The organism is Acidovorax sp. GW821-FHT10E03 (genome assembly GCF_059415205.1).
This window is the reverse complement of the sequence record NZ_JBWKMU010000008.1, coordinates 201126-314051: the sequence shown is the minus strand read 5'-3', so window position 1 is coordinate 314051 and position 112926 is coordinate 201126. Positions and strand designations below refer to the sequence as shown.

Genomic DNA, 112926 nt, shown 5'->3' with positions numbered 1-112926 from the left:
GATGGGTTGAACTGTACGCCGATGGTGTTCAGGGAAAAACCACTCGGTCGCGAATTGACTGTTCCAGTATTTGGAATGATCGTTAAGCGGAAGCACGTTCCACGGGTTGGTGTGAGAATCACTGCAGATGACAGCTCAACCATCGATTCCAAACCGCTGTGGACACTGTGGGGCTACCAGCTACCACCGAGTCGTCGCGCGGGACGCCAATGGCACCATGCGATACACGGAGCAACTTCAATGTGTGGGGTGCTCGCTTGCGTTTGCCGGTATCAATGCTTGGAGAGAGGGGATCTCGGAGCGGCCGACTGCACGAACTTCAGGCCCTATAGCCACGGGCGAGCATGCGCCCTGTGGCAAAGCTTCAAGCTTATAAAAAAACCTCGTCTATCGAGGCGCCTTCATTCGCATTTATTGGCCAAAGTTTTGCTCCATTCTCAAAGGGATTCCTGGACGAAGTCGTGGCTCCGGTCTCGGTTTCACAACGGAAATACAGCCTACATCAGGCTCGCCCGATGGACATACTACCGACGTTTCCCCGTCACAAGCAGCCTTGCGATCACCTCGCCCGCAAGCCCGCGGCGGAAAACCAGCACGCACACCACGAAGATCAGCCCCGTGACGATGGTCACCGACTCGCCCAGCGCATTGAGCCACTGCATGCCCGTCAGTTGGACCAGCAGAGCGCCCAGCTCGCCGATCTTGTTCTCCAGCGCGACCAGGAGGCCTGCGCCCACCAGTGGGCCGCTGAGCGTTCCTAGGCCGCCAACCAGCGTCATCAGAATCACCGAGCCCGAGGCAGACCAGTGCACGTCCGTCAGCGTGGCAAAGCCCAGCACCAGCGTCTTGAGGGAGCCCGCTAAGCCTGACAGCGCCGCCGACAGCACGAACGCCACCAGCTTGAACCGGCCCACGTCGTAGCCCAGCGACACTGCACGCGCCTCGTTCTCCTTGATGCCCTTGAGCACCTGGCCGAACGGTGAATGCACGATGCGCACGATCAGCAGAAAAGCGCACACTACGACCGCCAACACCACGTAGTACAGGACCGTGTCGCTGGCCAGGTTCAGCAGCCCGAGCAGGCGGCCGCGCGGCACGCCCTGCAGGCCGTCTTCGCCGCCCGTGAAAGGCGCCTGCAGACAAAAGAAGTACACCATCTGTGCCAACGCCAGAGTGATCATCGCGAAATAGATGCCCTGGCGACGGATGGCCAGCACACCAAAAACCCAGCCTAGCAACGCGCCCACCAGCGTGCCCGCCAGCAAGGCCAGCTCGGGCGTGAGCCCCAGGTTGCGCAGGCCGTAACCAGACACGTAGGCCGCGAAGCCGAAGAACGCCGCGTGGCCGAAGGACAGGAGCCCAGTGAATCCCAGCAGCAGGTTGAAGGCCGAAGCGAACAGTGCAAAACACATCAGCTTCATCACGAACACGGGGTACGCCCCCAGCGCAGGAGCCACCAGCAGCACGGCCAGCAATGCTCCATATCCGATCCAGTATTTGTTGCGATGCATGGGCGGTCTCATTTCTCTTTGCCAAAAAGGCCTACCGGACGCACGAGCAGGATGATGATCATGATGAAGAACACGACGGTGGAGGACGCCTCGGGGTAGACCACCTTGGTGAGCCCTTCGACGATACCCAGCCCCAGGCCGGTGAGGATGGAGCCCATGATGGAGCCCATGCCACCGATCACCACCACGGCGAAGACCACGATGATGAGGTTCTGCCCCATGAGCGGCGATACCTGCATTACCGGTGCGGCGAGCACGCCCGCGAAGGCCGCCAGCGCTACGCCAAAGCCGTAGGTGAGCGTGATCATCAGCGGCACGTTCACGCCAAAAGCTTCCACAAGGCGCGGGTTCTCGGTGCCCGCGCGCAGAAAGGCTCCGACGCGGGTGCGCTCGATCAGGAACCAGGTGCCCACGCACACGGCCAGCGAGGCCACCACCACCCAGGCGCGGTAGTTGGGCAGCACCATGAAGCCGAGGTCCGACGCGCCGGTGAGGGCATCGGGCGTGTCATACGGCAGCCCGGACACGCCGTAGGCCGATCGGAAGATGCCTTCCACGACCATCGTGAAGCCGAGCGTGAGCAGCAGGCCATAAAGATGGTCGAGCTTGTAGATGCGGCGCAGCAACATGCGCTCCACCACCACGCCGATCAGCGCCACCACCAGCGGCGCGATGAGCAGCATGGGCCAGTAGCCCAGGCCCAGGTAGGCGCCGCCCATCCACGCCAGGATTGCGCCCACCATGAACAGCGCGCCGTGCGCGAAGTTGATGACGTTGAGCAGGCCGAAGATCACAGCCAGCCCCAGGCTCAGGATGGCATAGAACGACCCGTTGACGAGACCCAGCAGCAGCTGGCTGAGCAAGGCGGGCAAGGGGATTTCAAACAGGTTCATGGTTTTTTGGCTCCGCGCGGCAGACACTAAACGCCCAGCAGTTCGGTGAGCACGGGCATCTTTGCCTCAAGCTCGGACGCACCGAACTTCTCGACGATGCGGCCGTGCTCCATGACGTAGAAGCGGTCGGCCAGCGGCGCGGCGAAGCGGAAGTTCTGCTCCACCATGACCACCGTGTAGCCCTTTTCGCGCAGCATGGTGATCATGCGGGCCAGCGCCTGCACGATGACAGGCGCCAGGCCTTCGGAAATCTCGTCCAGCAGCAGCAGGTTGGCCCCCGTGCGCAGGATGCGGGCCACGGCCAGCATCTGCTGCTCGCCGCCCGACAGGCGCGTGCCCTGGCTGTTCCTGCGTTCGGCCAGGTTGGGAAACATGGCGTAGATCTCCTGCACCGACATGCCGGGGGTGCCGGTCTTCAGCGCCGGCGGCAGCAGCAGGTTTTCCTCGCACGACAGGCTGGAGAAGATGCCGCGCTCTTCCGGGCAGTAGCCCACGCCCAGGTGGGCGATGCGGTGCGTGGGCATGTGGATCGTCTCGACGCCGTTGATCTTGACCGAGCCCTTGCGCGCGCCGGTCAGCCCCATGATCGCGCGCATGGTGGTGGTGCGGCCCGCGCCGTTGCGCCCCAGCAGCGTGACCACCTCGCCGGGTTGCACGACGATGTCCACGCCATGCAGCACGTGCGACTCGCCGTACCAGGCCTCGAGGTTGCTGATTTCAAGGGCAGGGGTCTTGGATGCGGTGGTCGCCATCTCAATGTGCTCCCTGCAGTTGGCCATCGGTGGTGCCCATGTAGGCTTCCATCACTTGCGGGTTGTTGGACACCTCGGCATACGGGCCTTCGGCCAGCACGGCGCCGCGCTGCAGCACCGTGATGCGGTCGGCGATGGTGGAGACCACCTTCATGTTGTGTTCCACCATCAGGATGGTGCGGCCGGCCGAGACTTTCTTGATGAGCTGGGTGACGCGGTCCACGTCCTCGTGGCCCATGCCCTGCGTGGGTTCGTCCAGCAGCATGAGTTCGGGCTCCATGGCCAGCGTGGTGGCGATCTCCAGCGCGCGCTTGCGGCCGTACGGCAGGTTCACGGTGACCTCGTCGGCCAGGTCCTCCAGGCCCACCTCGGTCAGCAGCTGCATGGCCCGGTCGTCCAGCTGGTGCAGGGTGCGCTCGCTGCGCCAGAAGTGAAATGAGGTACCCAGCTTGCGCTGCAGGCCCAGGCGCACGTTCTCCATCAGCGTGAGGTGCGGGAACACGGCCGAGATCTGGAACGAGCGGATGACGCCGCGCCGGGCGATCTGCGCGGGTTGCTCACGGGTGATGTCGTGCCCGTTGAAACGGATGGTGCCCGACGTGGGCGTGAGGAATTTTGTCAGCAGGTTGAAGCATGTGGTCTTGCCTGCGCCATTGGGACCGATCAGCGCATGGATGGAACCCCGGCGCACGGCCAGGTTCACATCGCTGACGGCGGTGAAGCCCTTGAACTCTTTGGTCAGGTGCGCTGTTTCGAGGATGGTTTCGCTCATTGCCATTCGGCGTTCCTTTTTCTTGTTCCTGTCAGGCCCGTGGGCCGGGGTTCGTTGCACGGCGCTGGCGCCAGTCCAGACTGCGTTCCACGCCATCAGGCAACGGCATGGCAGCGTGCCGCCGGAGCAACTGGTCGATGCTTCTGGCGGTATCGGGCGCAAACGGAGCGGGCTTGCGTTTGTCGAGGTCCACATGCACAAAGAGCTGCTGCATCACCGCCGCCACGCGCTGCTGGTCCTCATCCGCCATCTCCAGCAGCACGTGCATGCGCAGTGCATCGGCGGCCAGGATGCGCAACCGCACGGAGATACGGCGGCGTTCCCGAAGCTCGTGCCAGTACTGGATGCGCGCATCCACCAGGAAGATGCCGCGCTGCTGCGTGCGGGTGTACGCCTCGCCAAACCCGGCATGGCCCAGCAGCTCGTAGCCGACATCGACGAACACCTCGAAGTAGCGCGCGGCATTCATATGGCCATACAGGTCCAGCCACTCGGGGCGTACCGCGAAGGGATCGGAGCACAAGGCGGTGGTGTTCCCCGGGGTCGCCAACGCAACGCTCGACGGCTGCATCAGCGCGCACCCGCGGCAGGCGTTTCCTGCCGCAGCCAGCCCGGTGCGCGGCCCATTCCCTGCGCAGTCCAGCCGCCATCGACTACCAGCGTCTGGCCGGTGATGTAGGTGGCGTCGTCGCTGCAAAGAAAGCGCACGGCCGCTGCAATGTCCTGCGGGTGGGCCAGGCGGCCTGCGGGCACGCGTTCGAGCATCCATTCCTCACTGAGCGAGCCATTGGCCACGGCCTGCTCGATCAGCGGAGTCTGTGTGAAGCCGGGTGCCACGGTGTTCACGCGGATGCCATGTTCGGCGGTTTCCACCGCCAGGCAGCGCGCCAACCCCACGAGGCCGGCCTTGGCTGCTGTGTACGGTCCCCGGCCCGGCAGGCCCACATACGCAGCAGCCGACGAGATGGCGACGATGCTGCCGCCCCGGCGTTGCCGCATCATGCGCGGGATGGCGGCGCTGGCGCACAGGAACATGCCATCGAGGTGCGTGCGCAGCACGGCGGACCAGTCGGCGTACGGTATCTGGCCACACAAGCCCGAACGCTGGATGCCTGCGTTGTGCACCACGATGTCGATGCCGTGGCCGGCTGCGTCCATGGCGGCGAAGGCGAGCTCCACATCATCGGGCTGGCCCACATCGCCCAGCAGGCGGTGGACCCGGATTTCTTCCGCCAGCTCCTGGGCCGGTGCGGCCAGATCGAGCGAGTACACGGTGGCACCGGCCTGGGCCAGCGCCCCGGCGATGGACGCACCGATCCCGTTGGCCCCTCCGGTGACGAGGGCCGTCTTTCCTGTCAGTTGCATGGGATGCTTTCTGTTTCAGCCGCAGGTGTAGCCCCCGTCCACCGGCAAGGCGATGCCGGTGACGTAGGAGGACTCTTCCGAGGCCAGCCACAAGGCGGCCTGGGCGATTTCGCGGGCCGAGGCGGCGCGGCCCAGCGGGATCGAGGCGATGTGATCGGCCTTGTTTTTCTCCATGGCCTGCACATCCAGCCCGCGCCCCATGGCATGGGGCAGCATAGGTGTTTCGGTGATGCCGGGGCAGATGGCGTTGACGCGGATGCCATCCTTGCCATGCGCGATCGCCAGGGACCGCGCGAGCCCCACCAGCGCGTGTTTGGTCACGGCGTACACCGGGCTCTTGCGCGAACCCACCAGGCCAGAGATGGAGGAAGTGAACATCATGGAGCCGCCACCCGCCACGCGCATGTGCGAAATGGCATCGCCCGCCATGAGTACGTTGGCGCGCAGGTTGATGGCCTCGGCGCTCAGGTAGTCCGCCAGCGCCAGCCCTTCGATGCCGGCAGGCCCGACCACGCCCGCATTGCCCCAGAAGACATCCAGGCGGCCCAGGTGCGCCACTGCCGCGGCCAGCGCCGCGCGCGCCCCCTCAGGGGCCTCGAGCTGCGCCACCACGGTGTGCACGCTGCCGGCGGGGGCCTTGCCGGCCAGCGCCCGCAGCGCATCGTGATCCCGGTCGATGGCAACGACGCGCGCACCTTCGCTGGCAAAAAGCAGAACGCCTTCGCCGCCGATGCCCGACGCACCGCCCGTGATCACGGCACACTTGTCCTTCAATCTCATGTCTGGCTCCTGGCACAGGGGCGGACAGGCGCCCCGCGCTCGCCCGCCGGTGGGTTGTCTACTACTTCTTGACCAGCGGGCACGTCGAATCGGACAGGGGCGCGAACGCCGTGTCGCCGGGCACCACGGCCACCTGCTTCATGAAGTCCCAGGGCCGCTTGGATTCCGAGGGCTTCTTCACTTCGTACAGATAGAAGTCGTGGATCATCTGGCCGTCGGCACGGATGGAGCCCTTGGCGTACATGTCGTCGATCTTCATCTTGCGCATCTCTGCCATCGCCTTGTCGGCGTTGTCGGTGCCCGCGGCCTGCACGGCTTTCAGGTAGCTGAGCGTAGCCGAGTAGTTGGCCGCCTGCAGGCTGTTGGGCATGCGCTTCATCTTTTCGAAGTAGCGCTGCGCGAACGCGCGCGAGACGTCGCTCTGGTCCCAGTACCACGCTTCGGTCAGCAGCAGGCCCTGGGCGTTGTTCAGGCCCAGGCTGTCGATGTTGCCCACGAACATGAGCAGGCCCGCCATCTTCATGGACTTGGTGAGGCCAAACTCCCGCGCGCCCTTGATGGCGTTGAGCGTGTCGCTGCCCGATGATGCCAGGCCCAGCACCTGCGCCTTGGAGGCCTGAGCCTGCACCAGGAAGGAGGAGAAGTCCGATGCGCTGATGGGATGGCGCACCTTGCCCAGCACCTGACCGCCATTGCCCTGCACGACCTTGGTGGCTTCAGCTTCGAGCGAATGCCCGAAGGTGTAGTCGGTGGTGAGGAAGTACCAGGACTTGCCGCCCTGCGCCACAACAGCGGAGCCCAGCGTGCGCGCCACGGCGGTGGTGTTGTACGCGTACTGCACTGTGTAGGGGGTGCATTCGTCGTTGGTGAACTGGGTGGCGCCAGCCGACACCACCAGGAACACGAATTTCTTCTCGGGAACCATCTTGTTGATGGACAACATGGCCGCCGAGTTGGCGCCACCTACCAACATGTCCAGCCCCTGCGTGTCGGCCCACTCGCGCGCCTTGGCCGACGCGATGTCGGCCTTGTTCTGGTGGTCTGCCGAGAGCACCTCGATCGGCTTGCCCAGCACCGTGCCGCCGAAGTCGGCAATGGCCATCCGCATGGCCTCGAGGCCACCCGGGCCGTCGTTGTCCGCAAACGGGCCCGACAGATCGGAAATGAAACCTATACGGACCTTGTCCCCGGAAACCTGCGCCTGGGCCAGGGCGGCCACAGCGAAGGCGACAGCCCCCACGGCGATACGAAGCGAATGATGGATCATGATGTCTCCTTGTTTTTAGCAAAACGAATAATGAATCATCAGTCATTTAAAGTCAATTACGTGATTGGAAAAATATGCAAAAACAAGGGTAAATACCTAAATTTTGCCTATTGGGTGCCTTCTTATGGATCGAAGTTCAAAATCAATCACCAACATAAAAAATGACTAGTAATTCATTTATGTATTGACACAAACCACGCAGCGGCGACACACTACCCATGGTTTTCACCTCTCGGTAGGCGAAAAACCCAACCCAACGCACAGGAGAACGGATGGCAAAAAATCGCAGTGGCCCGCTTGCCGCAGTGGTCGGCATCGGGGAAGTCCCCACAGGAAAATTCGCAGAGCGCAGTGCCCTTGAGGCCGCCGCCGCAGTGGCCCGGATGGCTGTGAAAGACAGTGGCGTCGACCGCAGGCAGATCGACGTGATCATGCCGACCGGCTCCATCTTCAGCCGCGACTTCAACAGCGACCTGATCTTCGGCCGCCTAGTGGAAGAACTGGGCCTGAGCGGCAGCGTGCACTCCAACCTGCAGGTCATGGCCGGAGGGGCGAGCGGCAGCACCTTGCTAAAAACGGCCAGCGCGCTGGTCAAATCGGGCATCGCACGCAACGTGCTGTGCGTGCACGCCGACCGCCTGGGCACGGGCCTTCCCATCGACCAGGCCATCGACGTGTTCTCGACCCTGGGCATTCCGCAGGAATGGGAGCGCCCCTTCGGCCAGCATTTCAGCTCGATCGCGGCGCTCATCACGCGCCGCTACATGCACGAGACGGGCACGACCGAGGAGCAGATCTCCTCCGTCTGCGTGGCGCTGCGCAAATGGGCCGAACTCAACCCCAACGCCATGTTCCGCAAGCCCATGACCGTGGAGGAAGTGATGGCGTCCAAGGTACTGTCCGAGCCCCTGCATGCTAAGCAGTCCAACATGCTGGCTGACGGTGCATCGGCCTTCGTGGTCACCAGCGCCGAAGCTGCCGCGGACCTGACCGATACCCCCTGTTATGTGCTAGGCGTGGGCGGGCGCGTCACGCACTACGCCCTGTCGCAAGAGCAGGACATGACCCGCTTCGGCTACGCGGATGCGGGAGCCGATGCCTACGCGATGGCCGGCGTGGACGCCAAGGACATCGACGTTGCGGAGATCTACGACTCCTACCCGGTGTTCAACCTGATCGCGCTGGAGGAACTGGGCCTGGTCGAGCGTGGCGCTGCGGGCGCGTTCGTGGCGGCAGGCCATACCTGGCCCGGCGGCAAGCTGCCCATGACCACGAATGGAGGCATGCTTTCGCAAGGCCACACCGGCGCTGGCGGCGGTGTGGCGGTGATGGTGGAGGCGGTGCGCCAGGTGATGGGCAAGGGGGGCGAGCGCCAGGTGCCCAAAGCGGATCTGGTGCTGGAAACCAGCACGGGGGGCTCCTACATGGACGCCCAGGTCGTCATTCTTGGTCGTGAGGCACGGTGAACGCAATGAGCATTCTGCAACCCTACTTCGATGGTCTCTCGCAGCAGCAACTTCTGCTGCCATACTGCCAGGACTGCGGCGAACCCCACTTCTATCCCCGCCACGCATGTCCGCATTGCTGGGGCGAGAGCTACACCTGGAAGCCCGCGCAAGGCACGGCCAAGGTGGTCACACACACACGGGTGCTGGCCAACCCCCCCAGTACTTTCGAACACCTGCTGCCCTTCGATATTGCCGTGGTGGAGCTGGCCGAGGGCGTGTCCATGCTGACCAATGTGGTGGACAGCGGCTCGCTCGCGGTGGGCGACAGCCTGCAGCTCACGTTCGTGGAGCGAGAGGGCAAGACGCTGCCGATTTTCAAGGCAGCCCCCTAGCCACGCCCACGCGAGAGCAAGAAGAACCGCGCTGAGACAACGCCTAGTGGCATGGAAGAAGACAGAGATGAAACACGTTGCTATTTACAACGACTGGATCCGGCACCACGCCAAATACCGCGCCCACCGCAAGGCGCTGGTCGACGACGCCAAAGGCGTCACCCGCACTTACGCAGAGTTGCACCGGCGCGTGAACGCACTGGCCGCCGGCCTGCAGGCGCACTACGGCGTGCAGCGCGGCGACCGGGTGCTGCTGCTGTCCAAGAGCTGCACAGAGGCTTTCGAGATCCAGTTCGCCTGCGCGCGCATCGGGGCCCTCTTCGTTCCTGCCAACTGGCGCCTCAGCGCGGAAGAACTGCAATGGATCGCGGCAGACTGCGCGCCGCGCGTGGTCTTCCACGACACTGAATTCCGGCAGCTGCACGGCGGCTCGCTCCCCACCATCGAGATCGGCTTGAATGCGCATGCAGACTCGCCCTACGAACAGATGGCGCGCCAGGCGGCTGAGGTGGAATGCGCCACGGTGGAAGACGAGGAGACCTGGATGATCCTCTATACCTCTGGCACCACGGGTCGGCCGAAGGGTGCGATGCTGTCGTACCGCATGATGCACCTCAATGCCGTGTCGTGGCTCAGCCCGTCGCGCATTAACGACCGCTCGGTGTTCCTGTGCTCCATGCCCACCTTTCATACCGGCGGGCTCAACTGCTATTCCAATTCCATCCTCTACGCGGGGGGCACGGTCATCGTGCAGCGTGACTACGACGCGACACGCGCACTGCAGCTCATGGCCAATGCCGACGCGGGCATCACGCACTTCTTCGGCACGCCCACGCACTATTCGATGCTGACCCAGGTGCCCGGCTTCGAGACTATGCGCCTGCCCGCGCTGGAGATTGCCGGCATGGGCGGCTCGCCCAGCTCCAACGCGCTGGTGCGCGATCTCATCGCCACCGGCCTGCCGCTGCAGCCCGCATATGGCATGACCGAGATCGGCCCGGCCATCTTCGTGACCGAGATGCACGATGTACAGCGCAAGGTCGGTAGTTGCGGCCACCCCACGTTGCATGTACAGATGAAGATCATGGGCACCGACGGCCAGGAATGCCGGGCCGGCGAAGCAGGCGAGCTCTGGGTCAAGGGCCCCGTATGCATGACCGGCTACTGGAACAACCCCGAAGCCACGCGCAAGTCCTTCGAGGACGGTTGGTTCAAGACCGGAGACGGCGCGCGCATCGACGCCGAAGGGTATGTGCATATTGTCGACCGCCTGAAGGACATGTATATATCGGGCGGCGAAAACGTCTATCCTGCAGAGATTGAGCGCGTACTCGGCGATCACCCCTCTGTGCTGCTGTCTGCGGTGATCGGCGTGGCCGACGAGCGATGGGGAGAAGTGGGTGCGGCCTATATCGTGCTCAAGAAGGACGGCCGGGTCACCCCCGACGAACTGCTGAGCCACTGCCGCGAACGCCTCGCACGCTACAAGGTGCCCAAAACGCTCGCTATCGTGGATGATCTGCCTCGCAACGCTTCGGGGAAAATACTCAAGCGCGCCATAACGGTATCCCACAATCAATGAGCCTTGCCGTGCAGACATGAAAAGCACAGCAGGCCCGCTGTCATTCCTATTTGCATGCCAAATTCACTCATCAACGTCAAGCTCAAGCGCGGAGACAAGCAGGAGTACACCCGCCGTGCCCTGATGGAAGCTGCCATCGCAGTTGTGGGTGCAGAAGGATATTCCGAGGCCACTGTGGCCAAAATGACGAAGCACGCCAACATCGCCAACGGCACGTTCTACAACTACTTCAAGAGCCAGCAGGACATCTTCGACCAGTTGCTGCCCTTCCTGGGTGATCGGCTGGTTGCCCACGTACAGGCCAAGCTCGATCATTCGCTTATCGGTCCCGCTCGCGAGCGTGCGCGGTTCGTGGCGTACTTCGACTTCTGCCGCCGCAACCCGGGGTTCCTGCGCATACTGAACGAAGCCGAGATATTTGCCCCTGCTGCCTACCACCGGCATGTGATCACCATGTATGAGGGTTACCTCAAGTCCCTCGGACGAGCGGCGCAGCGTGCGGAAATCACCGCCTATACGGAAGACGAACTGGCTCCAGTCGTCTTCATGCTGATGGGTATCCGTAGCTATATGACTATGCTTTACCAATACAAGTACGTTGATCGCAATTCGCTTTCAGTCGAAGCGTTAGCTGACGTATATGAAAAATTCGTGAGTACGGGGCTGTTTGGCGCCGCACTTCCGCCAACGACGTTGTCCATGGAGTCTGCAACATCGGGGCATTAGAAAGTACCTTTAGTGAGTGTCAACGAGGCAGAATGATCGTGAGTGGGGCCGGAGCATCTTCGCTTCGTCCCATGCAAGCTACGTGCGGAATGCTCGGCTTTGCAGCGAGGACGTGTGATAACGCGCGGAGAACTTGCCCGGCAGCAGCGCTACTCCGGCCCACAGTGGCTTACTCGGATTGGTTGGGCCTGCGATTTCGTCTGAGGGGTCTTTGAGGTGCCTTCGGACGGCCGATTCCCGCTTACAGTGACCATTTCGGGCTCCTAGGCACCCGAAAGGCGCATTGCCTTCATTGTGTTTTCGAAGCCCAGGATGCTGAGGACGCGTTTGAAGTTGTACGCCAACACGCTCAGGCTCATTTCGGTGGACACGTTCTCGATGCCTCGGGTCAGGAAGTGCGTCCAGCCCATCCAGTGCTTGAGGGTGCCGAAGACATGCTCGACGGTGCTTTTGCGCACCGTCATGGCGTGAGGCATCCGGTCCAACCGTTGCTGAACCCTGTCCATGACCTCCTCGTGTTCCCATCGCCTGATGCGCCGGTACTGGCTCGTTGTGCATTGCGCTTTCATGGCGCAGGTGGGGCAGGCGCTGGACCAGTAGATGCTGATCTGCAATTCAGCTTCTTCCCGGCTGAAGCGGCGGATCGCTCGCAGGCCTGCTGGACATTGGTACTCATCGTCGCGAGCGACATAAATGAAGTCGGTTTTATCGAACCGGCCTTCGAATCTGGCATTGGATGTCATGGGCTTGGGAACATCTACTGGCCCAGCGTGTTGATCGCAAGAAGCACATGGCAGGCGGTTTTCCAGGGGGAATCATCGTCTGAGCGATGTGGGGAGTCCCGCGACTATTGGATGCGAGCTCGAAGTCCAAACGGAACAGCGGACATCAGGCCAGCGTGTACGCCGTCTTCACCGTCGTGAAGAATTCCTGCGCGTACTTGCCCTGCTCGCGCGGCCCATAGCTGCTGCCCTTGCGCCCGCCAAAGGGCACGTGGTAGTCCACGCCCGCCGTCGGCAGGTTGACCATCACCATGCCGGCCTGGGCATGGCGCTTGAAGTGGGTGGCGTACTTCAGGCTGGTGGTGGCGATGCCGGCCGACAGGCCGAACTCCGTGTCGTTGGCGACGTGCAACGCCTCGTCGTAGTCCTTCACGCGGATCACGCTGGCCACAGGGCCGAAGATTTCTTCGCGGTTGATGCGCATCGCGGGCGTGGAGTCGGCGAACAGCGCGGGGGCCATGAAGAAGCCTTCGTGGCAGCTGCCGCTGTGGCATGCGATGCGGCTGCCGCCGGTGAGCAATTGCGCGCCTTCGGCCTTGCCGATTTCCACATAGGACAAGTCCTGCTCCAACTGCGCCTGACTCACGACCGGCCCCATGTCCGTGCCAGCGGCCAGCGCGGCACCCACCTTGATCGCCTCCACGCGGGCCTTGAGCGCCTCGACGAAGGCGGGGTAGATCTTGTCGGTGACGATGATGCGGCTGCTGGCCGTGCAACGCTGGCCGGTGGAGTAGAAGCAGCTTTGCGCGCTCAACTCCACCGCCTGCTTCAGGTCGGCATCGTCCAGCACCACCTGTGGGTTCTTGCCGCCCATCTCCAACTGGACTTTCTTGCCGTTCTTCACGCAGGCTTCGGCAATGCCCCGGCCCACGCCCACCGAGCCGGTGAAGCTGATCGCCGCCACGCCGGGGTGGTTGACCAGGGCTTCACCGATCACGCGGCCCCGGCCCATCACCAGATTGAACACGCCCGCCGGAATGCCGGAGCGGTGAATGATGTCGGCCAGCGCCCAGGCGCAGCCGGGCACCAGATCGGCGGGCTTGATGACCACGCAATTGCCGAAGGCCAGGGCGGGCGCGATCTTCCAGGCGGGAATGGCGATGGGGAAGTTCCACGGCGTGATCAGGCCGACGACGCCAATCGGCTCGCGCGTGACCTCCACGCCAATGCCGGGGCGTACCGAGGCAATCGTCTCGCCCGCCAGCCGCAGGCATTCGCCCGCGAAGAACTTGAAGATCTGGCCCGCGCGCATCACTTCGCCGATCGCTTCGCCGCGCACCTTGCCTTCTTCCCTTGCGAGCAACTCGCCCAGCTCTTCTTTGCGCGCGAGGATTTCGCTGCCGATCTTGTCCAGCGCATCGCTGCGCGCCTGGATGCCCGATGTGCTCCATGCGGGGAATGCAGCGGCGGCAGCGGCCACGGCGGCATCCACGTCGGAGGCATCGCCCTGGGCGTATTCGCCGACCACGTCGGCGAGGTGGCTGGGGTTGGTGTTGGGGGCGTAGGCCTTGCCGGCCGTCCATTGGCCGTTGATGAGGTTGTCGTGCTTGGTAGTCATGGCAATCAATAAATAGCGAGGTTCTGGGTTGAAGAATCAGGGCTTGCGCGCCTGCTCGATGGCGGCGAAGAATTCGCGCGCGGCGTCTTCGCCCGCGCCCGCCGTGTACTTGGCGATCACCGGCTGGAGCTTGTCGCGCATGCGCGCGCGCTCTTGCGGCGAGACGTCGTTGATCTGCATGCCCAGCCGCGTCAGCTCGCCGCGCAGCCTGGCGTTGAGTTCGCGGCTGGTCTGGCGCTCGTAGGCAGTGGCCTCCAGGGCGGCCTCCTGCACAGCCTTCTGGTCGCCGGCCGGGAGCTTGTCCCAGAATTTCTTCGAGACGATCAGCGTGAGCGCGTCGTAGGCGTGGCCGGTGGTCGAGAGGTATTTCTGCACGTCATAGAACTTCTGCGCATGCACCACGGTGTAGGGGTTCTCCTGGGCATCGACGGCGCGCGACTCCAGCGCCGTGAACAGCTCGGTCACCGCCATCGGCACGGGGTTGGCGCCCAGGCCGCCGAACGTGTCGATGTAGAGGTTGTTCTGCATGGTGCGCACCTTCAGGCCCGCCACGTCTTCGGCGCGCACGATGGGGCGCTTGCTGTTGGTCAGGTTGCGAAAGCCGTTTTCCCAGAAGGCCAGGCCCACCAGGCCGCGCTCGGGCAACTTGGCCAGCAGCTTTTGGCCGAAGGGGCCGTCGAGCACGGCATCGGCCTCCTTCTCGCTGGCGAACGAGAACGGCAGACCGATCACGCCGAACTCCTTCACCAGTCCGGCCAGCGTGGCGGTGGAGGGCGCGGTGAACTCCTGCGTGCCGCCCTGCAGCGCGGCCTGCATCTGCAAGTCGCTACCCAACTGGCCGGCGGAATACACCGCCACCTTGATGCGTCCCGCCGTCTTGGCTTCGACCAGCGCGGCGAACTTGCGCGCGCCCAGCGTCTGCGGGTGGCTGTCGGGCAGGCTGGTGCCGAAGCGGGCCTTGATTTCCTGCGCGCCAGCCAGGGCGCTGGCGGCCAGGGTTGCGGCCATGAGGGCGAGTTTCCAGGTCTTTTTCATCGATGTCTCCTTCAGTTCAAGCGGTACAGGGAAGCGGCGTTGTCGCAGAACAGGGCCAGGCGCTGCTCTGCGGGGAGGGGTGCAATGATCTGCTTGAAGCCCGCGAAGATGTCCTCCAAGCTGGCCACCAGCGCATCGACCGGGTGGTTGCTGGCGAACAGGCAGCGCTGCCAGCCGAAGATGCGAATGGCGTCTTGCACCACCGGCGCTTGCAGCTTGGGCGTCCAGCGCCGGCCGGCCACGCCCAGGCCCGATATCTTCAGGAACACATTCGGCTCGCGCGCCAGCACTTGCAGCGCGGCGCGCCAGGCGGCCAGCGATTCGGCATCGCGCTCGGCGGGCAGGCCGGTGTGGTTGACGATGAGGGGGGTGCGCGGAAAGTCGCGCGCCAGCTCGGCCGCCTCGTTGAAATGCCACCAGGGAGCCTGCAGCTCGAACATCAGGCCCGCGCCTTCCAACCGCGCATAGCCGCCGCGCCAGCGCGGGCAGCGCATGGAGCCGGGCGCCGCAAAGGCGGCATGGTGCTCGGCGCGGGGCAGGCTGCGCGGCTTGTGGCGCACGCTGCGCACCAGCGGCAGGCGGGCGTAGGCGGCCAGTTGCTCGTCCCACACGTCGCGGTCCAGCCAGGCTTGCGCGGCCAGCGCATGGGGCTTGCCGGTCTGCTCGGCCAGCTCCTGCACCCAGCGCGCCTCGCCGGTGGGGTCGCGCGGGTCCCATTCGCCCTCCATCAGTACATGGCGCAGCACGCGGTGCGGGCCCTGGTTGCTGGCGTAGTCCTCGGGCAGGAAGTTGCGGCAGATGGCGCTGTAGTCGCCGTAGCGGAAGGGAATCAAAGGCTGCTGCTGCAGCCACGGGTGCGGGTTGCGCTCCACGTCCCAGAAGTGGTGGTGCGCATCGACGATGGGCAGCAGGCGATCGTCCCCGGTAGCGAGGAATTCCTGGCGCGCAGCTTGCAGGTCGTGGCTCATAACGCGATGCGGTAAAAGCCCAGCGCGTTGCCGCCCATCACCGCGCGCTGCTGTTCGGGCGAAAGGTGGGCGGTCATGCGCAGCATCGCGGCCACCAGTTCGCGGTAGCCGATGCGCAGCCCGGCCACGGGGAAGTTGCTGGCGAACATGCAGCGCTGCCAGCCGAAGATTTCCAGCGTCTCGCGCACGATGGCGGCGTTGTCCGCCTCGTTCCAGGGCTGGCCTTTCAGGCCGAATTCGGACAGCTTCACGTGCACGTTGGGCTCGCGCGCCAGCCGCTCCATGCCTGCCCGCCATTGCCGCAAGCCTTGCTCGCTGCGGTCCCAGGCGAAGCCGTGGTGGTTGAGCGCTATGGCCAGCTTTGGGAACATCGCCGCCACTTCGGCGGCCTCGGCCAGGTGCCAACTGGGCACGCGCAAATCCCAGCTCAGGCCCAGCTCGGGCAGCAGGGCCAGGCCCTTGAGCCAGCGTTCGTCCTGCATGGTGCCGCTCTGGCCGCGCACCGACTCGCCGGGCGTGGCCGAGGTGACGGGTTTGCTGCGGATGCCGCGCACCAGCGGGTAGGCGAGGTGCTCGCGCAGGCGCTCCTCGGTCTCGGGTTTGTCCAGCCAAGCGTGGGCCACCACGGCGTTGGGAAAACCGTGGGCTGCATGCTGCTCGTGCAGCCATGCGGTCTCGGCCACCTGCTCGTTGCGGTCGCGTTCGGCCTCCACATGCACGGTGGCGACCACGTTGCAGCCCTCGCTGGCCGCGCGGTAGTGCGCGGGCAAGAAGTCCTGGCACAGCGCGCGGTAGTCGCCCAGGAAGAACTTGCCTGCGTCGTACTCCTGCTGCAGCCAGGGGTAGCGGCCTTGCGACAGATCCCACAGGTGATGGTGGGCATCGACGATGGGGACCATTGCGTCACTTCGCTTGTTGAATCGCGTCGATGAGCTGCGGGCCGTACTTCTCGACAAACATCTGCTTGATCGGCTCGGCCACCAGCTTGCGGAAGGGTTCGAGGTTGACGTTCTCTTCCACCTGCATGCCGTTGGCGCGCAGGAAGGCGATGTCGGTGGCCTCGTTCTTCTTGATCAGGTCGCGCTGGTAGGCGCCGGCGGCCTGGGCGGCCTCGACCAGGGCCTTCTGCTGTTCGGGCTTGAGGCCGTCGAACTTCTTCTTGTTCATCACCACGGGCATGGCGGTGTAGGCATGGCGCGTGAGCGACATGTATTTCTGCACCTCGTAGAACTTGTTGTTGCGCACGATGTTGACGGGGTTCTCCTGCCCGTCCACGGCCTTGCTCTCCAGCGCGCCGAACACCTCGGCCAGCGGCATGGGCGTGGGCGCGGCGCCCATGAGCTGGAACGCCTTGAGGTGTGCCGGGTTGGGCGTGGTGCGGATCTTCAGGCCCTTCACGTCGTCGGGCGTTTTCACGGGGCGCCTGGAATTGGTCAGGCTGCGAAAGCCCACCTCCCAGTACGCCAAGCCCTTCATGCCGTGGGTTTCCAGCTCGTCCAGCAGGCCGCGGCCGATGGCGCCGTCGAGCACCTTGTAGGCGTGCTCGGTGCTGGCGAACATGTAGGGCAGGTCGAGCACGTTCATGCGGCCCACCATGCCGGTGTAGTAGGGCGTGCCAGAAGTGGTCAGGTCGATGGTGCCGCCGCGCACGCTGGCAATCGCCGTGTTGTCGTTGCCCAGCGTGCTGGAGCCGTAGACCTGCACCTCGACCGTGCCGTTGGTGCGGGCCTTGACCTGCTTGGCGAACTCCAGCGCCGCCAGGTGCTGGGTCTCGGCCTCGGCGCCGGAGTGCGCCAGGCGCAGCTTCGTGGTCTGGGCCAGCGCGGGCTGGGCGAGCAGCATGGAGGCGCCGGCGGCCAGCAGGGTTTGGATGAACAGTCGCTTCATGTCAGTCTCCTAGGAAATCCACAGGTAGGAAGAATCAGGCTCGCGCAGCGTGGAAAACTCTTGTTCGAACGCGAAGGTGTCGAGGTTCAGGCGGCGCACCTTCTCGTCCTGGAACGAGATGTAGGCGGCGCGCTCCCTGGGGTGGAACGACAGCGCCAGCGGATTGGCGGGCAGCTCCACGCAGCGCTGCTCGACCAGGTCCAGGCCGAAGATGGACAGGCTCTGCTCGCCCGAATTGGTGGTGAGCAGGCGGTCGGCGCCATCGGCGCCCCGGTAGCGGTACACGCGGTTGGGGTCGCGCCGGGTCTTGCCCGAGGCCACCACGCACATGCGCGCCGTGTCGATGGCCACCAGCGTGTCGTCGCCCCGGTTGGCCACGTAGAGCAGCGACTCGTCGGCCGACAGCACGTTGCCTTCGGGCACCGGGCCGGGCACCACGGCCACGGGGGTGAAGGTCGGGTCGTTGGGCTTGATCTTGGTGACGGTGTTGGACAGCAGGTTCAGCGCGTAGGCCGTCTCGGCGTCCTTCGTCAGCGCGAACAGGTGCGTCTTGTAGCCGCCCGAGGGCACGGCCAGGTCGGGCACCTGGCGCACCAGCGGGTCGGAAAAGCGCAGCAGCACGTTGTGCCCTTCGGACATGGCGAACAGGCGCCCCTGGCCATCCACCGCCAGGCCGTGCGGGCGGTAGAAGGGCCACAGGTTGAGCGTCTTCACGTGCTCGCGCTTTTGCAGGTCGATCACGAACACCGAGTGGCCACCCATATCGCCCAGGTGGCTGGCCGTCTCGATGCCGTAGTGGCCCACGTAGGCCAGCTGGCGCACCGGATCGACCACGAATTCATGCGGGAAGTTGGGCACCACGATGTGCTTTTCGGCGCGGCCGCTGGCCGCGTCGTAGAAGCTGAAGGTATGGGCGCATTTCTGCACCAGGAGGAGGATTTCACGGGACATGGGAACCTTTCAACGGAACCAGCTTGCGGGCACCGTAATGAGCTGCGGGAACAGCACGAACAGGAACAGCAGAATGGTCTGCGCCAGCAGGAAGGGCCAGACGCCCTTGATCACGTCGTCCAGCCTGAGCTTGGCGACGCCGGCCACCACGTTCAGCACCGTGCCAACGGGCGGCGTGAGCAGGCCGATGGCGTTGCACATGATGAACATCACGCCGAAGTAGATCGGGTCGATCCCCGCCTGCCGCACCACGGGCATCAGGATGGGCGTGAGGATCAGCACCGTGGGCATCAGGTCCAGCGCCGTGCCGACCACGAACACCAGCACCATGATCATGGCCATCAGCAGGATCTTGTTGTCCAGGAAGGGCGCCAGCAGCACCGTGGTCTGCGCTGGGATGTCGGCAATGGTGATGAGCCAGGCCGATACCAGCGCGGCGGCGACGAGAAACATCACCGTGCTCGACGTCTTGGCCGCCACCAGCATCAGGTGCGGAATGTCGCGCAGCTTGAGTTCGCGATAGACGAACAGGCCCACCACCAGCGCATAGACCACGGCCACCACGGCGGCCTCGGTCGGCGTGAACACGCCGAACTTCATGCCGCCGATGATGACGCCCGGCAGCACCAGCGCCCACACGCCGTCGAACAGCGCGCGGCCCAGCACGCGGGCGTCGAACTTGCGCCCGGCGGTGATGTTCTGCTCTTTCTTCGCGCACAGCCACCAGGTGATGGCCAGGGTCACGCCCATCATCAGGCCGGGGAAGATGCCGGCCATGAACAGCTTGGTGATCGACAGCTGCGCCGCCACGCCGAACACCACGATGGGAATCGACGGCGGGATGATGGGCGCGATGATGCCGCCCGCGGCGATCAGGCCCGAGGCGCGCGGCACGTTGTAGCCGCTGTTGCGCATCATCGGGATCAGGAGCGCCGCCACCGCCGCCGTATCGGCCACGGCCGAGCCGGAGATGCTGGCCACGATCAGGCAGGCCAGGATGGCCACGTAGCCCAGGCCGCCGCGCACGTGGCCCACCAGCGCCTCGGCCACGGTGACGATGCGCCGCGACAGGCCGCCGGCGTTCATCAGCTCGCCGGCCAGCATGAAGAAGGGCACGGCCATCAGCGGGTAGTTGTTCACGCCTTCGAGCAGGTTCTGCGCGAGGATCTGCGTGTCGAAAGTGCCCAGGTGCACCATCAGCGCCACGCCGCAGGCCAGCAGCGCGAACGCGATGGGCACGCCCAGCGCCATGGCGCCGAGCAGCGCGATAAGGAATACTGCAATGGTCATGGCTTACTCCCCCGCGCTCACGTTGTGCGGCACCAGCTCGTCGGCCGGCATGCGGCCAGTGACCTGCCGCCACAGCGAATACAGCAGCATCAGCGCCATACCCACGCTGCTGATGAGCAGGCTGAGGAACACGATGCCCAGCGGCACGCCCGTGACGGGCGCGGCGTTGTCCATGCCGATCACCACCTGCTCCCAGGTGCCGTGCGCCAGCAGCACGCAGCAGGCCAGCGTGATGGAATCGGCCAGGAAGCGGCAGATGCGCTGGCCGGTTTCGCCCAGCCGGTCGATGAGGCTGGTCATGCCCAGGTGGGCGTTGTCCTTCATCACCACCAGCGCGCCGATCAGCGTGAGCCACATGAAGATGAAGCGCGAGACTTCTTCCGAGAACACGATGCCCGAGTTGAAGAAATAGCGCAGCACCACGTTGCCGAACACCAGCACCACCATCACGCCGAGCATGACGATGAGCAGGCACTCGGCGGCCTTGTTCACCAGGTTTTTCATGAGGGGCTCCTTACTTGACCGCGTCCACGGCGTTCAGCAGTTCAGGGCCGTTCTTGGCGACGAACGACTGGCGCAGCGGCTCGGAAACGATGGCGCGGAAGGGCGCGGGGTCGAACGTCTCGACCACCGTCATGCCGTGCTTGCGCAGGTCGGCGATGATCCCGGCCTCGTTCTTCTGGTTGGCCTGGCGCTGGAACAATTTGGCGTCCTGCGCGGCGCTCAGCAGCGCCTGCTGCTGCTCGGGCTTGAGGGCGTCGAACTTCTTCTTATTCATCACCACGGGCATGGCGGTGAAGGCGTGGCGGCTCATCGTGAGGTGCTTTTGCACTTCATAGAACTTGGCCGCGTAGGTGATGTCCACCGGGTGCTCCTGCGCATCCACCGCGCCCGACTCCAGCGCCTGGTACAGCTCGCCCAGCGGCATGGGGATGGGGTTGGAGCCCAGCAGCTTCCACGCCTGCACGTGCGTGGGGTTGGGCGTGGTGCGGATCTTCAGGCCCTTGACGTCGTCGGGCTTGTTCACCGCGCGGTTCTTGGTGGTGATGGAGCGAAAGCCCACCTCCCAGAACGCGAGCTGCTTGAGGTTGTGCGGTTCCAGCGACGCGGCCAGGCCGCGGCCCACGTCGCCATCCACCGTGGCGTAGGCGTGGGCTGGGTCGCGGAACAGGAAGGGAATGTCCAGCACGTCGAGCCTGGACGACATGCCCGCGAAGTTGCCGCTGCCCGCCATCATGATGTCGATGGTGCCGCCGCGCACCGCGCCGATCACCGTGGAGTCGTTGCCCAACTGGCTGCCGGGGTAGACCGCGACTTCCAGCGTGCCCTTGCTGCGCTCCTTGACCAGCTTGGCGAATTCCAGCGCGGCGGCGTGTTGCGAAGCCGTCTCGGGGCCCGCGTGGGCAAAGCGCAGCCTGGTGGCCTGCGCCTGGGCGAAGGTGGTGGCGCCCAGCGCCAGGGCGCACAGGGCCAGCTTGACGAATGTGTGGCGTTGCATGCGTGTCTCCGGTTGTTGTATTTGCTATTGAAATGGGAGCTGCTAGCGCTTGGTATACAATGGATTCAATGTGAATTCCATCTGAAGATGGCTATCCACAAGCGCAGGCAGCTCACTTTTTTGATGGTGCTCAGCGTGCCCAGCGCAGCACCAGCGCATCCAGCCGGCGCGCGATGTCGATCAGCTCGGCGCGTGTTTCTGCACGCATCGCGGGCCAGGGCGCGCGCGGCGCCTCGCAGGCGATCACGCCGCCTTCCTTCATCAGCGCCTTGGCCGCGAGAAAGCCCGCCTGGCGGTTTTCGTGGTTGATGAGCGGCAGCCAGCGCTGGTACTGGGCAAACGCCTGGTCCTTGTCGCCCGCGCGGTGCGCTTCGATGATGGGGCGGATGCCGTCGGCAAAGCCCGCGCCGGTCATCGCGCCCGTGGCGCCGGCCTCCAGGTCGGCCAGCAGGGTGATGGCTTCCTCGCCGTCCCACGGGCCTTCGATGGCCTCGCCGCCCAGCGCGATCAGGTCGCGCAGCTTGTTGGCGGCGCCGGCGGTTTCCATCTTGAAGTAGCTGACCTGCTCGATTTCCTTGGCCATCTTGGCGAGGAAGGCCGGCGCCAGCGGCGTGCCGGCGGCGGGCGCGTCCTGGATCATGATGGGGATGCCGACGGCGTCGGACACGCCCTGGTAGAAGCTCTGGATCTGCGGCTCGCCAAAGCGGAAGGTGGCGCCGTGATAGGGCGGCATCACCATCACCATGCTGGCGCCCATGTCCTGCGCGCGGCGGCTGCGCTCGGCGCAAATCCTGGTACTGGTGTGCGTGGTGGTCACGATCACCGGCACGCGGCCGGCCACGTGCTCCAGGCAGGTACGCGTCAGGATTTCGCGCTCTTCGTCGGAGACGAGGAACTGCTCGGAGAAGTTGGCCAGCAGGCACAGGCCATCGACGCCGGAGTCGATCATGAAGTCCAGGCAGCGCTTCTGGCTGGCCAGGTCGAGCGTGCCGTCTTCATGGAAGGTGGTTGGCACGACCGGGAAGATGCCCCGGTAGCGCGGATTGGAAAGTCCAGGCATGGCGGCGCTCCTCACTCGACGATGTTGAACTGGTCCAGGTACTCGCTCTTGAGCGACAGGCCCAGGCCCGGCACATCGTCCTTGAGCTGCAGGAAGCCGTTCTCGGCGATCGGCTCGCCGTCGAAGATGTACCAGAACAGCTCGTTGCCCACTTCCACGTCGAAGATGGGGAAGTACTCGGCCATGGGCGACGCCAGCGTGCTCATGGTCAGGTGGTAGTTGTGCATCTGGCCCGCGTGCGGAATGACGGGCACCGAATGCGCCTCGCACAGCGCGTTGATCTTGTGCGCGGCCGTGATGCCGCCGACGCGGTTGGTGTCGTACTGCACGACGCTGACGGCCTTCTTCTCCAGCAGTTGCTGGAAGCCGTAGAGGCTGAATTCATGCTCGCCGCCCGAGATCGGGATGATGCCCATGTTGTTCAGCTCGGCGTAGCCGCCGATGTCGTCGGCGATCACCGGCTCTTCGAGCCAGCGCGGCTCGAACTTGGCCAGCTTGGGCAGCATGCGCTTGGCGTACTCCAGGTTCCAGCCCATGTAGCACTCCAGCATCAGGTCGTTGTCGTAGCCGATGACTTCGCGCACCGCCTCGACGGACTTGAGGTTCTCCTTCACGCCATCCTGCAGGTGCGCCGGGCCGTAGCCGAAGCGCATCTTGAACGCCTTGAAGCCCTGGTCCTTGAACTTCTGCGCTTCTTCCTGCATGGCCTTCAGGTCGGTGCGGTAGAGCTTGCTGTAGTAGCAGGGGATCTTCTCCTTGGTGCGGCCGCCCAGCAGCTTGAACACGGGCTTGTTCACGCTCTTGCCCAGGATGTCCCAGATGGCCAGATCGACCGCCGAGATGGCGGCCATCGCCACGCCCTTGCGGCCCCAGGCGTGGGTGGCGCGGTACATGCGCTGCCACAGGTATTCGTAGTCCCACGGGTCCTGGCCGATGACCAGCGGCGCCAGGTACTCGTCGATGATGGCCTTGGCGATCTTCGGCGCCAGCGCCACGTTGCCCAGGCCGACGATGCCGTCGTCGGTCTCGATCTCCACCACCGTCCACGAGTGGAAGCGGAAGGTGCTCATGGATTCGGTCTTGGAGTAGACGAGATCCATCGCGTTGGAGCAGAAATTGCCTTGCGGCGGAACGGTCTTGCCCTTCCATTCATAGACGCGGGCGCGGACGGACTTGATCTTCATAGTGCGGTCTCCGGGGGATGTTGAGGGTGGATTACTTGGCGGCGCGCAGCTTGGCCAGCTCCTGCTGGGTCTGGGCCACGAGTTCGGGGCCGATCTCGGCGGTGTAGCGGTCGGTGACGGGCTTGAGCTTCTCGCGCATCTTCTGCACCTCGGCGGGCGCCAGCGACGTGACGGTCATGCCTTCCTTCTTGAGCTTGTCGGTCAGCTCGGCCGTCATGCGGCGGCTCAGGGCGCGCTGGTAGTCGCGCGCCTCGGTGCAACTGCTGCGCAGCGCCTCGCGCTCGGGCGCGGCCAGCTTGTCCCAGGTGCTCTTGGCCAGCAGCACCACGTAGGGCGCGTAGGCGTGGTTGGTGAGCGTGACGTACTTCTGGACTTCGTAGAACTTGTTGGAATGGATGATGGCGATCGGGTTTTCCTCGGCGTCGATCGCGCGGCTCTCCATCGCCGTGTACAGCTCGGTGAAGGGCATGGGGATGGCATTGGCGCCCAGGGTCTTGAAGGCGTCGATGTAGACCGGGTTCTGCATCACGCGCAGCTTCAGGCCCGACAGGCCGGCCATGTCCTTCACCTCGCGCTTGCTGTTGGTCACCTGGCGAAAGCCGTTCTCCCAGTAGCACAGGCCGACCATGTTCTTGGGGGTTGCCAGCTCCAGCAGTTTGGTGCCCACGGGGCCGTCGAGCAGCGCGTCGGCCTCCTTGTCGCTTTGCAGCAAAAAGGGCAGGTCGAACAGCAGGTATTCCTTGATGAAGGTCGCCACCGGCGCGGTGGCGGTGATGACGATGTCCTGCACGCCGCCGCGCACGGCCGCGATCATCTGCGCCTCGGAGCCGAGCTGCGTGGCCGCGTAGACCTTCATGTTCAGCTTGCCGCCGGACTTCTTTTCCAGAATCTTGGCGAACTGGATCGCGCCCTGGCCCAGCGGGTGTTCCTCGGCAATGCCGTGGCCCAGGCGCAGCGTCTTGGTCTGCGCGAAGGTGCCAACGGCCAGGCATGCGGCGGCGGCCGCCACGGCGATATTGCGGGCGAATTTCATGGGGATGTCTCCTGGTGGTGGGAGGGGTTAAGCAGCGGCGCGGTGCGATCCGCCCATGCGGCAGGCAATCAGAAACGCCTGCCAGGTGGCTTCGACATTGGCCTTGCCCTGGCCCGCGATGTCGTAGGCCGTGCCGTGGGCCGGCGTGGTGATCGGTATCGGCAGGCCGCCCTGCACCGTGACGCCGCGCGAGAAGCCCAGCAGCTTGATCGCGATCTGGCCCTGGTCGTGGTACATGGTCACGATGGCCTGGTACTCGCCGGCCTGGGCCTTCAGAAAGATGGTGTCGGCCGGGAAGGGCCCATGGAACGGATCGGGCGTGGGCCACTGGCGCGCGCGCAGGGCCTGCACGGCGGGCTCGATGGTGTCGATCTCCTCGCGGCCGCAGGTGCCGCCGTCGCCGTTGTGCGGGTTGAAGCCCGCGATCGCCACCTTCGGGGTGGCGACGCCGCTGGCGCGCAGGGCGTTGTAGATCAGCTCGGCGGCCTGGGCGATGCGCTCCTGGCTCAGGTAGCTGGCCACGTCCTTGAGCGGCACGTGCGACGAAATGCGCGAAGTCCACAGATCGCCCAGCGTGTTGAACTCGCAGAAATAGCCGGTCACGCCCAGGTACTCGGCGAAGTGGTGCAACTCGTCCTCATGGCGCAGGCCGCCCATCTTCATGGCCTGCTTGTTCAGCGGCGCGAAGCAGATCGCGTCGATCTGGCCGGCGCGCGTGGCGTCCATGCACTGGTCGAGCACCTGCAGCACCGAGCGGCCGCCAGCCGCCTGAGCCTGGCTGCGGGTCACGGCATCGGGCGCCACGGTGTCCACGGCCAGGAAGGCGGGGAGCGAGGTATCGGCGCGGCCGCGCACGGCGGCCAGGCTGTCGATGGGGTCAAGCGCCACCTGCACGCCGGCGATGCGCTGGCCCTCCTGCCACAGCCAGGGGTCGCCCACCAGCACGATGTTGGCGTGCCGCATGGCCTCGGGCTTGGCCAGCAGGCGGGCGATGAGTTCGGCGCCGATGCCGGCGGGGTCGCCCAGGGTCAGGGCGACGACGGGTTTTGCGGGTGCGGTCATGGTTCAGTCGATCTTGATCTGGTTCTTGCGGATGATGTCGCCGAAGCGCTGGTACTCGGCGTTGTGGAAGGCGACGAAGTCGGCCTGGCTCATGGGCCGCAGCTCGGCGCCAACGGCTTCCAGGCGGGCCTTGGTCTCGGGCATGGCGATCACCTTGTTCACCTCGTCGTGCACCTTCTGCTGCACGGCCTTGGGCGTGGACGCGGGCATGTAGATGCCGTACCAGGCGCCGATCTCGACGGCGGGCAGGCCGGCTTCGGCCATGGTTGGCACCTGCGGCAGCTGGGCGTTGCGATGGGCCGACGTGACGGCCAGCGGGCGCAGCTTGCCGTTCTTGATCTGGCCGATCACCGAGGGCATGGTGTCGAAGCTCATCTGCACCTGGCCGCTGACCAGGTCCACCAGCGCGGCGGTGCTGCCCTTGTAGGGCACGTGGGTCATCTGGGCGCCGGCCGCGTCCTTGAACATCTCGGCCGCGATGTGCTGCGTGCTGCCCGTGCCGCTGCTGGCGTAGTTGATGCCGCCGGGCTCCTTCCTGGCCAGGGCCACCAGCTCGGCTACCGACTTGGCGGGCAGGCTGTTGCTGACGATCAGCACGTTGGGCACCGAGCCGACGAAGGCCACGGGCACCAGGTCCTTGTTGCTGTCGTAGCCGAGCTTGAGCAGATGCGGCGCGATGGCGTGCGCCGTGACCACGCCCATCACCATGGTGTGGCCGTCGGTGGATTTCACGGCCACGTCGGCGGCCAGCGTATTGGACACGCCGGGGCGGTTTTCCACGATCACCGGCTGCTTGAGCAGCGGGCCGAGGCGGTCGGCCACGGCGCGGGCCATGGCATCGGTGCCGCCGCCGGGGGCCGAGCCCACCAGCAGGCGCACCGGTTTGCTTGGCCAGTCGCCGCCCTGCGCCAGTGCGTCCCAGGGCAGCAGCGGAGCCAGCACGGCGACCGTGACCATTGCGCGTCGTTTCATGGGTTGTCTCCTGTCTTTTGTGGTTCGCTGTGATGGTAGGTAGGGTATTGCTTGCCGTATACTGAAAGATATTGATGAATTGATAACTACAGGTAATCAAAGTTTGGAGGCGCCATGGGATCGATAGACCGACAGGACAGCACGCCGCAGTTGCTCAACCGGCTGCGCATGCGCCAGATCGCGCTGATGCTCGCCATCCACGAGCAGCGCACGCTGCGCGGCGCGGCGGCGCAATTGGGCATGTCCCAGCCCGCGGCCACCAAGATGCTGCACGAGCTGGAGGGCGCGCTGGGCCTGCGCCTGTTCGAGCGCGTGGGGCGCGGGCTGCAGCTCAACGGCGCCGGCGAGCGGGTGCTGGACTATTGCCAGAGCCTGCGCGGCAGCATGGAGGCGCTGAACCGCGAGCTGGTCGAACTGCGCCAGGGCAGCGCCGGCAGGCTCGCGGTGGGCAGCATCATGGCGGCGTCGCCGGGGCGGCTCACCAATGCGCTGCTGGGCATCAAGCTCCAGAGCCCGCTGCTGTCCATCGAGGTGGCGGTGGATACCAGCGATCGGCTGCTGGCGCAGCTGCGCGAAGGCGTGCTCGAAGTGGTTATCGGCCGTATGGCCGACGAGCATCAGGGCGAGTACCTGCTGCGCCCCATCGACGATGAGGCGCTGGCGGTGGTGGTCAGCACGGAGCACCCGCTGGCGCGCAAGCGCCAAGTCACGCTCGAAGCCCTGCAGGGCTATGGCTGGGTGCTGCAGCCGCCGGGCAGCCCGATGCGCGCCCTGATCGACCAGGAGTTCCGTGACTGCGGCCTTGCGCAGCCCCGCGGCCTAATAGAGACCGGCTCCATGCTCACCACGATCAACCTGGTGCGCAGTTCGCAGATGGTGGCCGTGCTGCCCGCCACCGTCGCCAGCTACCACACCAAGCACGGCCTGCTGCGCGCCCTGCCGTATCTGCTGCAGCGGCGGCTGGAAGCCTACGGCAGCATCGTGCACCGCGATCGGCCGTTGAGCCAGCAGGCGCAGCAGTTTCTGGCGCTGCTGCACCGGGAGGGGGCTGTCGAGGCGGTGTGATCAAGCTACCGCGCGCCTCAGAAGAGCACGCAGGCCCATTTCACCGTGGTGCAGGCGCTCTTGCGGTGGCACTTGGAGGTCTCTTTCGATACGCTGACGCAGCGCGCGGCCTTCGGCGTAGTCCAGCGGAATTCGGTGCTGGAGTCATGGTGAATAAAAAACAGCACCGAGCGTATAGCGCGAGGGAACCACATGAAAAAGCCACAGAGTACCAATCGTTCCCGGGCCAAGCGTTTGACGAAGGCGGAGAAGGAAGAACGGGCCGCTTTCGCCGAGCGTGAAAAGAGCACACGGAAGTGGCTTAAAGATCAAGTTGGGCGGGCGATAAAGCTTCGATCAAAGGACCGGGAATTTCACGGCCTAGAGAGAGAATTTCTCCTTCATCAGACTGACATGCTTACGCTCTACAACCGAGCGAAAGATGCCAAGCATCCTAGAGACATCGGAGCTGCCCGGGAGCAAATTCTTTGACGCTTCCTCGTTGACACTGGATTGCTACCAAGTCGATACGCTGTCTCCGACAGGAGCGTCCGGGTCGCTTCGACGACGGGGCATATCAGCGGGGAAGTGGATCTCCTGTTCTATGATCCGCTTGACACGATTTCTTTGATGCGCCGCGAACAAGCATTCGAGGTGTTTCCCGTGGAAAGCACTTGTGGAACGATTCAAGTGAAGTCGAATGTAGGCCGGCAGGATATTCGCGACGGCCTGCAAAACATTGCAGCTTACAAGCGACTTCAACGAACGGCTAGCGAGGCGGCAAGGATCAGTTTTGGAAATCCCAAGAGTACGCAGGGCTTTGGTGTACTTTTTGCTTGCGACACCGACTTGGACTGGGTTGACCTTGTTGACGAAGTAAAAAGATTCGCTCTAGATACTCGCAAGGAGTTGTGGTGCAACGCGATCGTTGTGCTGACCAAAGGGATGATCTTTCACGGGGATGAAGCTCGTGTCGCGTATTCAAATGAGGCCATTACCGCCCTCGGCGAACTGCAGATACACAGCAGCCCGATCGCTTAGGTCGTTCCCTCTACGATTTCTACAGACTGTTGATTGGTCTTCTTCGCGGTACAGAGACTCAACTGCCGCCAGTCGAGAAATACTATCGGCTCCCACTAATCGCAGGTGAGTATTCTTATGAATTTACGTTCGGACAGATGGCAGAGTACCGAACATGCAAAGTTCACGGCGACTACGCCCGAAAGCTCCCAGAGGATCAACTGACTAAGGTAATCGAATGGTGCAAGTCTGCCAAGCCGATCAACTGGGTTCAAGCGACAGATATCGCGTCGGGTAAGCTAGGCGACAACGTTGAAGCATATGAGCGACAACCAGGCTTCGTGCGAATTTACAACCCGGACTCATTGCCATTAGCTGAAATCCTGATGAAAGATCAACCGATGATGCTCGATGGCAAAGAAATCATAACAAGAGCCATCGCTTTTGAAGCAATCGAGATTTCTGAAATGACGATTTGGATTCCGTTTTACTACGCGGACAAGCATGAAATTATCAATTCCTGCCCCAAGTGCGACAGGAAAATGCGCTAGGTTTCAGGCGCGGCGAGCGAGACGTAATGTATGAGTAATGGTGGCGTTGCAATGCCCTCTCCACTGCAACGGGCTGAGAGATATCTGGCCAAGGTTCGAGCGATCTACGAGGGAAGATTCGCCCAATCTCACGATCGGCACTCGTATGAAGACGATCTCTTGTCGTTCTTCATGCACTGTTATCACGTCCGAGACTGGATCATTCGGCTTACTGGCTCAAGCGGCGGTGAAGTTCTAAAAGCCAAGTACACAATCATGACGTCAAGCGGCTTCGTTGACGCGCTGCAACTTGCCGAGAAATGCATGGAGTGTTGGCGCCGTTTCGTCGACGACTTGGAGGCAAGATATCAACAGCAACAACTCTCCGGCAGCACGGGAAACGCCTAACTCCTCCGTCAAGGGGACGTCCCGTAAGCGGGCCGCCCCTTACGTCGAGCATTGTTATTCCGCTCGTCATAGGCGATCTATGTCCGTATGGTCGAGCAACTGGAGCTTTTCAGCGTGCGGAGACGTGAGCTTCGATCACAAGGAAATCGGCCTAGAAAAACGGGAAGAGCAGTCAGAAAAGCTCCGGCATCCTGCCCGAGGCTCGTGCACTTTTAGTGCAGAGGCTGCTCGTTCAACACCATGTCTTCGTTGCGGCAGGGCAGGCAGTGGGCCAGTTGGCGAATCACGAAACCCAGCCATGCCAGCGCGCAGAGGCATGCCAGCGACAACACGATGGCCAGCCACATCCAGAAGTCGGGGGTAGTGGTGAATGACATTGCGCACCTCACGCCGCCTGCGGAGTGCCGATGAAGGCCACCAAGCGTTCGATTACTTCCTTGTTGCCTAGCAGGCGATGATGCCCCAGGCCTTCTGTGACGTGCAGCTCCAGAGGGCGGCGAGGGCAGGCAACCATCAGGTTGAACATGTGCTCAATCGGTACCTCGAGGTCCTCGGCATCGTGCACCAGCAGTGTGGGTTGCGTGGTTCGCGCCAGCATGCTGCCTACCGCAAGCTGTTCCCAGTCCATGGCGCCCTGGCTACGCTCCACCATCAATTGCCGCCCCCGCGCCAGTACCGACTGCGGTAATTGCATCAGGCGGGCGAACTCCTCCGTGACCCACTTGCAATGGTCCAGCGAGCTGAACAGCACTTGGTGCCGCGCCTGCACGCCCCAGTCGAGTTGCGCCCACAGCGCCATGGCGACACCGAAGGAGTGGGCGATCAGGGTATGGATTTCTCCCACGTGCGCGGCGACGGCGGCGATGGCGCCAGCGAACTGGGGCAGCGTGGCCGAGCGCCCGCTGGAGCACCCATGTCCAGGGGCATCGAAGGCGACCACGCGGTAGCCGGCGGTCACCAGCGGCTGCACCATCTTGCCCAGGTGGGTGCCGCGAGCTCCCCAGCCGTGGACCAGCAGCACCGTGGGTCCCTGGCCCCAGCTGTATAGCGCAAGGTGGCCGTTCCCAAAAGCCAGGGTGCACTGTTGGGCACGTTCGCGCAAGGACACCTGCCAGCTGCGTTCCGCCACCCGGGGCGGGCGTGTCAGCAGCAGGTAGGACAGGTGTGCGGCCGCTGTGGGCGACGCAGCGTGAAGGACAGCGAATGCATGGCGCAGCCACTTCACTGCAGGGGTTTCAACGAAGCGTCCCGCCCGGCGCGGCACGTGGGACGGGGAGTGGGCAAGGCCTGTGGGTTCGTTGATCACAGCGCAGGAATGAGAGGGGGGCATGGCAAGTTCTCCTGAAGTAGGGGCGCCACCACGGTGCGCGGGGCGATGTCTGGGACTGTAGAAAAAGCGCCGCGCCGCGCACAGGTGAAGTTCGTCACCTGTCATGCCCTATCGACGAGACCGAGACCGGTGCGACTGAGGACTCATCTCAACCTCGGCGCCGTAACCGCGTCCATCCAGTCAGCCCCAGCAGACCCGCGGCCCACGCCAGCGCCCACGGGCCCAGTGCGGGCACCGGCGTCGCGTGCGACGGTGCCGGATTACCCTGGAACTCGTAGGCGCCGATGTCCACTGTGCGTGCGCGGCGCGGCTGGCCGTCCAGATCCAGCCCGTCTGGGCTGTCCACCACGCCGTCGTCGCCATGGTCGATGGCGTCGGAGTCGGCGCGCAGGCGGTAGTCGCCCCCCGCCGCGTTGGCGAACGACGGGTTGCCATGGCGCGTGCCGGGGCCGTAGGGGCGGGCGCCCGGCCTGGGCGCGGGGCTGTCGAAGACCAGGTTGTGGTGGTCGATGAAGGCAGGCAGCGCGGAGTCATTCAAGCCGATCCCAACGCTGGAATTGCTGGCGAACAGGTTGTTGGCCAGTAAACCGGTGATGCTGGCGCCCAGATCGGTGCGCGCCGAGGCATGCAGCCCGGCCCGTTGGCCTACCACGGTGTTGTTCAGCAGCCGTGCCTCGACGGTGGCGTTGCGGCCATCGGCGCTGATGTCTAGGCCGGTATCGGAGCCCGTCCCGGCCACCAGATTGTTGATGACCGCTGCGCGCGTCGCACCGCTGAAGCCGCGCACGAGGATGCCCGCGTCGAAGCTGTTGCCCCGAACGATGTTCTTGCGCACCTGCGCATCCAGTGTCAAGGCGCCGGGCGTGACGGGCGCGCCGCCATAGAGGCGGATGGCGGCGCACTGCCCCAGGTTGTTGGCAATCACGGTATTGCCGCGCACGGTGGCCGTCATGCCCGGCTGGAGCGCAGACACGTCAACAGCCGACGCGCAAAAGTTGGCCGAGCCGGATTGGCCGAGTGTGTTGTTCTCGAACAGCCCCTCTGCCCGCCCATAGGCCCCGGCGGCGTTGGACGAAGCCAGCTCAATGGCGGAGTAGGAATCGGTGCCTCTCAGTTGGCTGCCAGTGACCGTCAGCTTCAGGTTCCCGCCCCCTGGCGCCAAAAGCCCCCGCACCCGGCTGGCGCCAGCCCGTGAGGTGAGGCCGAAGACCTTGACGTCCACGTCGGCCGTAGTGGCCAGCACGAAGATCGAGCGCACGCTGGGCTGGGCCTGGCCGGGGGTCAGGGTGAGACTTTTGTTGATGGTCACGTCCTCGGCGATATGGCTGTCGGTGTTCAGCACGATGGTGTCGCCGCCGTCGGCGCCGTCGATGCAGGCCTGCAGCGTGGTGTTGCATGGCGCAGCGGTGCCGGGGTAAAGGCTGCTGGCGGCCTGGGCGCCGAATGCGGTGCCCAGGCTCAGCAGTGCTGCCAGGCTGCGCAGGGTGGTGTGGGTGGTGGGTGTCAAGGGTTTCTCCTGGATGTGTCGGGCGCGATGCTAGGAACGCAGGGGCTTTCGCGGTAGGTGATAAAAGTCATATGGCCCTGTGATTGCCTGCCTGTGACTTTTTTCACATGGTGGCGTCCGGGCCACGCCGCGCATCATGAAAAGCCTGTTTTCAGCAAGAGAGTTTCCATGAAGCAATTGCTCACCGCGGCGCTAGGCGCCACCATCACCATGTCGGCGCTCGCAGCCCCAGATGCCCCTGCACAACAGCCAACAGACCCAGCCCGGCACGTTCAGTGCAACGGCAACCAGGATGCCGCTCGGGTGGATGTATTGAAGAGGCTACCCAGTGGCAAGATGGCCTTCAAGATTTCCACGGCGGCAGACACGTTCCACGGCGTGGCGGACCCCCGCCACCCCAGGTACTCGATGGAAAAGCAAGTGCTGGCGTTGGGCGGCAAGAAGTATTTCTGCCTGCATGAATGAGTGGCCTGAAGCCAGCACACCTGAGCCGGATGAGTTCATCCATTCATGACTAATTTCACCTGTAGTGCCCTTGGCTCCATTTCTACAGTGGGCGCCTCAATCATTTCAGGAGTTATTCATGCGTTTCCACACCCCTGCCGCAGCGTTGCTGTTCGTGTTGGCCGGCGCCGCCAGCGCCGCGCCGTTCTCCGTTTCCGGCAATGGCCAGGAAGTGACCGACGGCGCCACCGGCCTGGTCTGGCGGCGCTGTGCCGAGGGTATGTCGGCCAAGGGTGGCAATTGCACCGGCACGCCGCTGGCCATTGACCACGCGGGCGCCCTCAAGCGCGCCGAGGCGCAAGCCAAGGCCACAGGCGTGACTTGGCGCTTGCCCAACTCGCAGGAGTTGCAAAGCATCGCGGACGAGAGCAAGTTCAAGCTGGCGATTGACACCAACGCGTTTCCAGGTACGCCGGCCGAGCATTTCTGGACGCGTGATCCCTACATCACGGACTACTTCTACGCGGTGAACTTCTACAACGGTTTCCGCTATGACCGCTATCACACCAGCCCGCATCACGTGCGGCTGGTGCGAAGCGGTCAGTAACGAGGGCCGGCCAGGCCCTGTGCATTCGCGTTGGCGCTTACTCCATCAGTGGCGCCAGGGCGATCTGTATGCGCCCCAATTGCTCGGGCGTGAGCATCGCGGCCAGCTTGCGGCGATAGCGCTCCTCCCGCATGCCGGAGCCGATGAACTGCCAGCGGTAGGCGCCAAGCAGTCCGGCGCTTACCCGCTCGGCCTCAATCAACGTGAGTTTTCGCTCGAATAGGGTGTCGATGAAGTAGGTTGCATCGGCCAGTGCCTGCTGCTGCAGAATGCGGTCCACCGCGTTAATCAGGGCGAGCAGGTCATCGACCCCTTTGTCCCTCTCCAGGTACGAGATGCGGGCATCCTCACGTTCCCATTCCAACTCGTCCAGGATGGCGTGCTGCGATTCCTCTTTCCAGTGGAAAAAGAACACGTCCTTGTACAGCTCGGACAGTTCATCGTCGGTCTCGATGCTGTGCCGGTAGTGCACTTGGGTGAACAGCTCGATGTGGAAGATCAAGGCCAGCACGGCCCAGGTGGAGGCCTGCAGCACCTGGGCCGCCACGCCGTTGGCCGTGGAAACGAATTCGTAGCCCTTTGACATGCTCGCACCGGCCATGCGCTCGATGCGGCGGAACAACTCCTGGTGCTTCAATTCCTCGTCGGTAAAGCGCACCAGCGCTTCCAGAGCCACCTGGTCGCCATACCAGTGGTCGCGGCTGAGCTCCAGCATCTTGATCCCGATGAAGCGTTCGACCAAGCCGAACATGTTGGCGTAGGTGCGGCCCTGGATCTGGCTCAGGCGCATCTGTTCGGCGGCAGACAGGAATTCCAGCCGGGCGGTGCGCGCCAGCCCGTCGGGCAAGAAGCGCTTGGAAAAATCGAAACTGCGTCCGCGGATCACATCGTGGTCGATGTCCCAGCGGATTCGCTTTGAAGCCGCGATGCAGGTTGCGTAGCGGTCGGTATGGGGGAGAATGAAAGTCATTTTGCGATCCGCGTGGGTTGTTTTTCAAGGGACGATATTTGCGCAGGACCCATGGGCACACACATATGAAATTGGTCATGCAGCCAGCACGCCGGATCAGCCAGCGTCCTGAATGGCCGTGCCCTGGCCCTGGGTGCCTTCGCCGTGCAAGGGGCTCGCATGCGCCAACTCGGCTTTGCGCAGCAGCACCGTCATGCAGCAACCACGGCCCGGGCTCGAGCGCACCTCGATGTCGCCCCCCATCAGCAAAGCGAATCGCCGAGCGATCGCCAACCCCAGGCCGAGTCCCCGGTGCCGGTCGCGCGCTTCGTTGCCCACCTGGACGAATTCCTCGAAGATGCGCTCCTGCGCGCTGCGCGCGATGCCGACACCGGCGTCGCGCACCTGCAGGCGCCAGCTGCCCTTCCAGCTGCGCAGCGCCACTACCACCGAGGCGCCCTGCGGCGAGAACTTCAACGCGTTGTCCAGCAGGTTCGACAGCACGCGCATCAGCATCAGATCGTCGGCCATGGCATGGCATCCGGGGGCGACCAGCACCACGATGCGCACGCCGGCTACCTCTGCGGCCGCGCTGTGTTGCGTCACCAGACTTGCCACCAGCGGTGCTATCTCGCAGGGCCGCACGTCGGCGCGCACCACACCCGAATCCACGCGGGTCAGGTCCAACACCTGCGAGAGCAGGTCGTCCAGCGATCTCCACGACTGGCTGATTCCCTCCACGGCGCGGCGCGCAGCCTGGTCGCGCGCCGTCTCGTTCAGCTTCGCCAGCGACTCCAGGTACAGGCCGATGGCGTGCACCGGCTGGCGCAGGTCGTGACTGACGGCGGCGAAGAAGCGCGACTTGGTCAGGCCCATAGACGTCACCGCGCTGGCGGTGGCCTCCGCCCTGCGGCGCTGCTCGTATTGGTGGCGCGCATTGCTCTCCCGGGCGCGCGACAACAGCACCATGGTGATGGTCATCATCACCCCCCCCAGACCCATCAGGAATAGCAGTCTGTTTTGGCCAGCACCCTCATACATCAGACGCAGCGAGGTCGGGATCACCGCCAGCGACAGCGCCACGGCCGTCCTGGCCGCATCGCCGGTCAACCGCATGGTGATCAGGGTGCCATTTCCGAGTAAGTAGCTCATCAAGATGGCCTGTATCGGCAAATTTCCGGGCACATACAGGAAATGGCACGCACTGCCCACAAACGACATCAGGATCCACAGGTAGGCGCGGTAGACCCGCTGGCGGTGGCGCGTGGTTTTGCGCTTGAAATCAGCACGGTTCACGTGGTGCCAGCGAGCCCAACCCAAGCCGGCAATCACCGAAAACCAGGCGAACGGAATCTGCCATGGCATCGCGGTGGCAAACATGCAGGCGCATAGGAGCTCGCAGGCGCGTAACGCCCAGAGGGACGCTGCCGTGTGCGCGTGGCCTTCAGGTTCGGGCGGGAGTTGCTCTTCAGCGATCACAGCATCACGACATCGAGTTGGGCAGCCTGCGTGCGGTTGGAGACCTGGAGCACCTTGAAAATCTCGCTCATGTAGTTTTTCACGGTGCCCTCGGAAATGCCCATCCTGGCCGCAATCTGCTTGTTGCTCAGGCCGTGCTGGAGGCACTGGCGCACCTGTTCCATGCGCGGGGAGAGCGTGAGTTCCGGCCGCTTGACGCTCGCAGGGCGCTGCGCGAAGGGCAGTTTGATGCCTTGAAGTGCTGCGTCGATCGCCGCGCCGATCTGGCCAGACGGGGCACTTTTGGCGACAAAGGCATGCACCGTTGGAATCTGCAGCGTGCGCCGAGCCACTTCGGGGGATGTCATCGCGGAAATCACGACCACGGGCAGCGCGGGGTATTGATGCGCCATCTCTGCCAGGCGGTAGCCGCCGCCCATGTTCGGCATGTTTAAGTCGACCAACGCAAGATCGACTGGCGGCCGGGACGCCACGGCGCGGACCAGTGCGTCGCCATCGCCGGCCTCTAGAACGCGAACACCGCTCAATGTGCAGCAAACGAGGCTGCGCAGACCGTCGCGCACCAGCGTATGGTCATCTGCTATCAGCACGGTCAGTCCCGATGTAGGCTTCGGTTCGGCAGTTTGACAGTTCATTGGGGTGAATTCCATGATGTGGCGGGATGTGCCCAAGTTTCGGGTCACCTGCAGAATGTGGCTATCCCAACAATTTGCCGGTGTGCAAGCTGCCATCCCAAGAATTGGGGATGGCAGCCGCAAAGGGCCTGGCGGCTATTGAAAAGGCGTGTTCAAACGACTAAGCTGTCCTGCATACGCGCAACGCCCTTCATGAAAATCCACGCCGTCGCCCCCCAAAACGATCAGGCCTTTACGGTACCCACTACCGTTGCCATCATTGAAGACGAGCCGGAAGTTCGTTTGCGATTCGAGGACGCTGTCCGCCAGCACCCCACCCTTTCGCATCTTTTTTCAGCGCAAGGAGTCGCACAAGGTATCAGCTTGGCCGGTGAGAGAAAAGCCGACGTTTACTTGGTCGATCTTGGTCTACCGGACCGGGATGGCAGGGATTTCATCCGTTGGGTGGCCGCACAGCAACCCGAGGCGTTGATGATGGTGGTCACGGTCTTCGGCGATGAAGAGCATGTACTGTCCAGCCTGGAGGCGGGCGCGGTCGGCTACCTGCTCAAGGACACCCCGGGCGAGGAAATTGCCGAGCGGATCGTTGAGCTTCGCAATGGAGGTTCACCTATCAGTCCGTCGGTGGCGCGCTCGGTCATCCGCCGTTTCGCGGGCCGCCTGCGCGAGCCCATGGCCAGCGTGGACAACCCGCTGAGCGATCGCGAATTGGAAGTCTTGCGCCTGATCGAAAAAGGGATGACCTACGAAGAGGTGTCCCAGATCCTGGATGTGACTTGGCACACGGTGACGGCGCACCTGCGGCATGTCTACCGCAAGCTGCAGGTCAACTCCCGTGGCCAGGCCGTTTTCGAAGCCCGCCAGCGTGGGATTCTCTGAAAGCCGGCCGGGGCCAAGACGCGCGTCTGCTTCGCCCGCACCGGGTCGGCCCATCCGCCGAGCGGTCTGGTGCTTCTCCGCGCTGCTTGTACTGGCCATCGTGCTGGCAGCCGTGGGGTGGCGCCACTTCCGGAACGACACCGCTCCGGCTTCCGGTGAGAACCTTGTCGTCGAAATCCGAAGTGCACGTCTCATGGCACTCGATGGCACAGCACGCGCCACCGTCGAAGCCCTTCCGATCCGGCTGTTGCGTCAGCCAAGGTCATTTGGCCGGTATCGCCTGGAGGCCGATTTCCAGCTGGTAGATCCCACGGCGGCAGAACTCTGGTCGATCTACTTCCTTTCGTTCATTGATGGCGGTTTGGTCAGGATCAACGGCCGCACCGTCGGCAGCGTTTCTACCTCGACCACGGAGACGGCGGTCAGCCACATTCGGCCATATGCTTTCCTGATTCCGGCGGATGTGTTGCGGACCGGTACCAACCACATGGTGGTGGAATGGGGAACCCACGACACGCTGATGCAGGTTGCACGCGTTTTCGTCGGCCCTGACGCCGTGGTCCGCAAGAACTACGAGCGCCGGCTCTTCTGGCAAAACACCATGGCTCAGGTGGGCTCTGACTTCGCGATGATCGGTGCGGCCATTTTTCTGGGAATCTACGCGGTCCGCAGGGGCCAGTTCAAATACCTCCTGATGGGCATCACGGCTCTGAGCTGGATTAGCGTTTGCCTCACCTATTTCTTGCCGCCTTTGTCGGCCCAGCTGTTGCCCTACTGGCACTTTTTCCGCCTCTGTGGCGTTGCGTTACTCACCAACTCCATCTGGCTTTTCCTCGTGCTAGAAGTGCAGCCCAAGAACCGCTGGTTTCCTTGGGTGGCGTTGTGCATGACGGTGCTCGGCCCGGGCTTGTACTTGCTCAACTTCTTGCTCACTAACGCCATCTATTCCCCGATCATCGAGCCCGTCTGGGGCTTTGCCACCGTGGGTCTGGGCTTGTATCCGTTGACCGTGCTGGCGGGGTCCTTGCACAGGCGCTGGGCATGGCGGCATTTTGTTTTTCTGCTGGCCACTGTGGCGGGGGTGGGTACTGGCGTTGCGGACACGATCATCGTCAAGAGCGGCAGCAGCATTTTTGAGGGGCTGGGCTATTCGGCCCAGACCATGTCCCCCTTGTGGTTTGTGGCCATCGGTGTGGTGCTTGTGCGGGACTTTGTCAATTCCTTTCAGGAACAGGAGGAGTTAAACCGCTTGATGACGAAAAGGCTGAAGGACCAGGAGGAGCAGCTTTCGGCTCTGTACGAGATGAACCGCCAGCAGGAAAGAAAGTCGGCCACCGTTGAAGAGCGGCAGCGGATCATGCAAGACATCCACGACGGGCTCGGCTCTCAGCTCATCTCTTCGCTGGCGCTGAGCGAGCGCGGCAAGCTGGATGCCGCGCAGGTCAGTCTGTTGCTCAGGGAGTGCATTGACGATCTGCGTCTGGCCATCGACAGCACCTCGGACGACGAACGAAACTTCAGAGTGCTGACTGGTGACTTGCGGTTTCGCATGCAGCCCCGCCTGCGTGCCGCGGGCGTTGCACTGAAATGGGATGCATCGGGCCTGCGGGACGACACCGTGATCGCAGATGCCAGGACGCTCCCCCTGCTGCGCATCCTCCAGGAGTGCATCACCAACGTGCTCAAGCATGCCCAGGCGGGCGAACTTACCGTGCTCATCGCCTCGGACGGGCACACCCTGACGCTTGAGATTGCCGACAACGGGCGTGGCTTCGAGGTCGGCCAGATCCGCCACGGCAAGGGCCTTCTCGGTCTTGAGAAGCGCGCACGGATTGTGCGGGGTCGTTTGGTGGTTGAAAGCCGCACGACACCGCCGACGGGTACCCGGATTCGGTTGGAAATGCCCCTCGTTCACTGACCTGCAACAGTTCCTTTTTGCCGCTTGCGAGCAAAGTCGAACAGCCTCACGCTGAACATCAAGTTGCCGAAACAACAAGCGCTCCGATGAGCAGAGTGCAAGTCGCCCCTATCAGTCGGCTTTGAAGATGAATTGTTGTTTTTGTTGCGATTCATGGAAGCAGCCGCAGGGTAGAGTAGCGTGTTCTTCCTGTTGTACAGGGTCGGCCAGCATGCGCTGAGCTCGTCGGCCATCGCCTGCGCGCGCTCTTGCCAAGAGCAAAGCTCCGCAACACCGGCCTGTTTTAGCGCCTCAGGGTACTTTCCTGGCCAACACTGCCAACGATTGCTCCCCTGGTCTCAGGAAGCGTTTCGCGAACCCATGTTGTCAACGTCTCACGACCTGGGTTGCCCCGTGCCTTCATAGTCGCGGCAATGCCGCGATCGTGAGTGATGTAGTGCGCGAGAGCCGCGACCCTCTTTCGCCTGCGAGTATGTAGGTTCTCGGCTCGCATAGCCCTTTGGCAAATCGAGACACTGCGAATACCCCCGGTACCAGTCCTTCACCGAAGTCTTGATTGGGCAACCCAACTGTCGGAAGGTTGGCCTGACACGTTTGCCAAGCTTGATGTAGAGCTCAAAAGCTCTAACCCGGTATTTGTTGAATTACATGAACTACCCCCTGATAGTCCAAGTTCTCGTCTCCATCCACTTTGGAACTGACCCCCAGAAGTTGGACGATCACGATCCCGTCAATCATGCGGGTTTTCCCGCCTGCGCGCTTTTGTCCGATCAAGTTGTGGCGACTCAATGGGTTGATACACAAAGCGATTCCGGTGATGTTGGCGCACACCGAAATTGGCTGATATCAAGTTTTGACCCTCGACAAAAGCGCGGGCCTAGGGTTCGCTGGTGGGCTCGCATTTTGGCGGATCGCGCACTGGACGTGCGGGCCGAAAGAAGCGCCATCATGCTGATGGCGCATGCGAGCGCGCATCGTCAGTCGAGCGTTGCGCCCGACAGTTTCACCATCTTTTGGCCATTGATGCGGTCTTCCTTCAGGAAAGCTTCGAACTGAGCCGGTGTTAAAGGCGCTGCGGTAAAGCCTGCGGGCTTCAGCACATCAGCTGCGAACTTCGGGTCGTTAAGGATTTCTGCAGTTGCCTTGTTGATTTGCTGCACGGTGACGTCAGGCGTACGCGCGGGAGCAAAGAGGCCGAACCACACCGGGATGAACGGTACGCCGACCTCCTTGACCGTCGGGATGTTCGGCCACTCTGCCAGGCGATGTTCCGCTGCAACAGCAATCGGGGTCAGCTTCCCGGCCTTCACGTTTTGCGAAACGATGCCAAGCGCCAGAACACTGCTGTTCGCCTCGCCACTCAGAAGGTCCTGCAATACAGGACCAGCCCCTTTGTAGGGCACATGAAGAATGTTCGTTCCCTTGACGGAGTTGATAGCACTCACATAGAGGTGGGCCGCGCTGCCCATGCCCCATGAGGCCCAGTTCAGGTTTCCGGTTTTGGCTTTTGCTTCGAAGTCGTTGAACGTCTTGATGCCGGTTTGGGCCCCCGTGACGAAGAGCGCATCAATGCTCACCAGTCGTTGGACAGCGGCGAGGTCCCTTGACGGTTCGTATGCCATCTTCCTATAGAGGAACGGATTGAACGAGATGCTGTCGTTTGTTGTTGCGCATAGGGTGTAGCCATCGGGCGCAGCTCGCGAGCACGCAGCCATTCCAATGTTGCCGCCAGCCCCGGCCTGGTTGTCAACAATGACTGGCTGGCCGAGCTTGCGACCGAGTTGTTCGGCCATCGGGCGCACCAGAGAGTCAAGCACCCCGCCCGCGGCATACGGAACGAGGATGCGGATGGGTTTGGAGGGCCAGGTCTCGGCTCTCGCCATGAAAGGAACTACCAGCGATGCGACGGTAAGAAGGCGCACAAGGCTGCCCGATTTTTTCATAGAGGTCTCCAAGATGGTTATAAAAAAAGTTGATTCGCAGCTTTATTCCAGACCCATGGCTGGAAGCTGGCCGCCTGAGAGGAAGAAGCCGATTCGGTTCCCGCGCGTGATAGGTAGCCAAAGTCGAGAAGGTTGCTGCTCGTTGTGATGAACGGTGACTCTGCTGGCAGTTCGACGCGAGACGCCACCGCCTGCGATGGCATGAAGCACGTTGGAGGGAGCCTCGTCGTCGGCACACGCAATAGTCAACTTCAAGGCCTCGCCCGGCTTCAGCTGGATGCCGTACGGGCGAATCTCGATGTTGAAGAGATAGGTCTCGCCAGGGACCAACGGCTCCCTAGAGTCGTGAGCATGGACCGGCTGCCATGGCGTTGAACGACTTTCATCGAGCTTGCGCTGCGACCCTCGCAGCCAGCCGCGGGTCAGCAGGCGCTCGTTGCCCGCTTGGTCAATGTGCTGCAGGCTGACGTACCAGAGGACCTCCTCGTCAGTCGTCGATGCGTACAGGTCCAGGGTGATGGGCCCGCATATTTCCGTGAGCTCTACTGCCGGCGGCGTGCGGAAGCTGATGCGGCCATGACCGTAAGGCGAATCTTCGAAGGTCGTGGCACCCTCATTCGGCCAGTGCTCGCGCTCAAGAAGCAGGCCGTTCTCATGCAGGTAAAACGGTGTCCAGCACGTTTCAGGAAGCGGCCAATCCTCCGCTTCCCTCCACTCGCCGGTACCGTCGATGTAGACCTGCACTGGCTTTTCAGCGAGGACGCCGGTGTCGACATCCTTCAGCCAATGGTCAAACCAGCGCAGTGCCTCGTAGTGATACTGATAGACCGGGCGATCCAGATAGATAGGCGGTCCGATGGTCAGCTTCTTCGCGCCGCCCCATTGATTCCAACTGCGAAACGCACCTGGTAGGTGAAGACCATAGATGCCCCAACAGCCGCCCAGATACGCAGGGACTTTCGGGCTCGCGTTCGGGTCCACGGAACGTTGACGGTAGTACTTGCCGTCCAGGGGGTTGAGGAGTACATCGAGCAGCACTTGGTTGAATCCTTCGTCGGGACTTTTCAGTGCGTTGACCAGGAAGGGGACCTGGGCGATTTCCTCGTCCTTGAGCGCCTCTTTGGCGCGCTCTTGTCGGTGCCTCTGCGACGACGCATCTTTGGCCGGTGGAAGTTTGGGGTTGTCCACCGTCGGCATCCAGCTACGCATGAAGGCATGTGACAGGATTCCCCCGCGGTAGTACCGGTCTCGATACGCATCCGTCCACCCGTAGGGGGCGAAGATCGCCTTCAGGGAAGGTGGCTCAAGAGCGGCCACCCTTTGCTGGACGATCGCGAAGTACGACACGCCGAACATGCCTACGCGCCCGTTGCACCAGGGTTGAGCGGCAAGCCACTCGATGACTTCCGCAATGTCCTCGACGGAGCGCGGATCGAGGTTGCCGAAGTAGCCGGTCGACTTGCCCGTTCCGCGAATGTTGGCAACGACGTGCGCGTAGCCACGGCGCGCGAAGAACATCGGGTCGCCGGCCTCTATGTGGCCACGTTTCATGCTCATCGCGGTGGGCTTGATGGTGGCGTACTGGTCCTCCTTCGAGTACGCATGAACGCAAAGAATGGCTGGAAATCGACCGTCCTCTGCAGGGCGAACGATGTCTGTGTTGATGGTGATGCCGTCGCTCACCACGATGTCCACATCCTCGTGGCGCTGAGGTGTGAATGTCCTATTGGAGGTCTTCCAAGTCTTGCCGTACATCTATCGCTCCTTTTTCCATACGCTTACGTATGGATGAGGAATTGAATACGAGCGCGACATGATTGTCAATACGGTAGAGTATGGTGAAAGAAATTTATGGAAACCTGGATGGCAACGAAGAGCAAGGAGAGCCTCAGCGCCTCCGACTGGATAGACGCCGCTTGGGATGCAATCGGAACGCACGGGATGTCAGGCGTTCGCGTGGAAGCGCTTGCCACGCAGATGAAGGTGACCAAGGGCAGCTTCTATTGGCACTTCAAGGACAGGGATGCGCTTATCGACGCGGTCGTGCAAAGATGGCTCGATGTCTTCTCTATTGAAACGATGGAGGGCGCACTGGAGGGGAGGGCGATAGCAAGCGAGCGCCTATGGCTTCTGTTTGAACGGGTCGTGAAGGAGTTATCGACTGCTCATTCGGCGGTCATCCGACTTTGGGCGCGAAACAGCCCGAAGCTAATGGCGGTCCTTCACGCCGAACACGAAAAGCGGATGACGTTTGTCTCTCGCGCATTTCGTGAGGTTGGATTCGACGAACGCGAATCGCTTTTGCGAGCAGACATATACCTCAGTCTGTTGATGGGCGAGTACTTGGTCGCAGGAGGACTACCGCTGGAGAAAAGACTGGCTCGTGCTAAGGGCCAAGTGGAGTTGCTGACAACCTGTTAGCATGCCGCCGAGCAATAGCGTGCGAAAGGCAAGAGTTGATTGAGCTTCTCGATCTAGGAACATGTCCCCTCTGCCGCCCAACAATATTGTCGTGCCGCGGATTGAGCCATGCCGACAATGGGTTGTCGATTGAAACCTGTCGATTCATCTCTATGCTGGAGGCCGTGAATGGCCTGTCCCTCTCATCTGAAGAAGGGGGTGATGAGGCACTCAAGCACGGAGAAACGCAATCCTGGAGCGTCCCGGTTGGGGCAGTCATACCTGCAGCAGGGTCTCTTGCCTTACAACGATAATGGTGCAGCTACGGCGAGTTTTGCATTACTAGCTTGTAGAGCGTCGAAGAGTCCTGGCAACCATGTCAAGGCATTGCAGTGGGTCATGGACAACCGCACTACCCAAGAGCGGCAAAGCGAGGCCCGCTTTCCGTCTGAGGAATGATCTATTGAATACATCTTCACCCTGAAGTACCGGCTTACCGAGCACGACAATAGTCTGGATGCGCTGGTTGAGCGTCTGGGCGGTGATCGACTGTGAGGTGCCCCGGCGGGTATTGGGCAGTCAGGTCACCTGGCGCTGGAATTGACTCGCGAGGCCGAAAGCATGCAGGAGGTAATGCGCAGTGGACTGGCCGATGTGATGAGTGCCATCTCCTCGGCGAAGTTGGTGGAGTCGGTACCAGACTTGTTGGTCAGGCCGATGGGGCTGAGTTGGTGGGTGTATCGCATCAGGCAATGCGCAAGTTGATGTTCTCTCATTCTGCTACTTCCCCGGACCGGTGCATGAGGAAAGCGCTTCGATCTGGCATTTGGCCGCCGTGTTGGGTTGGTGGGAGAGAAGGGCGGTTACACCCTAGCGTGGAAGATGCTGGAAACTGAGTGCGCAGCACTAGTGGTGAATCAGAGCAGGGAAGATTTGCCTTTTTCCCGTTGTCGAAGCGCGCGAGTTGCGGGGGAGGGCGGGTGACCGATTCGCTATCAACCGGAGGCGTCGTGCACTGACCGGTTTTTGCGCTGTCTGACATCAGGTCTTGTTGACGTGGCGACGTCGCCGGAGCAGGAGGCTAGTTTGCGCGCGTCAACCCAGGTCTCGACCCTTCGAGATCCCACCGGACGCAGTGGGCGATGAGAGCGAATCGACGTGGAAATTCACCACATTCTTCCATTGCATGAGTCATCGTTTCTGCCAGAGAAACGATCTGGTGGAGTTTCCGGCAGCGGATAGTTCGGCGGAAAGGCAAGGGGAAACTTCTCAGTAAACTGGGGCAGGTTGTCATAGCCATCCGTGCCGGGATGCGGTGCGCTCGCCTGCGGCTCCTTGTGTTCAGCGACGTGTTCTATGTGAGCATGCATTGATGACTCCCGGTAGATCTCTGTGCATACGGAGCTATGGTGACTATCGGCAGCAATTGACACAACTCGCTGTGGAGAAGCGGGGAGGGCACCATCCAATCTACGCGTCACGGTGACTCTGTATCTCGAACTGCTCGCTTCGTTGCCTATGCGATTGAGAGCGAAATCCCCGATCGCTTCCTATGAAGGCCTCGAGCATGTGCGGGATCAGCGTCACCGCATCCACGGCCTCGCCATACGTCTGTGCGTGGAGCGAGGCGTAGCGGTCGAGGTCGGCTTTCAAGCTGACCGGGCATGCAAAGGTCAGCTTGATGGATTCAAGTTTCGGCAGCGGGCCGAGGCGGAGTTTTTTCGTTGTACTCATCGCGTAGTTCCCCTCTGATAAAACAAGGGCTGGTAAGGACGGAGCTGTAAATCGCGGTTGGCGACGATCCGCACCGGCAGCCCCGGCCGCGCCGTCAGCGTCGGCTGGACGTTCAGATTGCGCCGGGTCAACTCCTGACCCACGTGGTTGATGCTGTCCTGCGCGCTGTCGCGCCCGGCGATGATGATGCGGTTGCCGTCCTGCCGGTTCTCCGGCGCTGCCAGCTCGGCCCCCACGCCGAGCAGCGTGGTCAGCGCCGCCCCGGCTAGGATGCGGCCCCAGTGCCGGTCTACCTCGTCCTCCACACCGGCATAGCCGGCGGGATCAGTGCCCACGAGGTTGTCGAGCGTCAGCGACGACGTGTCTGGAAGGATGATCCGATTCCACACCATCTGCACCCGGCTCTGCCCATAGCTCACCTGGCTGTTGTAGCGCCCAAGAATGCGCGAACCCTGCGGGATCAGCAGGAACTTACCCGTCGCCGTGTCATAGACCGGCTCCGTCACTGTGGCGATCACGTCGCCCGGAAGATCGGACTTGATGCCCGTCACCAGCGCCGCCGCAATCACCGTCCCGGCCATGACCTGGTACGGCGAGGCCGGCATTTGCAGATGGCCGGAATTGCGGATTTCCGTAGAACCGCCTTTCAGGAAGGCTTCCTTCTGCTCCTGGCGGTTCTGCACCGTGGTCGGGTCGGAAGGCTGGGCCGCGGTCGAGGCTGGCCCGGCGGCCAGCGGGTCGAAGCTCCCCACGGCGCTGGGTGCACCGGGTGCCGCTTGCGCGACAGCGCCAGCGGCTTGCCCCGGCTTGCCAGAGCGGAAGAACACCGAAGAAGCCGCCGCCGCTTCGGCTTCCTTGCGGCGCGTATCCTCGGGATCATAGCCCGGCGGCGCATAGGTGGGCGCCATCGGCTGCTGCGAGGCCACGATGGCCGGCCCCAGATCGCCCGGCAGCGGTGGCCCCAGCTCCGGCACCTTTGGCAGCTTGGAGTAGTCCGAAGGCAAGCCATCCAGCCCTTCGGTCTTCGACACGCGATCGACGTTGTAAAGCTCGGTCTGCTCGCCCGCGCCGCGCCGGTGCGGTTGCAATGACCAGATAGTGGCCCCAAGCACGACGACCGACAGGCCGCCGGTGAGGATGGCCAAGGTGCGCCGATTCAGGCGTGTGACCGGGCGCGGTTGCGCGCGCAGCGCTACCGCCTCGGGTGCCACCTTGTCCGCCTGCGGTACAAGGTCAGGAGAATCGTCCTGGTTCATGGTCAGTTCCTCCGCGCAACGCCATCGGTGCGCTCGATCCGCACCACGTCACCCTTGTCACCCCCCAGGCGCAGCTCGGCCGCACCAAACAGCCGATCCACGATGTAATACGGCGAGCGAAAACGGTAGTTCACCAACTGCCCATCGCCCTGCGCGCCGATCACAAACAGCGGTGGTAGTTCGCCCTGGGCGATGCCGGGCGGGAACTCGATATAGACCTTCTCGCCGTCATCGAAGGCGCGCAGTGGCTTCCACGGCGGATTGCTGCCGCTGACCGCATAGCGGAAACGAATCTTCTCCAGCGACAGGCCGCTATCGACCGGCGCGGCGGCGCTGGCCGCCTGTGCCTGGCGCTGCAAGGCCAGCATCTTGTCCTTGGGGTACTCCCAGGACACCGACGCCATCCACGTCTTCTCGGTCGAGGTCAGCTCGATCAAGTAGGTGCGACGGCTGGTCGTGATGACCAGATTGGTCTTCAGGCCCGATCGGATGGGCTTCACCATCACATTGACCCGCAGCGCTTCGCCGCTGCCGCTCGATGTGTCCCCGACGATCCAGCGCACCGTGTCGCCGGCGGCGACTGTCACCAGCTCCTCGCCGGGCTGCAGCGCGATCACGGTCACGCGGCCCACGGCCGCATAGACCTGGTACAGCGCGCCATCGGTGAAGGGCCAGACCTGGATCGCATTCACATAGCCCTCGCGTGTGGGCGCAATGCGCGCTTCGGCATTGGCGCGGGCCACGCGCACCTTTTCATCGGTGGGTTCTGGCAATGCCTTGGTATCTGCCGCACCGGGTAAAGCCATCAGTTGCCCCGGCAAGGCCAACGGCTCGGGCACGCTGACCACCTCCACGGGCTTCGGCGCTTCCGGCAACGCTTGCGCCTGCACCGGCTCATCGAGAGAGATCGACGGCGGTGGCTTGTCCTGCGTGGCGCAGCCCGCGAGGACAAGGAGGATCACCGGCAAGGCGGATTTACAGAAATGCGCATTCATGGTTTTGCTCCTTCATTCGCTTCAAGTTCACGGCTCCACGACAGACCGTTGACGTAAATGCCCAGCGGGTTCTTGCGCACACGCTGCTCGGTGCGCGGGGTTTGCAGCACGGTGGACACCACCGCATTCCAGCGCTCGGTGCGATCCAGCGCACCATTGACAAAGCGCGTCTCCGTCCAGCGCACGTTGAAGGACGACTCGCTGGCACGGGTCACGCTGCTGATCTGTACCGTCACCGACTCCTTGCCGATACGCGAGAACGGATCGTTCACGCGGGCGTACTCGTTGAGTACGACGGCACCCTTGTCGGTCGTGTAGTCGTAGGCATCCAGCCAGTTCTGCCGCACCACGATGGGGTCGATGGACAAGCCACGCACCAGCCCGATGAAGCGGCCCATGTGGTGCGCCACCTGGGCATCGCTGGGCTTGTAGGGGGTAGCTGCTTCGCCCACGGCGCGCACCTGACCGGCGTTGTCCACCTCGATGACATAGGGCGTCACGATGGACTGCGCAGAGCGCCAGACCAGGCCGCCCGCCATCAGCACGGCCAGCGTGAGGCAACCAAAGGCCATGAACCGCCAGTTCTTGGCCTGCACACGGGCCGAGCCGATGCGCTGGTCCCAGACCTGGGCGGCAGATTGGTAGGGGGTAGCAGGCTGCGGCGTGTCGGCATAGCGCACCTGCGGTCGTTTGAATCGCATGGGAGTTCTCCTTATGAATCGGAATCACGAAGGCTTGGGCCTTGACTGGAACTGCCGCCATCACCACCGCGCAGCGTGTGGGCAGCGGTCGTGGCGGCATGGCTGAGTTGCTGCCTGCGGTGCAGGCGCTTGGCCCAGGCGGGTTGTTCGGTGGGTGGTGATGACGCGGCGGCATCGCCGGCGCCACCCGATGTGGCCCCAGCCGCTCCAGAACTGGAGTCACCGCTTTCCCGAAATGCGGCTGCAGCACGCTTTGTCATCGAGCGCGCACCCTCGGCGACCTTCTGCCCGGCCGCCTGCGCGCCGGTCTTGGCGACATTGCCCACGCCAGCGGCAGCGCCCTTGAGGCCACCACCGGCCGAAGCGGAACCCGACTGGAACGCCGACCTGGCGCTGCCGGCGGTCGATGCCATCGCGCGGGCCCCATCTCCGGCCATCTTGGCGGCTGCGGGTGCCATGCGGGCTCCGGCCGCCACAGCGCTGCCGACGCCCGTGGCTGCCGCGCCGACCGCCACGGCGGTTCCGGCTGCGCCGATGGCAGCACCCGCCATCGCACCCGCGCCGAGCTGCGGCCCGCCGGAGACCAGCCCCGCTGCAATGCCCGGCCCGAAGATGCCCAGGGCCAGCATGGACAGCGAGGCCAGCATGATGACCAGTGCCCGGTCAATCGAGGGCTCCGAGCCAGCCGGTATGTTGAACTCGGAGAACAACCCTGAGCCGATGCCCACGATCACGGCCAGCACCAGCACCTTGATGCCCGAGGAGACCACATTGCCCAACACCTTCTCGGCCAGGAACGCCGTCTTGTTCCAGAGGGCGAACGGCACGAGTACGAAGCCTGCGAGCGTGGTCAGCTTGAACTCGATCAGCGTGACGAAGAGCTGCACCGCCAGCACGAAGAAGCTGACGATGACCACCAGCCAGGCGAAGAACAACACCACGATCTGGTCGATGTGCACGAACACCTCGGGGAAGCCCGCGAGGTCGCCGATCTGCTTGAAGATCGGCGCAGCTGCATCAACACCCACCTTGGCCAGGTGGCCCGGTTGCAGGAAGTTGCCCATGCTCAAGGTCGAGCCGCTGGCGGTCAGGCCCAGACCCGCGAACGAGCGGAACACGATGCCGGCCAGTGTGTTGAAGTTGCCGATGATGTAGGCGAAGGCACCGACGTACAGCACCTTGCGGATCAGCTTGGCGATCACGTCCTCGCCCTGTCCGCTGGCATGGCTCATGGCCCAGAACAATCCGGCCAGCGTCATGTCGATGACGATCAGCGTGGCGGTCAGGAAGGCAACCTCGCCCTGCAGCAGCCCGAAGCCCGAGTCGATATAGCGCGAGAACGTGTCGAGGAATCGGTCGGTGACCGTCACGTCGTTCATGACATTGGCCCGTCAGTTGCCGTAGAAATTGACGGTGTGTGGCGTATAGGGCGTGCCGTCACCCAAGAAGCGCCGCCGCACTTCGCGCCCGCGTTCCGCGGCAGCGGCCTGCCGCGCCAGCTCCAGCGAGGCCGCCCGGTCCTGTGTGATCTGCAGCCGCTGGGTCTGGATGGACTGCTTGGCCTGCAGGGCCAAGAGCTGGTTCATGGCCTGCATCGCCTGCAGCGCACCTTCAGCCGATTGGCTCTTGCCCACGAGGTCGGCCAGTACGCCTTCGTCATCGCTCAGGTTCTGCGAGGCCTGGGCCTGCATCTGCATCGTGGTCTGTAGGCCGTTGAGTGTGTTCTTCCAGCGCTCCTGCGTATCGCGGTACATCTGATCGCCGCTCACCGTGGCAGCGTATTGCTCGGGGTACAGGCGCTTGAATTCCTTGTCCAGGTTCGCCACGTCATAGGCCAGGCCCTTGGCCTGGTCGATCAACCGCTGGGTGGTTGCCAGGTTCGCGCGCAACTGGCCCACTACACTGGACGGCAGACTGGCCAGGTTGCGCGCCTGGTTGATGAGCATCTGCGCCTCGTTCTGGAGTTGCTTGATCTGGTTGTGGATCTGCTCCAGCGTGCGGATCGCGGTCAGCGTGTTTTGCACGAAGTTGGATGGGTCGAACACGATGCGCCAGGCCATGGCGGGCGCAGGTGCCAACAGCGAGAGCGACAGCACGGCGGCCAAGGCGGCGGGGAGGATGCGGGTTTTCATGAAGATTTCTCCTGGTGGTGGGTGGACGGGAACGAGGACAGCAGGTCGGCGGCCCATTGCAGGCCGCGATGGCGCAGCCACGTGACTGCGAACGAAGGGGACGTGGACGAAGCCGTAGCGAGCACCGCGTCCATGTCGCGCTGGTCTTGCGGCGTGGAAGCGCCCGCAAAGGCCAGCGTCGCCGGCCCCAGGTCGAGGTCGAACAGGCGGTTGCCCAGACGGGATTGGTAGTAGTAGTCGCGCTTCGGAACCGCCGTGGCGACGATCTCGATCTGCCGGTTGTTGAGGCCGAAGCCCTGATAGATCGTCTTGATCTGCGGCTCGGTCGCCTGCGGGTTCGGCAGGAAGATGCGGCTTGCGCAGCTCTCGATGATCGCGGGCGCGATGCTCGAATCCTTGATGTCCGCGAGCGACTGGGTGGCGAAGATCACCGACACGTTCTTCTTGCGCAGCGTCTTGAGCCACTGGCGGATGCGGGCAGCGAATACCGGGTCATCGAGGAACAGCCACGCTTCATCGAGGATCAGCAGCGTGGGGGCACCGTCAAAGCGTTCGTCGAAACGAGCAAAGAGGTAATGCAGCACGGCCATGACGGAGGCCTTGCTGTGCATCAGCTCCTCCATCTCGAAGCACTGCACCGCACCGGAACCCAGCCGATCCACCTCCGCGTCCAGCAGCTTGCCGTGGGCGCCGCCGAGCACATAGGGCGCGAGCGCCTGCCGTAGCGCGTTTGATTGCAGCAGCACCGACAGGCCCGTCATCGTGCGCTGCTCCAACGGGGCGCCAGCGAGGCTTCCCAGCGCCGACCAGATGGACGCTTTCTCTTCAGGGCCTATCGCCGCGCCTTCGTGCAACAAGCGGCCTTCAATCCATTCGGCGGCCCAGGTGCGGTAGCCCTCGTGGTCGATGCGTGCGAGCGGCTGGAACGCGATCTCGCCATCCGTGCCCAGGTCGTAGTGCTCGCCGCCCAGCCCGAGGATGGTGGCGCGCATCGAGCGCCCCATGTCGAAGGCAAAGATGCGCGAGCCGGGGTAGCGGCGGAACTGCATTGCCAGCGTGGCGAGCAGCACTGACTTGCCCATGCCGGTCGGGCCGGCCACCAGCGTGTGTCCCACGTCGCCGATGTGCGTGACCAGCCGGAACGGCGTGGCGCCTTCGGTGCGGGTCACGATCAGCGGTGGGCCGCCCAGATGCGCGTTCTTCTCCGGCCCGGCCCACACGGCGGACACTGGCATCAGGTGCGCCAGGTTCAGGGTCGAGACGATGGGTTGGCGCACATTGGCGTAGGCGTTGCCAGGGAGTGAGGACAGCCAGGCATCCACGGCGTTCAAGGTCTCGGGGATCGTCACGAACCCGCGCCCTTGAATGACGCGCTCCACCATGCGCAGCTTCTCGTCGGCCACGGCCGGGTCGGCATCGAGCACTGTCACCGTGGCGGTGAGGTAGCCGAAGGCCACCTGGTCGCTGCCCAGCTCCTGCAGGGCGGCGTCCGCATCGGCCGATTTGTTGCTGGCGTCGGTATCGACCAGCGGGCTTTCCTGCTGAAAGATGGTTTCGCGCAGTAAGGCGATGACGTTCTTGCGCTTGGCGAACCATTGACGGCGCAGACGCCCCAATTCCCGTTCCGCCTCGGATTTGTCCAGGCACAGAAACCGCGTACTCCAGCGATACGCGAATCCCAGGCGGTTGAGGTCGTCCAGAATCCCCGGCCAGGTCGAGGTTGGGAAGCCGCGCACCGACACCACGCGCAGGTGCTGGTCGCCCAGCATCGGGGCCAGACCACCAATGAGGGCGGAATCGGCCAGTAGCGCGTCGAGATGGAACGGCACTTCCGGAACGGCCACGCGGTAGCGCCGTTTGGAAATGGTCGAATGCAGATAGGTCAGCGTCTGGCTGTCATCCAGCCAGGCGATCTCCGGCATCACGCCATCGAGCAGGTCAAACACGCGATCCGTTTCCGCCTGAAATGCCGTCAGCCGCTCGCGCCAGTCCACGCCCTCGGTAGGCCGGTTCTCGTACAGCAGCCCCGCCGCGCGGGCACGGGATTCCTCGGGCGGCAGGTACACCAGCGTCAGGTGGTAACCACTCTCGAAGTGGTTGCCCGAGTCCTCGAAGCTGGCCCTGCGTTCCTCATCCACCAGCCAGGACAACGCTTCGGGAAACTCGGAGTGTGGGTAGTCCGCCGCTGGGCGGCGCTCAGCCTCCACGAACAGCGCCCAGCCCGAGCCCAGGCGGCGCAGCGCATTGTTCAAGCGCGCTGACGTGGCGATCAGCTCGCCTTGCGTGGCGCTGTCCAGATCAGGCCCCCGAAAGCGCGCCGTGCGCTGGAAGGAGCCATCCTTGTTCAGCACTACGCCAGGGGCGACCAGTCCGGCCCAGGGCAGCCAGTCGGCCAGCAAAGCGGGCCGCTGGCGGTATTCAGCGAGGTTCAGCATGGCATTCCCCTCACACGTCCAGCAGCGGCTTGTGCTTGATGTGCCGCGCGAAGACCTGCATGAACTGCGGATCGACACGCGCGCCCCACACCGCCAGCGAATGACCGACGATCCAGAGCACCACGCCGGGAATCCACAGTTGCAGGCCCAGCCCGACAGCGGCGGCCAGCGTGCCGTTGGCGATCGCCACGGTGCGCGGCGCACCGCCCATCAGAATCGGCTCGGTGAGCGAGCGATGCAGGGGCACCTCGAACCCGGCCGCGAAGGTGTCTGGGCCGCTCATACGACGGCCCCGCCAGAGAAGCTGAAGAACGACAGGAAGAAGCTCGAAGCCGCGAACGCGATGGACAGGCCGAACACGATCTGGATCAGCTTGCGAAAGCCCCCGCTGGTATCACCGAAGGCCAGCGCCAGACCCGTGGCGATGATGATGATGACCGCGACGATGCGCGCCACCGGCCCTTGGATCGACTCCAGGATCGACTGCAAGGGGCCTTCCCACGGCATCGAGGAACCGGCCGCCTGCGCGGTGCCGGCCAGGAACAGCAGCAGCGCGGCCAGCAGCAGCCCTTGCGCCGCAGGGCGGGCCAGGCTGTGCAGCCGTGCGAGGTTGGACAGGCGCGAAAGCGGATTTACGGAAATACGGAAAGCAGCAACGTGCGTCATGAAAGTTCTCCAGGTGGGTCAAGGGACAGGAAAGGTGCAGCGGAAGACCGAGGGGTAGGTGCTGCGGGAAGAACTGGCGACAGCTCGGGAAACGGCGTCTCCATCGCATCCACCAGTCGGTAGCCCACGCCGTCGAAGCCGACGACGCGGGCGATGCTCTCGATGCGGCGCTTGCGCCCGCGCCCGGCGATGTGGATCACCACGTTGACCGCTTCGGCGATCAGTGCACGGGGTGGGTTCACCGCCACTTCGAGAATCAGTTGCTCCAGGCGCAGCAGCGCACCCAGCGCAGAGCCGGCGTGGATCGTTGCGATGCCGCCGGGATGGCCCGTGCCCCAGACCTTGATGAGATCCAGCGCCTCGGCGCCACGCACCTCGCCCACAACGACACGGTCCGGCCTCAGCCGCATGGAAGAGCGCACCAGCTCCTGCATGGACACCACGCCGCGGCGCGTGCGCAGTGGCACGTGGTCACGGGCGGCGCATTGCAGCTCCACCGTGTCTTCGAGCAGCAGCACGCGGTCGCCCGTGGTCGCGATCTCGGCCAGCAGCGCATTGGCCAGGGTGGTCTTGCCGCTGCTCGTGGCTCCCGCGATCAGGATGTTCTGCCGCTCGTGCACTGCACGGATGAGATAGTCCGCCTGGGCGCGGGTCATCATCCCGTCGAGGATGTACCGCTCCAAGGGGATCACGCCGATGGCGCGCTTGCGCAGTGCGAAGGCCGGGCCTGGTGCGGCCGGGGGCAGGATGCCCTCGAAGCGTTCGCCGGTTTCTGGCAATTCCGCCGACAACAGCGGCTGGCCGCGATGCACTTCTGCACCCACGTGGGCAGCCACCAAACGGATGATCCGCTCGCCGTCCGCGTCGGACAGCTCCACGCCCATCGGTGCACGCCCAGTCGAAAGCCGATCCACCCACAAGGTGCGGTCCGGGTTGAGCATGATTTCCACCACGTCCGGGTCTTCAAGCGCAGCGGCGATCAGCGGCCCCATCGCTGTGCGCAGCATCTGGACGCGCCGGTCCAGTGACGTGGCAGCCGATGAACGGGGTTCTGGCGGGAGTTGGGGAACGGCGCTCATGAGGCACGCTCCTGCGCTCCAACCGTGGCCGCTACGTCGTCCATTCGCACCGGATCAGGGTGCAGTTCCTCCACCACATCCCGTACCAGGCTGCGCCCGCGCAACAGATGGCGACCCAACTGTTCGACGAACTGTTCAAAGCGGGCCTTGCCCTGGGCGCGTGCTGCGTCCTGGTGCGCCTCGGGAACGGGCGTGCTCACCGTGAGGAAGTAGCGGATAAACAGCGCCAGCGTTTCAATCTGGATGTTCTGGTCGCGCTCCATGCGCTCGGCATGGCGCGACAGGCGATCCAGGCGCTTGGCAATCGCCGCCTCGCGTTGGTCGGCCGCATCCGGCGACAGCCAGGAAGCCAGGGCAGCAGCAACTATGCTGGACTTGGACACGCCCTTGGTCGCGGCCAGCTCGTCAAGCCGCTTTGCGTGCTCGGGTTGGATGAAGAGATTGAGGCGGTAGCTCATAAGTCGATTCCGTCGTTGGGGTCGAGGGATGCCTGCCGGGCCGTGCGCTGCAGCGCCGGGTCAAGCTGGCGCGGGAAGGGAAGTGGCGCGTCGTCGTCATCGAGCAGCGCGAGGTCGTTGGCTGCGGATGCCTGTTCGGGTTGGTATTCGGAGACTTCGGAAAGCTCGGGCTGGCGGCGCGGGCCGCCGTCGTCGGCAGCGGCGGTGAAGCCTTCAGCGGCATCAGCAACAGCGGCGATTGGCACGGCGGGAATCGCCAACGCGCTCCAGTCGTCGGCACGCGCGGGAGGCACGTCTGCGTAACCTTCCGCAGCAAGAACGGGCGGCGGCAACACGCGGTGCTTGAAATTGCTGTCCGCGTAGTAGCGCAGCTTCTTGGCCTTGATCGGCGCCAAGCTGGAGACCATCACCACGGCCTCATCGGGCGGAAGCTGCATCACCTCGCCCGGCGTGAGCAGCGGGCGGGCCGTCTCCTGGCGCGACACCATCAGGTGGCCCAGCCACGGCGCGAGCCGGTGGCCTGCGTAGTTGCGCTGAGATTTGAGCTCGGTGGCCGTGCCTAGGGTTTCGGATATGCGCTTGGCCGTGCGTTCGTCGTTGGTGGCGAACGTCACCCGCACATGGCAGTTGTCGAGGATCGAATGGTTCTGGCCGTAGGCCTTGTCGACCTGATTCAACGACTGCGCGATGAGGAAGCTGCGGATGCCGTAACCGGCCATGAAGGCCAGCGCTGTCTCGAAGAAGTCCAGCCGCCCCAGCGCCGGGAACTCGTCGAGCATCAGCAGCAGCTTGTGGCGGCGCTCGATGCCGTCGCTGCCATCGAGCGATTCGGTCAGGCGCCGCCCGATCTGGTTGAGGATCAATCGGATCAGCGGCTTGGTGCGGCTGATATCCGAGGGCGGCACCACCAGATACAGCGACACCGGATGCTCGGCCGCGATCAGGTCAGCGATGCGCCAGTCGCAGCGTGACGTGACTTCGGCCACCGTGGGGTCGCGGTACAGACCGAGAAACGACATGGCCGTGGACAGCACGCCCGAACGTTCGTTATCCGACTTGTTGAGGACTTCGCGTGCAGCAGAGGCAACGACGGGATGCGGACCATCGCCAAGATGCGGCGTGGTCATCATCCGGTGCAGGGTCAGCTCGAATGGGCACGCCGGGTCGGAGAGGAAGTTCGCCACACCGCGCAGCGTCTTGTCTTCGCTCGCATACAGCACATGCAGGATAGCACCCACCAGCAGCGCGTGCGAAGTCTTCTCCCAATGGTTGCGCTTCTCCAGCGCGCCTTCGGGATCGACCAGGATGTCCGCGATGTTCTGCACGTCGCGTACCTCATGTGCGCCGCGCCGTACTTCCAGTAGCGGGTTGTAGGCGGCAGAGTTCGCATCGGTCGGGTTGAACAGCAGGCAGTGCGAGAAGCGCGAGCGCCAGCCAGCGGTGATGCTCCAGTTCTCGCCCTTGATGTCATGGATGACGGCGGACGCGGGCCACGAAAGAAGCGTCGGCACCACCAAGCCGACACCTTTGCCGCTGCGTGTGGGCGCGAAGGTCAGGACATGTTCCGAGCCTTCGTGGCGCAGGTACTGGCGGTCGTACTGGCCCAGGAACACTCCGGCCGACTGCGTGAGGCCCGCCTTGCGAATGTCCTCAGCGTTCGCCCAGCGTGCCGAACCGTAGGTCGTGACCAGGCGCGATTGCCGCGAACGCCAGATCGACATGCCGATGGCGACCACCACCGCGAACAGGCCACTGCCTGCTGCAATGGCGCCACCCGTGTCAAAGACGTGGGGCGCATAGGCATCGAAGAAGAACCACCACTCGAACAGCCGCCACGGGTGGTAGATCGGCGTGCCGAGGAAATCGAACCAGGGCGAGCCCAGGCGTAGCTGGTAGCCCAGGGCTGCGGCTGTCCATTGTGTGGCGCCCCACACGCCGGAGATCACGATGCCGAACACCACGGCGATCTGACCGAACAGCACGTTTGTCCCTTGCATGACCCTGCCTCCAATCACGGCACAACGACGTGCCGCAGGCTTCAGGATCGGTGCTGGGTCAGTGCCGGTCAAAGACCGTTATCGGAACTTAGATGCCGCAAAAAGCATCGTTTCAGGCAGGAGGGGACACCGTAAAAACGCCACAAGCGAAGGCGCATTGCAGCGTATCGGACAAGAAAAGAGAGCTGCGTTGCGGGCAGCAGACAATCAGAACTTGGGTGGTTCTTTGGATGGGGTGTAAGGCACCTTACCGTCACCGACGAAGCGCCGACGCGTGGCTTCTGCGACCCGGTTGCACAACGCGTCACCCAGCTTGGCCCGATCCAGTTTGCACTGCTGGCGCAGCTCTTTGAGCCGCTCGGGATTGGCCGCAAGGGATTCCACGGTCTCGGTGGAACTGGATGACTGACCGCAGGCGGCGAGCATCGCGGCCAACGATGACGACACAATAATCTTGAACAGGCTCATCGTTCTATTTCTCCAAGGGTTGATGCAAGAGGCGCAGGCAAGAGCTACGTGGTTCCCGGCCCTAGGGATGCCAGCCGCTCGATAAAGCGGGCCAGCGCCTGAGACGGTTCCGCATCTCGGCGCAGCAGATAGGTCGTCAGCATGGGCGGCCGCCCAGCGAGCGGACGCCCCACCACACCCGGCTCGCGGCTGGATGCTATGTGCGCGGAGCCTGCGAGCCCCAGAGCCAAGCCAGCCGACACCAGTGTCATCATCACGTCGAACGTGGCAACATGCTGAACGATCAAGGGCTCTCTGTCCTGCCTGCGCAGGATGCGGTCAATTTGGCGGGCGTGGCCTTCGCAGACCGCCGGATCGCCCAGCACCAAGGGATGGCGTAGCACTTCTTCCAGCGGGATTCGTTTGTGGGCCAGCACGGTATGGCGCGCGGGCACGGCCACCATCAACTCGTCTTCCCAGGCCGGCTCGACGATGATGTCGTCGCCCACTTCGTCAGCCATGGAGAAGCCCGTGTCGTACAGGTCGTCGTGCAAGCCCTTGATCTGCTGTGCCAGCGGCACCTCGAAAAGGCGGATCTCGATCTCCGGGTCTTCCTCGCGGCAGCGCGCCAGCAGCGCCGGCAGGCGCGAGGGCGTGACGCCATCGGACAGGGCAATGCGCAACTGACCGTGAAAGCCATTGGCGGCCGCCTTCACACTCTCGCGGGCTTGCTCCAGGGCCGTGAAAACACGTGTTACGTTCTCCACCAATAGTCGGCCCGCGAGCGTTAGCCGGGTACTGCGGCTGGTGCGCACGAAGAGCTGCACTCCCAAATCCTCTTCCAGTTCCTTGATCGCGCGAGACAGCGGTGATTGTTCCATGTGCAACCGCTCGGCCGCTCGGGCGAAATGCAACTCCTCTGCGACCGCTTGAAAACAGCGTAAGTGACGTAGCTCCATGTACTGCCTTTTTGCAATTGCCCCAGCGAAGCATTCGTAGGCGATCAACGGATTGAGGCCACCATTTGATACCTTGATCTACTCGCGTTATTCACTTGACACGACATAGCAATTTGCAGTCGAACAAGGCATCCATCTTTCGCAATTCAAGGGCTCCTCACGATAATCGAGATGATTCACTCTAGGCGGACCCCCTATTCTTTAGATAGACAAGACTCGTCACCGAGTCGCAGTAGAGTTGCCAGCTCTTCATAGTGACTATCTGCGTGAGATCCTTCATATTTAACAGATTTCACATATTGCCAGAAGTCATGACTCTGGTTTATTCCATATTTTGGCGCCTCACTCACAAATTTCATCTTGGATATTGGATTTATGAATAGATTGGTATCTTTTTCATCCAAAATCTTTCCAACTTCCTTAAAGTAGTGAAGGATTGATTTTTCAGGCGTATCGGGTGTCCATACAAAATAGAGTTCGAGAGATTTTTCCGTTTGATTGATAAATCCGTGAACGTAATTTCGGCCTCCATAGAAAAGTTGTCCATCCCCCATAGTTATAAGATGAAGCTCATCTCCGCCTGAACGGTCTGGTGGGTTGTTGACGTCTGGATATGGCTGCGTTCCCATGTACATCACAATGCCGTTTCGCGGGGTATAGAACCATTCGTCAGTCCAGTGGTGTACGTGCGGAAGTGGCCCTGCGCCGGGTGGGATAATGGCTTTTGCCAGAAGATATTTGCCGCAGGTTGATGCTCCTGTACGCGTAAATCGGAAAATTTCTCCCGCTGGCCCAAGGATGGAGAGTGGCCGAGCATCGTCTTTGATAGAATCAAAAAGCTTTGCATTTTTTTCGGCGTCCGCAGCTCCTTCATTATGAGCCGAGGCCACGTTGCAGCATACGATGGCCGAAATGCCGAGCATGCCGATCTTTTTTAAAAATTTCATATATAAACCAATGCATTAAGTGAGCGAAAATAAGCCTGCAGGTCTTTTTCATCTACGCCATTCGGTGCAGAAGTAGGCCATGCTGATTAATGGAAGCGCCAAACCAACCCACAGCACGGCGGTCCAGTTGATAGCGGCATAGATCCACGCCCCAAGGCTGGATCCCACGGCTCCGCCCACAAAGAACATGGTCATGAACAATCCGTTGAGCCGTCCGCGGACTTCGGGGGCGATCGAGAAAATGACGCGCTGGCTCAGCACGAGGCTGGCGGACACGCCCATATCCAGCAGGATGGCCGCAATGACCAGCATGGCAAGCGCGCCGGTGTGACCTGGCTGGACGGCGAGCATCATGGCGAACGCGATGGCGATCAGCCCCATGGCGATGCCGGTGCATGCATGGCTCCAACCACGATCAGCCAAGCGCCCTGCGACGGGGGCTGCAACCGCGCCCGAAACACCGGCCAGCGCGAACAATGCGATCGCTCGTTGCGACAGTTCGAACGCCTCGCTCGACAGCAACAATGGGACAGTCGTCCAGAACAGGCTGAACGCACAAAAGGCGCAGGCATGGTAAAAGCCGCGTCGGCGGAGCACCGATGTCGTGATGAACAAGTGCCTCATCGATTCCAGCAGCGTCAGGTAGTTGTGCCGCACGGCCGGTTGCCGAAGGGGGAGCACTGCGCGCAGCGTGAGGGCAGTCGCTGCGGCCAGAACAGCGGACACGGCGAAGATCGCATGCCAGCCCAGCAGATCTGCCACCAAGCTTGCCACGGGGCGGGCCAACATGATGCCAAGCAGCATGCCGCTCGCCACATCGCCCACGACCCGTCCACGGGTGGTATCGGACGCAAGATGGGCCGCATACGTGAGGAGCACCTGCGCAGCGACGCAACTGAACCCCGTCAGCAGTGCCGCGGCAACAAACACGGCGGCATGCTGAGCCGATGCGGCAAGCGTCAGAGCGCACGTAGCGCCAACCAGGGTGGTGGTCACCAGCTTGCGGTTTTCGGCGACATCCGCGAGCGGAACAATGAAGAGCAGCCCGAGCCCGTAACCGAGTTGTGTCAACGTAACGATCAGCCCCGCCGCAGGAGTTGGCAGGCCGAGCGCCAAACTGATCGGCCCGATCAATGGCTGCGCATAGTAGAGGTTGGCGACAGTCAGTCCGGCGGCGGCGGCCAGCAGCAACGGCAACGCTGCCGGCATGGTGGTGGCGCGGATGCTCACAATTGATTGGCCCTACGGGCGCTGGTTCGCGACAGTGCCGCCCAGTCCAGGTGGCCTTCACCGTGCGCCAGGCTCTCGATATGGCTGTCGCGCAACGTACTGGTCAGCGGCATCGGCAGATTCACCTGCTCTGCCGCCTGCAGCGCAAGGCGAACATCCTTCAGCCCCAGCGCCAGCTTGAATCCTGCAGGCTCGAAACGGTTCTCAGCGATGGCCGCCGCATAGCCTTTGTAGGCTGGTGCGGCAAAGACCGTGGTGGTGGCCAGTTGCAGGAACTCCGCCGGATCCACACCATGTCCGCGCATCATGGCCACGGCTTCGCCCAGCGTGCCGATGGCACTGGCGATCATGAAGTTCATCGCCAACTTGACCGCATTGGCCTGTTCGGGCCGTGGGCCGAAGTGCCAGGTCTTGCTGCCCAGTACATCGAATAGCGGCTGCACCTTCGCCAGCAGGTCGAGATCACCGGCGGCCAGGATGTTGAGTTGCCCCGCTTCCGCCACATTGACTCTGCCGAGCACCGGCGCGGCGAGGTAGCCAATACCGCGCTGGCGGCACAGCTCAGCCAGTTGGATCGCCATGGCGACCGAGATCGAAGCCATATTGAGATAGACGGCACCGGGCCGCAGCGCGTCCAATGCCCTGGCACTACCGACCATCACGTCCCACGTGGCTTCGTCGTCAGACAGCATCGTGATCAGCACGTCTGCTTCTTCAGCCGCCTCGCGAGCGCTCTTTGCCTCGGTCGCGCCGCGTGCAGCCAGCAAGGCGCTTCGCTCGACATTGCGGTTCCACACCGTCAACGGATAGCCCGCGTTGAGCAGATTGGTTGCCATGGGCAACCCGATCGAGCCCAGGCCAATGAAAGCGATTTTGATGATCATGATCCTTATAATTTGGAAATTAATATTTCCTAAATTGGCAAAAAAATTCAGGTCAAAGTCTTCAGCGCCGCGTCCACCGCAGCCTGCATATCTTTTCGGCTGCGGCCAACCTTTCCAACCACGCGCATGCCTTGCATCAGACATAGCAGCATGCAGGCACTAGCCGCGCAGTCCACGTGGGCAGGAATCGAGCCATCTTCCTGCCCCTCACGAATGAGGTCAGCCAACAAGGCCTCATTGCGCTCCAGTGCCGCGCCGATGTGCCGAGCCACATCAGGAGGAAATGTCGAAAGCGCAGACAGAGTGCCGACGACCAAGCAACCCAGTCGCCCTTGCTTGCCTTGCGACGATTCGATGTAGAAAGCCAGCGCATTGCGCAAACGTTGCAATCCGGTGCCACACTCACCGATCGCATGACGCATCATTTCGCTGCGCTGGCCGCGATAGTGGTCAAACGCCGCCAGGAAGATGGCTTCCTTGTCTTTGAACGCCTTGTACAAACTGCCTTGCGCCAGGTGAGTCGCCTCTGTCAGGTCAACAATCGAGGTGCCGTGATAGCCACGCTCGCTGAATACGCGGACGGCTCCATTCAATGCGGCTTCCAAGTCGAACTCGCGTGGCCGACCTCTGGTGCGAGAGGGGGCCATGGCGGAAGTTTGAGTTCTAGGCATGAATAAAAAGGAAATATATATTTCCTAAATTTAGCACGAAGACCAAAATATCTGCAAGGGCAACGGTTGCAATCGACGATACGAGCGTTTCCATTTGGGGCGGCCCCGGGCGCGTTGCCGTCACTCAGGTGCCGTCGCTGTGCCAAGGCAGCTTGGCTAGCCACAATGGCGGTCGCAGCAGACGGCGGCGCCTGCCTGGATGAGCTGCTGCAGCGCCAATGGCAGCCGGCACTGGCCACCCTTCCAGGGATCAACGCCGTCCGTTGGTACCGAGCCAGCGACTTCCAGGCCAAGCCAGAGCCGCCGCGCTACCACCGCGTCCTGTATGCGCATGTGGATGACGCGGCGGCCCTGTATGCCGCGCTCGAAGGTGGGGCCCTCAACCCCCTACTGGCCAGCATTTCCGGCGCCGGTGGTATGGCCTCTGCGATCCATTGCGAAGCTCTCACCGCTCCAGCAACACCTGCCGATCAGGGCCCTTAAGACATCGAACGAAAGAGACACCATGTGCCGCGATATCGAATTCCTTTCCGACAACGTCACCATCCGGGGCCGGCTCTATATGCCGGCCCAGGCTGACGGTCCCCTGCCCACTGTCATCATGGCGCCTGGTTTCGGCGGCCTGATCCAGCACTCTGCGCAGCAGTACGCCGAAGCCTTTGCCCAAGGCGGGCTGGCAGCCATGATCTACGACCATCCGCGTTTCGGCATCAGTGACGGCGCACCCCGACAGGATGTGGATCCGGTGCTGCAACGCCGCACCTACCGCGACGCGATCAGCTTTGCACAGACACTGCCTGAACTGGCTGCGGACCGGATCGGACTTTGGGGCTCCAGTTACGGTGGCGGCCACGTCATCGAAGTAGCCGCTCAGGACCGGCGCGTGCGCTGCGTGGTGTCCCAGGTGCCCACCATCAGCGGTTTCCAGCAGGCGAGGCGGCGTATGACGGGCGATGCCATGAAAGCCATGCGGGTACGCTTTGACGCCGACCGCGCTGCCCGGTTGCAAGGGGAGCCCCCGGCCGTGTTGCCGCTGGTTTCCATTGACCCCACCAAGCCAGGCTACTTCAACACCCAGGCGGCCTATGACAACTACATGTTGCCCGGCTTCATCAACCAGATCACGTTGCGCAGCCTGGAAATGGGATGGGAGAACGAGCCCGCAATCAACATTTCCCGCGTCAGCCCAACCCCGCTCCTGATGATCGTGGCCGACGAGGACGAAGCCACCCCTTCGGACCTGGCATTGAGCGCCTATAGCCAGGCCCTGGAGCCCAAGAAACTGATGATCGTCAAGGGTGGTCACTTTTCGCCCTACAAGCAGTATTTCAGCGCGACATGTGGCGCAGCGCTGGAATGGCTCCAGCAACACCTGGGGACCTGAGCATGCACCGTGAGGACACGCTGCAAGTCGATTCGCTGTTCATCGGTGCCGGCTTGAATCGCCGGTCGAAGTCGGCGTCCAGCGATGGGGCCACGTTCGAGGCGCTGTCTGAGCACGAGGCCCGCGACGGCCGGGCGGTGTACTACTGGGACACCTACCGCAAGGCGCAGGAGTATTGGTCCCTACCAGCACCTGCGCATCGCGGCGATCCCCGGCGCGGATGTGGCCAGCTACCGCGCGCTGGCCCACGGCTACGCGCGCGACCGGTTGCGCGCCTATGACTGGGGCGAGCCTTTCACCGTGCGCGACGCGGCGAGCTTCGAGCCGCTAAGCTCTCGTTTCGCTCGCGATGCGCAGCGCGGCTATTTCGAGCACGCGGAGATTCCCGGTAGCGACGGCGCGAGCTTTGCGCTGATGAACGAGGACGACCCCGGCTATGTCCGCGACCGTGCCCATGCCTGGCCTGGCCTGGCCACATCGAGGTCAACGACCCGCGCGCCCGGGGCCCGTATCCCGGGCTGCGCCCCCCTACGCGCGCTGGGGTACGGCTACGCGGCCCATGCGCGGCGGGTGTGGTATCAGGGCGAATTGCTGGCGCAGGCCGATGCGGCCACGTTCGTGGTGTAAAGCGATGCGACGGGTGACGTGGATGCGCAAGACCGTAGCTATGCGGGGCTGCGCGGGCGTGTTGCCGACCTGGTGCAGGGAACCTCCCAATAGCGACGCGCTTGTTTCAGAACTGGCAAAAAAAACCACCGCCCAGTCTGCGAGTTAAATCTGCGGGCCACGCTGGCGGCCTATCTCCCACGACGCGCTACTGCCGCGCACGGCGGCGGCGAGTTCCTGGCCTAGGCGCTGTTCGATGACGAGCTTCCACGGCACTAGGCTGAATGCTTTGCCGTCATCAAGCATTGCATAGCGTCCGCTGGCGAGCATGACGCTACGGCGGTAGATGCCGGCCACACGCTGGCCATCTGCCACGGGCCGATGGTCCAGCCCCGTTTCGGCGGCAATGTCCTTGGCGGCCTGTGCCAGTTCACGGTCGCGCAACGTGCCCAGCAGATTGCGCGCCAGAATCACACGGTGCCCGCGCCGCTCGGCCAGCCCCTGTTCGTTCAGGAAGTCGGCGCGCTTCTGCAGCGCCTCCTTGACCTCGCTGCCAAAGCCCAAGTCGCCCAGCCCTGTGCCGCCACCGATCAACTGCTGGTCAAGCCAGGTGGCACCGATCACGCTGGCCTGTCGCTCGATGGGCAGGTGCGATTTCAGCTTCACGGCTACGCCGCCCAGGCGATGTGCGTCGTACTGGCGGCCACGCTCGGGCAGGTCGCCGGGCACCTTCCAAAGTCCTTCGGCCACGCGCTCCACGATGCCCGCGCGGCGCAGGGCTTCGAGGCGGCGGACATGGGCGGCTACCATTTCCTGCGGATCGCGGCCTTCTTTGGCCTGACCTTGTGCAATCGCCAGGTGATGATCGGTGCGGTACAGCCCATCAGTCGCCAGCGCGGCGATGTTCTGGTCGGCCTTGCGCAAGTCGGTGGAGCCCTTCACTTCCACCACAGCCCCCACGGGGTACTGCGCCAGTTCGGTCTTGGGCGGCAGCGCCACATAGTGGACCTTGCCGTCCACGCCATCGACCACCAGATAGCCCCGGTCATACAGCTCGTCGGCGAGGCCCTTGCCCGCCACGCGACCGATGACGGAGTGCCCATCCTCACCCGGTTGGAACACGGCCAGGTCGCGCTGCTTGCTGCCCATCGCGCGCTGCATGGTGCGGATGATGTCGCCGCGCTCGCCCATGGCCCGCAGAGTGGGCTCGGCCTCGGCATGGACAGCCCAGGTGCCAGTCTGGGTTTCGGTCGCCAGGCCCATGCGCTGCAAGTGTTGCAGGCGCCCGACCAGCAGCAGGCGCTGGCGTTGCAGCTTGGGATCGTTGAAGCGTTCGATCTTCACCAAACCGTCCACGGCCTCGCGCTGCAAGGTGCGATCCAGGGAGGTCCAGCGTTCCTGCTCCACCTCGCGGGCCAGGGTGCGCTGACTCTCCAGCTCGGTGCGCGGCCCCAACCATTCGGTGGCCAACTCCATCGCCCGCTCGCGCATCCCGCGGGTGATGTACTCCTGCGAGATGATGAGATCCTTGCCCGTGTCGTCCTTGCCGCGCAGCACCACATGGGTGTGTGGGTTGTCGGTGTTCCAGTGATCGACCGCCACCCAATCCAGCCGGGTGCCCAGGTCGGCTTCCATGCGTTGCATCAGGTGGCGGGTGTAGGTGCGCAGGTCTTCGAGCTGCTCCGCGTCCTCGGACGAGACGATGACGCGGAACTGGTGGCGATCGCCCCGGCCGCGCTCCTCGAAGGCGGCGGTATCCGCCTCGTCGGTGATGGCGCCATAGGCCCGGCCTTGTCCGCCCTGGCGGTTCACGCCTTCGCGCTCGATGTAGCGCAGGTGCTGCACGGTGGATCGGCCGCTGGCCTGCTGCAAGTACACCAGCCGTACCTTGACCGTGGCCCGGCGTGAAAACGCCGTCAGCGACTGGCCCGTGAAGCGTGCCGCGACATGGCCGCGCCCCAGGCGCGAACCGGGGGCCTTGCCGGAGGTTTTGCCACCGGCTTTGCGACGGCCTCCGGTAGCCCCTGCCGCCTTGCTGGTCTGGCGCAGCACCTGCGCAATGAAGGTGTCGCCGCGCTGCCTGGGCTTGCCGGGCCGCACGCGGAAACGGTCATCACCCGCAGAGGAATTGCGCTTGCTCATGATGCGGCTCCAGACAAGCCCATCGCGCCCGAGCGGATGCGGCACCCGGTATTCCCAATGCCCGCAAGGTATGGGGGCTGTAGGCGGCACGCAGTCGCCCTTGGGCGCGTGCCGCCCCCAACCCACGTGCAGACTGGCTTGGCGCGCACCGTGGTGCCGCACCCTTCAATCTTGCCTTCCGCATTTGCCTCCCGCATTCGCTCCCGGCAATCGCGGCCCGGTGGCGCCGCTGCACGGGCAGCCAGCGCCCCGGCGAACACCGCGACGGCCACAGGCCGACCGTGTTCGAGGCAAGTCATCTGCACGTGAGACAGCTGCATGGAATGCAGCCCGAGGTGCAGCGCGAAGTGCCATGCGAATGCATTGGCATTACACGCGCGGCGACATGGCGATGACACGCCCGATAGCACGAGGCCATGCACGTTTGCGTGCAGCAAACCGGCGGCCCTCATGGTCGAGCCTCCAGCCAGACCGCATGCGCCACGCCGACCACGGCGGATGCGCTGACCGGCCCAAAATACCGGCTGTCGAACGACGCCGGATTGGTGCTACTCAGCAGGAACACTTCACCAGAACGAAGCTGCCGACACTGCCGCCAGGATGGCAGCGCGCGGCCCAGCCGGTCGGCGGGCCGAACGGCTGCCACCGGCGCGCCGTCGATCCAGACCAGTGCGTCGAACACGCACACATGCTGCGGCGCGACCGCGCCCACACGCTTGAGCAGCGGCACGCGCGCCGGCAGGTAGCCGCGCTGCGCAGCGAGCGCGGCAGCGTCGGCAGGCAAGCGGGTCAGTACGATGCTGCCCACGGACAAGGGCCGTGGCAGCGAGCCGGAATGACCGTGAAGCGGTTCCACGCGATACCAGCCGACCGCCACGCTGTCGGACGGGTTGTAGACCAGGCGCGGCAGCGGCTGCACGAAAGCCGCCCAGGCCAGCGCAGCGAGGCCGCAGGTGGACAGGCCCGCCAGCACGAGGCGAGCACGCCAACGTGAGTGCGCAGGCGAGCGAGAAATGGATGCTGCTGCGGTGGTCATGGCGACACCCTCCCGGCCAGCCAGGAAGCATGTCGCTCGGCGGTGTATTCGGGCAGCGGCAAGCGCGCAGCGAGCCGGTTGCCCAGCGTGCGCCAGTACGCGGGCGAGACGGCGACCGGCGCGATGCCCAGCGCCTCGATGGTGTCGATGCGCTCCAGCACGGCGCGGACCTGGTTGTCGCCCTCGGCGTGCAGCAGCAGGCGCGCGCCCGGTTGCACACCGGGGATGTGCTGCGCCGCATCCAAGGGTGTGCAGGCCTGCATCACCATGAGCTGCCAGCGGATCGTGCCGTAGTCGTTGGACTGCCAGCGGATGCGGCAGAACACCGCGTTCGGCACGAACACGGCCACGCTGCGCCAGCGATCGAGCCGCAGCGTGCGCGCAGGCTCACCAAAGCGCAGGTAGAGCTTGATTCGTTGCTCCACGTAGGCCAGCGAAACGCGCGTCAGCGGCGTTGAGATGGGCCGCACCGCGTGTGCGGCCAGGGATGGCAACGGTGTTGCCGTGGCCGCGATGGCTACTGGTGCGGTGGCAGGCACAGCGGATGCGTTCATGGTGTGTTCTCCCTGCGGTGTTCTGGAAACTCCCGCTCCAGCAGCGCGCGCAGCAGGTCGGCCACCGTCACGCCTTGCGTGAAGGCCGATACCTTGATGCGCGAACGCATGGCGGGCGTGATGTCGAGGGTCAAGCGGGCGGTGTACGTGTCGCCCTTGTTGAGGGCATCTCCGTCGCCTTGGCGAATCCACGCCTCGGCGTGCGGATTCGCGGGCGGACGCGCGCCGATACCGACGCGCCTGGATGCGCGTTTGCTGCTCGGTGGCGGCTTCGCTGTCATGTCGGCCACCGCAGCAGTTCGTCCACCAGGGCGGTGATTTCTCGCGCAGCGGCGCTGTCCGGTGCCGTCTCGCGGGCGAGCCGGCCAGCGGCCACGCTGTCGGCGAAGACGATGCGTTGATGTACTTCCGAACGCAGCGCAGGCAGCGGCTGGTCGGCGAGCGCCTGCCGTGCTTCGCGCCCGATCACGGTGGTGCTGACACGCCGGTTGATGACAAAGGCTGCGGCGAGCTGCGGCCGGAACACCTGCGCTTCACGGATCAGCGCCACCATCTCGGCGCTGGCCCACAGGTCGTAGGGACTGGGCTGCACCGGGATCAATACCCGGTCTGCGGCCAACAGCGCAGAGCGCGCCAAGGCCGCGATCCTGGGTGGCCCGTCAATGATGACGTGATCGGCCCGCCTGGCGAGTTCTGGCGCTTCCTGGTGCAGCGTTTCACGTGCCAGGCCCACGGCACTAAACAGCCTTGGAAGACCTTGCAGGCTCCTGCGCTGCGTCCAGTCCAGTGAGGAACCCTGCGGATCGGCGTCCAGCAGGATGACCGATTGCCCCCGCGTCGCCAGCTCGCCGGCGATGTGGGTGGCGAGCGTTGTCTTGCCCACGCCGCCTTTTTGGTTGAGCAGAGCAACGATCATGGCGCGGCCCTCCATGCTGGAAAGCCGACCTGCATTTGCACTGCGAAGCGGGATTGCTTTGGACTTTGGGCTTGCTGCGCTTTTCGTCTTTCGGCGGTTGTCCACCGAGGTGCGGCGCCTCTACTAAAAGTTAGAGTATTTAAGTTAGGTAAGTTAAGGGAGGCCGAAACCCGCGCCAGCATTGGCTTTGCGGGCGATCGGTACGCCTGATAGCACGATAGTCCCACGCCTGATAGCACGATACCTGGCACGCCTGATAGCACGAGCCCGTCCACAGGCCATCCCGCAGTTATCCCCGTGCCGTGGGCGGCACGGGGCGGAACGTCAGCAGCTCCGTTCCATCGTCCGGCATCCGTTCGATGCCCAGGACGTAGCCAGGTAGCGACTGCCGCGCCACCAGGGCGCGCAGATCGCACGCGAAGTCGTAGGGCTTGGCCGTGCTGCCGGACTTGCGGTGCAGATGCCGGAAGTCGAACTGCCAGCCCGATTCCTGGCGCCCGCCGTGCTTGCGCACCAGCCGGTACAGCCAGCGCTCGATGCCGCCTGTGAGCCGGAAGTACGCCGGGTCGATGGTCAGCACCAGTGCCGCATCCAGCACGCCCCCATAGAACCAGTCCGGCAGGATCAGCTCCAGCCCCAAGGGCGTGCCCTGGGTATCGGCCAGCTCCTTCCACTCGTTGATCCACGAGAAGCGGTGCAGCCGTCTTCCCGTGGTCTCCCGGATGGACGTGGCCACTGTCGTGGATTGCAAGCGATCCAGCGCCGCCTTGAGGCGCTGGTAGTCGCGCAGCGACGTACCGCGCCCGATGAAGCGCAGGATCTCGTAGGGTGTGGCCTGCATCAGGCGCGATGGCCGTAGGCCCGCATCGCGCGCTTCCACAATCTGGCTGGCCGCCCAGATCAGGATGTCCGCATCCCAGATGGTGGCGATGCCATGTTCCTGTGTTCCCTCCACGCGGATCGTGATGCCGCTGGCGCGGAAGTCGATCGGCGCCGTGCGCCGCGACTTCGCCAGCGAGAAGAACGGAAAGGCCATCAAGTCCTGGCTGTCGCGCGGCGCCATATCTCCCGGCAGGGCGCGGAACAGATCGAGCTGTTCGCGTTCCTGCGACGGTCGCTGCCGCGATGGCAGCGATGGGCTGGACATGGCGATGGCCTCCGGCGCTCCAGCGGTCAGCGCGCACGGCTGTCCGCCGAGTGATGCTCGGCGTACTCGGGATCGGACGTGCTGTCGAAGCTTCGCTCGGCGGCCCAGGCGTCGAGGTCGGCCACGGCGTACATGACGCGCCGGCCGAACTTGCGGAACTTCGGTCCGCCACCCATCACGCGCTGTTTCTCCAGCGTGCGCGGGGACAGCCGCAGGTAGTCGGCGGCTTCGTCGTTGGTGAGATAGCGCTGCGGCTGCGCAGCGGGAGTGGTGAGTGCGGCGGCAGGCCGCAAGGGAGCAGGACGCATGGTGAGAACCTCCATAGCTTTCAAAGCTCCGGCCACACAGCGCAACCGGATGGAGGCAGTCTCAGAAAACGAAGCTCTCTTGCTCAGGGACGTTTTGCGTCCACTGCAAAACGTCCCTTCCCGGTGCCATCAATCTGTGCTAGGCGGCGGTAGCCGCCGCGCATCAGCGCAGTGCCCCGGCGCACCAGGCGCCGCACGCGGGCGCGCAGTTCGCCATCGGCATGCCAATCGGCCGCCACGGCGTCAGCCCCAAACAAGCCCTCAGCCACTTCGCGCAAGGACGCACCCGCCAGGGTGGCGTCGAGCGCCTGCAGGGTGTGCAGCTCCAGCAAGGCGGAAGGCGGTGGCCTGGGCCGCGCCATGGGTGCGAGGCCGGTTGTCAGCCTCGCGTTTGCGCCGCCACGATGGGCATAGGCCACGGCCATGCCATCTTCCACGCCCGGCGCCAGCGCGAAGCGCATGCAACGGCCTGGGCTGCGCGCGATCAGGGCCAGTCCCTTGCCGTCGTGGATCAGTTGCTTGTGCCCGGGAATGCGCCAGAACGCAAAGGGCTCGGCATCCACGGGCGGGTCGGCATCCGGGTAGAGCTGCACCACGGCAACGTGACCGGGCAGCCAGGCCGGTTGCGCGTCCCGCGCATCCAAGGCCGGGTCTTCCAGCAGGCGCAGGCCCCAGCGGTGTGCCGCTGGTGGTACAGCTCGTGGTCGGCGATGCCGGCGCAGCCAGTCGAGCCGGTAATCGGGATCGCGGCGCAGGTACTCCCAGGCCAGCGCGAGTGCATCCAGGCCCAGAACGTAGAGGTAGGCGGCGGTGGGATACCAGTGCGCGTGGTGGTGCGCGTAGAGTTGGGGATCGACCATGACGATAGCTCCTGTAGAGGTTCAGGAACGTCGCCACGGCGAGAAACGCGGAGCTATCGCATCAAGGTCAAAACATCATCAGAATCGGGGTGCGCTGTCATCATGGGTAGTCAAGACCGATTGGCTCCGGTGTATTGCGGAATCTGTCCGAATGCGACGGCCGCATGACCCCAAAAATGCCATGCGGCAGACACCACCGTGCCGCAACCCGCACAGAAGATCGTGACTGTTTCCAGCACAAGCGCAGTGCTTGCACGCAAGAGTGCGGATTCAGACCGAACCAGTCTGGAGCAAGACGGAAATAGTCTCAATGCGCCCGGCTTGGCCAGGGCGCGAGAGGTTCAGTCCACGACGGAACCGTTCTCTTGCGCTAGCCGCAGGTATTCCGACAGCGGGCGCACCGCTTTGAAATACCGATCCCGCATCACGGGCTGCTGGCGCGGTCCGACGATCGAGGCCAAATCGCTCAGCTTTATGTGCCCTAACTCGGGCATGCCAATGCCCACGTCCATAACACCCCAAGCGGAATCGCCGTCAGTTGGATTGAGCGCGGCCAGCAGCCAGGTGGCGTGGGCGTCCGGCGTGAACAGCCGCACCACGGGCAGCGGGTCGATCGCCTGGCCAGCGGCGCGGGCCAGGCCGTGGGCCAGCAACTGCCGGCGCTCTTCGTCGGTGATGAGTGGGTTCATCGCACTCCCTTCTTGCTGCACGAATCCGCCGAAGCAGGAAACCACAAAGCCGCATCGGCGGGTTTGTGGAAAAACACGGAGGCGGTTCTGTGCTTGCGTGGGAATCCGTCAATGCGGATTTCCGTAAAAGCACAAAAGCGGAAAGCCTCAAGAAATGAATACTATAGATTGTAGCTCTATAGAGCGCAATCGAATGTCATCTTGGATTTCAGGGAGATCCAAGGTTGGCAGCGAAACACACATTGTCGGAGGCATTGAAGACCATCCGAAAGGCACGGGGTCTGAGCCAGGAAGCCTTCTCCGACGTATCCAGCCGCACCTACATGAGTACGCTGGAGCGCGACCTCAAAAGCCCGACCTTGAACAAGCTGGCTGAACTGTGCGAGGTCATGGATGTACACCCCCTCACGCTGTTGACGCTAGCGTATGCCGGGGACAGCACGTGCAAAGCCGACCAGTTGTTGGCGCAGGTGCGGCAGGAACTGGAGGCGGTGGCGAAGAAAGGGCTACATGGCGCTGGAAGGAATGACCATGGGTAAGCCTGAGTACAAAAACTGGGCGCAAAGTGGGGTGCGCTGATGGCCTAGCTCCTCAATTGACAGAACTTCTGCGACAACCTCAAGCTTGGATAGGGGTGAGAGACCAGCCCAGTCAATGACCTAGTTCGCAGCACGGAGCGTATCGGTGCCGACATCATGGGCAAGCGAATGTTCGACTAGGACGAGGTCGTCTAGCTAGGCGAAGCGCCGTTTTACACGCTGGTGTGCGTTTTTCCCATGAGAAATGCGAGCCCTATGTGCGCTCTAGTGGGATGAACTTTTACTACACCAATGACGGGCTTGATCACCCCCTGGAACTGGCTCGGGAATCTGCAGGCAACCGCGATATTTGGGTCGCGGGTGGCGCGAACTTGACCTGGGTGTCGTCGACGAGTTGGAAATTGCCCTGGCCCCCGTGTTGCTTGGCGCGTCTATTTGAGAACCCGTACGAACCCGGGCCACAGTTTCGCATTGACACGGGTCTTGCTGGCTCAGCCGCCCCAAACTTGCGCTATGTGCCTCAGTGAGGGCAGCATGACAACCGGTTGCATTGGAAGATCTGCTTGCCCCTATCCACTATCCCGCTCGCGGGAGCCAGCCCCTAGATCATCGCGTTACGCTCACGCTTTCCTTGGGGGGTTACACCAGTTCCCCAGAGATACCCGCTGACAAGTCGAACCAGTTCCGGCACGAGCAATTTGTGCTCCAGATCCAGCGGACCTGAGTTGTTCAAGGTCGCGTGGACTAGGACGCCGACGATGGCTTGGTATGCAAACTGTGCCCTCATCCTTGCTTGCTCCCGAGGGCCATCAAGGGATGGTGCCACGGTGTCGGCGAGCACCGCACGAAACCGGTCTCCCGAAGCGCGGATGAGTCTCCACATGCCTTCCTTGGTGTGCTGCAGCGATGCACGCAGGATGCCCACATCGTGGCGGTAAGCGTCGACCATCAGCTCAACGATGTCGCGCACCATTGTTTCAATGTCTTGGTCTCTCGTTGCATGACGCGCCTGAATCTCGTCGAGGCGCTGCTCGGTGCGACGAAGAGCAAGCCGCTGCAGGGTGAAGAAAAAGGCATCCTTGCTGGCGAAACGCCCATAGAACGCACCAACGGTGGTGCCCGCGAGGTGGCAGACCGCTTCGATGGTCAGATCCTCCAGCGCTCGCTCGCGCAGCAACTCATGCCCAGCGGACAGTATGGAGGCCGCGTTGCGCAGGCTTCGTTCCTGATGCGTTGGCGTCAGTTCCGGCAACAAACCCGCCTCAATGCATAGCGCAAGTTCGCTGGTGGTCACCGCTCCAGATTCGATCTGCATCTCACTTCCTGCTCAGGGCTTGTACCAACGGTACTCTACAGGGTTGAGAATTAGAATACTAATTCTGTTTTTGCCAAAAAGGGACATCGGTATATGACTTCTGTCTTCAATGGTGCCATTGATCCTCGTCCGAAGGATGCTCATGAAGTGACCGTGCATCGGCAACAAGTTGTCGCTTCGTCGCTGAATTTCTCGGACACACAGGATTTCGACGATGCGCGTCAAGGCTTTATCGACACCATTGAACATGCCGAGATCAAGGACTCGGAAGGCCGGGTCGTCTGGAGCATGCGGGAACATGCGTTCCTTGGAGAAGGGCGTGCACCACTCACGGTGAATCCCAGCCTCTGGCGAATGGCTCGCCTGAACGCCGTACACGGGCTCTTCAGGGTTTGCGAGCGGATCTATCAGGTACGCGGCTTCGACAACGCGAACATCACCTTCATCGAAGGTGACAGCGGTCTGATCGTCATCGACCCCATGACGTTCGAAGAGCAGGCACGCGCGGCGCTCGCCTTGTATGAGAAGCACTTCGGATCTCGGCGGATCATTGCTGTGTTCTATAGCCACAGCCATCGAGATCACTACGGCGGTGTCAAGGGGGTGGTCAGCGAGGAGGAGGTGGCTGCGGGGCGGGTGGAAATCATCGCTCCACAGGGCTTCATGGAGGAGGTCATGTCCGAGGCGGTGCTGGCGGGGGTGCCGTCGCGCCGGCGCGCTGAGTTTCAGTTTGGAACTTACCTGGAGGCAGGCGAGCGCTCACACGTGGACAGTGGAAACGGGAAAACCATCGGGAAGGGAACTTCAGGGCTGATCCCGCCCACTCGGTCCATCTGCCAAACAGGGGAGCGCTTGGTGGTCGACGGGGTCGAGATCGTCTTCCAGATGACGCAAAACGCCGAAGCGCCGGCGGAAATGAACTTCTATTTCCCAGGCTTGCGAGCCCTCAACATGGCGGAAAACGCCTGCCACACAATGCATCAGCTCTGCCCCATCCGTGGAGCGAAGGTGAGAGATGCCCTGGCCTGGGCTCGGTACCTGGATGAGTCGGTGGATCTGTACGCGGGCAGCGTGGATGTCTGTTTTGCACAGCATCAATGGCCGACCTGGGGCACCGATAACGTCGTGCAATACCTCAGCGAGCAGCGGGACCTGTATCGGTACCTGCACGACCAGACGCTGCGCTTGATGAGCCGGGGCCTGACGGCAACGGAGATATCCGAGCAGCTGATGATTCCCAACGAGCTTTCCAGGAAATGGCACACGCGCGGCTACTACGGCGCCGTGGTGCACAACGTGCAAGCCATTTATACGTTCTATATGGGGCCTTTCGATGGCAACCCCGCCAACCTCGATCCGCTCGAGCCAGTTGAAGCGGCGAGAAAGTACCTGGAATACATGGGCGGCGCGGAAGCGGCCCTGGCGCAAGCCCAGGAGGATTTCCGCCGCGGGGAGTTCCGGTGGGTGGCCAAGATCACGAATCAGCTGGTTTTCGCCGATCCGAGCAACACGGCGGCTCGGGCGCTGTGCGCCGATGCCCTCGAGCAACTGGGCTATATCAGTGAGGCAGCGACCTGGCGCAACGCCTACCTGCTGGGTGCCCGGGAGCTCCGCGAAGGCGTTCGCAAGCGTCCGCCGGATGGCAATGCGATACCGCCCTCGGTCGTTGCGCAGCTCTCGATGCCGCAACTCTTCGACTTCCTGGCCATTCGCGTGCCCGGCGATCAGGCGCCCAGCCAGGAGTTCCGGTTCGACTGGGTCATGGACGACGAAGAAAACACGCACAAGCTCACGCGCAGCAATGGCTCATTGAAGCATCGACCAGGCTCGCATGGAGTGAAAGCCCATGCCGTGCTTCACGCCACACGTGCCGGATTGCAAACGGCACTGCGGCCCACAGTGGGGCTGCACGGGGCCCTTGATCGCGGCTTGCTCAGCGCGGAGGGCGACGTTGCGGCCCTCCGTGCGCTCTTCGCGAGCCTGGAAGTCTTTGATTACCAATTCAACGTCGTAGAGCCCTGAGACCTTGAGCACGCTCTGAGACGAATCATCAACATCAACACCGTACTGGAGAGACGACATGCCCGAAATAGCTACCAAGGAGTTCTGGCGCGATCTGGCGCCCATCGCCAATGTCTTCAAGCCCGATGCGAAGCCCGAGGTCTATCTGCACGACGCCGCAACACAGGATGAGCGGTGGTACGTGCCATTCACAGAGACCGTGCAGTCGCGGCCTCTGTGGATCTCGCCGAGCGAGAACAAGTGGTGCGACATCCTCATGGCGAAAGGCGCCGGCCTGGTCAATCGCCATTACCACCCCCATGAAGTGTTCGCCTACACCATCTCGGGCAAGTGGGGGTATCTCGAGCACGACTGGACGGCCACGGCGGGTGATTTCGTCTATGAGACGCCAGGTGAAGGGCACACCCTCGTTTCTTACGAGCACGCAGATCCGATGAGGGTCTTCTTCATCGTCAAAGGCCCTCTCATCTGGCTGGATGAAAAGGGAGCGTCTCAGGGCCACTTCGACGTGCATGACTACATCGCCCTTTGCCGCGCCCATTACGAGAAGGTTGGCATTGGCGCCTCCTACGTCGACACGCTGTTTCGGTAACAGCGAACGAGCGACTCACATCCACAAGGAGACATCATGCTCAAAAACAAGCTGGCCGCCGCGCTGGCGCTGGCAGTCCTCATCTTCTCGGTCGCCGGCGAAGTGCACGCGGACAACTGGCCTCTCAGCGATCTGATCATCATCACGCCCGCGCCTCCCGGAGGCGCGGTCGACATCTATGCGAGATCCTCGGCGCAAGGCTTTGATCGACAGTTCAAGCGTACCGCCGTCGTGGACAACCGGGCGGGAGCCGGAGGCATTGTGGCCTCGGACGCCGTGTCGCGCTCGAAACCCGACGGCCACACGCTATTGCTCGCAACCACATCCATGCTCTCCGTCAACCCCAGCACCTACAAGGACTACCGCTACGGAGCCGAGAAATTCGAGCTTGTCTGTAAAGGGGTGGAGGTTCCGCTGATTCTCGTCGCGAACGCCTCGTTGGGAATCAAGGACGTGGCCTCCCTCGCCGCGTGGCTGAAGGCCAATCCTACCCGTGCCAGCTACGCGTCCTTCCAGGCGGGCACTCCCTCGCACTTCCTGGGCCATCAACTTGGGGAAAAACTCGGCTTGCCGCTCACGCATGTGGCTTATCGAGGCGGGGTACCTCAGGCCACCGATATTGCTGCGGGCAATGTCCCATTCGGGTTCACTTTGTACTCCCCAGCCCAGGCATTCCTCCAGACCGGCCGCATGGTGGCATTGGCGACCACCGGCAGCACCCGGATGGAAGGGCTGGCCAACGTTCCCACGATGGCCGAGCAGGGCTATCCCGACTTCACCTCCAGTGATTGGTTCGGCATCGCCGCCCCGAAAGGTACGCCTGTGGAGACCGTCAATCGGCTGATCCAGGCGCATCGCGCCACGCTGGCCGACTCCGAGCTGGCCGCCAAATTCGCGATCCAGGGGATGAAGATATCGCCCGTGTGCGGACGAGAGTTTGCTCAATTGGTGGAAGAGGAGCGGGCGCGCTGGGCGAAGGTGGTCAAGGCCACGGGTTTCAATGCAACGGAATAGCTGCTGAGGCTTGGCGGAGCGCGCTGAATTGAGCCTAAGTCCAGCAGTTGAGCCAGCGCGGTTGCTGTTTTCTTCAACACTGGTGGAGGCTTGAAGTGGTTCTGCATGCTCACCCCATGGGCAAATCTGACGAACCGAAGAAGACTGCGATTGATGCAGATTAATCGGTGTAAGTGAATCAGCGTCAATCGATAGAGACAAAGAAAATGCCACGCACCAAACTTGACTTTGACGCGCGTGTCTATACGTGCCAGCGCATTGCCTCAATCATGTCGGCCCTTGAGGAAGATGGCGTTGAGCCAAGCCAAGTTTTGTTTGACAGTGGGGTTTCCTGCGAAGACCTACGAAAGCCGGAGACGCGAGTTTCGGTGAGGCAATTGACGCAGATATATCGAAATGCCTGTCGCCTTGAGACTGATTCCACGTTGGCTTTGCGTGCGGGAAGTCGAATGCGAATAGTGCACTATGGGATGTTTGGTTATGCGGTGGAAACTGGCGAGTCATTCGCAGCCAGAAATGATGTGCTTCAGACGTTCCAGCATGTCGCGGTTCCTGGCGTGCGGATCGAATCAGCGCACGACGACAAGATTCGTCGCTATCACTACGATGTTTTGTTGACACCGGACCCCACGGACGATATTTATCGCTTCACGATCGAGTTCAGCTATGCCGCGCTACTTATGCTTTCACGGGAACTGTATGGGCCATCGTTTGAGTTCAGGGATATTCGAGTGATGTTTGCTGCGCCACCACATGCCAGTGCGTATCGAATGCTTTTTGGGCGTTCTGCGCAATTCAGTCAAGATGTGAATCTTGTGGCCTTTGATGCTGAACTCACCGAAGGGGAAACCGACAGATCCTATTTGGCTACCCATCAAATGGCGCGCGATCAATGCCAGCAGTTGTTATTGACCATCGCTAAACCAGTGGGTGTCGCAACCACGGTCAGGCGGGTATTGATCGAGCATCTTCCGCGTCGGTTTCCGACGACACAAGCTATGGCGAAGGAACTGTTGATGGAAACCCGTACGCTGCGGCGCAGACTTGAGGAGGTGGGGACGACCTACCGGCAGATTCTGGCGGAGGTTCGGCTGGAGTTGGCCATGCAATACCTGCTCAAGACAGCTATGACGACAGACCAGATTGCTGCGTGCCTGGGATACAGCGACGCATCCAACTTCCGGCACGCATTCATCCGGTGGACAGGGAAGACGCCAAGCCAATACAGGCTCGCATAGCCTTTTTTGCCACCTAGAACTTCTCGAGACATCCGCCAGTGTTTATAAGCTGAGCGCATTGCAAGTTCCTGAAACGGGGTGGTGCAAAATCCGAGCCAGGTGATTCAACTGATGTTAAGCACAGGCGCTAGAGCACAACGTTCATGTAGGTCGAGGCGCTGCCCGGTTCACGCCCCTGCAATGCAAGGACTTCGGTCTGGCGTGATTTGCGCGAAAAATTTGACACTGAACTTTTTTACCGATGACAGCGCAGGCGCTGGTCGAGACTATTCTTTGTAATTCGGCTGGTACAGAACTGTCGAGATATCGGCGCCGAGTTTTTGGGTTTTAGCTTCGCATGGATTTATTTGTTCAGCAGGAGCAATTTCATGGGGTGAAAGCGAGAGCAGGCAAGTTTCCGAGTGTGGTGCACGCGCAAGGGTTTGAAGGCTGTGAAAATTAAAGTGCCTTGATCATTTTTGAGCCAAGTTCAGTACTGATGGACTCATGCGGGCCTGCTGCTCGTACGCCTCCAGTGCCATTGGGCGCCCAAACAGGTAGCCCTGGAAAGCCAAGCACCCATGTTCAAGCAGAAACCGGTAGTGCGCCTGGGTTTCCACCCCTTCTGCGATGACACTAAGGCCCAGACTACCCGCGAGCGCGATGATCGAGTGTGCGATGGCCGCATCACTCGGATTGAGCAACATATCTCGCACAAACCCTTGGTCGATTTTGATCTGGGAAAGCGGCAGGCGCTTCAGATAGTTCATCGATGAGTAGCCCGTACCAAAGTCGTCTAGTGAAAACTCTAAGCCATGTGCTTGGAGCGCGCGCATGGTTGCTATGACGTCGTCTATACAGTGCAGCAACAGGCTTTCGGTCAACTCCAGTTTGATCCGTCTGGGGTCGGCGCCAGTGCTTTGCAACAGCACAAGGATCTGTGCAACAAAGTCTTCTTGTAAAAACTGGCGCGCACTCACGTTAATGGACAGGTTCAAGTGGCTGAATGCTGGATCGTGCCGCCAGCGCCCCTGTTGGCGTAGGGCTGTCTCCATGATCCAGTGGCCTAAGGGCAAGATCAGCCCTGTAGCCTCGGCAAGGGGGATGAATTCGTTCGGAGGCACCATGCCGTGCATGGGGTGCTTCCATCGCACCAGGACCTCGGCGCCTGTCGTGCGTCCCTCGCTATCTACCTGGGGTTGGTAAAACAGCAAAAACTGCTGGTCGCGCAGACCTTTGTGAAGTTCGGTTTCCAGCGCTACGCGGCGGTTCATGACCAGCTGCATTTCGGGATCAAAGAATCGCAGGGTATTGCGCCCGGCCTCCTTGGCGCGGTACATCGCTAGGTCTGCTTGCTTGAGGACTTCGTCAACGGACTCCTGTCCGCTGAACAGCGAGATCCCGATGCTGGCAGAAAAGTGGTGCTTATGCCCGAGCAGCTCATGGGGTTCGCGCAGCCGTGCCAGGATCAATTCGCCCAGCGCACGTGCCTGACTGGCCGCCTCCTGCGCATCGCTGCTGAGACTCGATAACGCCACTACAAACTCATCGCCGCCCAAGCGGGCCACGGTGTCCTGCGCACCGACACTGTCGCGCAAACTTTGGGCAACACGCTGCAGGAGCATATCGCCCACTTCATGGCTCTGGGTGTCGTTCAGGGTCTGGAAGTTGTCAATATCCACGAGCATTACTGCTGTGGCCATGCCAGAGTGCGCGTTGTTGGCCTTCGCTTGCTGCAGGCGATCCATCAGCAGACGACGGTTGGGCAACTGCGTGAGCGCGTCAAAGAATGCCAAGTAGTGTGCTTGCTCTTCCGCGGCCTTGCGCCTCGAGATGTCGATGTCGATGCAGAACATCTCTGGCGGCTGACCGGGTACTTCAATGAGGGCGTGGCTCGAGAATACGTCCACTAGTGAGCCATCCTTGCGCCGCAATTGCAATTCTCCCGCTGGAATTGCCTCACCGGTGGCGAACATGTGGCGCATCTCTTTGCGCACAAAATCGTGCATAGGGAGTGGGATGATCAAATCCAGCAGGTTGTTACCCATGGCCTCTTCGGCTGTGTAGCCGTAGAGCTTCTCCGATGCCCGGTTCCAATAGGTCGTGGCACCATCCTCCCGGTAGCCCTGCACCGAGATGGATGGAATGTTGCGTAGCACGGAGTGAAAGCGCAACTCTGATTCACGCAAAGCGTCTACTGCGCCCTTTAGCGCTTCTTCGGTGGCCCAGCGTTTCTCCACATCGAGCAGCAGCCAGCCGAGCACTGTCGTGGCCAGGGTGAGCGTGACCAAGAAAGGCAGGGCCACTGTCTCGTTGATGTGCCGTGCGACTTCATCGGGCAGCAATTGGAATACGGCCAGCATCGCACTGTGCAGCAGTAGCCCAAAGAGAGCCAGCATGACGGGCCCCACGCCCAGCCAGCCGCGGGAGCGTGCATAACGGTATCCCAGGCCTGAGACGGAACAAAGCAGGATCACGAATAGGCCTGTCTCAACTCCTGCGCCACCCAAATACAACCGAGCCATAGCGGACATGACTGCCGCGACGCTGACCACCAGCACACCGCCGAACAAGCCGGCCATACTGAGCATGACTGAGCGCGCGTCGAAGATCACGCCTGGCTCAAGCGTCAACGGCGTAAGCATGCCCACGACGCAGATGCTGCCGAAGATAAAACCTGAGACAAGCGATCCGGGCAGCGAACTTCGAGGCCATAGCCTCGCCCCGAAGCCGTGGAGAGAACATAGCGCCAGCAGCAGCGCGACACCTTTGGCTAGCTCAAGAAACATAGGACGTGACGCCAGTGAAGAATGTGCTCCTCATGGAGGAGGCTGGATTCGAATAAATGTATTGAATGGGAATGTCAGGAAATCCCTATCCCTTTAGTAAAAGATGGTGAGAAGTGGGTGCCCTTTACAGGTTTTGAACCTAGCGCCCAAGCCAATAATTCGTCCGCGCATCGGCTGCGTTGGCAGATAGCACCGATTTTCGGGGCTCTGAATAAATCTGCGGTCAATCTTGAGTTGCCGCTGGATGCCTGCGCAAGCAATTCAAACAGAGGCACCCGCACCGAAATCGTCGCACCCTGCGATTCAAGCCTTCGAAGGCGTTCAGCGTCGCCTGGATGTCTTCTATTGTTACCGGTTCGGGTGATCTCGTGCATATGTCGACTGATGCCCGAGCGATGACTAATTGGCGCTGCACCAATGCGTTCAAAGAGGTCATCTTGGCGTAAATGGCCAACCGAAGATTTGCCGTTCACGCGGACCTCAAGTGCCGAAGAATGTCGTGTCATATCCAGCCGTGGCGGCGACGATGTCGTCCCGAGTTTCTTGTTCCGCCAACATGCCCGCGCCAAGGCAGACCGAGCATTCAAGGCCATCTGCTGTAGCCACGCCGCTGCAATGTATGCCGCGAATGGCCAGCGCGGGAAGGGGGTGGTAGTAACGACCGTATCACTCACTGGCACTATACAACCAGAGGAAGCAGAACTCGACGCTACATGCAACAACGGTAGTAGTTTCGGGGGCCGCCGCTCATTGCCCATCCCAAAAAAAGCCAGCCAACATGCTGAGCACTTCCCGCCGCTGCAGAGGCGACGTACGGGCCGCTGCTTGTGGCTAATCATGCTCTAAAAAAAAATCCCAACGCGGCCAATTTGGTGAGCGTGGCAAGACCCGTTCCCACGGTAACCCAACGCCACAGGCACAAAAAGCGCCAACATGCGGATGAAATGCATAGATCGGATACTCGTGATCATGGTGACTAAATTGGCTATCACCAAGCATAAGTGCGTTTATGCTTTACAGATCGAATCCACTTTGTTAGATCAGAGTGCAAAAAGGAACGAAAGATTGCGCTCAATACTAATGCTGTAGCGCTAAGTGAAGAGCAATGGGACAAAATACATATTGTCGTACAGATGATTTTTGCGTGAAAGGTGAAATCTGACTGGATTCAGGTTTGTTTTGACCATGATTTTGAGTGGCGTGCTGCGCGTCTTGTCAGTCAAGCTGGTATCGCATTAGGTTTGCGACTTCCATCCCGGCAAAACTCCCTGCAGCGCAATGCGTTCGCCGTCTGCAGTAGGAACACTCGGCTTCGCTTTGCGCCGATGTATGCAACCCAAAGAGTGCGCTCACTTGTACCGTCAGGGTCCTGCATCGGGTCCTGGTGCCCAAAACTTTCTGTGCCAGGGGGTGTGGGTCTCCATCAACGCCCACCTGACCCCAAGGGCCCGCTGCGAAAAACCGGCTCGCGCGGCGAGCGTAACCAAGAATCAGGGTGATGGGTGCGATCCTGGGATGTGCGGCAATCGATGGAAGTTTGTCGTGTGTATGGAGCGGGTATGACCGTACGTACGGATGACGTTTTGAGGGGGGCTTCAATATTGTCCTGAAATCACTTGGATGAGGTCTATTTTCACCTGTGTTATTGGGCTAAAAATTACTACAATAAAGGATTGTTACGGCATGTAAACGAGCCGTAAATTTACGGATACGGAATTTTTAACCTTGAACTATCCCATCCAGTGACCTCATTCGCATAACTCAAACCGTTCGAAAAGACGATAGAAGCGGTTGTTGTGCTTGGCGGTGAGTCGCAATACGCCGTCATTTTTACGTGTTTGGCGTTTTACGCTGAGTACTTGATGGCCGGGCCTTATTCAATTCGATGAGGCTGCTGAGTGCATTGCTGCGCGGTAAAACATCGCACCAGAGTGATGGATGCTCCGGATCTGGTATGCCACGTTCGTGAGCATGATGATCGCTGCCATTGGGTAGGGGAATTCTCATTCAAAGTCATATTTGGGGAACTAGCGTGAATCTGAGCAGCATCAAAATTGGGCCGCGGTTGGCCTTTTCGTTTGGCTTGGTGTTGTTCATCACCGCGGTCATCGCCGTTGTGGGTATGTGGCGCTTGCATGCACTGGGACAAGTTACTCAGCAATTGGCTAGCGTCGACAACGAACGCCTTCGGGCTACCATGCAGTGGCGTCATGCCATAGACTCAAACTGGGTGCGCACGCGCGCCGCAATGCAGGGTTCTGACCCTAGTAACCTGGCAGCCTGGCAGGCTGAGATGGATAGGACGTCCGCTGATGCCACTGCCGCGCGCAACACGGTGGAGGGGCTGATTCGGACCGATACGGGACGCCAGTTGGTGCTCGACATCGACAAGGCACGTGAGGCCTATCGCGGCCCACGCGCTGAACTGCTCAAGCGCAAGAGAGCTGGTGAGGACACTTCAGACGTCTTGGAGACACAGATCAAGCCCCTTGCCGATGCCTACAGCAAGACGCTCGAGACATTTGAGCTTCGGCAGCTAAAGCTCTACGAACATACCCGAGACGAAGCAGCGGCACAGGCGTTGCAGGGGCGCATGATTCTCATTGCCTGCACCATGATGGCACTTCTGTTCGGTGCAGGTGCCGCCTTTCTTCTCAGTCGCTCGGTCATCACTCCGCTGCGACGGGCCGTCCACCACGCTGGTCAGATTGCCCAGGGTGATCTGACACAGCCCATCGTGGCTGAAGGCCGCGACGAGGCCGCAGCACTTCTAGAAGCGTTGCGCGGCATGCAGGAAAACTTGGCCCGCGTGGTCTCTGGCGTGCGTGCTAACGCCGAGAGCGTGGCCACGGCCAGTGCCCAGATAGCCCAAGGCAACAATGACTTGTCTGCACGCATTGAGAGCCAGGCTAGCGCGCTGGAGGAAACAGCAGCCTCGATGGAGCAACTTGGTTCCACCGTGCGCCAGAACGCAGACAACGCGCGGCAGGCCAACCAGTTGGCCGTGAGTGCCAGCACTGTCGCCGTTCAGGGTGGCGATGTGGTGGCCCAGGTGGTGGGGACCATGAAGGGCATCAATGATTCGAGCCGCAAGATCGCCGACATCATTGGTGTAATCGACGGAATCGCCTTCCAGACCAACATTTTGGCCCTCAACGCCGCAGTGGAGGCGGCCCGGGCTGGTGAGCAGGGCAGGGGCTTCGCCGTCGTTGCGAGCGAGGTGCGCAGTCTGGCGAAACGCTCGGCGGATGCGGCCAAGGAGATCAAGCAACTGATCACTGACAGCGTGGAGCGCGTGGAGCAAGGTACGCAACTCGTGGACAAGGCTGGTGAGACGATGACACAGGTCGTGAGTTCCATCCGTCGTGTGACAGACATCATGGGGGAGATCAGCGCCGCCAGCAGTGAGCAGAGCGCGGGTGTGGCGCAGGTCGGTGAAGCGATCACGCAGATGGACCAAGCCACGCAACAGAATGCTGCACTCGTGGAGCAAAGCGCCGCAGCAGCGGACAGCCTTAAAACACAGGCCACTCAATTGGTGGAAGCAGTCGCAGTGTTTCGGTTGTCAGCGGGACATAACGGCGACGCACAGCGTGCTGCAATGCCTGCGCCCACGCGGGTGACCCCGTCCTTCGTACGCAAGCCTGCGGCGCCGGTCGTGGCCAGTACGTTGGCGCCATCTACCAAACCAATACAGAGCGACGAATGGGGAAGTTTTTGAACTGATAGGCAAGGCGAGATCATAGTTGCCCTATCCGTGGAGAAGATGGCTACTGAAAGTCTGCTCAATGCAGGCAAGGTTGAGCGGAGATCCGCATCTAACTAGAAAAATGCTATGCAGTACCTGTCTTCGAGCTACGACCTTTGGGGTGTAGCCCTTTCGCTTCTGATTGCCACCTTTGCGTCCTATGTCGCGCTGGATCTGGCCAAGCGGGTGCGTACGCGCGACCGTAGTGTCGCATTGAGCTGGTGGATCGGTGGCTCGATTGCCATGGGAACCGGCATCTGGTGCATGCATTTCGTGGGAATGCTCGCGTTTTCGCTGCCGATAGCATTGGGATATACAACGGGCCTCACTGTGGCTTCATGGGTTGCAGGGGTCGCGGTCTCTGCCATCGCTTTATTCGTTGCGAGCCAAGGGGAACTCACTTGGGGTCGGCTAGGAGGAGGTGCGCTGGCAATGGGATTGGGCATCTGCACGATGCACTACACCGGTATGGCCGCACTGGATATGGCCCCTGGAATTGTTTGGGATTTACGGCTGGTAGCGGCCTCCGGCGTGATCGCGGTGGGTGCATCCGCAGCCGCCTTGTTGATCTTCTTTTGGATGAGGAAGATCGACTCGCAACGTCGCTTCCTTTATCAGAGCCTGGCCGCGCTAGTCATGGGTATGGCCATCTGCGGCATGCACTACACCGGCATGGCTGCAGCGTCTTTTCCTGTTGGTGCCGTATGTATCAGCTCTGGTGCTCTTGCTGGTGTCCAGCTAGGAACGATGGTGTCATCGTCGTCGGTAGTCTTGCTGGCCATGACACTGTGCACATCCATTCTTGATGCGCGCATGCAAAGCACGATGAAGGTAGCGAACGTCAAGCTGCAGGCTGCCAATGAAGAGCTGAGTCGTCGGGCCTTTCAGGATCCGCTGACAGGCCTGCCCAACCGACTGCTATTTGAAGATCGCCTGGCACAGGCACTGCAACGCCGCGAGCGCAATGAGAAGCGAACTTCCAACCGCAAATTGGAAAAGATTGCCGTGCTGTTCATTGACCTCGATGGCTTCAAGCCTGTCAACGATTCGCTCGGCCATGCCGCCGGCGACGAGGTGTTGAAAGCCGCCGCCTTACGCCTGCGTGAGGTTGCACGTGAGACCGATACCGTTGCACGCATCGGCGGCGACGAGTTCGTGCTTCTGATGGAAGATCCAGCCAACGTAGCCGACTCTGTCAGCCTTGCTCGGCGCCTGCTGGAGGCACTCACATGCCCCATCGAGGTGGGTGGCCATCAGGTGACGATCTCAGGGTCGATTGGTATCGTTGTCTATCCGGATCACGGCGACAAGGACAAGCTCGTGGTCAATGCTGATGCGGCGATGTACGCTGCAAAGCGGGCAGGGGGCAATACCTACGTGCTGTTCGAGTCACACATGGACGCCGGAGCACTAGAGCAGCTCAGTCTTCAGAACGACCTTCGCTTGGCCTTGACGCAGGGTCAGCTACAGCTCCACTACCAGCCGAAGATTGACGGCCAACTGGGACAGATACGAGGTGTCGAAGCCTTGGTGCGCTGGAATCACCCTCAGTATGGCCTTTTGAGTCCGGGCGTGTTCATTCCCATTGCGGAACGTTTTGGCCTGATCAATGCATTGGGCAACTGGGTCATCAACGAGGCATGCCGCCAGATGCGCGCATGGGCCGACAGTGGCTTGAATATGCGCGTCGCGATCAACCTCTCCGTGCACCAGTTGCGCGAGGATGATCTGGTCGCGCGCATAGAAGCCGCTTTGGCGTATCACCGCATCGAGCCTTCGCAGTTGCTATGCGAAATTACGGAATCGATTGCGATGGAGGACATAAAGAGCACGCAACATGCCTTTGAGGGCCTTGCTCGGATCGGCGTGTTCCTGTCAATCGACGATTTTGGAACCGGTTACTCCAGCTTGAGTTACTTGCGTCAATTGCCTGCGCGGCAGCTCAAAATCGATCGCAGTTTTGTTGCGGACATCGAAACCAGCGCCGACGCCCGTGCAATTGTCAGTGCTGTCATTCGATTGGCACATGAGTTGGGCTTGCTTGTCGTCGCCGAAGGCGTCGAGACAAAAGGGCAGCACGAAATCTTGCTCGGCCTCAAATGCGATGAACTGCAGGGCTTCTTCTTCGCCAAGCCGATGTCAGCCGATAGGCTTTCGGCTTGGACGACGGGTCAAAAGCCCGCAGGCATGGCAGATTTTTCACCGTCAGTCTTCGGAGCTGACTTCTCGATATGAGTACCTTCTAGCAGTGCTTCCAAATGATCGGTTGCATGCCGCAAGCGTTGCTGGAATGGGAAAAGCGCGCCGAGGTAGATCCTGGCGTGTGCGCTGCTGTCACCACCAGTGAGACGCAGCGAATGAAGGAGTTGTCATTCGTTTCTGCGCCTGAATTCGGTCGCGCTGCGGCTTGCACGGGATTTCTCCATACCGGTAAGGCAGGCGTTAACGCGGTTTTTGTACGTCGTTTGGTTACTCACAGAGAAAAGGAAACAGAATGACTCATCCCTTCCCAGTCAATGTTTCTCGCCGCAACTTTGCTGCATGGGTTACATCAACCGCGACAGCAGGTGCTTTGCCCGCTGCACTCTGGCCAGGACCGTCTGGAGCGGCCGAACCACCACTCGTTACCAAGTTACGTATTGTTATTCCCGCCAATGAAGGCGGCGGCTGGGATCAAACTGGCCGTGCGCTCGGTGCCGCGATGATCGCCTCGCGTGTGGTGGCCGACGTCAGCTACGAGAACATTGGGGGCAAGGGCGGCACCATCGGCCTGGCGAAGTACGTTGAGAAGTACGATGCAGACCCAGACACCGTGCTGATGAGTGGCATGGTCATGGTCGGTGCGGTGGCGCTGCAAAAGCCTGCCATCACGATGGCGCAGGTCGCGCCGGTGGCCCGGCTCACCAGCGACTACGAAGTGGTGGCCGTGAAAGCGGACTCTCCCATCAAGACGCCGAAGGACCTGATCGCTCAGTTGCGCGCCGACGCCGCAAAGACGATCGTGGCCGGTGGATCGGCCGGCGGCGTGGACCACATGTATGCTGGAATGCTGGCACGCGTGGCCGGCAACGCGGGTGCGCTGGTTTACCAGCCGCACCCTGGCGGCTCGCAAGTGGTTGAAGCACTCGAATCTGGCAAGGCAACAGTTGGCATCTCAGGCTACAGCGAATTCAGCGACCACCTGGCCAGCGGCAAGCTGCGCGCCATCGGCGTGTCGTCAAAGCGGCCGTTCTTGGGGATTCCGTCGGTGCGCGAACAGGGGGTGGACGCTGACCTCGCCAACTGGCGCGGTGTGCTCACCGGCAAGAAGGTCCCGGCTGAACGCAAGGCCGTGCTGCTCGAAGCCGTGCGCCGCGCCACCGTAGCCGATGTCTGGCAGAAGACCATCAAGCGTAATAACTGGGACGCATACTGGATGGCGGGCAAAGACTTCGAGGGTTTTCTCGAGCTTGATACGGTCATGGCCGGACTAATGATTTATTTGCTCAAGCTGAAAATCTGATCGTATGCGCGGCTACCCTGTAGCACAGCGTTCCACGTGCCCCTCTCGGCCCGTTTGCAGTGAGACATTGGGGAGTGCTCTTCACCCTGGCGATATGCGCGGCGCCGCACGGCCAAGTGTTGGGGCTGGCCGGTAGAGCATGACCTGCATTTCCGGGCTGAGATGTGGTTGGGCATGCAGGGCTGGAGAGGCCGCTCACGCGCGATGTCGATTTGTTCCTGATCGCGTGTAGAGCACGAGAAGCCGGGCTTTTCTACGCTTGCGGTGGTGTCAGCACCCAGGTCGACACGTTCGCATCGGCGCTGCGCTGCACCCCGAAAACACCCCGTCGCAACAGACGGGGCGCGGCGGCCGTCAGGCGGCCTGCGGCTTGCTGCGCGACCAGATCAGGTCGTGCGTGCCGTCCTCGCCTTCGATCAGCCGGGCATAGACCGTTGCCGGGAACGAAGGATCATCGAGGGTGCAGGACACGTAGGCTCTGCCAGCCTCGCTGGTCTTGCGCCACCCTGCACCCACGTCCAAGCCCGAAGCCTGGATGCGAAAGTCGGGGGCGTTCTCGTTGCCGCCCTTGTCGTTGGGAACCAGCTTGGCCTTGACATTGAGTGTCAGGGTGCAAAGCGTGCCGGTGAAGCCGTCTTTTTCTGCAGTGAAGGTGCCGATGTTGGCCATGATGAATTTTCCTTTCGGTTGAACAAGGTTCGCGCCCATCGCGTCCTTGTTGTGATCCGGTCGGCGGGGGACGGGCTGGCTGCACCGCTTGCGGTCGCAACGCAGTGGAGAACCGGGAGGCGCAAACAATTTGGCCCGCGAGGAATGCGCCGAACGCAGTGACAAAGCAGGGGAAATTGTTTTCGCCGGACGGTTGCAGCCATGAAGCCCGAGGCGCAGCCGCGCCACCGCCAGGATTCACAACAACACAAGGACGCCTTGGGCCGAACCACCCCCAACCCGAAAGGAGACAGGGCCGACTCGGCATCCCTGCAGAAAAGCTGTACTGGAACGCCCCTGACACGGGTAAGAGCCACCCCCAACCGACCAGGGCGAGAACGCCTCGCCGCACCTTGCGGCGCTGGGCTTGAAGTGTGGGATGGATGCGCCATAGTGAGGCCGGGTACCGTGTTCGTAAACCGTCCTTCGTGACGTGATGGGCGAGACCCGCCAGCGTCGAGGACGGCACGCATTCGCACAACCTGCCGAAGCAAGCGCCAGCGTGTTCGCCAGCGCCCTGTGCCTCGCGGCGAGGCGCTGGCCGGGCCGATCCGGCGCAGCCGGTTCGGCCGCATCGAGGGGCGCCAAGCATCGCGCGGCGGGGATAGTCCGAGGGACTTTCCCCTGGAGGCAAGCGCAGCGCGCAGCGCCGCAGGCGCGAAGGCGTGAGGGATAGCCGCCGAATGGCCGTGACGGCGAAGTCGACACGGGGCGCAGCCCAATAGCCCGGCGGCGCGTCACGCCGACACGCCCTGTTTTGCTTACTTACGGTGCTGCGGAGCCCCGCTCAATCCTTGGAGAACACGATGCGCACATCACGCTTGCCAAGGGCAGCAGCCAAACCCGCAGGATCGTCGATACGGCCCAGACGGGTGTATGAATACGAAGAGTCGAACGTCAGGTAAAAGACCACCAGCGTATCCGCGCCATACAGCATGAGATCGCCATCACGGATCGTTCCGGGCCGGCTTGCTTTCGCAGGCAAGGCTTTGGGCAGGCTGGCGTACTTCTCATTGCCGTTGAGTTCAGCCATGTTCAATGTCAACGGCAGTTGCGCGGAAAACGCGCGCGCCGTGGCGTTGTCCGCCAGGGTGATGGCGAAACGACGTTCGCCGACACTCATCCACATACGTAGTTCCTCCGATGTCATGGCTGCCGCCGCAGTAGCCGTCGAAGGCGAGCCCGATACGGCGTGCTGGCTGGCTTCACAACCGCCCAGTACCAGCAGACCAAGCAACAGGACAACGCCCCGGATAGCACGGCTTGCCGTCAAGTTTGGCATCGCACGGCCTTTCTCCCTACAACTCGCTCAAGCGGCCTGCGTCGCTTGCGCGCGCGAGGTCAGGAAGGCCAACCCGGCTGCGATCAGCAGCACGGATGCGCTTGTGATGAAGGTGATGCGATAGCCGCCTCCATCGAACAGCACGCCGCCCACGGTCGAACCGAGCGCAATCGAGAGCTGAATCACGGCCACCATCAGGCCACCGCCGGCTTCGGCATCTTTGGGCAATGTCCTGGCCAGCCACGACCACCAGCCCACGGGTGCCGCCGTCGCCACCAGGCCCCATAGTCCCAACAGGACGAAGGTGGCCGCCACTCCGCTGCCGAGGACAACCAGGGCGAGTGCGATGGAGGCCATCAGCACCGGAATCACCACCAGCGTGCGGTACATACCCATTTTCAGGAACGTGCCGATCAGCGTGGTGCCAATGAAACCCGCGATGCCGATCACCAGCAGAATCATCGACAGCGTGGTGACGTCCACGCGAGTGACGGTCTCCAGGAAAGGGCGAACATAGGTGAACAGCACGAACTGCCCCATGAAGAAGGCCCCCACCGCCAGCATGCCGAGCATGACCAGGCGGCTTTTGAACAGCCGCAAGACATTGCCCGAACCGGCGTTGCGCGGCTCGGCCTGCATATCCGGCAGGCTGATCCATTGCCAGGCCAGCGCGATCAGAGCCACCGGCACCAGGCAGAAGAAGGCGCCACGCCAGCCGATGACACTACCGAGATAGCTGCCCAGCGGCGCGGCCACCACGGTCGCCAGCGCGTTGCCGCCGTTGAAGACCGCCAGCGCCTTGGGAACGCTATGGGCCGGCACCAGTCGCATGGCCACGGCCGCCGACATCGACCAGAAGCCGCCCACCACCACACCGATCAGTGCGCGGCCGATCATGTACACCACATAGTTCGGCGCCAGCCCAACGACCAGGCCGGAGATGCACATCAGCCCGGTCAACATCAGCAGCAGGGTCTTGCGGTTCATCGAACCCGCCAGCGATGAGATCGACAGACTGGTCAGCACCGCGAAAGCGCCGGAGATGGCGATGCCGTAGCCCGCCCAGCCTTCGCTGACCCGCAGTTCGCCGGCAATCGGCGTGAGCAGGCTGACGGGCATGAACTCGGAGGCGATCAGCGCGAAGACACACAGCGTCATTGCAAAGACACCGCTCCAGTAGGCAGGCTGCTGCCCGCTCTCAGGGAATGGGAGCGCGTCACCCGCAGGAAATCCGGAAACTTGAGCCGTCATGAGCGCTTAGGCCAAATGCTGGTTGAAGAATGCGGTGAGCTTGTCCCAGGGAATCAGGTTCACGCGGTCGTACAGATCGACGTGGTTGGCGCCCTTGACCCAATGCAGTTCCTTGGGCTCGGCGGCGCGCTGGTAAGCGTCCTCGCTGAACTCCCTGGAGTGCGCCTGATCGCCTGCAATGAATAGCAGCGGGCGCGGCGAGATCGTCTCGATGTCATTGAACGGATAGAAGTTCATGAACTTCACCTCGCTCGCCAGCGTGCGGTTCTGCGTCTGCTCCAGCGTTCGGCCAGCCGGAATGGCGATGCCGCGCTTCGTTCGGTAGAAGCTGTGGTACATCGCGGTCACGGGATCAGCGCCCTGGGGCAGCTCGACCGGCAGGTAGTTCTGGAAGACGGGCTTGCCGCTGGTGTATTCCTCATCGCGCAGCCGCGCGGCCTGGGCCAGCTTGTCCTTGCGCTGCGCGAGCGTCTGCGACTTGCCGTAGCCATTGCGAGTGACCGCGCCCATGTCGTACATGCTCACCGTGGCAATGGCCTTCAGGCGCGGATCGATCTTGGCCGCGCTGATGATGAAGCCGCCGCTGCCGCAGATGCCGATGCCGCCGATGCGCTCGCGATCCACCCCGTCCTGGGGGCGAAGAAAATCCACCGCCGCGCTGAACGCCTCGGCGTACAGGTCGGGCGCCACGGCGTTACGCGCGGCGCCTTCGCTTTCGCCCCAGAACGGCAGGTCGATGGACATGGCGACGAAGCCCTGTTCGGCCATCTTGGTCGCGTAAAGGTTGGTGCTCTGTTCCTTGACCGCGCCCATCGGATGCCCGACGACCAGGGCGGGCCGCTTGGCGGCAGTGCGATCCTTGGGCACGAACAGGTTGCCGGCGACCTGCATGCCGTACTGGTTCTTGAAGGTGACCTTCTGCAAAGTCACCTTGTCGCTCTTGTAGAAGTTGTCCGCGCCCGGCGGTATGCCGGGCGTTTGCTGGGCCTGTGCCGCGAAAGCGGAAGTCCCGGTGGCAGAGAGGATGCCCAGTGCAGCGAGGCTGACGCCTGTGGCCTTCACAAACTCGCGGCGATCGGAGGCCCCAGCGGTCAAAACCTCGGTGGATTCGCGGCGGATGTCGAGTGTCGTGCTCATGGTCGATGTTCCTTGAAGATCAGTTGCGCCAATCTTGACGGAGCCATGAGATTCTGATTAGAGGGTGTAATCTTGATGTGGTTGTGAGAAAATTTCAGCAATGGCAACCACCAAAGTGAACGACCTCCAAGCCTTCGTGGCCGTCGCACGGGACCAGAGCTTCACCAAGGCCGCCGCCAGGCTGCGCATCACCCCGTCCGCCCTGAGCCATACGATGCGGACGCTTGAAGAGCGGCTGGGCGTGCGCCTGCTCGCCCGCACGACCCGCAATGTGGCACCCACGGAAGCTGGAGAGCGGCTGTTGCGGGCCATTGCGCCGCTGTTCGACCAGATCGCCGCCGAGGTCGAGGCGCTGGGCGAGTTGCAGGACAGGCCCAGGGGCACCATCCGCTTGACCTGCACGGACGATCAGATCGAACTGTGTCTGCGCCCCATGCTGGCGAAGTTCCTGAAGGACTACCCCGACATCACGCTGGAGTTCTATGTGGACTACGGCTTCACCAACGTCGTGGAGGAGCGGTTCGATGCGGGCATCCGCATGGGAGAGTCCATCAGCAAGGACATGATCGCCGTGCGCATCGGGCCTGACTGGCGGCTGGCGGTGGTAGGGTCACCCGAATATTTCGAGCGGAATCCGCCGCCCAAAACGCCGCATGAACTGACCCGGCATGCCTGCGTCAACATCCGGCACCGACCCAACGGGGCGATCTACGCCTGGGAGTTCGAGAAGGACGGGCGGGCCTTTACCGTCAAGGCCGAAGGCCAGCTCGTCTTCAACAGCATCATGCACGTCCTCAACGCGGCGGCGGATGGTATCGGGCTGGCCTACGTGCCCGAACAACTGGTGGCGCCGTATCTGGCGGATGGGCGGCTTAAGGAGGTATTGGCCGATTGGTGCCCGACCTTTGAGGGTTACCACTTGTACTACCCCAACCGGCGCCAGGCATCGCCTGCGTTCACGGTATTCGCCGAGGCGCTGAAGTATCGCGGCCAGAGTTTTTTGTAAGAGCAACCTGTCGCCGATGCTGGGCGTGCCACCCGGCTGTTTGATGGCACTGGCTTAGTGCGAGCCAGTGCCCGAAGGCATCGCGCACCACGGCGATGCCTTCAACGCCGCCGCCTGAGCCACTGCGAAGGCGGCGGCGTTCTGATGTGGCTGTTGGCTTTGAACACCGGGCGCGGCCACTGCCGCGCCCGGATTTTGCGTCCACCGCGCCCAGGGCGCGGTGCTGATCGCGGTTATTCCTTCGTCTCGATGATCCACCACACGGCACGCGCCAAGGCGCGGCCCGTGATGGGATGAATGTCCGTGAGGTCGGCGCGGGCCGTCCAGCCCGAAGGCGGACGGTAGCCGCGCACGTCGCCCTCGCCGTGCCAGCGGCGGGCACGTACCGTGCCGGTGGCATAGATCGCTGTCATACGCGGGCGGCTTGGGGTTGAGGTGTCGGTGGGCATGGTCTGGCTCCTTGCAAGCCAGCGCCCGGATGGCTCCGGGCGCTGTGCTGCGTTGAGGGTCAAGCGGCCAATGCCTCGGCGGGTTCATCCGCCACGGTGGCGACTTCTTCCGCGCCGTCCTGCGCCGTATCCTGCGGCCCATCCTCGGGAGCATCCGCCTGCGTGCCTACAGCCTTGAAGATGGCAGGCATCCAGCCCGTTTCATTCGCCAGCCGTTCGGCTTCGCTGGCAATGTCGGCCTTCTTGAGCTTCGCCAGCCGGTTGATGGAATCGGGCGCGACCTCGCTCACGGCATCCAGAATCGCGGCCTTCGGAATGTGCTTGAAGTAGCCTTCCGCGCTTGGTTTCCACCATGCGGCCATGTCGAGACCCACGGCCTGCGCGAGTTCCGCGCCGGGCTGGTGCGCCGTGGCACGCGGCGTCACCACATCCACCGTGGACGCTACGCACACGGCCAGGAGTTTGACCAGTTCGCCTTGCTCCATCGCCAGCAGTGCGGCGAACAGTTCGGTGCTGTCCTCGGGCAAGGCTTGCCCGGCTACCTGTTGCATCTCGCGCAGCGCCACGGCAGCGGGTGATTCAGGCCAGTCCAGGGCCATGCCTTCCAGTCGGTCTTGCACCGTCAGGCGCACGCCCAGCGGCAGGTCGTGCCCGTAGTGGCGTTCCTGCAAGACGGCCTGCACCATGCCATGCACCAGCGCAGCCAGTGCCACCTGCGGATGCCGGGCCACCTCGATTTGCAGCGCGGCGGTGCGGTGGGCGCTCAATCGTTGGGCCAGCCGGTCGGAGATAGCGGCCTTGGGCGCTTTGTCGTTCTCGGCTTCGTCGTCGTTCTCGGCTTCACCTTCCGCGCTGCCGAACCCTTGGCGCAGCCGCTCCAGCGTGCGCAGCGCCTTGGCCTCGGCCTCGCGCAGCAGCCCGCGATGAATCACGGCCTCCCCGTTGCGGTCGATGGTCACGATGGCACCGGCTGCGGCCTTTACGCTCGCGCCGTACCCCTGCAAACCGTCTTCCAGCGTCTGCAACTGCTCGCCCAGCCGTTCGCCTTCTTCTTGCAGCGCGTCGGCCTTGTCCTCGTCCTCGGCGTCCATCGCGGCATCCACCGCTTCGGCTACTTCCTGCATCTTGGCTTGCAGCTTCTCGATGCGCTGCGCTTCGCGCTTGTTCGGTTCGCGGCGCTCCCTCGGGGCGCGCTGGAAGGCTTGCAGGTCGGCATACGTGGCGGCGGGCGTGGCATCCACCCATGCCCATCCTTCGCTGCCCACCTCGGCGGCTATGCCCGCCAGCTTGTCCAGTGCCAGCCGTTCCAGCAGTGCGGCATCGTTGAGGTACACGCCCGCATCGCCTTCCGCGAACAGGTCACGGCGAATACCGCCGCCTGCGGCTTCGTAGGTGTCCAGCCCGACGAAGCGCACCAGCGGGTGCCGGTAGGCGTCAATCTCGCGTTCCGTCAAACGGTCACGCAACGCGGACGGACTGCGCTGCCACTGCGGCGCATCGTAGAACGCGGCATCTTGCGATGCGTGATCGTCGGTCACGGCCAGCGCCATGAGTTGGTCGAGCGTGACGGCATCGGCCCGGTAGTCGGCCATAAGGCGCGGCGATACGTTGGCGAGCTTCAAGCGGCGCTGCACCACCAGCGGCGTGACAGAGAAATCCGCCGCAATGTCCTCGATGGGCCGGCCTTCAGCCACCAGCGCCGCAAAGGCTTCAAACTGGTCTGCCGGGTGCATGGCTTCGCGCTGCACGTTCTCGGTAAGGCTGGCGGTGCGGGCCGTGCCATCGGCCACGCGCAGGCAAGGCACGTCCCAATCCTTGGCGATGCGGTGTTTCTTCGCCAGCAGCTTCAACGCAGCGAGGCGACGGCCACCGGCCACCACCTCGTAATGCAAGCCATCGGCGGCGGGAATCACGATCAAGTTTTGCAGCAGGCCAATACGTTCAATGCTCGCGCTGAGTTCAGGGACGGACATGCGCGGGACGGTCTTGCGCACGTTCCGGCCCGTGGGGCGCAGCACCAGCCGCGACAGCGGCACCAGAATCATGTGCTTGCTCGGGTCGGCGGCCTGCAACACGTTGGCGGTGCTGCTGGCTGCGGTGTTGACGGCGCGGGCTTCGGTAGTGGTAACGGCGTTCATGGTGAATCTCCAATCAAGTGACACAAGGGAATGGAGGGGAGCCGCCCCTCCGGCGGGGGGAAGGTTTCAGGCTTTGAGGGCGCGCATGCCATCGGCCAGCAGCCACAGGGCACGGTTCAGGCGAATGTCGGAATCAATGCCCTGCACAGGGCGGGTCTGCTGCCTGCGGCCATTGGCGCTGCGCCCGGACAAGCCGCCTTTGGTAAGGTTTTCTTGGGTGCGGTTAAAGATGGACCACAAATCGGGGCGGCGATCTTCAAACCGGCGCGGCATCAGGATTTGCGATTCAGTGATGGGCGCTGGCTTGTCCGGGTCGTCGTATTTGAGGGCCAGCGCCGCACGGGCGAACACCTCCGACTCGCCATCATCCAAGGTGATGCCGCGCATCAGGTCGCGGGATTCCTTCACCCGGTCAAAGCCGCGCAGCACCTCGAAAGCGCCTTCGATGACTTGGCCCGCCACATCGCCTTTGTGGGGCACGCGCACATCGGTAAAGGTGTCGCCGCAGACCAGCCCATTGGCACAGATAAATCTGAATTGCCCTGCCAGCATCTGGTAGCTGCTCGTGCCATCGTGGGAATTCAGCAATACGATTTCATTGGCTTCCGCGCCATTGATCTGGCTGGCATGGCGCAGGCGCAGCAGGTGTTTCGTGTGCTCGCGCCGCCCCTCGTTGCGCACGCGGGTCTGGCACACCATGAAAGGCTGAAACCCTTCTTTGCGAAGCTCGGTCAAAACCGTGGCCGTGGGGATGTAGCTGTACCGCTCGGAACGGCTCTCATGCGGAGCATCCGCGAAGATGGACGGGGCCACCCTGCGGATTTGGTCGTCGGACAGCGGGTAGTCGCTGCGCAGTGCCGGGGAGCGGGAAGCGAAACGGGAAGCGAGTTGCATGGTCTTTCTCCTGACTTGGCTGTTGAAGAAACCGCACACCGGATTCCTAGATTCGGAGCCCAGCCTCGTGGCTGTTCGGTGCGGTCGGCACGAAGAACCCGGTTGGCCTCGTTGCCACCGTCTTTCCTGAGTTCATCGCCCGCGACGAAAGGGAGCCCGTGGACGGGGGCCGTCAAGGAGACAAGCGCAGGGTTGGTGCGGCCCGCAGGCGCAGCCGAGGACACGGCCCTGCGCGCCTTGACGGCACACGGCCGCGGGCTACAGTCGCGAGCAAGGTGATGGAGTCAGGAAAGATGGCTGGACAAGGCAACGGCCCCTTCCACCGCCGACCGCACGGCAAGCGCAAGCGCGCAGGCCCGAAGCTGCAAGCCGGGCCGGAGGCGTCAGCCGAGCGGAGTGAGGGGACGATGGAAGCCCGACAGGGGCGAGACTCGCGCAGCGAGGCTCGATGCGCTACGCGCACGACAGCGCGACCGGCCATCTCCCTGGTGGCCGGGGACGCCCAAACTGTGGAGTGAGAGCCACCTGTGGCACAGTGCGCAGGGCAGCATGACCGCCTCGGAACGAATGTCAGCGACAACGCACATGGTCACCGCCAGTGTCAGGTGTTGTGAGATGTCATCAGGCGGCGCGATTAACTATCGTTTTTTCTTATAGGGGCATCGAAATTCTCTAGTTTTCAGAATGCAGCTGCATTCTTACGCTTGAGCTCATGAACACTACCAGTAGAGAAAGCCAGCAAGCACGGGCTGGCCATATAGAACTTCAATGTCACTCGCAGATCGCCTTTGTCACCATTTCCAATGAGGCAAAGCGCAATGCACTGACCGTCGCGATGTGGGAAGGACTACGTGCAACCTTCACAAAGATTTCCGCTGACGCTTCTCTGCGGTGCGTGATCTTGCGCGGAAAAGGAAACGAAGCGTTTGCAGCCGGCGCAGACATCGCCGAATTTGCCAGTGTCCGCAGTACGCGGGAGCAAATCACCACCTTTCACGAAGAAACAGTGCTTGGTGCGTTGTCGGCGATTAGCGGCTGCCCCATTCCCGTCGTTGCAATGATTCAAGGCGCCTGCGCAGGGGGCGGTCTTGAGATTGCATCCGTCTGCGACATGCGTATTGCTGGCGAAAGCGCCCGCTTGGGGGTGCCGATCCGCATGTTGGGGTTCCCATTGGCATTGGCTGAGTTGCAGGGACTTGTGCGCCTTGTTGGCCCCGCTGTTGCTGCCGAGATTTTGTATGAGGGGCGAATGTTGGGTGCGCGAGAGGCTTTGGCCAAAGGGCTGCTGACGCGTGTGGTCGATGATGCCGCCCTGGAGCAAGAGGTGATGCATTGCGCTAAGCGCATTGCCGAAGGCGCCCCCTTGTCAACACGTCAGCACAAACGACTTTTGCGCCGGTTGACGATGGACCTGTCACCCGTGACGCGTGAAGAGCGTCTGGAGAGCTATTCCTTTGCGGATACACAGGACTATCGCATTGGCATTGATGCTTTTCTCAACAAGACCCATCCCACATTCACAGGTCGCTGAATGACAACACCTGATCAGCACAACCATTCCATGAATACTTCTGAACTGCCACTCACTGGTCTGCGAGTCTTGGACCTGTCCCGCGCTTTGTCTGGTCCATTCTGCTCCATGATCTTGGGCGATCTAGGCGCTGAAGTCATCAAGATAGAGCCGTCGCCTCACGGAGACATGGTGCGCCAATGGGGGCCTTTCATCGAAGACACGAGCGTCTACTATCTTTCGGGAAACCGCAACAAGAAGAGTGTTGCAGTGAATTTCCGCACCCCCGAGGGATTGGCACTCATCCGGTCCATGATTCTCAAATCAGACATTCTGATTGAGAACTTCCGCACGGGTGTTATGGCTGAGATGGGGATGGACCGCGAGGAAATTGAAAAAGAAAATCCCGCTCTTATATGGGGAAGCATTACTGGATTTGGCAGTGATGGCCCGCGCGGTCAGTGGCCTGGATTCGATCAGATCGCCCAAGGCTATTCGGGCTTCATGAGTTTTACTGGAACACCGGATTCTGGACCGCAACGAGTAGGTGTGGCGATTGGCGATCTGACATCGGGAATGTGGGCTGCGATCGGCATTCTTGGAGCCGTCATCCGTCGCCAAACAACCGGCAAAGGGCAGAAGGTCGAGACATCTCTGTTGGCGAGCCTGGTGAGTCTTCTCAGCGTACAAGGCCAACGGTACCTTTCATTGGGCGATGTCCCCGGCCCGGTTGGAAACGTGCATCCTGTGATCGCACCGTATGGAACATTTGAAACGCAGGACGGCACCATCAACATCGGCAGTGCGACACAAGAGCAATGGGTGAAACTTGCAGGTCTTCTTGGTTTGGAGGAACTCACACGTGACCCGCGCTTCATCAACAATGCCGCGCGGATGCAGCACCGCATGGAACTGAAGCAACTCCTTGAGGCGCGCCTGCGTTTGCGCCCACGGGCGGAATGGATCGATGCCATGGTTCCGCTCAGCATACCCGCGGGGCCCATCAACCAACTCGATGACGTCTTCGCAGACCCGCAGGTTCAGCATTGCAAAATGGTCGAGAGCATAGAACATGCAACGTTGGGAATCCTGCGTCAGGTCGGTAATCCCATTCGGATGGACGGCCTGCGCCATGGCAGCATGCGCATGCCCCCCCCAGTGTTTGGCCAGCACTCGGTGCAAGTCTTGGAAGAGTTGGGATACTCGCAAGCGGAGATCAAGAGTTGGCTAACATCGCATGTCGTGGCACAGGCCGCGAGCTAGGTTGAACGCTAAAGGAGACTTCGACAATTGCGAGGTCCTACTCCCAACCGCAGCTTGTCCACCCATGAGTTAGTTTTGAACCCAATGAAGCCGTCACGTTAATGGAACTACGTCAACTACGCTATTTCGTAGCCATTGTAGACAGCGGGTCTCTGTCCCGGGCGGCTGCTTTGGTGCATATCGTTCAACCGGCGTTAAGCCAGCAAATGACGCATCTTGAAGAGGAGTTGGAGGTCCAGCTTCTACAGCGCAGCGTCAAGGGCGTGACCCCCACAGATGCCGGTCTCGCTCTTTATCGGCATGCGCAGCATATCTTGCGACTTGCAAGCGAAACCAAAAATGTCGTGCGTTCGACAGCCAGCGAAATTAGCGGTCGAGTACGTCTGGGATTGCCGTCCAGCATTGCAATGGTTTTGGTGGGACCGCTCATCAACGCACTCGAAACACGGTATCCCCAGATCAGCCTAGAAATTCATGAGAGTCCGAGCGCCTATTTGGGAGCGCAGCTCATCAACGAGCGGGTTGATCTGAGCGTATTGGTTGATGATGCGCCCATACCCGGGCTCGATGTTTCGCCCTTGCTAGATGAACATCTTTACTTTGTTCAACCTCGAAAGACGCCTCTTTTGCGTTGCGGGAAATCGGTCAGTCTCGACGAGTTGACGTCTATTCCACTGATGCTGACCACGCATGCGACAACGCTGCGCAGAATCGTGGATCAGTCGTTTGCCGACATACAGAAGACTCCGACGATCAAAGGCGAAGCGAGCTCTATCCAGACGGTACTGTCCATGGTCGCTCAGGGCGGCGCGGGCACTCTGGTTCCTCATTCAGCGTTGGCTTGGCACGCGGCCGCTCAGTGGCTGAAGCAAACAGTTGTGGCGCCTCGCATTGTTCGCAGCGCAACGCTGGCTCACTCTCGACTCAACCCTCTCTCTCCCGCCAGCTCGTGTGTTCGCACAGTAGTTCGAGACGTTGTTCAACAACTCGTGAAATCCAATCAATGGTTAGGCGCGACTCTGCATACGGGATAGCTAGAAGAGCTATCACTTGGGGCTATACCGGTAGCATGATTCTGTAGTGTTCTCCGCGCGGACTGTCTCCTAGCATTCATCGTATCGGTGCTCTTCCTCAAAAAGACGCCGTATTGAAATGCATAACGGAGACATTTATATGAAGAAATTCTTGACGGCAGTTCTGCTTGGCGCGGTGTCAGCGACGATTTGCACAGCATCCCATGCTGATCCCACATACCCGCAGCGCCAGCCAGTTCGTTTGATCGTGACCTATGCCGCGGGCGGTGGCTCCGACACGATCGCTCGTTCACTTCAGTCAAAGCTGTCTGAAAAGCTTGGGCAGACCGTCATCATTGAAAACAAGACTGGTGCAGGTGGTTCCATTGCGACCGACTACGTTGCGAAGTCTCCGGCTGATGGCTACACGGTTCTCTTCACTGTCTCATCGCACAGCATCAACCAAGCGTTGTATCCGACGCTTCCCTTCAACACCGAACGCGATCTGCGTGGCGTGACATTGATCGGCGCACTGCCCCAGGTGATTGCGGTCAATCCCGCCGTACCCGCCAAGAGCCTCGCGGAATTTATCGATTTGGCCCGCAAGGATTCCAAGTACAGGCAATATGCATCGGGCGGAATTGGGTCACCTGGCCATCTGGCAGGCGGCTTGCTGCAGTCCATGACGAAACTCCCCCTTAGCCATGTACCGTACAGAGGGGCTGCACCAGCAATCGCCGATGCGATGGGGAATCAGGTTCCTGTGGTTATCGGCACATTGAGTGCGGCTCTGCCGCATATCCGCAGTGGAAAACTCAGAGCCTTGGCAATCACTTCAACCGAACGCAGCCCGCTTCTGCCAGATGTGGCCACTGTTGCAGAAACTGTTCCAGGATATGAGGCTGACACGTGGATCGGGACATTCGTGCCACGTGCCACCCCTGACTCCATTGTTCAAAAGCTCCATGAAGCTACGTTGGCAGCTCTTGCGGATCCCGGGACAAAAGATCGCATGACAACTCAAGCTGGGCGGATCATCGGTGGCGCGCCGACGCAGTTGGACGCCCAGGTTTCGCGCGAGATAAGGCAGTTCACTCAAGTCATCCGTGAGCAGAACATTCGCCCGGAATAGGGCTGAAGTAGTCCAGCGCCGAATTTAGCCGTGAGTGATTGTAGAAGGCGAACCAGTCCAGGATCGCCTGCCGCGCCTGCGCAGGTGCAGCGAACCGTTCGCCATGAATGCAGGCCGTCTTCGACGGCCCCTCCCATATCCGACCGCACTGCAAGCGCTTGCGCACAGGCCCGAAGCTGGAAGCCGGACCGGAGGCGTCAGCCGAGCGGAGTGAGGGGACCCGATGTCCGCGCAGGACGCATTGTGTTGGGGGCTCGTCAACGCCGTCGTATCGCGCGAAAAGTTGATGGAGACCGCAGTGCACTAAGCACGCTGTATCCTGAAGAATGGCCCGCTTGCCGTGCAGGCCACGAAATAGCTGGCGGTGCGCAGCATGGGCGTAGACATGGATACGGGCTTCCGCCTGGAGCAGATGGCCATCCGCCACCTGCTGGCCACGCAGGACGTGAAGGAAGGTCGCGCGGCCTTCGCTGAGCGGCGCGAACCACGCTTCCAGGGGCGATGAGGGATTGGCTGCTCGGAGTGCGCGTGGTGGAGTATCTGTTCTTCTGAGGATCTACTCTTTTTCATGGGCTCCTCTTCGGGCGGGAGCCATCTTCCTGGAAATCAATGTCTCGGAAAAATCGGGCAGGTCAGCACCGTCAACGTCTCCCGGTCATCAGCAGGCATCTCCAACGGAGCCGCCGGCGCGGCTCGTCGGCGCTTCCAGACACTGCGCAAACTGCGTGGGCGAGTTTCGCCCGCCGTTTGGCTTGGCCCTTGCGTCGCTTTCGGAATACGAACCTTGCAGTACAGATGCTTGCGAGGGATTTTCCTCCGCTGTTGGTCCGAAAAATGCTTTAAAGTTCGATCACTCTCGAAGGAAGCGTCTTTCCTAAGACCAATTCTTGAACCGCATCGCATGCCATCTCTGCGCCAACTGAACGACATGGAAGACTTGTGGGGCATGCGCAGCGCCGGTGCACTGATGAACCTGCCTTCCACCGGCATCTCAGTGCTGCGGTGGACGCGAGCAACCGGCGGCCCCTTCCAGTTCAATATCGCCACGGCCTCTGATTTCATGGCGTTCTCGATGGTGCTGCAGCCCATGCAGGCCTGCTCACACGTGGACGACTCCGTGATCTGGGACGGCCCCATCCGCGGTGGTAGTGTGCGGCTCGTCGATTCGCGTAGCATCGAACACACCGGCTTTGAGACGTCGAGCCCATTCGACCTGCTGCACATCTATTTCTCGCTCGGCGACTTACGCTTGGCAGCGCGCCGCTTCGGCGTGGATTTCGAAGACTTCGGGCCGAACGACGGTCCGCTGTACCGCGACGACCGTGTCGGCCGGCAGTTGGGCGGGCAACTCGTAGCCGCGCTCAATGCGAATGGCCCGACGGGCCGCATGTATGCAGACGGCATTGGGCAGTCGCTGGTGGCGCACCTCCTGCACAACTACGGCCGTGTAACGCACCCTGCGCAGTCCTCCGGTCCAGACGGCCTGCAGGCCGCGTTCGAACACATGGAGCGGCAACCCCACGAAACCCTCAGCGTAGCCCGGCTCGCGCGGCTAGCGAACATGAGTGAATTCCATTTCGCGCGCCGCTTCAAGCAGCGCTACGGCCTCACTCCACACGCGCACCTGGTGACGGCCCGGCTGAGGCTGGCGAAGGCAGACCTGGCTTTCTCTGAAAAGAACATCCTACAGATCGCCCTGGACTGCGGCTTTTCCGACTCCAGCCACCTCGCGCGTCTGTTCCGCAAGGTGGAGGGCATAACGCCGCAGCGCTACCGGCAGGAGCGGCAGCAATAGCCTGTCCCTGGCCGCGGCCAGGTCCGCCGGGGAGCGCGCAGCAAGAACATGCTGTCCGCTGAGCAGGATTGACCGAGACGGAAAGTCCCTCGGTAGAAAGAATCGCTCTCATCGTCCGGCGTTCCGGATGCTTCGAGGAAATTTGGGTGGCAACAGCAATGCAGGAATACATGGCGGGCATCGAGGCCGGCGACGAAATCGCGGCCGCGCGCCGGCTGCGAGGCGGCCGAGAGAAGCCGCGGGCCACCAGCCGCGACCGAGGCGAGGGACCGTTCGAGCGGCTGGTGCTACGCGGCGCCACCGTCATCGATGGCACCGGTGCGCCGCCCTGGGGACCGGTGGACATTGTGATAGAGGGCGACCGCATCGTCGAGATGCGCAGTGTCGGTACGCCGCGCAAGGCCATCGATCCGGCGGTGCGGCCCGCTGCGGGGCAGCACGAGATCGACTGCCACGGCAAGTTCATCACGCCGGGCTTTATCGACGCACACGCGCACATCGGTTCGCCCGTCGTGGCCGGCAACCTGCCACCTGCCGACTACGTCTATAAGCTTTGGCTGGCCCACGGTGTGACCACCGTGCGTGAAATGGGCAGCTTCAACGGGTTGGGCTGGGTGCTTGACCAGCGCCAGCGCGCGGCGGCCGGCACCATTGCGGCGCCGCGCATCCTCGCGCATGCGTACTTTCCGGCAGTCAACGACATCCTAAAGACCATTCACACGCCGGCTCAGGCGCGCGACTGGCTGGGCCGATTGAAAGCGCGCGGTGCCGACGGCGTGAAGTTCATGGGCGCCCCGCCCGCCATCATGGAGGCAGCCCTGGCTGAATGCGCGCAACTCGGCCTGCGCAGCGGCTGCCACCACGCGCAAACCGCCGTGACCCGCATGAATGCGCTCACCACCGCGAAGTGGGGCTTGACCAGCGCCGAGCACTACTACGGCCTGCCCGAAGCCCTGTTCGAGGATCGCGTGGTGCAGGACTATCCGGCCGACTACAACTACAGCGACGAGTACTTCCGTTTCTCCGTCGCCGGGCAAACCTTCGGGCAGGCTGCGCAGCCGGGCAGCGCCACCTGGCGCAATGCGATGGACCGTTTTCTCGAACTCGGCTTTACCTTCGTGCCGACCTTCAGCATTTACGACGCCAACCGTGACCTCATGCGCACGCGGCGCGCCGATTGGCATGACGACTACACATGGAAAAGCTACTGGGACTACTTTCAGCCTTACCGTGGCGGCCATGGCTCGTACTGGTACCGTTGGTCGACGAAGAACGAGATCGAGTGGAAGGAGAATTACCGGCTCTGGATGCGTTTCATCAACGAGTACAAGAACCGGGGCGGCCGCGTCTGCGCAGGCAGTGACTCTGGCTTCATCTTCCAAGTGTTCGGCTTCGGCTTCGTGCGTGAACTCGAGATGCTGCAGGAGGCCGGCTTCCATCCGCTGGAGGTGTTGCGCGCCGCTACGCTCGAAGGCGCACACTTGTTGGGCATCGAGGCCGATTGCGGCAGCTTGGAGGTGGGCAAGCGCGCCGATCTGCTGGTGCACGTCCAGAACCCCCTGGAAGACTTCAAGCTGCTGTACGGCACCGGCGCTATGCGGCTGAACGACGACACCCAGCGCGTCGAATGGCTGCGCGGGCTGAGCCACACCATCGCGGGTGGCATCTGCTATGACACGGCCGAGCTGTTGGCCGATGTTCGTGCGATGGTGGCTGCCAGCCACGCGGAAGCTGCCTCAGCAACCGCCGAGGCGCCGGCCACATGAATTCAGGCATCGCTTCATTGCCGATGCCGGCGCCCATTGAGCTGATCGTGCTCACAGGTTTTCTCGGCAGTGGAAAGACCACCTTGCTCAGCGCATACCTGCGCGAGCCGCAGGCCGCCGACACGGCTGTGATCGTCAATGAGATCGGCGAGGTTGACCTAGACGGCGCAGTCCTTTCCACCACCGCGACCAAGGTGCCGATGGCGCTGCTGAGCAATGGCTGCGTCTGCTGCGCCATGGGCGACGATCTACCCGGCACCATCGCAGCTATGTTCGAGGAGCGCGCCGCGCGCGGCCTGCCACCGCTCGCGCGCATCGTGCTGGAAACAACCGGCCTTGCGCGACCGGGGCCCGTGCTGCGCAGTCTCGGGCCGCTGGCCGTGCATCTGCGTGCCTATGTCGTGAGCACCTTCGACTGCGAGCGCGGTGCTGCCATGCTCGAACTGCCCGAAGCGGCCGCCCAGATAGCCGGTGCGCAGCGCATCGTGCTGACCCGCCAGGACATCGCGGGTGCCGGCGCGGACGATGCTGCGCGCGCACTGTTGGCGCACATCAACCCGCTAGCCGATCTGGTGGTCGAAGCGATGCCGGGGCCGCGCGCACTTGCGGCGATGGCGTCGCCACCTAAAAGCTCGTCGCTGCTTAATCTTTCGCTGCCGTTGTCACCGGGAGACGACGAAACGCAGCCGCATCACAGCGACATTCGCACCGCCCTATGCCGCCTCACCGCAACCGTGACGGGCGACGAACTCGCCGAATGGCTCGACAACTTCGCCGGCTTGTGCGGTGACCGTCTGCTGCGGGTCAAAGGGCTGGTGAGAATTCAGGGCGAGCGATGGCCGCTGTTGGTGCAAGGCGTTGGCACGCTGTTCAGCCCCCTCACAGCGCTCCCGGTGGACACGCCGGAATCGTTTCTGGTTGTGATCGTGCGTGGCATGCATCTTGACGAACTGCGCGACGTACAGCCGTCGTTGCCCATCGTCATAAGGTTGGCCGCGCGCAACCCGTCCACACAGCGTGCGATCGGCCGGCCGCTTGCGACAGTGCTCGAGGAGGCCTGCGCGTGAGGCCCGTCACGTTCGCTCGCAGGCTTGCCGTGGTGGCGGCGTATGCGGTGATGCTGTTGCCGCTCGTCACAGTGGCCTGGCTCAGCTTCTTCAAGCAGCCCATCATGAGCTTTCCGCCCGAAGGCTACTCCCTGCACTGGTACGCCAACGCGTGGAGCAAGCCGCAGTTCGCGGGCGGCTTCATGCTGTCGCTGCAGTTGGCCGCCATCTCGGCGCTGCTTGGCGTGAGCGCCGGCACCGCGGCGGCTTATGCCATAGAGCGCGGCAGTTTTCGCGGTCGGCGCGCACTGTCTACGCTGCTGTTGTCTCCGATGGCCTTCCCAGGCGTGGTGTTGGGCACCGGCATCTACGTGTTCTTCGTGCAGGTCGATAACGCCATCGACCTGCAGATCGTCGCCACGTTGCCGGGTCTGATCGCCGCGCATGCGCTGCTGGCCATTCCGTGGACCGTGCGCCTCGTGTCGGCCAGCCTGCAGGGGCTCGGCCGCGCGCAGGAGGAGGCCGCCGCCAATCTCGGAGCCCGCCCGGCCACCGTGTTCCTGCGCGTCACGTTGCCGTCCATGCGCGCCGGTATTGTGGCTGCAGCAGTGTTCGGCTTCATCGCGAGTTTCGAGAACCTGGAGATGACCTTGATGCTCACGGGCCCCGGGTACGCGACGCTCCCGGTAGAAATGATGAGCTATCTCAATTTCAACATGGACCCGACACTGGCTGCGGTCGGCACGGTGCAGACCGTGCTCATCAGTGTGCTCCTGCTAGTGGCGGATCGTTTCGTCAACCTGACTCGGATGACCTCTTGAGCTACCTTCGTATCGAAAACCTCGAATGCACCTATGGCCGCACGGTCGCGGTGAGCAATCTCAACCTCGACGTAGCGCAAGGGGAGTTGCTTGCGCTGCTCGGTCCTTCGGGCTGCGGCAAGAGCACCACGCTGCGCATGGTGGCAGGCTTCGTGGAACCCAGTGCGGGCCGCATCCTGTTCGGCGAACGCGACGTCACGCACGTGCCAGCCTATGCGCGAGACACCGGCATGGTGTTCCAGGGCTATGCGCTCTTCATGCACATGAGCGTGGCCGAGAATGTGGCTTTCGGGCTTCAGATGCGCAAGGTGCCGCGTAGTGAACAGGCTGTGCGTGTCAAGGAGGCGTTGCGACTGGTTCAACTCGAACACTTGGCCGAGCGGCGTCCCGCCGCGCTGTCGGGCGGCCAGCAGCAGCGGGTGGCGCTGGCACGCGCGTTAGTGGTGCAGCCCACGGTGTTCCTGCTCGACGAGCCCATGTCTAACCTCGACGCACGTCTGCGCACCGAAGTGCGACTCGAAATCCGCGCGCTGCAGCAGCGCTTGGGCCTCACCACGCTGCTGGTCACGCACGACCAGGAAGAGGCCCTCACGACAGCCGATCGTCTGGCCGTGATGGACCATGGACGCGTGCGCCAGATCGGCACGCCGCAGCAGGTGTACGAGCAGCCAGTCGACCAATTCGTCGCCAACTTCATCGGTCGCTGCAACCTTTTGTCCGGTCGGATCGAGGCGCCTGGCCTGTTTCGTGCCGGCGCGCATGTACTGCCTTGTGCACCGGCGACGGTGCCTCGAAATGGGACAGGTGAGCTGGCGCTGATGGTGCGGCCCGACCGGATCCGCCTCGCCGATGCGGGCGCACCGGGCCTGCCCGCGCGCGTGCGACTCGGCACCTATTTGGGCGGCACAACCGAATGGCATTTCGACACCGACCTGGGATCGATCGCCGTCGCGCAGCCTAGCGCGCTCGCGAACGACACAGCGGTGCGTGGTCCGGCCGTGGGCGACCACGTGTCGCTGCAGTGGTCGCCGGAGCATGCGCTGGCACTGCCGGCGGACGCAGCGACCTGAGCTTCTTTTTATCTTTACATCTACTGCCATGTCCTTCCATTCCACACGCCGTTCCCTGTTGCTTGCCGCTACCGCGATGCCGTTGGCAGTCGCCAGGCCGACCTTTGCCGCCACCGGCGGACGCGTCGTCATCGCCACATGGGGTGGCGACTACAGCGACCTGCTAGGAAAGAACGTCGAGCAGCCGCTGCTCAAGCCTCTTGGCATTGAGGCAGTACAAAGCGTGGACGATGGCGCGCCGCGCAGGGCGAAGCTGCTGGCCGAGCGCAATAGCCGCCGCGGCAGCCTTGATGTGGTGTCGCTTGTGGACTTCGATGCGAGCGCCCTCGGGCAGATGGGCCTGTTCGAAACGCTCACGGATGCCAACGTTCCGAACGCGAAGAACACCATTGCCGCGCTACGTCAGCCACAGGCGGTGCCGCACATCTATTCGGGTTTGGTCATTGCCTACAACCCGCAGAAGATCAAGACGCCGCCGAAGTCCCTGAACGACCTCTGGGATCCAAAGTACAAGGGCCGCGTTGGCTTGGCCGACATCATCTTTCCGTACAACATCGCCGCGGCCACCCTGGCAGCTGGCGGCACATTGTCCGATCTGGCGCCGGGCATGGCGAAGCTCAACGAAATGAAGCTGCTCTCGCCCAAGATCTTCTCCACCAATGAGATGGTGGCGCAGGCACTCAAGTCGGAAGACATCTGGATCACGCTGGCATGGCGCGCCCGAGTCTATCAATGGCAACGTGCCGGCGTGAGTGTGGCCGCGGCGGTGCCGGTAGAGGGCGTCGTGCCTACCACCTTCACGGCTTCGGTGCCGAAGAACAGCCAGCAAAAGGATAATGCCTTCGCCTATGTCAACGCCATGCTCGATGCGCGCGCGCAGACCGCCTTCGCCGAGCGCATGGGCTACTTGCCCACGGTGACCAGCGCCAGCCTACCGCCCGCGCTGGCCGCGCAGATTGCGTTCTCACCCGAGGAGCAGTCACGCTTCAAGGTGCCCGACTTCGGCTATTTCGCGCAGGCATTGCCGAAACTGCAGCAGTATTGGTCGCGTGACTTCAAGGCCTGAGTGATGCGTTTGCTGACACTGCCCGCCATTGCGATCGTGTTGGCGCTGATGGTGGCGCCCCTGGTGATGCTTCTGCGCTACTCGTTCAACATCTACACGCCCACTGAACTGATGGTTGAAGCCTTGACATGGCAGAACTATGTGCAAGTGTTCGCCGATCCGTACTTCCGCGATGTGCTGCTTGTGACGCTGAAGGTAGCCGTCCTGACTACGCTTGTGACGCTATTGGTCGGGTTGCCCGCTGGCTACACGTTAGCGCGCATGTCGCATCGTTGGAAGATTTGGCTCACGCTCGCCACCATCCTGCCGCTGATGGTCGGCAATGTGGTGCGTTCGGCGGGCTGGCTCGCGCTGCTGGGAAACAGCGGCCTGTTCAACGCCGTGGCGCAGTGGAGCGGGCTCGTGCGTGAGCCCATACAGCTCATGCTCAACCAGACCGCTGTGGTCGGCGTGATGGTCACGATCGTGCTGCCATTGATGGTTATGACGCTGGCCAGCGTTATCGAAGGCATTCCGCACAGCGTAGAGGAGGCCGCTGCCAATCTTGGGGCGCGACCCTTCGTTGTGTTCCGTCGTGTGGTGCTGCCGCAGGCCATGCCAGGTGTGGTCGCTGGGGCGTCGCTGGTCTTTATTCTGTGTATGAACGCCTACGCAACGCCGGTGCTGATTGGCGGGCCACGCTTCAAGATGATGACGCCCGAGATATACCAGCAGTTCGTCGGCCTGAACAACTGGCCAGTCGGGGCCGCGCTGGCTTTCATACTGCTGGCGGTGACACTGGGGGGCGGGGTGGGCATCGGGGCGGTGCTGCAGAAAGCATATGGGCCCAAGACGCAGAGTGCATGAGAACAGTATGGAAGAGATTTGCTGGTATCGTGAGTTAGACATTCGTTGAACTACTAATTGAGACGAGCCGAATCGATCGTGTACCGTACCCGTTAGCCTTAGCGACCAAGCTCAAGGGGCCATGGCGGTCAGCTTCGGCTGACAAGCGCGCTGGGAATGCTCCCTGCTTCTCAGTTAACCAGATACGCCGGTCGAAGACCCTGGAGAACGCAGATCGCCTGCTCTGCCGCCTTCCTAGAAACTTCCCGATTCGAGTCTTCGGAGAGATAGGCAATGTGGGGTGTCAAGATCAGTCTGTCGCATCGCGTAAGAAGCGAGGTGGACGGCAGTGGTTCTGTTTCAAAGACGTCGAGAGCCGCGCCCCTAAGGTGGCCTGCGTCAAGATGTTTGAGCAGTGCCATTTCGTCAATCAATCCACCCCGGGACACATTGATAAGGCAGCTCCCCTTCTTCATGCGGCCCATGGCCTCGTTGGTAAGAATACCGCGGGTTGACGGAAGCAAAGGCACATGAATGGAGACAACATCACTTTTGCTGATGACGTCTTCAAAGCTCGCAACAGTTGCACCGGCGGCCCGCACGCGTTCCTGATCGGCAGGCTGAAGGGTGTTCACCAATACCTGAAAACCGATGGCTTGGGCCATCTCCAGCACACGGAATCCGATACGACCGCCGCCGACAAGGCCAATCACCTGTTCCCGTGGCCGGCGCAGTGGATGATTGGCGGCTGCCCCCGTCCAGTCTCCTTTTCTGACCGAGGCGTCATGAGCGAAAAGACCCCTAGTGAGTGCAAGGATGAGCGCGATGGTGTGTGTCGCAACCTCTTCCAGATTGGCATCCGGTACGTTGGTAATTTGCACGCCTCGCTCCGTGGCGGCCGTCAGATCGACCCTATCCACGCCTACGCCGCAACGCGCCACCACTTTTAGTTTCGGCAAGCCTTCGATGACTTGACGATCTATCGTCTCGCCCATGACGATGAGTCCCGACGCATCGTGGCATCGCGCAATGATCTCCTGGCCGGTGCGACATGGCATGTGAACGAGTTGACAGCCAGCGCTTTCAATCCGCCGAATCGTCAGCTCCTCCATGGGAACAACGCCATCATCGATTTTGTAGATCTTTTTCATGGACATTTCGTCTTGATTGCCGTGGGCCTTCACTGCATTTCACTAGTGAGTCCTTCAGGCGTCGCTGGGTTGGAGCAGGCGGTGACACACAATGTGTGGCCACCGCTCACACATGCTGGTTACTACTGGCCGCGGATGCGCTTCAATTCGCTTTGGACGAAGTCCATCGTGGGCTCGCCGATTACCTTCGCCTGTGCTTCCCAAACCGGTTTCACGCGCTCACGCATGCGGGCGAGTTCCGCCGGGCTGACTTCGTTGACCTTCAGGCCCGCCTTCTTCATCATTTCAAGATTCTTTGCCTCGGACTCTCGGGTGGAGGCCAGCGTAACCTTCTTGCCCTCTGCCGAGCAGTCATATAGCGCCTGCTGTTCTTCCTTTCCGAGCTGATCGAACAGCTTCTTCGAGTAGACAATGGCGGTCGGACTATAGGAGTGGTGGGTCAGCGAGAGATATTTCTGCACCTCATAGAACTTCATGTTCTCGATCGCGGTGATCGGGTTCTCCTGGCCATCTGCGGTCTTGGTTTCCAGTGCAGAGTAGACCTCGGCGAATGTCAGCGGGATCGGGTTGGCGCCAAAGGAAGAGAAAGTGTCGATGTAGACTTTGTTCTGCATGACGCGGAATTTCAGGCCTTGCATGTCTTCCCACTTTTGGATGGGGCGCTTCGAGTTGGTCGCGTGGCGGAAACCATACTCCCAGTAGCTCAAAAACTCGAGGCCGATACCACGGTATTTCTCACGGAAGTAGTCGACAATCCTGCCATTGAAAAAG

107 protein-coding genes and 4 pseudogenes (1 of these 111 cut by a window edge) are annotated in these 112926 nt (G+C 62.4%); 39 read left to right on the top strand and 72 right to left on the bottom strand.

What is annotated here, in order from left to right:
• Positions 1 to 524: 524 nt before the first annotated feature.
• The 8 genes from AC07OD_RS16485 to AC07OD_RS16450 form a co-directional block, all read right to left on the bottom strand.
• Positions 525 to 1511, bottom strand: a complete 987-nt coding sequence (locus AC07OD_RS16485) for a branched-chain amino acid ABC transporter permease (RefSeq protein WP_494597549.1) — start codon at positions 1509 to 1511, stop codon at positions 525 to 527.
• An 8-nt stretch (positions 1512 to 1519) separates the two neighbouring features.
• Positions 1520 to 2404, bottom strand: coding sequence for a branched-chain amino acid ABC transporter permease (locus AC07OD_RS16480; RefSeq protein WP_494597548.1), 885 nt, complete (start codon positions 2402 to 2404; stop codon positions 1520 to 1522).
• Between the two features lie 26 nt (positions 2405 to 2430).
• Positions 2431 to 3156 carry an ABC transporter ATP-binding protein gene (locus tag AC07OD_RS16475; RefSeq protein WP_218340166.1) on the bottom strand — a complete coding sequence of 242 codons (726 nt, stop codon included), beginning with the start codon at positions 3154 to 3156 and terminating at the stop codon, positions 2431 to 2433.
• A gap of 1 nt (position 3157) precedes the next feature.
• Positions 3158 to 3928 carry an ABC transporter ATP-binding protein gene (locus AC07OD_RS16470; protein WP_494597567.1) on the bottom strand — a complete coding sequence of 257 codons (771 nt, stop codon included), beginning with the start codon at positions 3926 to 3928 and terminating at the stop codon, positions 3158 to 3160.
• 31 nt (positions 3929 to 3959) lie between these two features.
• Positions 3960 to 4451, bottom strand: a complete 492-nt coding sequence (locus tag AC07OD_RS16465; RefSeq protein WP_494597547.1) for a thioesterase family protein — start codon at positions 4449 to 4451, stop codon at positions 3960 to 3962.
• 47 nt (positions 4452 to 4498) lie between these two features.
• Entirely contained in the window at positions 4499 to 5293 is a 795-nt protein-coding gene (locus AC07OD_RS16460) for an SDR family NAD(P)-dependent oxidoreductase (protein ID WP_494597546.1), read from the bottom strand.
• Between the two features lie 15 nt (positions 5294 to 5308).
• Entirely contained in the window at positions 5309 to 6073 is a 765-nt protein-coding gene (locus AC07OD_RS16455) for an SDR family NAD(P)-dependent oxidoreductase (RefSeq protein ID WP_494597545.1), read from the bottom strand.
• Positions 6074 to 6134: 61 nt separating this feature from the next.
• On the bottom strand, positions 6135 to 7340 hold the full coding sequence (locus AC07OD_RS16450; RefSeq protein ID WP_494597544.1) for an ABC transporter substrate-binding protein: 1206 nt from the start codon (positions 7338 to 7340) through the stop codon (positions 6135 to 6137).
• Between the two features lie 383 nt (positions 7341 to 7723).
• Here AC07OD_RS16450 and AC07OD_RS16445 point away from each other — a divergent pair, with 383 nt between their 5' ends.
• The 4 genes from AC07OD_RS16445 (at position 7724) to AC07OD_RS16430 (ending at position 11488) form a co-directional block, all read left to right on the top strand.
• Positions 7724 to 8806 (top strand): thiolase family protein, encoded by a 1083-nt coding sequence (locus tag AC07OD_RS16445; RefSeq protein WP_494597543.1) that lies wholly within the window; start codon positions 7724 to 7726, stop codon positions 8804 to 8806.
• Positions 8807 to 8811: 5 nt separating this feature from the next.
• Positions 8812 to 9180, top strand: a complete 369-nt coding sequence (locus tag AC07OD_RS16440) for a Zn-ribbon domain-containing OB-fold protein (RefSeq protein ID WP_494597542.1) — start codon at positions 8812 to 8814, stop codon at positions 9178 to 9180.
• A 67-nt stretch (positions 9181 to 9247) separates the two neighbouring features.
• Positions 9248 to 10762, top strand: coding sequence for an acyl-CoA synthetase (locus AC07OD_RS16435; protein ID WP_494597541.1), 1515 nt, complete (start codon positions 9248 to 9250; stop codon positions 10760 to 10762).
• Between the two features lie 54 nt (positions 10763 to 10816).
• Positions 10817 to 11488 carry a TetR/AcrR family transcriptional regulator gene (locus AC07OD_RS16430; protein ID WP_494597540.1) on the top strand — a complete coding sequence of 224 codons (672 nt, stop codon included), beginning with the start codon at positions 10817 to 10819 and terminating at the stop codon, positions 11486 to 11488.
• A 263-nt stretch (positions 11489 to 11751) separates the two neighbouring features.
• Here the strand turns inward: AC07OD_RS16430 and AC07OD_RS16425 are convergent.
• The 15 genes and pseudogenes from AC07OD_RS16425 to AC07OD_RS16355 form a co-directional block, all read right to left on the bottom strand.
• Positions 11752 to 12243, bottom strand: a pseudogene (locus AC07OD_RS16425) (transposase); the annotation flags it as partial.
• Positions 12244 to 12376: 133 nt separating this feature from the next.
• Entirely contained in the window at positions 12377 to 13828 is a 1452-nt protein-coding gene (locus AC07OD_RS16420) for an aldehyde dehydrogenase family protein (RefSeq protein ID WP_494597539.1), read from the bottom strand.
• 36 nt (positions 13829 to 13864) lie between these two features.
• Complete coding sequence (locus AC07OD_RS16415) at positions 13865 to 14863, bottom strand: TRAP transporter substrate-binding protein (RefSeq protein ID WP_494597538.1); 999 nt, start codon at positions 14861 to 14863, stop codon at positions 13865 to 13867.
• Between the two features lie 11 nt (positions 14864 to 14874).
• On the bottom strand, positions 14875 to 15831 hold the full coding sequence (locus AC07OD_RS16410; protein ID WP_494597537.1) for an amidohydrolase family protein: 957 nt from the start codon (positions 15829 to 15831) through the stop codon (positions 14875 to 14877).
• On the bottom strand, positions 15828 to 16730 hold the full coding sequence (locus AC07OD_RS16405; RefSeq protein ID WP_494597536.1) for an amidohydrolase family protein: 903 nt from the start codon (positions 16728 to 16730) through the stop codon (positions 15828 to 15830). Before AC07OD_RS16405 ends, AC07OD_RS16410 begins: the two co-directional genes overlap by 4 nt.
• A 4-nt stretch (positions 16731 to 16734) precedes the next feature.
• On the bottom strand, positions 16735 to 17718 hold the full coding sequence (locus AC07OD_RS16400; RefSeq protein WP_494597535.1) for a TRAP transporter substrate-binding protein: 984 nt from the start codon (positions 17716 to 17718) through the stop codon (positions 16735 to 16737).
• 9 nt (positions 17719 to 17727) lie between these two features.
• Complete coding sequence (locus tag AC07OD_RS16395; protein WP_494597534.1) at positions 17728 to 18669, bottom strand: YncE family protein; 942 nt, start codon at positions 18667 to 18669, stop codon at positions 17728 to 17730.
• Positions 18670 to 18678: 9 nt separating this feature from the next.
• Positions 18679 to 19959, bottom strand: coding sequence for a TRAP transporter large permease subunit (locus AC07OD_RS16390; RefSeq protein ID WP_494597533.1), 1281 nt, complete (start codon positions 19957 to 19959; stop codon positions 18679 to 18681).
• 3 nt (positions 19960 to 19962) lie between these two features.
• Entirely contained in the window at positions 19963 to 20463 is a 501-nt protein-coding gene (locus AC07OD_RS16385; protein ID WP_494597532.1) for a TRAP transporter small permease, read from the bottom strand.
• Positions 20464 to 20473: 10 nt separating this feature from the next.
• Complete coding sequence (locus AC07OD_RS16380; protein WP_494597531.1) at positions 20474 to 21457, bottom strand: TRAP transporter substrate-binding protein; 984 nt, start codon at positions 21455 to 21457, stop codon at positions 20474 to 20476.
• A 130-nt stretch (positions 21458 to 21587) separates the two neighbouring features.
• A complete protein-coding gene (locus tag AC07OD_RS16375; protein WP_494597530.1) occupies positions 21588 to 22517 on the bottom strand; it encodes a dihydrodipicolinate synthase family protein in 930 nt (309 codons plus the stop codon).
• A gap of 11 nt (positions 22518 to 22528) precedes the next feature.
• Positions 22529 to 23701 carry an L-rhamnonate dehydratase gene (locus AC07OD_RS16370; RefSeq protein ID WP_494597529.1) on the bottom strand — a complete coding sequence of 391 codons (1173 nt, stop codon included), beginning with the start codon at positions 23699 to 23701 and terminating at the stop codon, positions 22529 to 22531.
• A 31-nt stretch (positions 23702 to 23732) separates the two neighbouring features.
• A complete protein-coding gene (locus AC07OD_RS16365; protein ID WP_494597528.1) occupies positions 23733 to 24734 on the bottom strand; it encodes a TRAP transporter substrate-binding protein in 1002 nt (333 codons plus the stop codon).
• Between the two features lie 27 nt (positions 24735 to 24761).
• Entirely contained in the window at positions 24762 to 25796 is a 1035-nt protein-coding gene (locus AC07OD_RS16360; RefSeq protein WP_494597527.1) for a 4-hydroxythreonine-4-phosphate dehydrogenase PdxA, read from the bottom strand.
• 3 nt (positions 25797 to 25799) lie between these two features.
• Entirely contained in the window at positions 25800 to 26768 is a 969-nt protein-coding gene (locus tag AC07OD_RS16355; protein WP_494597526.1) for a Bug family tripartite tricarboxylate transporter substrate binding protein, read from the bottom strand.
• Positions 26769 to 26882: 114 nt separating this feature from the next.
• On the opposite strand from AC07OD_RS16355, the gene AC07OD_RS16350 reads away from it, so the two are divergent.
• From AC07OD_RS16350 to AC07OD_RS16335, 4 genes are all read left to right on the top strand, one after another.
• The gene (locus tag AC07OD_RS16350) at positions 26883 to 27833 is read left to right on the top strand and encodes a LysR family transcriptional regulator (RefSeq protein ID WP_494597525.1); all 951 of its coding nucleotides are present in this window, start codon (positions 26883 to 26885) and stop codon (positions 27831 to 27833) included.
• Positions 27834 to 28025: 192 nt separating this feature from the next.
• On the top strand, positions 28026 to 28304 hold the full coding sequence (locus AC07OD_RS16345; protein WP_494597524.1) for a hypothetical protein: 279 nt from the start codon (positions 28026 to 28028) through the stop codon (positions 28302 to 28304).
• A gap of 21 nt (positions 28305 to 28325) precedes the next feature.
• Positions 28326 to 28853, top strand: a complete 528-nt coding sequence (locus tag AC07OD_RS16340; protein WP_494597523.1) for a DUF6602 domain-containing protein — start codon at positions 28326 to 28328, stop codon at positions 28851 to 28853.
• Positions 28854 to 28990: 137 nt separating this feature from the next.
• Positions 28991 to 29383 (top strand): hypothetical protein, encoded by a 393-nt coding sequence (locus AC07OD_RS16335; protein ID WP_494597522.1) that lies wholly within the window; start codon positions 28991 to 28993, stop codon positions 29381 to 29383.
• A 599-nt stretch (positions 29384 to 29982) separates the two neighbouring features.
• Here the strand turns inward: AC07OD_RS16335 and AC07OD_RS16330 are convergent.
• The 3 genes from AC07OD_RS16330 to AC07OD_RS16320 form a co-directional block, all read right to left on the bottom strand.
• Positions 29983 to 30147: a hypothetical protein gene (locus AC07OD_RS16330; protein ID WP_494597521.1), complete on the bottom strand. Its 165-nt coding sequence runs from the start codon at positions 30145 to 30147 to the stop codon at positions 29983 to 29985.
• Between the two features lie 8 nt (positions 30148 to 30155).
• Positions 30156 to 31100 carry an alpha/beta hydrolase gene (locus AC07OD_RS16325; RefSeq protein ID WP_494597520.1) on the bottom strand — a complete coding sequence of 315 codons (945 nt, stop codon included), beginning with the start codon at positions 31098 to 31100 and terminating at the stop codon, positions 30156 to 30158.
• Positions 31101 to 31248: 148 nt separating this feature from the next.
• Entirely contained in the window at positions 31249 to 32607 is a 1359-nt protein-coding gene (locus AC07OD_RS16320; protein WP_494597519.1) for an IPTL-CTERM sorting domain-containing protein, read from the bottom strand.
• Between the two features lie 168 nt (positions 32608 to 32775).
• Between AC07OD_RS16320 and AC07OD_RS16315 the strand changes: the two genes are divergently transcribed.
• Positions 32776 to 33072, top strand: a complete 297-nt coding sequence (locus AC07OD_RS16315; protein ID WP_494597518.1) for a hypothetical protein — start codon at positions 32776 to 32778, stop codon at positions 33070 to 33072.
• Positions 33073 to 33190: 118 nt separating this feature from the next.
• Positions 33191 to 33658 carry an Lcl C-terminal domain-containing protein gene (locus tag AC07OD_RS16310; protein ID WP_494597517.1) on the top strand — a complete coding sequence of 156 codons (468 nt, stop codon included), beginning with the start codon at positions 33191 to 33193 and terminating at the stop codon, positions 33656 to 33658.
• A gap of 37 nt (positions 33659 to 33695) precedes the next feature.
• Here AC07OD_RS16310 and AC07OD_RS16305 read toward each other — a convergent pair whose 3' ends face one another.
• The 3 genes from AC07OD_RS16305 to AC07OD_RS16295 all read right to left on the bottom strand — a co-directional run bounded on the left by AC07OD_RS16305 (position 33696) and on the right by AC07OD_RS16295 (position 36736).
• Positions 33696 to 34628 (bottom strand): hypothetical protein, encoded by a 933-nt coding sequence (locus AC07OD_RS16305; RefSeq protein WP_494597516.1) that lies wholly within the window; start codon positions 34626 to 34628, stop codon positions 33696 to 33698.
• Between the two features lie 96 nt (positions 34629 to 34724).
• On the bottom strand, positions 34725 to 35987 hold the full coding sequence (locus tag AC07OD_RS16300) for a sensor histidine kinase (RefSeq protein ID WP_494597515.1): 1263 nt from the start codon (positions 35985 to 35987) through the stop codon (positions 34725 to 34727).
• A 95-nt stretch (positions 35988 to 36082) separates the two neighbouring features.
• Entirely contained in the window at positions 36083 to 36736 is a 654-nt protein-coding gene (locus AC07OD_RS16295) for a response regulator transcription factor (RefSeq protein WP_494597514.1), read from the bottom strand.
• A gap of 177 nt (positions 36737 to 36913) precedes the next feature.
• On the opposite strand from AC07OD_RS16295, the gene AC07OD_RS16290 reads away from it, so the two are divergent.
• Complete coding sequence (locus tag AC07OD_RS16290) at positions 36914 to 37600, top strand: response regulator (RefSeq protein WP_494597513.1); 687 nt, start codon at positions 36914 to 36916, stop codon at positions 37598 to 37600.
• 193 nt (positions 37601 to 37793) lie between these two features.
• A complete protein-coding gene (locus AC07OD_RS16285) occupies positions 37794 to 39518 on the top strand; it encodes an ATP-binding protein (RefSeq protein WP_494597512.1) in 1725 nt (574 codons plus the stop codon).
• 98 nt (positions 39519 to 39616) lie between these two features.
• Here the strand turns inward: AC07OD_RS16285 and AC07OD_RS16280 are convergent.
• The 3 genes and pseudogenes from AC07OD_RS16280 to AC07OD_RS16270 form a co-directional block, all read right to left on the bottom strand.
• Positions 39617 to 40126: pseudogene (locus AC07OD_RS16280) on the bottom strand (IS3 family transposase); the annotation flags it as partial.
• Positions 40127 to 40495: 369 nt separating this feature from the next.
• Entirely contained in the window at positions 40496 to 41461 is a 966-nt protein-coding gene (locus tag AC07OD_RS16275) for a Bug family tripartite tricarboxylate transporter substrate binding protein (protein WP_494597511.1), read from the bottom strand.
• Between the two features lie 42 nt (positions 41462 to 41503).
• Positions 41504 to 43216, bottom strand: coding sequence for a CocE/NonD family hydrolase (locus AC07OD_RS16270; protein WP_494597510.1), 1713 nt, complete (start codon positions 43214 to 43216; stop codon positions 41504 to 41506).
• 108 nt (positions 43217 to 43324) lie between these two features.
• Here AC07OD_RS16270 and AC07OD_RS16265 point away from each other — a divergent pair, with 108 nt between their 5' ends.
• Complete coding sequence (locus tag AC07OD_RS16265; RefSeq protein WP_494597509.1) at positions 43325 to 43882, top strand: TetR/AcrR family transcriptional regulator; 558 nt, start codon at positions 43325 to 43327, stop codon at positions 43880 to 43882.
• Positions 43883 to 44323: 441 nt separating this feature from the next.
• A pseudogene (locus AC07OD_RS16260) lies at positions 44324 to 44845 on the top strand (DNA-binding protein).
• Between the two features lie 486 nt (positions 44846 to 45331).
• Here the strand turns inward: AC07OD_RS16260 and AC07OD_RS16255 are convergent.
• The 18 genes from AC07OD_RS16255 to AC07OD_RS16170 form a co-directional block, all read right to left on the bottom strand.
• On the bottom strand, positions 45332 to 45595 hold the full coding sequence (locus tag AC07OD_RS16255; RefSeq protein WP_494597508.1) for a DUF2274 domain-containing protein: 264 nt from the start codon (positions 45593 to 45595) through the stop codon (positions 45332 to 45334).
• The gene (locus tag AC07OD_RS16250) at positions 45592 to 46851 is read right to left on the bottom strand and encodes a TraB/TrbI/VirB10 family type IV secretion system protein (RefSeq protein WP_494597507.1); all 1260 of its coding nucleotides are present in this window, start codon (positions 46849 to 46851) and stop codon (positions 45592 to 45594) included. The genes AC07OD_RS16255 and AC07OD_RS16250 overlap by 4 nt, the downstream gene beginning before the upstream one ends.
• A 2-nt stretch (positions 46852 to 46853) precedes the next feature.
• Positions 46854 to 47846 (bottom strand): P-type conjugative transfer protein TrbG, encoded by a 993-nt coding sequence (gene trbG / locus AC07OD_RS16245; protein ID WP_494597506.1) that lies wholly within the window; start codon positions 47844 to 47846, stop codon positions 46854 to 46856.
• Complete coding sequence (trbF, locus tag AC07OD_RS16240; RefSeq protein ID WP_494597505.1) at positions 47843 to 48547, bottom strand: conjugal transfer protein TrbF; 705 nt, start codon at positions 48545 to 48547, stop codon at positions 47843 to 47845. Before trbF ends, trbG begins: the two co-directional genes overlap by 4 nt.
• A gap of 11 nt (positions 48548 to 48558) precedes the next feature.
• A complete protein-coding gene (gene trbL, locus AC07OD_RS16235; RefSeq protein ID WP_494597504.1) occupies positions 48559 to 49926 on the bottom strand; it encodes a P-type conjugative transfer protein TrbL in 1368 nt (455 codons plus the stop codon).
• A 12-nt stretch (positions 49927 to 49938) separates the two neighbouring features.
• A complete protein-coding gene (trbJ, locus tag AC07OD_RS16230; protein ID WP_494597503.1) occupies positions 49939 to 50679 on the bottom strand; it encodes a P-type conjugative transfer protein TrbJ in 741 nt (246 codons plus the stop codon).
• Entirely contained in the window at positions 50676 to 53114 is a 2439-nt protein-coding gene (gene trbE / locus AC07OD_RS16225; protein WP_494597502.1) for a conjugal transfer protein TrbE, read from the bottom strand. The genes trbJ and trbE overlap by 4 nt, the downstream gene beginning before the upstream one ends.
• Before the next feature lie 10 nt (positions 53115 to 53124).
• Positions 53125 to 53397 carry a VirB3 family type IV secretion system protein gene (locus AC07OD_RS16220; protein WP_494597501.1) on the bottom strand — a complete coding sequence of 91 codons (273 nt, stop codon included), beginning with the start codon at positions 53395 to 53397 and terminating at the stop codon, positions 53125 to 53127.
• Positions 53394 to 53780, bottom strand: a complete 387-nt coding sequence (locus AC07OD_RS16215; RefSeq protein ID WP_494597500.1) for a TrbC/VirB2 family type IV secretion system protein — start codon at positions 53778 to 53780, stop codon at positions 53394 to 53396. Before AC07OD_RS16215 ends, AC07OD_RS16220 begins: the two co-directional genes overlap by 4 nt.
• Positions 53777 to 54859 carry a P-type conjugative transfer ATPase TrbB gene (gene trbB / locus AC07OD_RS16210; RefSeq protein ID WP_494597499.1) on the bottom strand — a complete coding sequence of 361 codons (1083 nt, stop codon included), beginning with the start codon at positions 54857 to 54859 and terminating at the stop codon, positions 53777 to 53779. The genes AC07OD_RS16215 and trbB overlap by 4 nt, the downstream gene beginning before the upstream one ends.
• A complete protein-coding gene (locus tag AC07OD_RS16205; RefSeq protein WP_494597498.1) occupies positions 54856 to 55317 on the bottom strand; it encodes a CopG family transcriptional regulator in 462 nt (153 codons plus the stop codon). The genes trbB and AC07OD_RS16205 overlap by 4 nt, the downstream gene beginning before the upstream one ends.
• Positions 55314 to 57314, bottom strand: coding sequence for a conjugal transfer protein TraG (locus tag AC07OD_RS16200; RefSeq protein WP_494597497.1), 2001 nt, complete (start codon positions 57312 to 57314; stop codon positions 55314 to 55316). Before AC07OD_RS16200 ends, AC07OD_RS16205 begins: the two co-directional genes overlap by 4 nt.
• Before the next feature lie 207 nt (positions 57315 to 57521).
• Positions 57522 to 57782 carry an EexN family lipoprotein gene (locus AC07OD_RS16195; RefSeq protein ID WP_494597496.1) on the bottom strand — a complete coding sequence of 87 codons (261 nt, stop codon included), beginning with the start codon at positions 57780 to 57782 and terminating at the stop codon, positions 57522 to 57524.
• A 44-nt stretch (positions 57783 to 57826) separates the two neighbouring features.
• Positions 57827 to 58720 carry a LysR family transcriptional regulator gene (locus tag AC07OD_RS16190; RefSeq protein ID WP_494597495.1) on the bottom strand — a complete coding sequence of 298 codons (894 nt, stop codon included), beginning with the start codon at positions 58718 to 58720 and terminating at the stop codon, positions 57827 to 57829.
• A 194-nt stretch (positions 58721 to 58914) separates the two neighbouring features.
• A complete protein-coding gene (locus tag AC07OD_RS16185; RefSeq protein WP_494597494.1) occupies positions 58915 to 59667 on the bottom strand; it encodes a cupin domain-containing protein in 753 nt (250 codons plus the stop codon).
• A gap of 48 nt (positions 59668 to 59715) precedes the next feature.
• Complete coding sequence (locus tag AC07OD_RS16180; protein WP_494597493.1) at positions 59716 to 60897, bottom strand: MFS transporter; 1182 nt, start codon at positions 60895 to 60897, stop codon at positions 59716 to 59718.
• Positions 60894 to 61775 carry an NAD(P)-dependent oxidoreductase gene (locus AC07OD_RS16175; RefSeq protein ID WP_494597566.1) on the bottom strand — a complete coding sequence of 294 codons (882 nt, stop codon included), beginning with the start codon at positions 61773 to 61775 and terminating at the stop codon, positions 60894 to 60896. The genes AC07OD_RS16180 and AC07OD_RS16175 overlap by 4 nt, the downstream gene beginning before the upstream one ends.
• A gap of 53 nt (positions 61776 to 61828) precedes the next feature.
• On the bottom strand, positions 61829 to 62452 hold the full coding sequence (locus AC07OD_RS16170) for a TetR/AcrR family transcriptional regulator (protein WP_494597492.1): 624 nt from the start codon (positions 62450 to 62452) through the stop codon (positions 61829 to 61831).
• A 165-nt stretch (positions 62453 to 62617) separates the two neighbouring features.
• Here AC07OD_RS16170 and AC07OD_RS16165 point away from each other — a divergent pair, with 165 nt between their 5' ends.
• From AC07OD_RS16165 to AC07OD_RS16155, 3 genes are all read left to right on the top strand, one after another.
• A complete protein-coding gene (locus AC07OD_RS16165; protein WP_494597491.1) occupies positions 62618 to 62935 on the top strand; it encodes a hypothetical protein in 318 nt (105 codons plus the stop codon).
• Between the two features lie 22 nt (positions 62936 to 62957).
• On the top strand, positions 62958 to 63836 hold the full coding sequence (locus AC07OD_RS16160; protein WP_494597490.1) for an alpha/beta hydrolase: 879 nt from the start codon (positions 62958 to 62960) through the stop codon (positions 63834 to 63836).
• A gap of 222 nt (positions 63837 to 64058) precedes the next feature.
• Complete coding sequence (locus tag AC07OD_RS16155; RefSeq protein ID WP_494597489.1) at positions 64059 to 64463, top strand: hypothetical protein; 405 nt, start codon at positions 64059 to 64061, stop codon at positions 64461 to 64463.
• A gap of 144 nt (positions 64464 to 64607) precedes the next feature.
• Here AC07OD_RS16155 and AC07OD_RS16150 read toward each other — a convergent pair whose 3' ends face one another.
• The 9 genes from AC07OD_RS16150 to AC07OD_RS16110 all read right to left on the bottom strand — a co-directional run bounded on the left by AC07OD_RS16150 (position 64608) and on the right by AC07OD_RS16110 (position 72094).
• Complete coding sequence (locus tag AC07OD_RS16150) at positions 64608 to 66584, bottom strand: DUF3363 domain-containing protein (RefSeq protein WP_494597488.1); 1977 nt, start codon at positions 66582 to 66584, stop codon at positions 64608 to 64610.
• Between the two features lie 448 nt (positions 66585 to 67032).
• On the bottom strand, positions 67033 to 67620 hold the full coding sequence (locus AC07OD_RS16145; protein ID WP_494597487.1) for a S26 family signal peptidase: 588 nt from the start codon (positions 67618 to 67620) through the stop codon (positions 67033 to 67035).
• On the bottom strand, positions 67617 to 68174 hold the full coding sequence (locus AC07OD_RS16140; protein ID WP_494597486.1) for a DUF2840 domain-containing protein: 558 nt from the start codon (positions 68172 to 68174) through the stop codon (positions 67617 to 67619). Before AC07OD_RS16140 ends, AC07OD_RS16145 begins: the two co-directional genes overlap by 4 nt.
• Positions 68171 to 68455: a chromosome partitioning protein ParB gene (locus tag AC07OD_RS16135; RefSeq protein WP_494597485.1), complete on the bottom strand. Its 285-nt coding sequence runs from the start codon at positions 68453 to 68455 to the stop codon at positions 68171 to 68173. The genes AC07OD_RS16140 and AC07OD_RS16135 overlap by 4 nt, the downstream gene beginning before the upstream one ends.
• The gene (gene parA, locus AC07OD_RS16130) at positions 68452 to 69090 is read right to left on the bottom strand and encodes a ParA family partition ATPase (RefSeq protein WP_494597484.1); all 639 of its coding nucleotides are present in this window, start codon (positions 69088 to 69090) and stop codon (positions 68452 to 68454) included. Before parA ends, AC07OD_RS16135 begins: the two co-directional genes overlap by 4 nt.
• Positions 69091 to 69379: 289 nt before the next feature.
• Positions 69380 to 70237 (bottom strand): replication initiator protein A, encoded by an 858-nt coding sequence (locus AC07OD_RS16125; protein WP_494597483.1) that lies wholly within the window; start codon positions 70235 to 70237, stop codon positions 69380 to 69382.
• Positions 70238 to 70263: 26 nt separating this feature from the next.
• Positions 70264 to 70545, bottom strand: coding sequence for a helix-turn-helix transcriptional regulator (locus AC07OD_RS16120; protein WP_494597482.1), 282 nt, complete (start codon positions 70543 to 70545; stop codon positions 70264 to 70266).
• 83 nt (positions 70546 to 70628) lie between these two features.
• A complete protein-coding gene (locus AC07OD_RS16115; protein ID WP_494597481.1) occupies positions 70629 to 71405 on the bottom strand; it encodes a DUF2285 domain-containing protein in 777 nt (258 codons plus the stop codon).
• A 341-nt stretch (positions 71406 to 71746) separates the two neighbouring features.
• Complete coding sequence (locus AC07OD_RS16110; protein ID WP_494597480.1) at positions 71747 to 72094, bottom strand: DUF2958 domain-containing protein; 348 nt, start codon at positions 72092 to 72094, stop codon at positions 71747 to 71749.
• A 224-nt stretch (positions 72095 to 72318) separates the two neighbouring features.
• On the opposite strand from AC07OD_RS16110, the gene AC07OD_RS16105 reads away from it, so the two are divergent.
• A complete protein-coding gene (locus AC07OD_RS16105; RefSeq protein ID WP_494597479.1) occupies positions 72319 to 72633 on the top strand; it encodes a helix-turn-helix domain-containing protein in 315 nt (104 codons plus the stop codon).
• A gap of 601 nt (positions 72634 to 73234) precedes the next feature.
• Here AC07OD_RS16105 and AC07OD_RS16100 read toward each other — a convergent pair.
• On the bottom strand, positions 73235 to 73948 hold the full coding sequence (locus AC07OD_RS16100) for a TetR/AcrR family transcriptional regulator (protein ID WP_494597478.1): 714 nt from the start codon (positions 73946 to 73948) through the stop codon (positions 73235 to 73237).
• Between the two features lie 93 nt (positions 73949 to 74041).
• On the opposite strand from AC07OD_RS16100, the gene AC07OD_RS16095 reads away from it, so the two are divergent.
• The 4 genes from AC07OD_RS16095 (at position 74042) to AC07OD_RS16080 (ending at position 78814) form a co-directional block, all read left to right on the top strand.
• Positions 74042 to 75970 (top strand): alkyl/aryl-sulfatase, encoded by a 1929-nt coding sequence (locus tag AC07OD_RS16095; protein WP_494597477.1) that lies wholly within the window; start codon positions 74042 to 74044, stop codon positions 75968 to 75970.
• Positions 75971 to 76028: 58 nt separating this feature from the next.
• Complete coding sequence (locus AC07OD_RS16090) at positions 76029 to 76562, top strand: 2,4'-dihydroxyacetophenone dioxygenase family protein (protein ID WP_494597476.1); 534 nt, start codon at positions 76029 to 76031, stop codon at positions 76560 to 76562.
• Between the two features lie 36 nt (positions 76563 to 76598).
• Positions 76599 to 77576 (top strand): Bug family tripartite tricarboxylate transporter substrate binding protein, encoded by a 978-nt coding sequence (locus tag AC07OD_RS16085; RefSeq protein WP_494597475.1) that lies wholly within the window; start codon positions 76599 to 76601, stop codon positions 77574 to 77576.
• 206 nt (positions 77577 to 77782) lie between these two features.
• The gene (locus AC07OD_RS16080) at positions 77783 to 78814 is read left to right on the top strand and encodes an AraC family transcriptional regulator (RefSeq protein ID WP_494597474.1); all 1032 of its coding nucleotides are present in this window, start codon (positions 77783 to 77785) and stop codon (positions 78812 to 78814) included.
• A 452-nt stretch (positions 78815 to 79266) separates the two neighbouring features.
• Here AC07OD_RS16080 and AC07OD_RS16075 read toward each other — a convergent pair whose 3' ends face one another.
• Together AC07OD_RS16075 and AC07OD_RS16070 are read right to left on the bottom strand one after the other, a co-directional pair.
• A complete protein-coding gene (locus AC07OD_RS16075) occupies positions 79267 to 81582 on the bottom strand; it encodes a putative bifunctional diguanylate cyclase/phosphodiesterase (RefSeq protein WP_494597473.1) in 2316 nt (771 codons plus the stop codon).
• A gap of 74 nt (positions 81583 to 81656) precedes the next feature.
• Positions 81657 to 82055, bottom strand: coding sequence for a hypothetical protein (locus AC07OD_RS16070; RefSeq protein ID WP_494597472.1), 399 nt, complete (start codon positions 82053 to 82055; stop codon positions 81657 to 81659).
• Positions 82056 to 83614: 1559 nt separating this feature from the next.
• Between AC07OD_RS16070 and AC07OD_RS16065 the strand changes: the two genes are divergently transcribed.
• From AC07OD_RS16065 to AC07OD_RS16050, 4 genes are all read left to right on the top strand, one after another.
• Entirely contained in the window at positions 83615 to 85303 is a 1689-nt protein-coding gene (locus tag AC07OD_RS16065; protein ID WP_494597471.1) for a methyl-accepting chemotaxis protein, read from the top strand.
• A gap of 114 nt (positions 85304 to 85417) precedes the next feature.
• The gene (locus tag AC07OD_RS16060; protein ID WP_494597470.1) at positions 85418 to 87565 is read left to right on the top strand and encodes a putative bifunctional diguanylate cyclase/phosphodiesterase; all 2148 of its coding nucleotides are present in this window, start codon (positions 85418 to 85420) and stop codon (positions 87563 to 87565) included.
• A gap of 35 nt (positions 87566 to 87600) precedes the next feature.
• Entirely contained in the window at positions 87601 to 87828 is a 228-nt protein-coding gene (locus AC07OD_RS16055) for a hypothetical protein (protein WP_494597469.1), read from the top strand.
• On the top strand, positions 87825 to 88832 hold the full coding sequence (locus tag AC07OD_RS16050) for a Bug family tripartite tricarboxylate transporter substrate binding protein (RefSeq protein ID WP_494597468.1): 1008 nt from the start codon (positions 87825 to 87827) through the stop codon (positions 88830 to 88832). The genes AC07OD_RS16055 and AC07OD_RS16050 overlap by 4 nt, the downstream gene beginning before the upstream one ends.
• Before the next feature lie 354 nt (positions 88833 to 89186).
• On the opposite strand, the gene AC07OD_RS16045 is transcribed toward AC07OD_RS16050, so the two are convergent.
• From AC07OD_RS16045 to AC07OD_RS16030, 4 genes are all read right to left on the bottom strand, one after another.
• Positions 89187 to 89501 carry a DUF736 domain-containing protein gene (locus tag AC07OD_RS16045; protein WP_494597467.1) on the bottom strand — a complete coding sequence of 105 codons (315 nt, stop codon included), beginning with the start codon at positions 89499 to 89501 and terminating at the stop codon, positions 89187 to 89189.
• 826 nt (positions 89502 to 90327) lie between these two features.
• The gene (locus AC07OD_RS16040; RefSeq protein WP_494597466.1) at positions 90328 to 90822 is read right to left on the bottom strand and encodes a cyclophilin-like fold protein; all 495 of its coding nucleotides are present in this window, start codon (positions 90820 to 90822) and stop codon (positions 90328 to 90330) included.
• A gap of 27 nt (positions 90823 to 90849) precedes the next feature.
• Positions 90850 to 91980 (bottom strand): MFS transporter, encoded by a 1131-nt coding sequence (locus AC07OD_RS16035; protein WP_494597465.1) that lies wholly within the window; start codon positions 91978 to 91980, stop codon positions 90850 to 90852.
• A 99-nt stretch (positions 91981 to 92079) separates the two neighbouring features.
• Complete coding sequence (locus tag AC07OD_RS16030; protein ID WP_494597464.1) at positions 92080 to 93210, bottom strand: alpha/beta hydrolase; 1131 nt, start codon at positions 93208 to 93210, stop codon at positions 92080 to 92082.
• Between the two features lie 100 nt (positions 93211 to 93310).
• Between AC07OD_RS16030 and AC07OD_RS16025 the strand changes: the two genes are divergently transcribed.
• Positions 93311 to 94216 (top strand): LysR family transcriptional regulator, encoded by a 906-nt coding sequence (locus AC07OD_RS16025; RefSeq protein WP_494597463.1) that lies wholly within the window; start codon positions 93311 to 93313, stop codon positions 94214 to 94216.
• Between the two features lie 233 nt (positions 94217 to 94449).
• Here AC07OD_RS16025 and AC07OD_RS16020 read toward each other — a convergent pair whose 3' ends face one another.
• The 3 genes from AC07OD_RS16020 to AC07OD_RS16010 form a co-directional block, all read right to left on the bottom strand.
• Entirely contained in the window at positions 94450 to 94665 is a 216-nt protein-coding gene (locus AC07OD_RS16020; RefSeq protein ID WP_494597462.1) for a hypothetical protein, read from the bottom strand.
• A 59-nt stretch (positions 94666 to 94724) separates the two neighbouring features.
• On the bottom strand, positions 94725 to 96803 hold the full coding sequence (locus AC07OD_RS16015) for a ParB/RepB/Spo0J family partition protein (protein WP_494597461.1): 2079 nt from the start codon (positions 96801 to 96803) through the stop codon (positions 94725 to 94727).
• 66 nt (positions 96804 to 96869) lie between these two features.
• Positions 96870 to 97697, bottom strand: a complete 828-nt coding sequence (locus tag AC07OD_RS16010; protein WP_494597460.1) for a DUF932 domain-containing protein — start codon at positions 97695 to 97697, stop codon at positions 96870 to 96872.
• 712 nt (positions 97698 to 98409) lie between these two features.
• Here AC07OD_RS16010 and AC07OD_RS16005 point away from each other — a divergent pair.
• From AC07OD_RS16005 to AC07OD_RS15990, 4 genes are all read left to right on the top strand, one after another.
• A complete protein-coding gene (locus AC07OD_RS16005; protein ID WP_494597459.1) occupies positions 98410 to 99228 on the top strand; it encodes an enoyl-CoA hydratase/isomerase family protein in 819 nt (272 codons plus the stop codon).
• A 30-nt stretch (positions 99229 to 99258) separates the two neighbouring features.
• Positions 99259 to 100470, top strand: coding sequence for a CaiB/BaiF CoA transferase family protein (locus AC07OD_RS16000; RefSeq protein ID WP_494597458.1), 1212 nt, complete (start codon positions 99259 to 99261; stop codon positions 100468 to 100470).
• A 101-nt stretch (positions 100471 to 100571) separates the two neighbouring features.
• A complete protein-coding gene (locus tag AC07OD_RS15995) occupies positions 100572 to 101504 on the top strand; it encodes a LysR substrate-binding domain-containing protein (RefSeq protein WP_494597457.1) in 933 nt (310 codons plus the stop codon).
• A 139-nt stretch (positions 101505 to 101643) separates the two neighbouring features.
• Positions 101644 to 102615, top strand: a complete 972-nt coding sequence (locus AC07OD_RS15990) for a tripartite tricarboxylate transporter substrate binding protein (protein ID WP_494597456.1) — start codon at positions 101644 to 101646, stop codon at positions 102613 to 102615.
• On the opposite strand, the pseudogene AC07OD_RS15985 reads toward AC07OD_RS15990, so the two are convergent.
• A pseudogene (locus tag AC07OD_RS15985) lies at positions 102584 to 102745 on the bottom strand (integrase core domain-containing protein); the annotation flags it as partial. The gene AC07OD_RS15990 and the pseudogene AC07OD_RS15985 overlap by 32 nt on opposite strands.
• Positions 102746 to 102988: 243 nt before the next feature.
• On the opposite strand from AC07OD_RS15985, the gene AC07OD_RS15980 reads away from it, so the two are divergent.
• The 8 genes from AC07OD_RS15980 (at position 102989) to AC07OD_RS15945 (ending at position 111025) form a co-directional block, all read left to right on the top strand.
• Positions 102989 to 103120, top strand: a complete 132-nt coding sequence (locus AC07OD_RS15980; RefSeq protein ID WP_494597455.1) for a hypothetical protein — start codon at positions 102989 to 102991, stop codon at positions 103118 to 103120.
• Between the two features lie 396 nt (positions 103121 to 103516).
• Positions 103517 to 104410: a helix-turn-helix domain-containing protein gene (locus tag AC07OD_RS15975; RefSeq protein ID WP_494597454.1), complete on the top strand. Its 894-nt coding sequence runs from the start codon at positions 103517 to 103519 to the stop codon at positions 104408 to 104410.
• Between the two features lie 170 nt (positions 104411 to 104580).
• Entirely contained in the window at positions 104581 to 106176 is a 1596-nt protein-coding gene (locus AC07OD_RS15970) for an amidohydrolase family protein (RefSeq protein ID WP_494597453.1), read from the top strand.
• Positions 106173 to 107243, top strand: a complete 1071-nt coding sequence (locus tag AC07OD_RS15965) for a CobW family GTP-binding protein (RefSeq protein ID WP_494597452.1) — start codon at positions 106173 to 106175, stop codon at positions 107241 to 107243. Before AC07OD_RS15970 ends, AC07OD_RS15965 begins: the two co-directional genes overlap by 4 nt.
• Positions 107240 to 108043, top strand: a complete 804-nt coding sequence (locus tag AC07OD_RS15960; protein ID WP_494597451.1) for an ABC transporter permease — start codon at positions 107240 to 107242, stop codon at positions 108041 to 108043. The genes AC07OD_RS15965 and AC07OD_RS15960 overlap by 4 nt, the downstream gene beginning before the upstream one ends.
• The gene (locus tag AC07OD_RS15955) at positions 108040 to 109113 is read left to right on the top strand and encodes an ABC transporter ATP-binding protein (protein WP_494597450.1); all 1074 of its coding nucleotides are present in this window, start codon (positions 108040 to 108042) and stop codon (positions 109111 to 109113) included. The genes AC07OD_RS15960 and AC07OD_RS15955 overlap by 4 nt, the downstream gene beginning before the upstream one ends.
• Before the next feature lie 28 nt (positions 109114 to 109141).
• A complete protein-coding gene (locus tag AC07OD_RS15950; RefSeq protein WP_494597449.1) occupies positions 109142 to 110179 on the top strand; it encodes an extracellular solute-binding protein in 1038 nt (345 codons plus the stop codon).
• Between the two features lie 3 nt (positions 110180 to 110182).
• Positions 110183 to 111025: an ABC transporter permease gene (locus AC07OD_RS15945; RefSeq protein WP_494597448.1), complete on the top strand. Its 843-nt coding sequence runs from the start codon at positions 110183 to 110185 to the stop codon at positions 111023 to 111025.
• A 170-nt stretch (positions 111026 to 111195) separates the two neighbouring features.
• On the opposite strand, the gene AC07OD_RS15940 is transcribed toward AC07OD_RS15945, so the two are convergent.
• Together AC07OD_RS15940 and AC07OD_RS15935 are read right to left on the bottom strand one after the other, a co-directional pair.
• Positions 111196 to 112155 carry a C-terminal binding protein gene (locus AC07OD_RS15940; protein WP_494597447.1) on the bottom strand — a complete coding sequence of 320 codons (960 nt, stop codon included), beginning with the start codon at positions 112153 to 112155 and terminating at the stop codon, positions 111196 to 111198.
• A gap of 122 nt (positions 112156 to 112277) precedes the next feature.
• Positions 112278 to 112926, bottom strand: the 3' portion of a protein-coding gene (locus AC07OD_RS15935; RefSeq protein ID WP_494597446.1) for a DctP family TRAP transporter solute-binding subunit. The gene runs 371 nt beyond the window's last position; 649 of the gene's 1020 nt are visible here — the last part of the coding sequence; its start codon lies beyond the right edge, outside the window — the gene reads right to left on this strand; its stop codon occupies positions 112278 to 112280.

What these genes read in the sequence shown, in the direction of transcription:
- AC07OD_RS16485 (WP_494597549.1), bottom strand. Translation starts at nt 1,511, where the DNA reads ATGCATCGCAACAAATACTGGATCGGATATGGAGCATTGCTGGCCGTG.
- AC07OD_RS16480 (WP_494597548.1), bottom strand. Translation starts at nt 2,404, where the DNA reads ATGAACCTGTTTGAAATCCCCTTGCCCGCCTTGCTCAGCCAGCTGCTG.
- AC07OD_RS16475 (WP_218340166.1), bottom strand. Translation starts at nt 3,156, where the DNA reads ATGGCGACCACCGCATCCAAGACCCCTGCCCTTGAAATCAGCAACCTC.
- AC07OD_RS16470 (WP_494597567.1), bottom strand. Translation starts at nt 3,928, where the DNA reads ATGAGCGAAACCATCCTCGAAACAGCGCACCTGACCAAAGAGTTCAAG.
- AC07OD_RS16460 (WP_494597546.1), bottom strand. Translation starts at nt 5,293, where the DNA reads ATGCAACTGACAGGAAAGACGGCCCTCGTCACCGGAGGGGCCAACGGG.
- AC07OD_RS16455 (WP_494597545.1), bottom strand. Translation starts at nt 6,073, where the DNA reads ATGAGATTGAAGGACAAGTGTGCCGTGATCACGGGCGGTGCGTCGGGC.
- AC07OD_RS16450 (WP_494597544.1), bottom strand. Translation starts at nt 7,340, where the DNA reads ATGATCCATCATTCGCTTCGTATCGCCGTGGGGGCTGTCGCCTTCGCT.
- AC07OD_RS16445 (WP_494597543.1), top strand. Translation starts at nt 7,724, where the DNA reads ATGGCTGTGAAAGACAGTGGCGTCGACCGCAGGCAGATCGACGTGATC.
- AC07OD_RS16440 (WP_494597542.1), top strand. Translation starts at nt 8,812, where the DNA reads ATGAGCATTCTGCAACCCTACTTCGATGGTCTCTCGCAGCAGCAACTT.
- AC07OD_RS16435 (WP_494597541.1), top strand. Translation starts at nt 9,248, where the DNA reads ATGAAACACGTTGCTATTTACAACGACTGGATCCGGCACCACGCCAAA.
- AC07OD_RS16430 (WP_494597540.1), top strand. Translation starts at nt 10,817, where the DNA reads ATGCCAAATTCACTCATCAACGTCAAGCTCAAGCGCGGAGACAAGCAG.
- AC07OD_RS16420 (WP_494597539.1), bottom strand. Translation starts at nt 13,828, where the DNA reads ATGACTACCAAGCACGACAACCTCATCAACGGCCAATGGACGGCCGGC.
- AC07OD_RS16415 (WP_494597538.1), bottom strand. Translation starts at nt 14,863, where the DNA reads ATGAAAAAGACCTGGAAACTCGCCCTCATGGCCGCAACCCTGGCCGCC.
- AC07OD_RS16410 (WP_494597537.1), bottom strand. Translation starts at nt 15,831, where the DNA reads ATGAGCCACGACCTGCAAGCTGCGCGCCAGGAATTCCTCGCTACCGGG.
- AC07OD_RS16405 (WP_494597536.1), bottom strand. Translation starts at nt 16,730, where the DNA reads ATGGTCCCCATCGTCGATGCCCACCATCACCTGTGGGATCTGTCGCAA.
- AC07OD_RS16400 (WP_494597535.1), bottom strand. Translation starts at nt 17,718, where the DNA reads ATGAAGCGACTGTTCATCCAAACCCTGCTGGCCGCCGGCGCCTCCATG.
- AC07OD_RS16395 (WP_494597534.1), bottom strand. Translation starts at nt 18,669, where the DNA reads ATGTCCCGTGAAATCCTCCTCCTGGTGCAGAAATGCGCCCATACCTTC.
- AC07OD_RS16390 (WP_494597533.1), bottom strand. Translation starts at nt 19,959, where the DNA reads ATGACCATTGCAGTATTCCTTATCGCGCTGCTCGGCGCCATGGCGCTG.
- AC07OD_RS16385 (WP_494597532.1), bottom strand. Translation starts at nt 20,463, where the DNA reads ATGAAAAACCTGGTGAACAAGGCCGCCGAGTGCCTGCTCATCGTCATG.
- AC07OD_RS16380 (WP_494597531.1), bottom strand. Translation starts at nt 21,457, where the DNA reads ATGCAACGCCACACATTCGTCAAGCTGGCCCTGTGCGCCCTGGCGCTG.
- AC07OD_RS16375 (WP_494597530.1), bottom strand. Translation starts at nt 22,517, where the DNA reads ATGCCTGGACTTTCCAATCCGCGCTACCGGGGCATCTTCCCGGTCGTG.
- AC07OD_RS16370 (WP_494597529.1), bottom strand. Translation starts at nt 23,701, where the DNA reads ATGAAGATCAAGTCCGTCCGCGCCCGCGTCTATGAATGGAAGGGCAAG.
- AC07OD_RS16365 (WP_494597528.1), bottom strand. Translation starts at nt 24,734, where the DNA reads ATGAAATTCGCCCGCAATATCGCCGTGGCGGCCGCCGCCGCATGCCTG.
- AC07OD_RS16360 (WP_494597527.1), bottom strand. Translation starts at nt 25,796, where the DNA reads ATGACCGCACCCGCAAAACCCGTCGTCGCCCTGACCCTGGGCGACCCC.
- AC07OD_RS16355 (WP_494597526.1), bottom strand. Translation starts at nt 26,768, where the DNA reads ATGAAACGACGCGCAATGGTCACGGTCGCCGTGCTGGCTCCGCTGCTG.
- AC07OD_RS16350 (WP_494597525.1), top strand. Translation starts at nt 26,883, where the DNA reads ATGGGATCGATAGACCGACAGGACAGCACGCCGCAGTTGCTCAACCGG.
- AC07OD_RS16345 (WP_494597524.1), top strand. Translation starts at nt 28,026, where the DNA reads ATGAAAAAGCCACAGAGTACCAATCGTTCCCGGGCCAAGCGTTTGACG.
- AC07OD_RS16335 (WP_494597522.1), top strand. Translation starts at nt 28,991, where the DNA reads ATGGCAGAGTACCGAACATGCAAAGTTCACGGCGACTACGCCCGAAAG.
- AC07OD_RS16330 (WP_494597521.1), bottom strand. Translation starts at nt 30,147, where the DNA reads ATGTCATTCACCACTACCCCCGACTTCTGGATGTGGCTGGCCATCGTG.
- AC07OD_RS16325 (WP_494597520.1), bottom strand. Translation starts at nt 31,100, where the DNA reads ATGCCCCCCTCTCATTCCTGCGCTGTGATCAACGAACCCACAGGCCTT.
- AC07OD_RS16315 (WP_494597518.1), top strand. Translation starts at nt 32,776, where the DNA reads ATGAAGCAATTGCTCACCGCGGCGCTAGGCGCCACCATCACCATGTCG.
- AC07OD_RS16310 (WP_494597517.1), top strand. Translation starts at nt 33,191, where the DNA reads ATGCGTTTCCACACCCCTGCCGCAGCGTTGCTGTTCGTGTTGGCCGGC.
- AC07OD_RS16305 (WP_494597516.1), bottom strand. Translation starts at nt 34,628, where the DNA reads ATGACTTTCATTCTCCCCCATACCGACCGCTACGCAACCTGCATCGCG.
- AC07OD_RS16300 (WP_494597515.1), bottom strand. Translation starts at nt 35,987, where the DNA reads ATGTTTGCCACCGCGATGCCATGGCAGATTCCGTTCGCCTGGTTTTCG.
- AC07OD_RS16295 (WP_494597514.1), bottom strand. Translation starts at nt 36,736, where the DNA reads ATGGAATTCACCCCAATGAACTGTCAAACTGCCGAACCGAAGCCTACA.
- AC07OD_RS16290 (WP_494597513.1), top strand. Translation starts at nt 36,914, where the DNA reads ATGAAAATCCACGCCGTCGCCCCCCAAAACGATCAGGCCTTTACGGTA.
- AC07OD_RS16285 (WP_494597512.1), top strand. Translation starts at nt 37,794, where the DNA reads ATGGCACTCGATGGCACAGCACGCGCCACCGTCGAAGCCCTTCCGATC.
- AC07OD_RS16275 (WP_494597511.1), bottom strand. Translation starts at nt 41,461, where the DNA reads ATGAAAAAATCGGGCAGCCTTGTGCGCCTTCTTACCGTCGCATCGCTG.
- AC07OD_RS16270 (WP_494597510.1), bottom strand. Translation starts at nt 43,216, where the DNA reads ATGTACGGCAAGACTTGGAAGACCTCCAATAGGACATTCACACCTCAG.
- AC07OD_RS16265 (WP_494597509.1), top strand. Translation starts at nt 43,325, where the DNA reads ATGGCAACGAAGAGCAAGGAGAGCCTCAGCGCCTCCGACTGGATAGAC.
- AC07OD_RS16255 (WP_494597508.1), bottom strand. Translation starts at nt 45,595, where the DNA reads ATGAGTACAACGAAAAAACTCCGCCTCGGCCCGCTGCCGAAACTTGAA.
- AC07OD_RS16250 (WP_494597507.1), bottom strand. Translation starts at nt 46,851, where the DNA reads ATGAACCAGGACGATTCTCCTGACCTTGTACCGCAGGCGGACAAGGTG.
- trbG (WP_494597506.1), bottom strand. Translation starts at nt 47,846, where the DNA reads ATGAATGCGCATTTCTGTAAATCCGCCTTGCCGGTGATCCTCCTTGTC.
- trbF (WP_494597505.1), bottom strand. Translation starts at nt 48,547, where the DNA reads ATGCGATTCAAACGACCGCAGGTGCGCTATGCCGACACGCCGCAGCCT.
- trbL (WP_494597504.1), bottom strand. Translation starts at nt 49,926, where the DNA reads ATGAACGACGTGACGGTCACCGACCGATTCCTCGACACGTTCTCGCGC.
- trbJ (WP_494597503.1), bottom strand. Translation starts at nt 50,679, where the DNA reads ATGAAAACCCGCATCCTCCCCGCCGCCTTGGCCGCCGTGCTGTCGCTC.
- trbE (WP_494597502.1), bottom strand. Translation starts at nt 53,114, where the DNA reads ATGCTGAACCTCGCTGAATACCGCCAGCGGCCCGCTTTGCTGGCCGAC.
- AC07OD_RS16220 (WP_494597501.1), bottom strand. Translation starts at nt 53,397, where the DNA reads ATGAGCGGCCCAGACACCTTCGCGGCCGGGTTCGAGGTGCCCCTGCAT.
- AC07OD_RS16215 (WP_494597500.1), bottom strand. Translation starts at nt 53,780, where the DNA reads ATGACGCACGTTGCTGCTTTCCGTATTTCCGTAAATCCGCTTTCGCGC.
- trbB (WP_494597499.1), bottom strand. Translation starts at nt 54,859, where the DNA reads ATGAGCGCCGTTCCCCAACTCCCGCCAGAACCCCGTTCATCGGCTGCC.
- AC07OD_RS16205 (WP_494597498.1), bottom strand. Translation starts at nt 55,317, where the DNA reads ATGAGCTACCGCCTCAATCTCTTCATCCAACCCGAGCACGCAAAGCGG.
- AC07OD_RS16200 (WP_494597497.1), bottom strand. Translation starts at nt 57,314, where the DNA reads ATGCAAGGGACAAACGTGCTGTTCGGTCAGATCGCCGTGGTGTTCGGC.
- AC07OD_RS16195 (WP_494597496.1), bottom strand. Translation starts at nt 57,782, where the DNA reads ATGAGCCTGTTCAAGATTATTGTGTCGTCATCGTTGGCCGCGATGCTC.
- AC07OD_RS16190 (WP_494597495.1), bottom strand. Translation starts at nt 58,720, where the DNA reads ATGGAGCTACGTCACTTACGCTGTTTTCAAGCGGTCGCAGAGGAGTTG.
- AC07OD_RS16185 (WP_494597494.1), bottom strand. Translation starts at nt 59,667, where the DNA reads ATGAAATTTTTAAAAAAGATCGGCATGCTCGGCATTTCGGCCATCGTA.
- AC07OD_RS16170 (WP_494597492.1), bottom strand. Translation starts at nt 62,452, where the DNA reads ATGCCTAGAACTCAAACTTCCGCCATGGCCCCCTCTCGCACCAGAGGT.
- AC07OD_RS16165 (WP_494597491.1), top strand. Translation starts at nt 62,618, where the DNA reads ATGGCGGTCGCAGCAGACGGCGGCGCCTGCCTGGATGAGCTGCTGCAG.
- AC07OD_RS16160 (WP_494597490.1), top strand. Translation starts at nt 62,958, where the DNA reads ATGTGCCGCGATATCGAATTCCTTTCCGACAACGTCACCATCCGGGGC.
- AC07OD_RS16150 (WP_494597488.1), bottom strand. Translation starts at nt 66,584, where the DNA reads ATGAGCAAGCGCAATTCCTCTGCGGGTGATGACCGTTTCCGCGTGCGG.
- AC07OD_RS16145 (WP_494597487.1), bottom strand. Translation starts at nt 67,620, where the DNA reads ATGACCACCGCAGCAGCATCCATTTCTCGCTCGCCTGCGCACTCACGT.
- AC07OD_RS16140 (WP_494597486.1), bottom strand. Translation starts at nt 68,174, where the DNA reads ATGAACGCATCCGCTGTGCCTGCCACCGCACCAGTAGCCATCGCGGCC.
- AC07OD_RS16135 (WP_494597485.1), bottom strand. Translation starts at nt 68,455, where the DNA reads ATGACAGCGAAGCCGCCACCGAGCAGCAAACGCGCATCCAGGCGCGTC.
- parA (WP_494597484.1), bottom strand. Translation starts at nt 69,090, where the DNA reads ATGATCGTTGCTCTGCTCAACCAAAAAGGCGGCGTGGGCAAGACAACG.
- AC07OD_RS16125 (WP_494597483.1), bottom strand. Translation starts at nt 70,237, where the DNA reads ATGTCCAGCCCATCGCTGCCATCGCGGCAGCGACCGTCGCAGGAACGC.
- AC07OD_RS16120 (WP_494597482.1), bottom strand. Translation starts at nt 70,545, where the DNA reads ATGCGTCCTGCTCCCTTGCGGCCTGCCGCCGCACTCACCACTCCCGCT.
- AC07OD_RS16115 (WP_494597481.1), bottom strand. Translation starts at nt 71,405, where the DNA reads ATGGTCGATCCCCAACTCTACGCGCACCACCACGCGCACTGGTATCCC.
- AC07OD_RS16110 (WP_494597480.1), bottom strand. Translation starts at nt 72,094, where the DNA reads ATGAACCCACTCATCACCGACGAAGAGCGCCGGCAGTTGCTGGCCCAC.
- AC07OD_RS16100 (WP_494597478.1), bottom strand. Translation starts at nt 73,948, where the DNA reads ATGCAGATCGAATCTGGAGCGGTGACCACCAGCGAACTTGCGCTATGC.
- AC07OD_RS16095 (WP_494597477.1), top strand. Translation starts at nt 74,042, where the DNA reads ATGACTTCTGTCTTCAATGGTGCCATTGATCCTCGTCCGAAGGATGCT.
- AC07OD_RS16090 (WP_494597476.1), top strand. Translation starts at nt 76,029, where the DNA reads ATGCCCGAAATAGCTACCAAGGAGTTCTGGCGCGATCTGGCGCCCATC.
- AC07OD_RS16085 (WP_494597475.1), top strand. Translation starts at nt 76,599, where the DNA reads ATGCTCAAAAACAAGCTGGCCGCCGCGCTGGCGCTGGCAGTCCTCATC.
- AC07OD_RS16080 (WP_494597474.1), top strand. Translation starts at nt 77,783, where the DNA reads ATGCCACGCACCAAACTTGACTTTGACGCGCGTGTCTATACGTGCCAG.
- AC07OD_RS16075 (WP_494597473.1), bottom strand. Translation starts at nt 81,582, where the DNA reads ATGTTTCTTGAGCTAGCCAAAGGTGTCGCGCTGCTGCTGGCGCTATGT.
- AC07OD_RS16060 (WP_494597470.1), top strand. Translation starts at nt 85,418, where the DNA reads ATGCAGTACCTGTCTTCGAGCTACGACCTTTGGGGTGTAGCCCTTTCG.
- AC07OD_RS16055 (WP_494597469.1), top strand. Translation starts at nt 87,601, where the DNA reads ATGCCGCAAGCGTTGCTGGAATGGGAAAAGCGCGCCGAGGTAGATCCT.
- AC07OD_RS16050 (WP_494597468.1), top strand. Translation starts at nt 87,825, where the DNA reads ATGACTCATCCCTTCCCAGTCAATGTTTCTCGCCGCAACTTTGCTGCA.
- AC07OD_RS16045 (WP_494597467.1), bottom strand. Translation starts at nt 89,501, where the DNA reads ATGGCCAACATCGGCACCTTCACTGCAGAAAAAGACGGCTTCACCGGC.
- AC07OD_RS16040 (WP_494597466.1), bottom strand. Translation starts at nt 90,822, where the DNA reads ATGCCAAACTTGACGGCAAGCCGTGCTATCCGGGGCGTTGTCCTGTTG.
- AC07OD_RS16035 (WP_494597465.1), bottom strand. Translation starts at nt 91,980, where the DNA reads ATGACGCTGTGTGTCTTCGCGCTGATCGCCTCCGAGTTCATGCCCGTC.
- AC07OD_RS16030 (WP_494597464.1), bottom strand. Translation starts at nt 93,210, where the DNA reads ATGAGCACGACACTCGACATCCGCCGCGAATCCACCGAGGTTTTGACC.
- AC07OD_RS16025 (WP_494597463.1), top strand. Translation starts at nt 93,311, where the DNA reads ATGGCAACCACCAAAGTGAACGACCTCCAAGCCTTCGTGGCCGTCGCA.
- AC07OD_RS16020 (WP_494597462.1), bottom strand. Translation starts at nt 94,665, where the DNA reads ATGCCCACCGACACCTCAACCCCAAGCCGCCCGCGTATGACAGCGATC.
- AC07OD_RS16015 (WP_494597461.1), bottom strand. Translation starts at nt 96,803, where the DNA reads ATGAACGCCGTTACCACTACCGAAGCCCGCGCCGTCAACACCGCAGCC.
- AC07OD_RS16010 (WP_494597460.1), bottom strand. Translation starts at nt 97,697, where the DNA reads ATGCAACTCGCTTCCCGTTTCGCTTCCCGCTCCCCGGCACTGCGCAGC.
- AC07OD_RS16005 (WP_494597459.1), top strand. Translation starts at nt 98,410, where the DNA reads ATGAACACTACCAGTAGAGAAAGCCAGCAAGCACGGGCTGGCCATATA.
- AC07OD_RS16000 (WP_494597458.1), top strand. Translation starts at nt 99,259, where the DNA reads ATGAATACTTCTGAACTGCCACTCACTGGTCTGCGAGTCTTGGACCTG.
- AC07OD_RS15995 (WP_494597457.1), top strand. Translation starts at nt 100,572, where the DNA reads ATGGAACTACGTCAACTACGCTATTTCGTAGCCATTGTAGACAGCGGG.
- AC07OD_RS15990 (WP_494597456.1), top strand. Translation starts at nt 101,644, where the DNA reads ATGAAGAAATTCTTGACGGCAGTTCTGCTTGGCGCGGTGTCAGCGACG.
- AC07OD_RS15980 (WP_494597455.1), top strand. Translation starts at nt 102,989, where the DNA reads ATGGGCGTAGACATGGATACGGGCTTCCGCCTGGAGCAGATGGCCATC.
- AC07OD_RS15975 (WP_494597454.1), top strand. Translation starts at nt 103,517, where the DNA reads ATGCCATCTCTGCGCCAACTGAACGACATGGAAGACTTGTGGGGCATG.
- AC07OD_RS15970 (WP_494597453.1), top strand. Translation starts at nt 104,581, where the DNA reads ATGGCGGGCATCGAGGCCGGCGACGAAATCGCGGCCGCGCGCCGGCTG.
- AC07OD_RS15965 (WP_494597452.1), top strand. Translation starts at nt 106,173, where the DNA reads ATGAATTCAGGCATCGCTTCATTGCCGATGCCGGCGCCCATTGAGCTG.
- AC07OD_RS15950 (WP_494597449.1), top strand. Translation starts at nt 109,142, where the DNA reads ATGTCCTTCCATTCCACACGCCGTTCCCTGTTGCTTGCCGCTACCGCG.
- AC07OD_RS15945 (WP_494597448.1), top strand. Translation starts at nt 110,183, where the DNA reads ATGCGTTTGCTGACACTGCCCGCCATTGCGATCGTGTTGGCGCTGATG.
- AC07OD_RS15940 (WP_494597447.1), bottom strand. Translation starts at nt 112,155, where the DNA reads ATGAAAAAGATCTACAAAATCGATGATGGCGTTGTTCCCATGGAGGAG.